The organism is Streptomyces sp. NPDC056361 (genome assembly GCF_042262805.1).
Lineage (GTDB): Bacteria > Actinomycetota > Actinomycetes > Streptomycetales > Streptomycetaceae > Streptomyces.
Map to the genome: position 1 here is coordinate 1 of NZ_JBHJQI010000021.1, position 83380 is coordinate 83380.

The 83380-nt window shown below is 72.0% G+C and carries 68 protein-coding genes and 1 pseudogene; 46 read left to right on the forward strand and 23 right to left on the reverse strand.

Annotated features, from left to right (window positions below; genetic code table 11):
* Nucleotides 1–137 precede the first annotated feature (137 nt).
* The 3 genes from ACFCY7_RS09425 (at nucleotide 138) to ACFCY7_RS09435 (ending at nucleotide 2962) form a co-directional block, all read left to right on the forward strand.
* A complete protein-coding gene (locus tag ACFCY7_RS09425) occupies nucleotides 138–815 on the forward strand; it encodes a trimeric intracellular cation channel family protein (protein WP_376482856.1) in 678 nt (225 codons plus the stop codon).
* Nucleotides 816–838: 23 nt separating this feature from the next.
* Nucleotides 839–1702, forward strand: a complete 864-nt coding sequence (locus tag ACFCY7_RS09430; protein ID WP_376482858.1) for a thioesterase family protein — start codon at nucleotides 839–841, stop codon at nucleotides 1700–1702.
* A 96-nt stretch (nucleotides 1703–1798) separates the two neighbouring features.
* Nucleotides 1799–2962: a cysteine desulfurase family protein gene (locus ACFCY7_RS09435; protein ID WP_376482861.1), complete on the forward strand. Its 1164-nt coding sequence runs from the start codon at nucleotides 1799–1801 to the stop codon at nucleotides 2960–2962.
* A 108-nt stretch (nucleotides 2963–3070) separates the two neighbouring features.
* Here ACFCY7_RS09435 and ACFCY7_RS09440 read toward each other — a convergent pair whose 3' ends face one another.
* On the reverse strand, nucleotides 3071–3739 hold the full coding sequence (locus ACFCY7_RS09440) for an N-acetylmuramoyl-L-alanine amidase (RefSeq protein ID WP_376482863.1): 669 nt from the start codon (nucleotides 3737–3739) through the stop codon (nucleotides 3071–3073).
* Nucleotides 3740–3800: 61 nt separating this feature from the next.
* Between ACFCY7_RS09440 and mnmA the strand changes: the two genes are divergently transcribed.
* Nucleotides 3801–4940: a tRNA 2-thiouridine(34) synthase MnmA gene (gene mnmA / locus ACFCY7_RS09445; RefSeq protein ID WP_376482865.1), complete on the forward strand. Its 1140-nt coding sequence runs from the start codon at nucleotides 3801–3803 to the stop codon at nucleotides 4938–4940.
* Between the two features lie 15 nt (nucleotides 4941–4955).
* Here mnmA and ACFCY7_RS09450 read toward each other — a convergent pair whose 3' ends face one another.
* Complete coding sequence (locus ACFCY7_RS09450) at nucleotides 4956–5765, reverse strand: alpha/beta fold hydrolase (protein ID WP_376482958.1); 810 nt, start codon at nucleotides 5763–5765, stop codon at nucleotides 4956–4958.
* A gap of 98 nt (nucleotides 5766–5863) precedes the next feature.
* Between ACFCY7_RS09450 and ACFCY7_RS09455 the strand changes: the two genes are divergently transcribed.
* From ACFCY7_RS09455 to gatB, 9 genes are all read left to right on the forward strand, one after another.
* Nucleotides 5864–6403: a TIGR00730 family Rossman fold protein gene (locus tag ACFCY7_RS09455; RefSeq protein WP_376482867.1), complete on the forward strand. Its 540-nt coding sequence runs from the start codon at nucleotides 5864–5866 to the stop codon at nucleotides 6401–6403.
* A gap of 7 nt (nucleotides 6404–6410) precedes the next feature.
* The gene (locus tag ACFCY7_RS09460) at nucleotides 6411–7109 is read left to right on the forward strand and encodes an SDR family oxidoreductase (RefSeq protein WP_376482868.1); all 699 of its coding nucleotides are present in this window, start codon (nucleotides 6411–6413) and stop codon (nucleotides 7107–7109) included.
* 50 nt (nucleotides 7110–7159) lie between these two features.
* On the forward strand, nucleotides 7160–8158 hold the full coding sequence (locus ACFCY7_RS09465) for a methionine synthase (RefSeq protein ID WP_376482960.1): 999 nt from the start codon (nucleotides 7160–7162) through the stop codon (nucleotides 8156–8158).
* Between the two features lie 32 nt (nucleotides 8159–8190).
* Nucleotides 8191–10371: an NAD-dependent DNA ligase LigA gene (gene ligA / locus ACFCY7_RS09470; RefSeq protein WP_376482870.1), complete on the forward strand. Its 2181-nt coding sequence runs from the start codon at nucleotides 8191–8193 to the stop codon at nucleotides 10369–10371.
* Between the two features lie 253 nt (nucleotides 10372–10624).
* Nucleotides 10625–12739, forward strand: coding sequence for a putative bifunctional diguanylate cyclase/phosphodiesterase (locus tag ACFCY7_RS09475; RefSeq protein ID WP_376482871.1), 2115 nt, complete (start codon nucleotides 10625–10627; stop codon nucleotides 12737–12739).
* Nucleotides 12740–12833: 94 nt separating this feature from the next.
* Nucleotides 12834–13130, forward strand: coding sequence for an Asp-tRNA(Asn)/Glu-tRNA(Gln) amidotransferase subunit GatC (gene gatC / locus ACFCY7_RS09480; protein ID WP_015036350.1), 297 nt, complete (start codon nucleotides 12834–12836; stop codon nucleotides 13128–13130).
* A gap of 6 nt (nucleotides 13131–13136) precedes the next feature.
* On the forward strand, nucleotides 13137–14636 hold the full coding sequence (gatA, locus tag ACFCY7_RS09485; protein WP_376482872.1) for an Asp-tRNA(Asn)/Glu-tRNA(Gln) amidotransferase subunit GatA: 1500 nt from the start codon (nucleotides 13137–13139) through the stop codon (nucleotides 14634–14636).
* Nucleotides 14633–14878: a hypothetical protein gene (locus ACFCY7_RS09490; protein WP_362565718.1), complete on the forward strand. Its 246-nt coding sequence runs from the start codon at nucleotides 14633–14635 to the stop codon at nucleotides 14876–14878. Before gatA ends, ACFCY7_RS09490 begins: the two co-directional genes overlap by 4 nt.
* 29 nt (nucleotides 14879–14907) lie before the next feature.
* Nucleotides 14908–16419, forward strand: a complete 1512-nt coding sequence (gene gatB / locus ACFCY7_RS09495; RefSeq protein WP_376482873.1) for an Asp-tRNA(Asn)/Glu-tRNA(Gln) amidotransferase subunit GatB — start codon at nucleotides 14908–14910, stop codon at nucleotides 16417–16419.
* A 126-nt stretch (nucleotides 16420–16545) separates the two neighbouring features.
* Here gatB and ACFCY7_RS09500 read toward each other — a convergent pair whose 3' ends face one another.
* Nucleotides 16546–16875 carry a hypothetical protein gene (locus ACFCY7_RS09500; RefSeq protein WP_376482875.1) on the reverse strand — a complete coding sequence of 110 codons (330 nt, stop codon included), beginning with the start codon at nucleotides 16873–16875 and terminating at the stop codon, nucleotides 16546–16548.
* 281 nt (nucleotides 16876–17156) lie between these two features.
* Here ACFCY7_RS09500 and ACFCY7_RS09505 point away from each other — a divergent pair, with 281 nt between their 5' ends.
* The 6 genes from ACFCY7_RS09505 to ACFCY7_RS09530 all read left to right on the forward strand — a co-directional run bounded on the left by ACFCY7_RS09505 (nucleotide 17157) and on the right by ACFCY7_RS09530 (nucleotide 26327).
* Nucleotides 17157–19247, forward strand: coding sequence for a phosphocholine-specific phospholipase C (locus tag ACFCY7_RS09505; protein ID WP_376482877.1), 2091 nt, complete (start codon nucleotides 17157–17159; stop codon nucleotides 19245–19247).
* A gap of 181 nt (nucleotides 19248–19428) precedes the next feature.
* A complete protein-coding gene (locus ACFCY7_RS09510) occupies nucleotides 19429–21669 on the forward strand; it encodes an MMPL family transporter (protein ID WP_376482880.1) in 2241 nt (746 codons plus the stop codon).
* Nucleotides 21647–22213 (forward strand): GNAT family N-acetyltransferase, encoded by a 567-nt coding sequence (locus ACFCY7_RS09515; RefSeq protein WP_376482881.1) that lies wholly within the window; start codon nucleotides 21647–21649, stop codon nucleotides 22211–22213. The genes ACFCY7_RS09510 and ACFCY7_RS09515 overlap by 23 nt, the downstream gene beginning before the upstream one ends.
* 35 nt (nucleotides 22214–22248) lie before the next feature.
* Nucleotides 22249–22869 carry a hypothetical protein gene (locus ACFCY7_RS09520; protein ID WP_376482883.1) on the forward strand — a complete coding sequence of 207 codons (621 nt, stop codon included), beginning with the start codon at nucleotides 22249–22251 and terminating at the stop codon, nucleotides 22867–22869.
* Between the two features lie 205 nt (nucleotides 22870–23074).
* A complete protein-coding gene (locus ACFCY7_RS09525) occupies nucleotides 23075–23263 on the forward strand; it encodes a hypothetical protein (protein ID WP_376482885.1) in 189 nt (62 codons plus the stop codon).
* A 7-nt stretch (nucleotides 23264–23270) separates the two neighbouring features.
* Nucleotides 23271–26327 (forward strand): AAA family ATPase, encoded by a 3057-nt coding sequence (locus tag ACFCY7_RS09530; RefSeq protein WP_376482887.1) that lies wholly within the window; start codon nucleotides 23271–23273, stop codon nucleotides 26325–26327.
* On the opposite strand, the gene ACFCY7_RS09535 is transcribed toward ACFCY7_RS09530, so the two are convergent.
* From ACFCY7_RS09535 to ACFCY7_RS09545, 3 genes are all read right to left on the reverse strand, one after another.
* Nucleotides 26211–26516, reverse strand: coding sequence for a DUF6191 domain-containing protein (locus tag ACFCY7_RS09535; RefSeq protein WP_376482889.1), 306 nt, complete (start codon nucleotides 26514–26516; stop codon nucleotides 26211–26213). The genes ACFCY7_RS09530 and ACFCY7_RS09535 overlap by 117 nt on opposite strands.
* A gap of 7 nt (nucleotides 26517–26523) precedes the next feature.
* The gene (locus ACFCY7_RS09540; protein WP_376482891.1) at nucleotides 26524–27666 is read right to left on the reverse strand and encodes a PQQ-dependent sugar dehydrogenase; all 1143 of its coding nucleotides are present in this window, start codon (nucleotides 27664–27666) and stop codon (nucleotides 26524–26526) included.
* A 97-nt stretch (nucleotides 27667–27763) separates the two neighbouring features.
* A complete protein-coding gene (locus ACFCY7_RS09545; protein ID WP_376482892.1) occupies nucleotides 27764–28774 on the reverse strand; it encodes an aldo/keto reductase in 1011 nt (336 codons plus the stop codon).
* A 75-nt stretch (nucleotides 28775–28849) separates the two neighbouring features.
* Between ACFCY7_RS09545 and ACFCY7_RS09550 the strand changes: the two genes are divergently transcribed.
* The 7 genes from ACFCY7_RS09550 to ACFCY7_RS09580 all read left to right on the forward strand — a co-directional run bounded on the left by ACFCY7_RS09550 (nucleotide 28850) and on the right by ACFCY7_RS09580 (nucleotide 39579).
* On the forward strand, nucleotides 28850–29815 hold the full coding sequence (locus ACFCY7_RS09550; RefSeq protein ID WP_376482894.1) for a 2-hydroxyacid dehydrogenase: 966 nt from the start codon (nucleotides 28850–28852) through the stop codon (nucleotides 29813–29815).
* Between the two features lie 675 nt (nucleotides 29816–30490).
* Nucleotides 30491–33331, forward strand: coding sequence for a putative bifunctional diguanylate cyclase/phosphodiesterase (locus ACFCY7_RS09555; protein WP_376482896.1), 2841 nt, complete (start codon nucleotides 30491–30493; stop codon nucleotides 33329–33331).
* Nucleotides 33332–33560: 229 nt separating this feature from the next.
* A complete protein-coding gene (locus ACFCY7_RS09560) occupies nucleotides 33561–35411 on the forward strand; it encodes an acetolactate synthase large subunit (RefSeq protein WP_376482898.1) in 1851 nt (616 codons plus the stop codon).
* 31 nt (nucleotides 35412–35442) lie between these two features.
* Nucleotides 35443–35970, forward strand: coding sequence for an acetolactate synthase small subunit (ilvN, locus tag ACFCY7_RS09565; RefSeq protein ID WP_030216183.1), 528 nt, complete (start codon nucleotides 35443–35445; stop codon nucleotides 35968–35970).
* Nucleotides 35971–36089: 119 nt separating this feature from the next.
* Complete coding sequence (gene ilvC, locus ACFCY7_RS09570; protein WP_017236010.1) at nucleotides 36090–37091, forward strand: ketol-acid reductoisomerase; 1002 nt, start codon at nucleotides 36090–36092, stop codon at nucleotides 37089–37091.
* A 236-nt stretch (nucleotides 37092–37327) separates the two neighbouring features.
* Nucleotides 37328–38917 carry a phosphoglycerate dehydrogenase gene (gene serA / locus ACFCY7_RS09575; RefSeq protein ID WP_376482901.1) on the forward strand — a complete coding sequence of 530 codons (1590 nt, stop codon included), beginning with the start codon at nucleotides 37328–37330 and terminating at the stop codon, nucleotides 38915–38917.
* An 80-nt stretch (nucleotides 38918–38997) separates the two neighbouring features.
* Nucleotides 38998–39579, forward strand: coding sequence for a TetR/AcrR family transcriptional regulator (locus tag ACFCY7_RS09580; RefSeq protein WP_376482903.1), 582 nt, complete (start codon nucleotides 38998–39000; stop codon nucleotides 39577–39579).
* On the opposite strand, the gene ACFCY7_RS09585 is transcribed toward ACFCY7_RS09580, so the two are convergent.
* Together ACFCY7_RS09585 and ACFCY7_RS09590 are read right to left on the reverse strand one after the other, a co-directional pair.
* Nucleotides 39551–40543, reverse strand: coding sequence for an NAD(P)-dependent alcohol dehydrogenase (locus tag ACFCY7_RS09585; protein ID WP_376482904.1), 993 nt, complete (start codon nucleotides 40541–40543; stop codon nucleotides 39551–39553). The two genes, ACFCY7_RS09580 and ACFCY7_RS09585, sit on opposite strands and share 29 nt — an antisense overlap.
* 120 nt (nucleotides 40544–40663) lie before the next feature.
* The gene (locus ACFCY7_RS09590; protein ID WP_376482906.1) at nucleotides 40664–41776 is read right to left on the reverse strand and encodes a PucR family transcriptional regulator; all 1113 of its coding nucleotides are present in this window, start codon (nucleotides 41774–41776) and stop codon (nucleotides 40664–40666) included.
* Between the two features lie 182 nt (nucleotides 41777–41958).
* On the opposite strand from ACFCY7_RS09590, the gene ACFCY7_RS09595 reads away from it, so the two are divergent.
* On the forward strand, nucleotides 41959–42885 hold the full coding sequence (locus ACFCY7_RS09595; protein ID WP_376482908.1) for a proline dehydrogenase family protein: 927 nt from the start codon (nucleotides 41959–41961) through the stop codon (nucleotides 42883–42885).
* 30 nt (nucleotides 42886–42915) lie between these two features.
* Nucleotides 42916–44547 (forward strand): L-glutamate gamma-semialdehyde dehydrogenase, encoded by a 1632-nt coding sequence (pruA, locus tag ACFCY7_RS09600; RefSeq protein WP_376482910.1) that lies wholly within the window; start codon nucleotides 42916–42918, stop codon nucleotides 44545–44547.
* 74 nt (nucleotides 44548–44621) lie between these two features.
* Here the strand turns inward: pruA and ACFCY7_RS09605 are convergent, their stop codons facing one another.
* A complete protein-coding gene (locus tag ACFCY7_RS09605) occupies nucleotides 44622–45605 on the reverse strand; it encodes a zinc-binding alcohol dehydrogenase family protein (RefSeq protein WP_376482912.1) in 984 nt (327 codons plus the stop codon).
* Nucleotides 45606–45738: 133 nt separating this feature from the next.
* Between ACFCY7_RS09605 and ACFCY7_RS09610 the strand changes: the two genes are divergently transcribed.
* Entirely contained in the window at nucleotides 45739–46194 is a 456-nt protein-coding gene (locus ACFCY7_RS09610) for a MarR family winged helix-turn-helix transcriptional regulator (RefSeq protein WP_376482914.1), read from the forward strand.
* Nucleotides 46195–46234: 40 nt separating this feature from the next.
* On the opposite strand, the gene ACFCY7_RS09615 is transcribed toward ACFCY7_RS09610, so the two are convergent.
* The 3 genes from ACFCY7_RS09615 to ACFCY7_RS09625 form a co-directional block, all read right to left on the reverse strand.
* Nucleotides 46235–47122 (reverse strand): alpha/beta fold hydrolase, encoded by an 888-nt coding sequence (locus tag ACFCY7_RS09615; protein WP_376482915.1) that lies wholly within the window; start codon nucleotides 47120–47122, stop codon nucleotides 46235–46237.
* Nucleotides 47123–47223: 101 nt separating this feature from the next.
* Nucleotides 47224–47943, reverse strand: a complete 720-nt coding sequence (locus ACFCY7_RS09620; protein ID WP_376482917.1) for a hypothetical protein — start codon at nucleotides 47941–47943, stop codon at nucleotides 47224–47226.
* Nucleotides 47940–48281 (reverse strand): PadR family transcriptional regulator, encoded by a 342-nt coding sequence (locus tag ACFCY7_RS09625; RefSeq protein ID WP_376482919.1) that lies wholly within the window; start codon nucleotides 48279–48281, stop codon nucleotides 47940–47942. The genes ACFCY7_RS09620 and ACFCY7_RS09625 overlap by 4 nt, the downstream gene beginning before the upstream one ends.
* A 79-nt stretch (nucleotides 48282–48360) precedes the next feature.
* Here ACFCY7_RS09625 and ACFCY7_RS09630 point away from each other — a divergent pair.
* The 4 genes and pseudogenes from ACFCY7_RS09630 to ACFCY7_RS09645 all read left to right on the forward strand — a co-directional run.
* Nucleotides 48361–48632, forward strand: a pseudogene (locus tag ACFCY7_RS09630) (LysR family transcriptional regulator); the annotation flags it as partial.
* Between the two features lie 198 nt (nucleotides 48633–48830).
* On the forward strand, nucleotides 48831–48962 hold the full coding sequence (locus ACFCY7_RS09635) for a hypothetical protein (RefSeq protein WP_376482920.1): 132 nt from the start codon (nucleotides 48831–48833) through the stop codon (nucleotides 48960–48962).
* 90 nt (nucleotides 48963–49052) lie between these two features.
* The gene (locus ACFCY7_RS09640) at nucleotides 49053–50093 is read left to right on the forward strand and encodes a 3-isopropylmalate dehydrogenase (protein ID WP_376482922.1); all 1041 of its coding nucleotides are present in this window, start codon (nucleotides 49053–49055) and stop codon (nucleotides 50091–50093) included.
* A gap of 256 nt (nucleotides 50094–50349) precedes the next feature.
* Entirely contained in the window at nucleotides 50350–51438 is a 1089-nt protein-coding gene (locus ACFCY7_RS09645) for a branched-chain amino acid aminotransferase (protein WP_376482924.1), read from the forward strand.
* A gap of 3 nt (nucleotides 51439–51441) precedes the next feature.
* On the opposite strand, the gene ACFCY7_RS09650 is transcribed toward ACFCY7_RS09645, so the two are convergent.
* The gene (locus ACFCY7_RS09650; RefSeq protein WP_376482926.1) at nucleotides 51442–52863 is read right to left on the reverse strand and encodes a cytosine permease; all 1422 of its coding nucleotides are present in this window, start codon (nucleotides 52861–52863) and stop codon (nucleotides 51442–51444) included.
* Nucleotides 52864–53090: 227 nt separating this feature from the next.
* Here ACFCY7_RS09650 and ACFCY7_RS09655 point away from each other — a divergent pair, with 227 nt between their 5' ends.
* The 5 genes from ACFCY7_RS09655 to ACFCY7_RS09675 all read left to right on the forward strand — a co-directional run bounded on the left by ACFCY7_RS09655 (nucleotide 53091) and on the right by ACFCY7_RS09675 (nucleotide 59472).
* The gene (locus ACFCY7_RS09655) at nucleotides 53091–54107 is read left to right on the forward strand and encodes an agmatine/peptidylarginine deiminase (RefSeq protein WP_376482928.1); all 1017 of its coding nucleotides are present in this window, start codon (nucleotides 53091–53093) and stop codon (nucleotides 54105–54107) included.
* Nucleotides 54108–54224: 117 nt separating this feature from the next.
* Complete coding sequence (locus tag ACFCY7_RS09660) at nucleotides 54225–54764, forward strand: TetR/AcrR family transcriptional regulator (RefSeq protein ID WP_376482962.1); 540 nt, start codon at nucleotides 54225–54227, stop codon at nucleotides 54762–54764.
* Nucleotides 54765–54845: 81 nt separating this feature from the next.
* The gene (locus ACFCY7_RS09665; RefSeq protein ID WP_376482930.1) at nucleotides 54846–56174 is read left to right on the forward strand and encodes an MFS transporter; all 1329 of its coding nucleotides are present in this window, start codon (nucleotides 54846–54848) and stop codon (nucleotides 56172–56174) included.
* Nucleotides 56175–56456: 282 nt separating this feature from the next.
* A complete protein-coding gene (gene cimA / locus ACFCY7_RS09670; RefSeq protein WP_376482932.1) occupies nucleotides 56457–58073 on the forward strand; it encodes a citramalate synthase in 1617 nt (538 codons plus the stop codon).
* 43 nt (nucleotides 58074–58116) lie between these two features.
* A complete protein-coding gene (locus tag ACFCY7_RS09675; RefSeq protein WP_376482934.1) occupies nucleotides 58117–59472 on the forward strand; it encodes a hypothetical protein in 1356 nt (451 codons plus the stop codon).
* 27 nt (nucleotides 59473–59499) lie between these two features.
* On the opposite strand, the gene dnaN is transcribed toward ACFCY7_RS09675, so the two are convergent.
* Nucleotides 59500–60603 (reverse strand): DNA polymerase III subunit beta, encoded by a 1104-nt coding sequence (gene dnaN, locus ACFCY7_RS09680; protein ID WP_376482936.1) that lies wholly within the window; start codon nucleotides 60601–60603, stop codon nucleotides 59500–59502.
* Between the two features lie 160 nt (nucleotides 60604–60763).
* On the opposite strand from dnaN, the gene ACFCY7_RS09685 reads away from it, so the two are divergent.
* The gene (locus tag ACFCY7_RS09685) at nucleotides 60764–61915 is read left to right on the forward strand and encodes a serine hydrolase domain-containing protein (RefSeq protein ID WP_376482938.1); all 1152 of its coding nucleotides are present in this window, start codon (nucleotides 60764–60766) and stop codon (nucleotides 61913–61915) included.
* Between the two features lie 117 nt (nucleotides 61916–62032).
* Here ACFCY7_RS09685 and ACFCY7_RS09690 read toward each other — a convergent pair whose 3' ends face one another.
* A complete protein-coding gene (locus tag ACFCY7_RS09690; protein ID WP_376482939.1) occupies nucleotides 62033–62644 on the reverse strand; it encodes a YceI family protein in 612 nt (203 codons plus the stop codon).
* 224 nt (nucleotides 62645–62868) lie between these two features.
* Between ACFCY7_RS09690 and ACFCY7_RS09695 the strand changes: the two genes are divergently transcribed.
* The 4 genes from ACFCY7_RS09695 (at nucleotide 62869) to ACFCY7_RS09710 (ending at nucleotide 69392) form a co-directional block, all read left to right on the forward strand.
* On the forward strand, nucleotides 62869–63378 hold the full coding sequence (locus ACFCY7_RS09695; RefSeq protein WP_376482941.1) for a hypothetical protein: 510 nt from the start codon (nucleotides 62869–62871) through the stop codon (nucleotides 63376–63378).
* A gap of 127 nt (nucleotides 63379–63505) precedes the next feature.
* Nucleotides 63506–67363: an endo-alpha-N-acetylgalactosaminidase family protein gene (locus ACFCY7_RS09700; RefSeq protein ID WP_376482942.1), complete on the forward strand. Its 3858-nt coding sequence runs from the start codon at nucleotides 63506–63508 to the stop codon at nucleotides 67361–67363.
* Nucleotides 67364–67599: 236 nt separating this feature from the next.
* Nucleotides 67600–69183, forward strand: a complete 1584-nt coding sequence (locus ACFCY7_RS09705; protein WP_367823041.1) for an acyl-CoA carboxylase subunit beta — start codon at nucleotides 67600–67602, stop codon at nucleotides 69181–69183.
* 14 nt (nucleotides 69184–69197) lie between these two features.
* Nucleotides 69198–69392 (forward strand): acyl-CoA carboxylase subunit epsilon, encoded by a 195-nt coding sequence (locus ACFCY7_RS09710; RefSeq protein ID WP_376482944.1) that lies wholly within the window; start codon nucleotides 69198–69200, stop codon nucleotides 69390–69392.
* A 136-nt stretch (nucleotides 69393–69528) separates the two neighbouring features.
* Here ACFCY7_RS09710 and ACFCY7_RS09715 read toward each other — a convergent pair whose 3' ends face one another.
* From ACFCY7_RS09715 to ACFCY7_RS09750, 8 genes are all read right to left on the reverse strand, one after another.
* A complete protein-coding gene (locus ACFCY7_RS09715; RefSeq protein WP_376482946.1) occupies nucleotides 69529–70110 on the reverse strand; it encodes an ATP/GTP-binding protein in 582 nt (193 codons plus the stop codon).
* Nucleotides 70091–70624, reverse strand: a complete 534-nt coding sequence (locus ACFCY7_RS09720) for a DUF742 domain-containing protein (RefSeq protein WP_376482947.1) — start codon at nucleotides 70622–70624, stop codon at nucleotides 70091–70093. The genes ACFCY7_RS09715 and ACFCY7_RS09720 overlap by 20 nt, the downstream gene beginning before the upstream one ends.
* A gap of 92 nt (nucleotides 70625–70716) precedes the next feature.
* Nucleotides 70717–71130: a roadblock/LC7 domain-containing protein gene (locus ACFCY7_RS09725; RefSeq protein WP_317877038.1), complete on the reverse strand. Its 414-nt coding sequence runs from the start codon at nucleotides 71128–71130 to the stop codon at nucleotides 70717–70719.
* A gap of 7 nt (nucleotides 71131–71137) precedes the next feature.
* On the reverse strand, nucleotides 71138–74398 hold the full coding sequence (locus tag ACFCY7_RS09730; protein ID WP_376482949.1) for a nitrate- and nitrite sensing domain-containing protein: 3261 nt from the start codon (nucleotides 74396–74398) through the stop codon (nucleotides 71138–71140).
* A 349-nt stretch (nucleotides 74399–74747) separates the two neighbouring features.
* A complete protein-coding gene (locus ACFCY7_RS09735; RefSeq protein WP_017235981.1) occupies nucleotides 74748–75329 on the reverse strand; it encodes an ATP/GTP-binding protein in 582 nt (193 codons plus the stop codon).
* A complete protein-coding gene (locus tag ACFCY7_RS09740; RefSeq protein ID WP_017235980.1) occupies nucleotides 75310–75714 on the reverse strand; it encodes a DUF742 domain-containing protein in 405 nt (134 codons plus the stop codon). The genes ACFCY7_RS09735 and ACFCY7_RS09740 overlap by 20 nt, the downstream gene beginning before the upstream one ends.
* A 158-nt stretch (nucleotides 75715–75872) precedes the next feature.
* The gene (locus ACFCY7_RS09745; protein WP_030496942.1) at nucleotides 75873–76286 is read right to left on the reverse strand and encodes a roadblock/LC7 domain-containing protein; all 414 of its coding nucleotides are present in this window, start codon (nucleotides 76284–76286) and stop codon (nucleotides 75873–75875) included.
* A 9-nt stretch (nucleotides 76287–76295) separates the two neighbouring features.
* Nucleotides 76296–80186 (reverse strand): nitrate- and nitrite sensing domain-containing protein, encoded by a 3891-nt coding sequence (locus ACFCY7_RS09750; RefSeq protein WP_376482952.1) that lies wholly within the window; start codon nucleotides 80184–80186, stop codon nucleotides 76296–76298.
* Nucleotides 80187–80754: 568 nt separating this feature from the next.
* Between ACFCY7_RS09750 and ACFCY7_RS09755 the strand changes: the two genes are divergently transcribed.
* From ACFCY7_RS09755 to gltX, 3 genes are all read left to right on the forward strand, one after another.
* Nucleotides 80755–80958: a hypothetical protein gene (locus ACFCY7_RS09755; RefSeq protein WP_376482953.1), complete on the forward strand. Its 204-nt coding sequence runs from the start codon at nucleotides 80755–80757 to the stop codon at nucleotides 80956–80958.
* Nucleotides 80959–81077: 119 nt separating this feature from the next.
* Nucleotides 81078–81863: a fumarylacetoacetate hydrolase family protein gene (locus ACFCY7_RS09760; RefSeq protein WP_376482955.1), complete on the forward strand. Its 786-nt coding sequence runs from the start codon at nucleotides 81078–81080 to the stop codon at nucleotides 81861–81863.
* Nucleotides 81856–83331: a glutamate--tRNA ligase gene (gene gltX / locus ACFCY7_RS09765; protein WP_376482957.1), complete on the forward strand. Its 1476-nt coding sequence runs from the start codon at nucleotides 81856–81858 to the stop codon at nucleotides 83329–83331. The genes ACFCY7_RS09760 and gltX overlap by 8 nt, the downstream gene beginning before the upstream one ends.
* Nucleotides 83332–83380 lie beyond the last annotated feature (49 nt).

An 83380-nucleotide genomic window follows, 5' to 3' on the forward strand; every position in this document is an offset into this window, starting at 1 on the left:
GCCCCACGGCGCCGGGGGCCTCTGCCGTGCCCGCGACCCTCCGCCGGTGACGGACGGGGACGGGCGGGGACGGGCGGAGGCGCCCCCGTGGTGGGGTGGGCGCGTGGGGCCAGGGGGACAACCGGGACAATGAGCGCGTGCTTCACGACCTGTTCAGCCCGGATGTCCAGCACACCCTGGACCTCATCGGCATCTTCGTCTTCGCCATCTCCGGCGCCCTCCTCGCCGTCCGCAAGAACTTCGACGTCTTCGGCATCGCCGTCCTCGCCGAGGTCACCGCGCTCGGCGGTGGCCTGTTCCGTGACCTGATCATCGGCGCGGTGCCGCCCGCCGCGTTCGCGGACCTCGGGTACTTCCTGATGCCGCTGGTCGCGGCGGTCCTGGTCTTCTTCCTGCACCCGGAGGTCGAGCGGACGCAGACGGCGGTGAACGTCTTCGATGCGGCGGGCCTGGGGCTGTTCTGCGTGACGGGGACGACGAAGGCGTACGACTACGGGCTCGGGCTGACGTCCTCCGCCGTGCTGGGTCTGGCCACGGCCGTCGGCGGCGGTGTGCTGCGCGACGTGCTGGCCAACGAGGTGCCGTCGCTGCTCCGCTGGGACCGGGACCTGTACGCCGTCCCGGCGATCGTGGGGGCGACGATGGTGGTGCTGTGCATCCGCTTCGACATGCTGAACGCCTTCACCAGCGGTACCGCCGTCCTCACGGCCTTCGTGCTCCGCCTGCTGGCGATGCGCTACCACTGGCGGGCGCCGCGCGCCTGGAACCGCCGGTCTTCCGCGCGCGAGGAGCCGGAAAAAGCTACCGCTCAGTAATTACCTGCGGTACCGTCGAAACCATGAGCACGAGCACCGAGACGAACCACCGGGCGAGCAGCGTCGCCACCAGCGAGTTCGACCGCGACACCGCCGTCACCCTCCGGGAGCCCGGCGTCTACGACGCGGACCTCTCCGCCGGCTGGACGATCATCCAGGCCGTCAACGGCGGCTACCTCCTCGCCCTGCTCGGCCGTGCCCTCGGCGACCACCTCCCGCACCCCGACCCGTTCACGATCTCGGCGCACTACCTCACGCCGTCCGTGCCCGGCCCCGCGGTGATCCGCACGGAGACGGTCCGCACCGGCCGGTCGCTCTCCACCGGACAGGCGTCCCTCTTCCAGTACGCCGAGGACGGCACCGAGGTCGAGCGGATCCGCGTCCTCGCCTCGTACGGCGACCTCGACGCCCTCGCGGACGACGTCCGCACCACCGCGACGCCCCCGGCGATGGCCGCGATCGAGAACTGCTTCAGCGCCGCCGACAACCCGGCCCCGCGGATCCCCGGCTCGTCCGCCATCGCCGACCGCCTCGACCTCCGCCTCGACCCGGCCTGCGTCGGCTGGGCGGTCGGCGCCCCGTCCGGCAAGGGCGAGATGCGGGCGTGGTTCGGCCTCGCCGACGGCCGCGAGCCCGACGCGCTGTCCCTGCTCCTCACCGTCGACGCCCTGCCGCCGACCTCCTTCGAGCTGGGCCTCAAGGGCTGGACCCCGACCGTCGAGCTCACCACCCACGTCCGCTGCCGCCCGGCCCCCGGCCCGCTGCGGGTCTCCATCACCACCCGCAACCTCGCCGGCGGCTTCCTCGAAGAGGACGCCGAGGTCTGGGACAGCGCCGACCGGCTCGTCGCCCAGTCCCGCCAGCTGGCCCGCGCCCCGCGCGGCTGAACCCGGCAGGCGGCGGACTCCGGGCGCCCGTACGGCCGTGCCGTACCGGGCGCCCCGTACAGCCGCGCCGTGGTGGGCTCGTAGAATCGACCCACCATGGCTTACCTCGACCACGCCGCGACCACGCCCATGCTGCCCGAGGCGATCGAGGCGATGACCGCCCAGCTCGCCGTCACGGGCAACGCCTCCTCCCTGCACGCCCCCGGCCGACGGGCCAGGCGGACCGTCGAGGAGGGGCGCGAGATGCTCGCCGCCGCGCTCGGTGCGCGGCCGAGCGAGGTGGTGTTCACCTCCGGTGGCACGGAGGCCGACAACCTCGCCGTGAAGGGCCTGTACTGGGCCCGCCGGGACGCCGACCCCCGCCGCACCCGCGTGCTCGCCAGCCCGGTGGAGCACCACGCCGTGCTCGACGCCGTCGACTGGCTCGCCGCGCACGAGGGCGCCGACGTGGAGTACCTGCCGGTGGACCGGCACGGCCGGGTGCGTCCCGAGGCGCTCCGCGAAGCCATCGCCCGCGATCCGGGGTCCGTCGCCCTGGCCACCGTCATGTGGGCCAACAACGAGATCGGCACTGTCATGCCGGTCCGCGAACTCGCCGACGCGGCCGCCGAGTTCGGCGTGCCGCTGCATGCCGACGCCGTCCAGGCCGTCGGTCAGGTGCCGGTCGACTTCGCCGCCTCCGGCCTCGCCGCGATGACCGTCTCGGGCCACAAGATCGGCGGCCCCTACGGGATCGGCGCGCTGCTCCTGGGCCGCGAGCACACCCCCGTACCCGTGCTGCACGGCGGCGGCCAGGAGCGGCACGTCCGCTCGGGCACCCTCGACGTGCCCGCCGTCGCCGCGTTCGCCGTGGCGGCCCGGCTCGCGACCGAGCGGCGCGAGGAGTTCGCCCGGGAAGTCGGTGCCCTGCGGGACGCACTCGTCGCCGCCGTCCACGCGGCCGTCCCCGACGCGATCCTCGGCGGCGACCCCGTCGAGCGGCTCCCCGCCAACGCCCACTTCACCTTCCCGGGCTGCGAGGGCGACTCCCTGCTCCTGCTGCTCGACGCGGCCGGCATCGCCTGCTCCACCGGCTCCGCCTGCACCGCCGGCATCGCCCAGCCCAGCCACGTCCTCCTCGCCACCGGCACCGACCCGGACCTCGCCCGCGGCACCCTGCGCTTCTCCCTCGGCCACACCTCCACCAAGGAGGACGTGGCCGCGGTCGCCGAGGCCATCGGCCCGGCCGTGGACCGCGCCCGGACCGCCGGCCTCAGCTGACCGCCACCGCCGTCGTCGCCGTGGCCGTCGGCCCGAACCGGGGTCCGCACCAGGTCCCCGTACCCGGGTCTCCGCCGCCGGCCGTCCCCGGCGGCCCGGCGGACGGTCTCACGCGGTCTTCTTCGACGCCTCGCGCACGAGCTTCAGATAGCGGTTCCAGTCCCAGTGCGGCCCCGGGTCGGTGTGGTCGCTGCCCTCGACCTCCACGTGCCCGATGATGTGCTCCCGGTCGACGGGTATCCCGTAGCGGGCGCATATGTCGGCCGTGAGCCGCGCCGACCCCGCGTACATCGCCGCGGTGAAGTCCCGCGGCCGGTCGACGAAGCCCTCGTGCTCGATGCCGATGCTGCGCTCGTTCATGTCGCGGTTGCCGGCGTGGAAGGCGACGTCGAGCTCCCGGATCATCTGCGCCACGTGACCGTCCTTGCGGACCACGTAGTGGGCGGCGGCCCCGTGCCCCGGGTTCTTGAAGACCTTCAGGGCGGTCGCGTAGCTGCCCTGGACGACGTGGATCACGACCCGGTCGATCCGGTAGTCGTCCGGCCGGTCGGCCCGGCGCCAGTTCGCCCGCGCCGCCGCCGTCCACTCGGCGCCCTTGTGGTCGAGCTCACCGTCGACCCGCTTCTTCTCCGTGCCCGGCAGCCGCCACCAGAGCCGCCCGAGCTCGTCCTTGGCCAGCGCGCCCGCGCCGAGCACCGCCGCCCCGCCGCCGAGCAGCACCGCGCGCCGCCCCACCCGCCTGCCGGACGCGTCCGACCCCTTGCCCTTGCTCCCCATGCCACCGAGAACGCTTACTCCCGCGCTCCCGGTTCCCGGCGCCCCGTACCCTGGTAGGGCTATGACTCAGACTCCGCCCCCGCGCCCCCGCACCCGCCCCCTCCGGGTACTTGCCGCCATGTCCGGCGGAGTGGACTCCGCCGTCGCCGCCGCCCGTGCCGCCGAGGCGGGCCACGACGTCACCGGCGTGCACCTCGCCCTCTCCGCGAACCCGCAGTCCTTCCGCACCGGAGCCCGCGGCTGCTGCACGATCGAGGACTCGCGCGACGCGCGCCGGGCGGCCGACGTCATCGGCATCCCGTTCTACGTGTGGGACCTGGCCGAACGCTTCCGCGAGGACGTCGTCGACGACTTCGTGGCGGAGTACGAGGCCGGCCGCACGCCCAACCCGTGCCTGCGCTGCAACGAGAAGATCAAGTTCGCGGCGCTGCTCGACAAGGCGCTCGCGCTCGGCTTCGACGCGGTCTGCACCGGCCACTACGCCACCGTCGTCCTGAACGAGGACGGCACCCGCGAGCTGCACCGGGCCTCCGACATGGCCAAGGACCAGTCGTACGTGCTCGGCGTGCTGGACGAGAAGCAGCTGGCGCACGCGATGTTCCCGCTGGGCGACACGCTCACCACCAAGGACGAGATCCGGGCGGAGGCCGAGCGGCGCGGGCTCGCCGTCGCGAAGAAGCCCGACAGCCACGACATCTGCTTCATCGCCGACGGCGACACGCAGGGCTTCCTCGCCTCCCGCCTCGGCAAGGCGGAGGGCGACATCGTCGACGAGGCCGGCAACCGGATCGGCAGCCACGAGGGCGCGTACGGCTTCACCATCGGCCAGCGCAAGGGCCTGCGGATCGGCCACCCGGCCGCGGACGGCAAGCCCCGCTACGTCCTCGACATCTCGCCCGTGAACAACACCGTCACGGTCGGCCCGGCCGAGGCCCTCGACGTCACCGCGCTCACCGCGATCAAGCCCCGCTGGTGCGGCACGGCCCCGGACGGCCCCGGCCGCTACACCGCCCAGCTCCGCGCCCACGGCGGCGAGACGCCGGTCGACGCGGTGATGGCGGACGGCGAGCTGAAGGTCGCCTTCGACGAGCCCGTCCGCGGCATCGCCCCCGGCCAGGCCATCGTCCTCTACGACGGCACCCGCGTGGTCGGCTCCGCCACCATCGCCACGACGGTGCGCCGCACCCCGGCCCCCGCGTAGCCCCGCCGGGGCGGTCTACACCGCCCCGGCGGTCTCCCGGTCCTCGGTGAGGAACTCCTCGACGACCGGGGCCAGGACGTGCGGGGCGACCTCGTGGGTCTGGCCCGTCAGGGTGCGGTGCCGGGCCCGGGGGAGGGCCGCCGCCAGGTCGCGCGCCGCCTGCCGGGTCCCCACCGGGCCGGCGCCGCCGTCGACCACGAGCACGCGCGCGCGGACCCGGGCCAGCAGCCGCTCCGGCACCCGACCGTCGCCGACGACGGCGACGTCGTACGCGAGCGTGCGGGCCGATTCCGCGACGCCGGGCCGCAGCTCCGTCACCCCGGCACGCAGCCCCGGGGACCCCGCCGAGTCCGCCAGGAACAGGTCGAGCGCCGCCGCCCGCCGCCCCCGGTCGAGCAGGGCGGCCACCCGCCGCCACCGCTCCCGCTCCTCCGCCGCGTACGGCGGCTCGTACAGGGACACCGGCCCCGTCGGCACCCCGGCGGCCACCGCGGCGAGCGCCAGCGCGCCCCCCGTGCCCGTTCCGTGCAGGGCGGCCCCCGCCCCCGCCTCCCCGACGACCGCCGCCAGGTCCTCGATCTCCCGCTCCACCGCGTACGGCCCGGTGTCCCCGCTCGCGCCGCGGCCCCTCCGGTCGTACGCCACGACCGAGAAGCTCCGGGCCAGGAGCCCGCCGAGGACCCGCTCGCCCGCGGCCGTGCCCAGCGCCCCGCTCACCAGGACGAGCGGCGGCCCGTCGCCGTACCGCTCGTAGGCGATCGGCGTCCCGTCCCGTGACGTGACCCGTCCTCGGATCCTGCTCGGCGTGGTGCTCACCTCGTCCATGGCAGGGCAGACCGAGGACGTCACCGGAACTCATCGCCGCCCGGCGGTATTTGTCGAAGGAAATCCGAAGGCGCTGGTCAGGGCCTACGGTGGAGCGCATGAACATCTGCGTCTTCCTCTCCGCCGCCGACCTCGACGAGCGCTACACGGCCCCCGCCCGCGACTTCGCCCGCCTCCTCGGCAAGGCCGGCCACACCCTCGTCTGGGGCGGCTCCGACACCGGCCTGATGAAGGTCGTCGCGGACGGCGTCCAGGAGGGCGGCGGCCGACTCGTCGGCGTCTCCGTCGACTTCCTCGCCCACAAGGCCCGCCCGGACGCGGACGAGATGGTCGTCACCGAGGACCTGGCCGCCCGCAAGGCCCTGCTCCTCGCCAAGTCCGACGCCGTCGTCGTCATGGTCGGCGGCACCGGCACGCTCGACGAGGCCACCGAGATCCTGGAGCTGAAGAAGCACGGCAAGCACTCCAAGCCCGTCGTCCTCCTCAACACCGCCGGCTTCTACGACGGCCTGAAGACCCAGTTCCACCGCATGGAAGCCGAGGGCTTCCTCCCGCTCCCCCTCACCGATCTCGTCTTCTTCGCGGACGACGGCCCGACCGCCCTCGCCCACCTGGAGGAGAACATCGCCTCCCGCTGATGCGAGCATGGTGACCATGGCTACTCATGTGATCACCGGAGCCGGTTCCGGCATCGGCGCGGCCGTCGCGCGCCGCCTGCACGCGCGCGGGGACGAGCTCGTGCTGCACGCGCGCGACGCGGGGCGGGCGAAGGAGCTCGCCGCGCAGTTCCCCGGCGCGCGGACGCTGGTCGGGGACCTCGCCGACCCGGACCGGCTGTCCTGGGCGTTCTCGCACCAGACCATGCCCGAACGGGTGGACAGCCTGCTGCACATCGCCGGTGTCGTCGACCTCGGGCCGATCGGCGACCTCACCCCGAAGACCTGGCACCACCAGCTCAACGTCAACCTCGTCGCCCCGGCCGAGCTGACCCGGCACCTCCTGCCCCAGCTGCGGGTCTCCCAGGGCCACGTGGTCTTCGTGAACTCCGGCGCCGGCCTCACCGCGCACGGCGAGTGGGGCGCGTACGCGGCCTCCAAGCACGGCCTCAAGGCCCTCGCGGACGCCCTGCGCCACGAGGAGCACGCCAACGGCGTGCGGGTCACCTCCGTCTACCCGGGCCGCACCGCGAGCCCCATGCAGGCCAAGGTGCACCAGCAGGAGGGCAAGGAGTACGACCCGTCGAAGTGGATCGACCCCGAGTCCGTCGCGACGGCGATCCTCACCGCCATCGACCTGCCGCGCGACGCCGAGATCAACGACCTCACCGTCCGCCCGGGACGGTAGACATGGGCGAGACGACAGGCCGCGAGACATCGGGCGGCGACACGAAGGACATGAGCGACACCAAGCCCTGGGGTCCGGCCACCGGCGTCGGCTCCCTGCCCGGCGGCGACGCCCGCGAGGCCGCCAAGGCCGCCACCGGCTCGTTCGAGGACTTCCCCTTCCTCCCCGAGCTGCCCGCCCGCGGCCCGGGCGCCGACATGATCGGCCGGACCATCGGGATGCTCGTCGACCTCTACGCGCACGTGGAGCCCAGCGGCTGGCGCGTCAGCGACCGGCCCGGCCGCGACACCAAGCGCGCCCGCTCCTGGCTCGGCGAGGACCTGGACGCCCTGGAGGAGTTCACCCAGGGGTACGAGGGCCCGCTCAAGGTCCAGGCCGTGGGCCCGTGGACGCTCGCCGCCGCCCTCGAACTGCGCGGCGGGGAGGCGGCCCTCGGCGACGCGGGCGCCTGCCGCGACCTCGTCGGCTCCCTCGCCGAGGGACTCCACGGCCACCTGGCGGAGCTGCGCAAGCGCGTCCCGGGGGCCAGGCCCGTCCTCCAGCTCGACGAGCCCTCGCTCACCGCCGTGCTGCGCGGCCACGTCCGCACGGCCAGCGGCTACCGCACCTACCGGGCCGTCGACCGCCAGGTCGTGGAGAGCGCCCTGCGGGACGTGATCGCCGTCCACGACGGGCCGGTCGTCGTCCACTCCTGCGCGCCCGACGTCCCCTTCGCCCTGCTGCGGCGGTCCGGCGTCGCCGGCGTCTCGTTCGACTTCGGGCTGCTCACCGAACGTGACGAGGAGCCGATCGGCGAGGCCGTCGAGGCCGGGACGAAGCTCTTCGCCGGTGTGGTGCCGTCCACTGACGGCCCGTTGTCAGACCCGGGCGGTAGCGTCATGGGGGTCAGGACGCTGTGGCGCAGGCTGGGGCTGAATCCGGGGACTCTCGCCGAGTCCGTGGTCGTCACCCCCACGTGCGGGCTCGCGGGCGCTTCGCCCGCCTACGCCCGTGCGGCGCTCGCCCACTGCGCCCGGGCGGCGAAGTCGCTCGCGGACAACCCAGAGTGACCGGGTTTCGAGGTACGGGAGGACGGACGAAGGTGGCAGTCGAACAGGGGGCCCTGCCCGCCGAGGCACGGGAGAAGCACGCCGACCTCGCCGAACAGGTCGAGGAGCACCGCTTCCGGTACTACGTGAAGGACCAGCCGGTCATCAGCGACGGCGAGTTCGACAAGCTCCTGCGCGCGCTCGAAGCGCTGGAGGAGGAGTACCCGGAACTGCGGACTCCGGACTCGCCGACCCAGAAGGTCGCGGGGCAGTACGAGACCGAGTTCACCTCCGTCGAGCACCGGGAGCGCATGCTCTCCCTGGACAACGCCTTCGACGACGAGGAGTTGGCCACCTGGGCCGAGCGGGTCTCCCGGGACGTCGGCACCCCCGACTTCCACTACCTGTGCGAGCTCAAGGTCGACGGCCTCGCGGTCAACCTCACGTACGAGCACGGGCGGCTGACCCGCGCCGCCACCCGCGGCGACGGCCGCACCGGCGAGGACATCACGCCCAACGTGCGGACGATCACCGACATCCCGGACCGGCTGCGCGGCGACCGCGTCCCGGACCTCGTGGAGATCCGCGGCGAGGTCTACTTCCCGATGGAGGGCTTCGAGGCGCTCAACGCCCGTCTGGTGGAGGCCGGCGACAAGCCCTTCGCCAACCCGCGCAACGCGGCGGCCGGCTCCCTCCGCCAGAAGGACCCGAAGGTCACCGCCTCCCGCCCGCTCCACATGGTCGTCCACGGCATCGGCGCCCGCGAGGGCTTCGACATCTCCCGGCTCTCGGAGACGTACGAGCTGCTGCACGAGTGGGGGCTGCCCACCGCCCGGCACAACCGGGTGGTCGACTCGCTCGACGGGGTGCGCGAGTTCATCGCGTACTTCGGGGAGAACCGTCACTCCGTGGAGCACGAGATCGACGGGGTGGTCGTCAAGCTCGACGAGATCCCGCTCCAGGGCCGGCTCGGCTCCACGGCCCGCGCCCCGCGCTGGGCCATCGCGTGGAAGTACGCGCCGGAGGAGGTCAACACCAGGCTGGTCGACATCAAGGTCGGCGTCGGCCGGACCGGGCGCGTCACGCCGTACGCGCAGGTGGAGCCGGTGACCGTGGCCGGTTCCGAGGTCGAGTTCGCCACCCTCCACAACCAGGAGGTGGTGAAGGCCAAGGGCGTGCTGATCGGCGACACCGTCGTGCTGCGCAAGGCCGGCGACGTCATTCCGGAGATCCTCGGCCCGGTCGCCGACCTGCGTGACGGCACCGAGCGGGAGTTCGTGATGCCGGCCGAGTGCCCGGAGTGCGGGACGCCGCTGAAGCCGATGAAGGAGGGCGACATCGACCTCCGCTGCCCGAACGCCCGGACCTGCCCGGCCCAGCTGCGCGAGCGCCTCTTCTTCCTGGCCGGACGGCAGTGCCTGGACATCGAGAACTTCGGTGCGGTGGCCGCGGCGGCGCTCACCCGGCCGCTGGAGCCGGCCGAGCCGCCGCTGGTGGACGAGGGCGACCTCTTCGACCTGACCATCGAGCAGCTGCTGCCGATCAAGGCGTACGTCCTCGACCCGGACAGCGGGCTGCCCAAGCGGGACCCGAAGACCGGCGAGGAGAAGATCGTCACGGTCTTCGCCAACCAGAAGGGCGAGCCGAAGAAGAACGCCCTGGCGATGCTGGAGAACATCGCGGCGGCGAGGACCCGGCCGCTCGCCCGGTTCATCAACGGGCTCTCCATCCGGCACGTCGGCCCGGTCGCGGCCGAGGCGCTGGCCCGCGAGTTCCGCTCCCTGGAGCGGATCGAGCAGGCGAGCGAGGAGGAGCTGGCGGCCGTGGACGGCGTCGGCGGGATCATCGCGACCGCGGTGAAGCAGTGGTTCGCCGAGGAGTGGCACCGCGAGATCGTGCGCAAGTGGCGGGCCGCGGGGGTCAGCCTGGAGGACGAGGGCGCCGGGGAGGACGAGGGGCCGCGTCCGCTGGAAGGCCTCACGGTCGTGGTGACCGGCACCCTGGAGCGGTTCACCAGGGATGGCGCAAAAGAGTCGCTCCAGGGCCTCGGAGCGAAGGTGACCGGTTCCGTTTCGAAGAAGACCGACTTCGTGGTGGTCGGTGAAAACCCTGGTTCGAAGTACGACAAGGCGATGCAGCTGAAGGTTCCGGTTCTGGACGAGGAAGGCTTCTCCGTCCTGCTCGAACAAGGGCCCGAGGCAGCCCGGGAGGCCGCGGTCCCGGTCACCGAGTAGCCGCCCGCCGGCCCGCGGAAGGTCACCCGTTCGGCGCATACCAGATCGTTACGGGTGGCCGGGTCGCATTCGGGCAAGAGAAGGAGAGCGCTGCCCGTCGGAGCCCTCGGCGGCCTAGGGTGGTGACCGTGCGTCTCGTCCCGCACGGCCGCCGGGGGCTCCGCCCCGCCGCGCGCCGGCCGGACGACGGACGGCCGCGTCACCGCGGCCCCGCGCACACCCGACGGCACCGCCGCCTGTGAGAGGGACGGGAATGGAACCGACCGAGAGCGCCGCCCCGGTCCCACGGCCACAAGGCCGTGCGGTCACTTCGGGCTTCACCTCCCGGCTGCCCGCAGCCGTGGTGGTCATCGCCGTCGCCGTGCTCGTCGTCGGGCTCCAGCAAGCCCTGAGCACCGGTCACGGACTCTTCCCCGGCGGGGTCCCCGGCTGGTCCCTCGCCCTCCTCGCCGGCCTCATCGTCGGCCACCTGGTCGCCCTCGGCCGCGACCGCTGGTGGGGCGGCACCGGCTCCGGCGCCGCCCTCACCCTCGCCGTCCTGCTCCTGTACGGCTGGGTCCCCGCCGGCCTCGTCTCGCTGACCGTCGTCGCCCTCGTCGGCGCCGCCCGCCGGCACCGCTGGCGCCAGGGCGTGCTGCACGGCGCCGCCGATGTCCTCGGCGTGGCCGCCGCCGCCCTCGTGCTCGGCCTCTTCGGAGACGTACCGACCGTCGAAGCGCCCTGGCAGCCCCTCGACTGGACCATCGGAGACCTCCCGGAAGTCGTCCTCGCCGCAGGCGCCTACCTCGTGGTGACCCGGCTCCTCCTGTGGTACACCCTCGCGCCCCAGGGCCGGGGCCTGCCCACCGTCGCCCGCAGCGCCCTCCTCCGGCAGGGCCTCGTCGCCGTCGCCCTGCTCGGCATCGCCCCGCTCATCTGCGTCGTCGCCGCCACCCGGCCGGTCCTCCTGCCGCTCTTCGCCGTCCCCCTCATCGCCCTCGACTCCACCCTGTGGATCGCCCGCGCCCGCGCCGAGGAACAGCTCCGCGACCCGCTCACCGGGCTCCCCAACCGCCAGTGGCTCCTGGAGCGGGCCTGGACCGCCCTGGAGGAGGCCGAGGGCGAAGGGGCCCGCGCCGCCCTCGTCCTGATCGACCTCGACCGCTTCCGCTCGGTCAACGACACCCTCGGACACCTCGCGGGCGACCGGCTGCTCCTCCAGATCGCCGAACGGCTCCGCCTCGCCCTGCCCCGCGGCGCCGAGGCCGCCCGGCTCGGCGGCGACGAGTTCGCCGTCCTGCTGCCCACAGCCGACTCCACCACCAGCGCCCAGCGGGTCGCCCGCCACCTCGTCGCCGAACTCTCCTCCCCGCTCGACCTCGACGGACTCACCCTCGTCCTGGAGGCCAGCGCCGGCGTCGCCGTCTTCCCCGACCACGCCCTCGACGCCGAAGGCCTGCTGCGCCGCGCCGACGTCGCCATGTACCAGGCCAAGCGCGACCGCACCGGCGTCGAGGTCTACGAGTCCAAGCGCGACTCCAACACCCCCGACCGGCTCGGCCTCCTCGGCGACCTCCGCCGCGCCCTCGACGCCGGCGAGGTCGAACTCCACTACCAGCCCAAGGTCCGCTTCGACGGCCAGGTCGCCGGCCTGGAGGCCCTCGTCCGCTGGGTCCACCCCGAGCGCGGCAAGGTCCCGCCGGACGAGTTCATCGCCATCGCCGAGTCCTCCGGCCTGATGCCGCACCTCACCGAGTACGTCCTGGAGACCGCGCTCGCCCAGGTCGCCCGCTGGCGCGCCCAGGGCCTCAACGTCCCGGTCGCCGTCAACGTCTCGCCGCGCGACGTCCACACCCCCGGCTTCGCCGGCGCCGTCGCCGCCCGACTCGCCCGCCACGGCGTCCCGGCCGGCGCCCTCCAGCTGGAGATAACGGAGCACGTCCTCCTGGAGGACCCCCAGCGGGCCGCCGACACGCTCAACGGCCTCACCGGCCACGGCGTCAAGATGTCCCTCGACGACTTCGGCACCGGCTACTCCTCCCTCGTCCACCTCCGCCGGCTGCCCGTCAGCGAACTGAAGATCGACCGCTCCTTCGTCGCCCGGCTCGCCGTCGACACCGAGGACGCCGAGATCGTCCGCTGCACCGTCGACCTCGCCCACTCCCTCGGCCTCCTCGTCGTCGCCGAGGGCGTCGAGGACGACGAGACCTGGGAACGCCTCCGCGACCTCGGCTGCGACGCCGTCCAGGGCTGGCTCGTCGCCGCCGCCATGCCGCCCGTGGAAGCCACCGCCTGGCTCCTCGCCCGCGGCGAACACGGCTGGCGCCGCCCCGCCGACCTCGCCGCCCAGGTCGACTTGGACCACCCTTCGGGCCAGGTCGTGCAGTGACGGACCCCGTCCGGGGGCAAACCGTTTCACGGGCAGCGGTGCCAGCCCCATAGGATTGGGCCAACACCATCAAGCTCACCCCGTGAGGATCCGCATGCCTGGCATCACGCGCGAGGAGGTCGCCCACCTCGCACGGCTGGCGCGTCTGGAGCTGAAGGGCGAAGAACTCGATCACTTCGCCGGCCAGCTCGACGACATCATCGGCGCGGTCGCCCGCGTCTCCGAGGTCGCCGACCAAGACGTACCGCCGACCTCCCACCCGCTGCCGCTGACCAATGTCATGCGCGCGGACGAGGTCCGTCCGTCGCTCACCCCCGAGCAGGCGCTCTCCGGCGCCCCGGCCCAGGAGCAGCAGCGTTTCAAGGTGCCGCAGATCCTGGGGGAGGACTAACACGTCATGACGGACAACAACATCATCAAGCTCACGGCCGCCGAGATCGCCGGGAAGATCGCCGCCGGCGAGCTGACCGCGGTCGAGGTCACCGAGGCCCACCTCGCCCGCATCGAGGCCGTCGACGAGAAGGTCCACGCCTTCCTGTACGTCGACCGCGAGGGCGCCCTCGCGCAGGCGCGCGCCGTCGACGAGAAGCGCGCCCGGGGCGAGAAGCTCGGCCCGCTGGCCGGCGTGCCGCTCGCGCTCAAGGACATCTTCACCACGCTCGGCATGCCGACGACCGTGGGTTCGAAGATCCTCGAGGGCTGGATCCCGCCGTACGACGCGACCCTGGTCAAGAACCTGAAGGCCGCCGACGTCGTCATCCTGGGCAAGACCAACATGGACGAGTTCGCGATGGGCTCCTCCACGGAGAACAGCGCGTACGGTCCGACCGGCAACCCCTGGGACCTGACCCGGATCCCCGGCGGCTCCGGCGGCGGCTCCTCGGCCGCCCTCGCCGCGTACGAGGCCCCGCTCGCCATCGGCACGGACACCGGCGGTTCGATCCGCCAGCCCGCCGCCGTCACCGGCACCGTCGGCGTCAAGCCGACCTACGGCGCGGTCTCCCGCTTCGGCATGGTGGCCTTCTCGTCCTCCCTCGACCAGGGCGGCCCCTGCGCCCGTACGGTCCTGGACGCGGCCCTCCTGCACGAGGCCATCGCCGGGCACGACCCGCTCGACTCGACCTCCATCGACGCCGAGGTCCCGCAGGTCGTCGAGGCCGCGCGCAACGGCTCGGTCGCCGGCATGCGCGTCGGCGTCGTCAAGCAGTTCCGCGGCGAGGGCTACCAGGCCGGTGTCGTGCAGCGCTTCGACGAGTCCGTCGAGCTGCTCAAGGAGCTGGGCGCCGAGATCGTCGAGCTGGACTGCCCGACGTTCGACCTCGCCCTTTCGGCGTACTACCTGATCGCGCCGTCCGAGTGCTCCTCGAACCTGGCCCGCTTCGACGCCATGCGCTACGGCCTGCGGGTCGGCGACGACGGCACGCGGTCCGCCGAGGACGTCACCGCCCTCACCCGTGAGGCCGGTTTCGGCGACGAGGTCAAGCGCCGCATCATCCTGGGCACGTACGCGCTGAGCTCCGGCTACTACGACGCGTACTACGGCTCGGCCCAGAAGGTCCGCACCCTCATCACCCGCGAGTTCGAGAAGGCCTTCGAGGAGGTGGACGTGATCGTCTCCCCGACGACCCCCACCACCGCCTTCCCGATCGGCGAGCGTGCCGACGACCCGATGGCGATGTACCTCGCGGACCTGTGCACGATCCCGACCAACCTGGCCGGCAACGCCGCCATGTCGCTGCCCTGCGGCCTGGCGCCCGAGGACGGTCTGCCGGTCGGCCTGCAGATCATCGCTCCCGCCATGAAGGACGACCGTCTGTACAAGGTCGGCGCCGCCGTCGAGGCCGCCTTCGTGGAAAAGTGGGGGCACCCGCTGCTCGAGGAGGCTCCGTCGCTGTGAGTACCAGTGCACTGCAGAAGGCCAAGGGCTTCAAGAAGTCCAAGACCGGCACGTACCTGTCCATCGGCACCACCGCGTTCGGCCTCCTTGGCGTGGTCAAGCGGGGCCGTGCGGCCCGCAGTGAGCACGACACGCTCAAGCTGATCGACGCCGTCGTGTCCGCCGCCGCCATCGCCACCGGCGTCGCTCTCCTCGTGCGCGAGCTCAAGCGCATCGGTGACGACGACGTCCTGTTCGGCTGAGACCGAAGGCATCAGAGGGAATTCTCACCGTGACTGTCACTGAACTGCTGTCGTACGACGCGGCCCTCGCGGCGTTCGACCCCGTCATGGGCCTGGAGGTCCATGTCGAGCTCGGCACCAAGACCAAGATGTTCTGCGGCTGCTCGACCGAGCTGGGCGCGGAGCCGAACTCGCAGACGTGCCCGACCTGCCTCGGCCTGCCCGGCTCGCTGCCGGTGGTCAACGCGATCGGCGTCGAGTCCGCGATCAAGATCGGCCTCGCGCTGAACTGCGAGATCGCCGAGTGGTGCCGCTTCGCCCGGAAGAACTACTTCTATCCGGACATGCCGAAGAACTTCCAGACCTCCCAGTACGACGAGCCGATCGCCTTCAACGGCTACCTGGACGTCCAGCTGGAGGACGGCGAGATCTTCCGCGTGGAGATCGAGCGCGCCCACATGGAGGAGGACACCGGCAAGTCCACCCACATCGGTGGCGCGACCGGCCGCATCCACGGCGCCTCGCACTCGCTGCTCGACTACAACCGGGCCGGCATCCCGCTCATCGAGATCGTCACCAAGCCGATCGAGGGCGCGGGCGAGCGGGCCCCCGAGGTCGCCAAGGCGTACGTCGCCGAGCTGCGCGAGCTGATCCGTGCCCTGGGCGTCTCCGAGGCGCGCATGGACAAGGGCCAGATGCGCTGCGACGTGAACCTGTCGCTGCGTCCGAACGGCACCAAGACGTTCGGCACCCGCTCGGAGACGAAGAACGTCAACTCGCTCCGTTCGGTGGAGCGTGCGGCGCGCTTCGAGATCCAGCGCCACGCGGCCGTGCTGACCTCCGGTGGCACGATCGTGCAGGAGACCCGTCACTTCCACGAGGACGACGGCTCCACGACCTCCGGCCGCATCAAGGACAACGCCGAGGACTACCGGTACTTCCCGGAGCCCGACCTCGTCCCCGTGGCCCCGGCCCGCGAGTGGGTCGAGGAGCTCCGCAAGGGGCTGCCCGAGCTGCCGCGCGTGCGCCGCAACCGGCTCCGCGAGGAGTGGGGCGTGTCCGAGCTGGAGATGCAGTCCATCCTCAACGCGGGGGCGGTCGACCCGATCGTCGCCACGATCGAGGCGGGCGCGGACGCGGCCTCGGCCCGCAAGTGGTGGATGGGCGAGCTCGCCCGCAACGCCAACGAGCAGGGCGTGTCCCTCGAGGAGCTGGCGATCACGCCGGCGGACGTGGCCCGGGTCTCGGCCCTGGTCGCCTCGGGTGACCTCAACGACAAGCTGGCCCGTCAGGTCATCGAGGGCGTTCTCGCCGGCGAGGGCACTCCGGACGCGGTCGTCGAGAAGCGCGGTCTGAAGGTCGTCTCCGACGACGGCGCGCTCGGCACGGCCGTCGACGAGGCCATCGCGGGCAACGCGGCCATCGCCGACAAGATCCGCGGCGGCAAGGTCGCCGCGGTCGGCGCCCTGGTCGGCGCGGTCATGAAGGCGACCCGTGGCCAGGCGGACGCCGCGAAGGTCAAGGACCTGATCCTGGAGAAGCTGGGCGTCACCGAGGGCTGATCCCCTCCCGGGGACCTCGTACGAGGGCGGTACGGCTGTCGCGAGACGGCGGTACCGCCCTCTGTCGTCGCCCGGGAGGCCGGGTGATTACTCGGGAGGCCGGGCGAGCACCTCGCTCGCCCGGCGCTAGGCGAGCACCTCGTAGGTCAGCGTGTAGTCCGCGTCGTCCTCGGTGAACTTGTACTCCAGTTCTCCTTGACCCACATGGGACCGGCCCGCGTAAAAGCGGCCGAGGAGGTCGTCGTCGTCCGGGGAATCGTCGTCGAAGAGTTCGACTCGGGCGCGTGTGCCGAAGTCGATCAGCGGGACGGCGGACAGGTCGGCCGTGTCCCCGTTGTTCAGGCCCGGCGATTCCGCACCCCAGACCTGAACCCCGTTGACCAGCAGGCGCTGTTCGTCCTCGCCGTGGTCGTCCTCTGTCGTCGTGCAGTGGAGAGAAATCAGTCGAAGCCTCATTACCACCCCCAACTATGCGTCGAGCAGCCTGATTCGAGGGTAGGGGGGAATTCTCCTTTCGGGCAATGGAGCGCGGGCCGCGCAATACGGGCGCATTTTCCGGGAATTGATGCGCCCCCGCATTCCCGAATGGGAGGAAGGTAAACCGGATTGTCGGTGTGTGGCCGTTCATCGCCATTTCTCCGCGGGGTCTTCTCGCCGTCACCGCGTCTCACTACCGTCCCCGGCGTACCACCCAATGGCTCGAAGGCGAACCGTTGGCCGTCGACTGGAGGTCGGTCTTGTCATCCGAGATGTCCCGCAGAAGGCTGCTCGCGCTGGGCGGAGGCGCCGTCGGCGCGGCCGCGGCAGGGTCGCTGCTGCCGCCGTCGCTGCAGGCGGCGATGGCCGCGGAGCCCCCGGCCGGGGGGATGGCGGCGGTGCGGCACGTGGTGATCCTGATGCAGGAGAACCGTTCCTTCGACCACTACTTCGGCACCCTCCGCGGCGTCCGCGGATTCGGCGACCGCAACGCCGTCGAGCTGCCCTCCGGCCGACCGGTGTTCGAGCAGCCGGCCGCGCTCGGCCGGACCGTGCTGCCCTTCCCGATCCGCGCCGCCGCCGAGGCGCAGCGCAAGGACCTCCAGTACATCGGCGACCTCGACCACTCCTGGGGCGGCGGCGCCAAGGCCTGGCGCGGCGGCTGGATGGACGGCTGGGTGTCGGCCAAGACCGCGGCGACCATGGCGTACTACGACCGGCAGGACATCCCCCTGCACTACGAGCTCGCCGACACCTTCACCGTCTGCGACGCCTACCACTCGTCGATCCACACCTCGACGAGCCCCAACCGCAACCACCTGTGGTCCGGCTGGACCGGCTTCGAGGCCGACGGCAGCCGGGCCGTCACCAACGCCGCCTACGCCGAGGGCACCCACCCCGGCTACGGCTGGTCCACCTACGCCGAGCGGCTCGAAGCGGCCGGGCGGAGCTGGAAGACGTACACCGAGTGGGAGAACTTCACCGACAACAACATCGAGTTCTTCACCACCTTCAAGGACATCGCCCGCAAGGCACTCGCCGGGACCGGCGGGCACACCTTCATGGAGTCCTTCTACGCCGCCGTCCGCGACACCGACGACGCCGCCGAGCGGACCAGGCTCCTCGGCCTCCTGGAGGAGGGCGTCGCCGGCCTGACCGCGGCCGAGCGCTCCCTCTTCGAGCGCGGGCTGCGCCGCGTCGAGTCCGGCACCCTCGCCGACGCCTTCCGCGCCGACGTCGCCGCCGGCACGCTCCCCGAGGTCTCCTACCTCGTCCCCTCCGCGATCGACTCCGAGCATCCCGGCTCCTCCTCGCCGGTCGCCTCCGCCACCCTCGTCTACAAGGTGCTCGACGCCCTCGGCGCGCACCCGGACGTGTGGCGCCACACCGTCGTCCTGATCAACTACGACGAGAACGACGGCTTCTTCGACCACGTGCCGCCGCCGGTGCCGCCCGCCGAGGACACGGACGAGCGCTGGAAGGGGCAGCCCACCGGACTCGGCATCCGGGTCCCGCTGCTCGTCGTCTCGCCCTGGTCGGTCGGCGGCTACGTCTGCTCCGAGACCTTCGACCACACCTCCGTGATCCGCTTCCTGGAGCGGCTCACCGGCGTCCGGGAGCCCAACATCACCCCCTGGCGCCGGGCCGTCACCGGCGACCTCACCTCCGCCTTCGACTTCAAGCGGGGCCGCCGGCAGCCGCCCGTCGACCGGCCGGGGCCGATCCCGCCGTTCTCCGGCCGCTGGCGGCCGCAGCCCCCGGCCGTGCAGCGGATGCCGCTCCAGGAGCCCGGCGTCCGCCCGGCCCGCCCCCTGCCGTACCAGCCGGACGCCTCCGCCACGACCGGTGCCGGTTCCGTGACCGTCACGCTCGGCAACACGGGCAAGGCGAGCGCGCACTTCGCCCTCTATCCGTACGCGGGCGAGTTCGCCGTCCCGCAGCACCGGGACGTCAGGGGGACGGGGGAGTGGACCGTCCCCGTCCCCGGGGAGCGCTACCGCTTCACGATCACCGGCCCCAACGGCTTCCGCCGTGAGTTCGAGGGCCCCGCGACGGGCGGCGCCGAGGTGGCCTCGCGCATCGACCACCACGACCGCGACCTGCACGTCACCGTGCGCAACACGGGCACCGAGCGGCTGACCTTCACGATCAGGCCGCTGGGATACGTCGACGAGGACGACCTCGTCGACTGGACCCGGACCGTCACGGTGAAGCCGGGGAGGACCCGTACCGTCGTCCACTCGGCCGCCGACGCGCACGGCTGGTACGACGTCGAGGTGACCGCGCCGGCCGGCTTCCGCCGCCGACTGATGGGGCACATCGAGAACGGTCGCCCGAGCGTCTCCGGGTGAGGCCCGCGGCGGGTGCGGGGGGCCCGGGACCCCGGTCCCTTATCCCCCGCACACGCCTGTGAGCATCGACACGAAAGGGACAAACGATCACGTTTGGCTGTAAGAGTGGGCGCACGTAGGTCATGCGTTCTTCTCGGGCTGTTCCCGTGCAAGATCCACGAACCACCAGGGAGCACGTCCTTTGGCAGCCATCGCTCGATGGTGCATCCGGCACCGTCTCGTCGTCGTCCTCCTGTGGCTCCTCGCGCTCGGCGGGGTCGGCACGGGGGCGGTCATCGCCGGCAGCGCGTACTCCAACGACTACGAGGTCCCCGGCACCGAGTCCGGCCGCGCCACCACCCTCCTCGACCAGGGCTTCCACGGCCTCGGCGGCGACAGCGACACCATCGTCTGGCACACCGACCGCGGCAGCGTCCGCGCCGACGCCGTCGAGCAGCGGATGACCGCGATGCTCGACAAGGCCGCCGCGCTGCCCGGCATCGCCGCCGTCACCTCCCCGTACGGGGCCGCGACGGGCCAGATCAGCGAGGACGGGCGCACCGCCTACGCCACCGTCACCTTCGACGAGCAGGCCGACGACATCCCCGAGGCCCAGGCCCGCGCCCTCGTCGACACCGCGAAGGCCGCCGCGGACGACGGGCTCCAGGTCGAGCTCGGCGGCAGCGCCGTCGCCCTCACCGAGGCGCCCGGCGGACACATCGCCGAGGTCGTCGGCGTCGCCGTCGCGGCCGTCGTCCTCTTCCTCGCCTTCGGCTCCCTCGCCGCCTCCGCGCTCCCCATCGCGACCGCGCTCGTCAGCGTCGGCATCGCGTACTCCGGGATCGTGCTCCTCGGCCATCTGATGACCGTCGCCGACTTCGCCCCCATGCTCGGCATGCTGGTCGGCCTCGGCGTCGGCATCGACTACGCGCTCTTCATCGTGACCCGGCACCGCAAGGGCCTCAAACGCGGGCGCTCGGTCGCCGACGCGGCCGAGACCGCCGTCGCCACCACCGGCCGCGCCGTCGTCTTCGCCGGGGCCACCGTCTGCATCGCGCTGCTCGGCATGCTGATCCTGCGGCTCGGCTTCCTCAACGGCGTCGCCATCGCCGCCTCCCTCACCGTCGTCCTCACGGTCGCCGCCTCCGTCACCCTGCTGCCCGCGCTGCTCTCGTTCATCGGCCCGCGGGCGCTGTCCCGGCGCGAACGGCGGACGCTCGCCGAGCACGGGCCGGCGCCCGAGCTCCCCACCGGCTTCGCGGCCCGCTGGTCCGCCTTCGTCGAGCGCCACCCCAAGCTCCTGGGGGCCGTGGCCGTCGTCGTCATGGGCGTCCTGGCGCTGCCGACCCTCTCGCTCCACCTGGGCACCTCCGACCAGGGCAACAACCCGGCCACCGCGACCACGCGCCAGGCGTACGACCTGCTCGCCGAGGGCTTCGGGCCGGGCGTCAACGGGCCCCTCACCCTCGTCGCGGGGATCGACGGCGCCGACGACCGGGTCGCCCTCGACGCGCTCCCGGCCGCGCTCTCCGCCACCCGCGGGGTCGCCTCCGTCTCCCCGGTCACCTACAACGGCGCCGGCGACACGGCCGTGCTCACCGTCGTCCCCGACTCCTCGCCGCAGTCCAAGGCCACGAGCGAGCTCGTCGACCGGCTCCGCCAGGACGTCCTCCCGGAGGCCGAGGCCGGCACCTCCCTCCAGGTGCACGTCGGCGGCGTCACCGCCTCGTACGACGACTTCGCCGAGATCATCGTCGGCAAGCTCCCGCTCTTCGTCGGCGTGGTCATCGCCCTGGGCTGCCTGCTGCTCCTGCTCGCCTTCCGCTCGATCGGCATTCCGCTCAAGGCCGCCGCCATGAACGTCGCCGCCGTCGCGGCCGCCTTCGGCATCGTCGTGGCGATCTTCCAGTGGGGCTGGGGGAGCGAGCTCCTCGGCCTCGGCAGCGCCGGACCCATCGAGCCCTTCCTTCCCGTGATCATGGTCTCGGTGCTCTTCGGCCTCTCCATGGACTACCAGGTCTTCCTGGTCAGCCGGATGTACGAGGAGTGGCTGGAGACCGGGGACAACCGGCGGGCGGTCCGGGTCGGACTCGCCGAGACCAGCCGGGTGATCAACTCCGCCGCCGTCATCATGATCTCGGTCTTCCTCGCCTTCGTGCTCTCCGGCGACCGGGTCATCGCGATGTTCGGCATCGCGCTCGCGGCGGCCGTCGCCCTCGACGCCTTCGTCCTGCGCACGCTCCTCGTCCCCGCGCTCATGCACCTGCTCGGCGGGGCGAACTGGTGGCTGCCGAAGAGCCTCGACCGCGTCCTGCCCCGGATCAGCATCGAGCCGCCCGAGTGCCGGGTGGCCGCCGACGCCCGTGCGAAGATCCCGGGACAGCGCGTGACGGCTTCGGCCGCGGAGGAGAGGAACGACGATGTTCGCGATATCGCTGGGTGACGACGGCGCCGAGCTGCGGCCGCTCGAGCCCTGGCAGGCGGAGGAGCTCCTGGCTCACATGGACCGGGGCCGGGAGTTCATCGGGCGGCACATCGCCCTCCCCGACTTCGTCGCGGACCTCGACTCCGCCCGCGCCTACCTCACCTCGTACGCCGAGAAGGCCGCGAAGGACACCGGACGCCTCTACGGCATCTGGTCCGGCGGCACCCTCGTCGGCGGCGTCCTCTTCCGGATCTTCGACGCCGACAACGGGACCGCCGAGGCGGGCTGCTGGCTGGAGCCTTCCGCCGCCGGGAAGGGCCTGATCACCCGGGCCTGCAAGGTCATCATCGACTGGGCGATCGAGGAGCGCGGCATCCACCGCGTCGAATGGCTCGCCTCCTCGGAGAACGGGCCGAGCATCGCCGTCGCCCGTCGCCTCGGCATGACCAGGGACGGCGTGCTGCGGGAGAACTACCTCTACCGCGGCACCCGCTCCGACACGGAGGTCTGGGCCGTCCTCGCCCCCGAATGGCGCGCGGCGAAGGCGGCGGCCGCTTCTTAAGGCCGCTCTCATGTGGGCCCCCTAGCGTGCGCCGCATGGACATCAAGACGACCGAGAAGACCGCAGAGAAGACGTCGCCGGCGGAGGCCGAGGAGGCCACCGCCGAAACCCCCGGGGCCGGAGCCGAAGCCGTGGAAACCCCCGCGGCCGACGCCGCCGAGGACGCGCGCGACGCTTCGGACGGCGACCGGAAGACCGCCCCGAGCGGTGACGCGGACGAGGACGGGTTCGACGACGAGCTCGACGACGAGGCCGCCGGGGCGGAACCGGCCGCCGAGGCCGACGGGACCGGCGCCGGCGCCGCCGCGGTCGTCTCCGCCGCCCTCGGCGCCGTCGCCCTCACCGGTACCTGGACCGGCAAGGTCGTCTCCGAGCGCGAGACGCTCATCGGACAGATCACCACCTCCCAGAGCGGCTCGCCGGCCCAGCAGATCTCCGAGATCTACGGCGACGCCTGGCACAGCACCGCACTGGTGAACGGCGTCTTCGCCCTGCTCGCCCTGATCGTCGCCCTCGTCGTGCTCACCCTTCCCCGGCGCACCGGCTGGGTCCGCGCCGTCGCCGTCGCCGGCGCCGTCCTGGGCGGCCTGGGGCTCCTCCTGTCGATCGGCACCTACTTCGACCTGTTCCTGACCCTGCCGACCGCGGGCTCCTGAGGCTGGTCGAGGTGGGGTTCTGAGGCGGTCGGGGTGGGGTTCTGAGGGGGGTCCTGGTTCCGCCTAAGGACCCCCTGGGCCCCGCCTAAGGACCCCCGTACGCCGAACATGCGGCACTCGCCCGATGTGGCCGCACCCCCTGGGAAACGAAAGTAGAGGCATCGCAAGGAGCGATACCGAAACAGAGAAGACCAGGGAGCACCCCATGTTCGAGTACGAACTCCAGCGCATGAACCACGCCGAGCTCATCCGCCAGGCCGCCGCCGAGCGCCTGTCGCACGAGGCCGCCGGCGCCACCCGGGGCCTGCGCCTCTTCGGCCGCCGGCACGGCAACCACGGCACGGAGGGGCAGGTGGACGGCGGCGAACGCGGCCGCTTCGTCCGGGCCGCGTGACCCCCGTATGAGCGACAACACGGATGGTTGTGCGATGCTCGGCGCCGTGGAGACCAGGTCAGTCAGCCCCGTCTTCGTCGGCCGGGCCGGCGAACTCACCGCCCTCACCGAGGCGCTCTCCCGCGCGACCGCGGGAGAGCCGCAGGCCCTGCTCATCGGCGGCGAGGCGGGCGTCGGAAAGACCCGGCTCATCGAGGAGTTCCTCGACACGGCCTCCGACCGGGGCGCCGTCGTCGCCGTCGGCGGCTGCGTCGAACTCGGCGCCGACGGACTGCCCTTCGCGCCCTTCGCCACCGCCCTGCGCTCGCTCCGCCGCAAGCTTCCCGACGAACTGGACGCCGCCGCCGACGGCCACCAGGGCGAACTCGCCCGCCTGCTGCCCGAACTGGGCGACCCCGGCAGCCACGAGCCCTCCGACGAGGACTCCACCGCCCGCCTCTTCGAACTCACCGTACGGCTCCTGGAACGGCTCGCCGCCGACCGTACGATCGTGCTCGTCCTGGAAGACCTGCACTGGGCCGACACCTCCACCCGGCACCTGTTCACGTACCTCCTGCGCACCCTCCGCCGCGGCCGGATCGTGGTCGTCGCCAGCTACCGCGCCGACGACATCCACCGCCGCCACCCGCTGCGCCCCCTCCTCGCCGAACTCGACCGGCTCCGCACCATCCGCCGCATCGAACTCGCCCGCTTCACCCGCACCGAGGTGCACCGCCAGCTCACCGGCATCCTCGCCGCCGAACCCGACCCCGGCCTCGTCGAAGAGGTCTTCGAACGCTCCGACGGCAACGCCTTCTTCGTCGAGGAGCTCGTCGTCTCCCACGAGAACGGCTGCGCCGTCGGCCAGCTCAGCGACTCCCTGCGCGACCTCCTGCTGGTCCGGGTCGAGACGCTCCCCGAAGACGCCCAGCGGGTCGCCAGGATCGTCGCCGAAGGCGGCTCCACCGTCGAGTACGGCCTGCTCGCCGCCGTCGCCCGGCTCACCGAGGACGAACTCATCGAGGCGCTGCGGGCCTGCGTCGGCGCCAACATCCTGCTCGCCGTCCCCGACGGCGACGGCTACCGCTTCCGCCACTCCCTGGTCCGCGAGGCCGTCAGCGACGACCTGCTCCCCGGCGAACGCTCCCGCATCAACCGGCACTACGCCGAGGTCCTGGAAGCCGGCCCCGGGCTCGTCCGCCCCCACGAGCGCACCACCCGGCTCGCCACGTACTGGTACCACGCGCACGTCCCGGAGAAGGCACTCCCCGCCGTCCTCCGGGCCTCCGTCGAGACCCGCAAGCGCCACGCCTACGCCGAGCAGCTCAGCCTCCTCGAACGGGCCATGGAACTCTGGGACAAGGTCCCCGCCGACACGCGCGACTCGCTGCGCCCCATCGACTACGCCGACGCCTACCCCGCCTGCGGCTGCGACCCCGAGACCACCTCGCTGCGCTACCTCGACCTGCTCGCCGAGGCCGCCGTCGCCGCCCGGCTCAGCGGAGAGCGGGAGCGGGCCGCGAAGATCTGCCGGACGGCGCTCCGGATCCTCGACGGCGACGAGAACGACCCGCTGCGCGCCGCCTGGTTCTGGACGGAGATGGCCCGGCTCCAGTCCAACCTCGGCCGGGGCGACGGCTGGCCGGAGATCGCCCGCGCCCAGGAACTCGTCAAGGGCCTGCCGCCGTCCGCCGTCCACGCCACCGTCCTGGTCGGCGCGGCCGGCTGGGGCATGCTCCGCAACCCCGGCCCCGACGCCCTCGCCGCCGCCGAACGCGCCGTCGAGTACGCGCGTTTCGTCAAGGCCGAGGCGATCGAGCTGAACGCCCGGATCACCCTCGGCACCATCATGGTGTCGGCCGGCGACACCGAGGGCGGACTCGCCGCGATGGGCGAGGCGCTCGAACGGACCATCGCCCTCGGCCAGTTCCACGAGGCCGCCCGCGCCCATGTGAACCTCTCCTCCTCCATGGAGTCCCTCGGCCGCTCCCGCGAGGCCGTGGAGACGGCCACCACCGGCATCGAACTGGCCCGCTCCCGCGGCCTCGTCGACAGCGCGGGCTGGATCCGCGCCAACCTCGCCGAATCGCTCCTCTCGCTCGGCGAGTGGGACCGCAGCAAGGAGGAGGCCGGGGTACTGCTCCGCTCCGCGGCCGGCAGCACCAAGCCGGGCGGCACGGCCCTGCTCCAGCTCGCCCACCTCGCCACCTTCCGCGGCGAGCCGGCCAGGGCCGCCGAGTACCTCGCCGAGGCACGCACGCGCTACGGCGCCCGCGACCCCATCCCGCAGTACACCCTGCCCATGGCGCAGGCCGAGATCGCCGCAGCCGCCGCGGAGGGGCGCCTCGCGGACGTACGGGACCAACTCGCTGCCACCGCCGCGACCGGGTTCCCGCCCGGCACCCACCGCTACGGCTGGCCGCTCCTCCTCACCGCCGTCACCGCCGAGGCGGACAGCCGCGGACTGCCCGCCGCCGACGAGGGCCGCGCCGATGCCCTGGCCCTCGTCCGCCGCTGCGTCCGCGCCCTCGCCACCCCCGCACCGATCTGGCAGGCCTACTCCCTGCAGGTGTCCGAGGAGCTCGCCCGCGCCGAGAACCGCGAGACCGCCGCCCGCTGGGCCGAGGTCGTCGCCGCCTACGAGCCGCTCGAACGCCCGCACGAGCTGGCCCGCGCCCGCCACCGCCTCGCCGACGCCCTGCTCGTCGAGGGCGGCCACCGCGAGGAGGCCGCGGCCCTGCTCCGCGAGGCCCACGCCACCGCCGTCCGCCTCGGCGCCCGCCCGCTCCGCGAGGACACGGAACTCCTCGCCGCCCGCGCCCGCCTCTCCCTCACCCCCGAGAAGCCGGCCCCGGCCCCGGCGGAGCCCGGCGACGACAGCTTCGGCCTGACGCCCCGGGAGCAGGACGTCCTGCGGCTGGTCGCGGCCGGCCGCACCAACCGCCAGATAGCCGAGGAGCTGTTCATCTCACCGAAGACGGCCAGCGTCCACGTCTCCAACATCCTCGCCAAGCTCGGCGTCGCCGGCCGCGGCGAGGCCGCCGCCCTCGCCCACCGCCTCCACCTCCTCGACGCGCCCCTCTGACCCCGGGCGGGGAGCCGGAACCGCGCCGGGGACCCGTATCGTCACGCGGCCCGAGGTCAGGTCTATCGGGCCGCGCGCCGGGTCGGCGTCCCCCGGGTCCTCCCGGGTCAGGGCCTCCCTGCGGCGCTCCTCCTCGATGTGCCTGCGCGCGGGCGCGAAGAACTCGTCCAGTCCACCGAACACGGTCACCGCCTCCTCACCTCACCTCCAGCCGGAGGATCCTGTCGTCCCCGGGCTCGGGCGTGCCCCGGGTGTCGGTCTCGCTCGTCACCAGCCAGAGCCGGTCGCCGCCCGCCGCCACCACGGTGCGCAGACGCCCGTACTCACCCGACAGGAACGCCTCCGGGTCCCCCGAACGTTCCGCTCCGGAGAGCGGCACGCGCCACAGTCGCTCGCCCCTGAGCGCGGCCATCCAGATCGCGCCCCGCGCGTACGCGATCCCGCTGGGGGAGGCCTCCGAGGTCGGCCACTGCGCCACCGGGTCCACGAACCCCGCCCGCCCGGCCCGCCCCTCGGCCTCCGGCCAGCCGTAGTTCCGCCCGGGCTCGATCAGGTTCAGCTCGTCCCAGGTGTTCTGCCCGAACTCGGCCGCCCAGAGCCGTCCCTCCGCGTCCCAGGCGATCCCCTGCACATTGCGGTGGCCGTACGAGTAGACCACCGACCCGGGGAAGGGATTGCCCGGCGCCGGTCTGCCCTCCGGGGTCATGCGCAGGATCTTCCCGCCCAGCGAGGAGCGGTCCTGGGCGAGCCCCGTCCGGCCCGTCTCGCCCGTCCCCGCGTACAGCATGCCGTCCGGTCCGAACGCGATCCGCCCGCCGTTGTGCACGAACCCCTTAGGGATGCCGGTCAGCACCGGCTGCGGCGCCCCGAGCCCGTCGCCGGCCCCGCCGCCGTACCGCATGCGCACGATGCGGTTGTCCGAGGCGGCCGTCAGGTACGCGTACACCCAGCCGTCCCGGACCGCGAGGCCGAGGAGCCCGCCCTCCCCGCCCGGCACGACCCCCGGCACCTCGCCGAGCACGGTCTTCGCGCCGGTCCGCCCGTCCACCCGGGTGATCGTCCGCTCGTCCCGCGAGGACACCAGCAGGTCCCCGCCCGGCAGCTCGGCGAGCCCCCAGGGCGACTTGAGCCCGTCGGTGAGGGTGCCCGCCACCGACACCCGCCCGCCGGCGGGCGCGGCCCCCGACCCCGAGGGCGAGACGGGCGGGGAGGCCGGTGCCGAGGCGGACGTCGGCGGAGCCGCACCGGGCCGCTCCTCCGTACCTCCCGAGGAGCAGCCGGCCACGAGGACCAGCACGGCGGCGCCCCACAGGGCCTTCACAACAGCAGGACGGCTCATGGTCCGGTCCCCTTCGACGAGTCGAGCGGCATCCCTTCACTCTTGATACACCGCTCGACCCGATCGGGTTCCCGGTCCCCGCCGCGCACCGCCCGGTTCAGTCCCAGGAGCCCCGCGGGGCCGGAAGCGCGGCGATCTCCGCCAGGTCCTCCGCCGTCAGCCGCAGCCCGGCCGCCCGCGCGTTCTCCACCACCCACCGCTCCCGCTTCGCCCCCGGCACCGGCACGACGTGCGCGCCGCGGCCGAGCACCCACGCCAGCGCCACCTGCGCCGGGGTGACGTCCGCCCCGTGCCGCGCGGCCACCCGCCGCAGCCCCGCCACCAGCGGCTGGTTCGCGGCCATCATCTCCGCCGTGAAGCGGGGGTGCCGGGCGCGCGGATCGTCCGGCTCGAAGCCGCCGCCGGGGGTGAGGGTCCCGGTCAGGAACCCGTTCCCCAGGGGCATCGCCGCCAGGAAGCCGACACCCCGCGCATCGCACCACGGCAGCAGGCGCGCCAGCGCCTCCGGCGACCACACCGACAGCTCGGCCTCCACCGCCGCCACCGGGAAGACCTGCTGGATCCGCTCCAGTTGGCGGATCGTTCCCTCGAACCGGTCGCGGACCGCGCGGCCCGCGCCGCGGCGGGCCGACCGGGCGTCGACCGCGCACAGCCCGAGCGCCCGCACCTTGCCCGCCGACACCAGCTCGGCCATGGCGCCCCAGGTCTCCTCGACCGGCACCTCGGGGTCGGCGCGGTGCAGCTGGTAGAGGTCGATCACATCGGTCTGGAGCCGCCGCAGCGAGGCGTCGCAGGCCCGACGCACGTACCCCGGCCTGCCGTTGGCGACGACGTGCCCGTCGCCGACGAGCAGTCCGCACTTCGTCGAGACGAAGGCCTCCGCCCGCCGCTCCTTCAACACCCGCCCCAACATGAGCTCGTTGGTGAACGGTCCGTACATGTCGGCGGTGTCGAGCAGGGTCACCCCGGAGTCAAGTGCCGCGTGCACGGCCCGTGATGAGAGGTCCCCCCGCTGCTGCGAACGGCTGTAGGCCCAGCTCATCGGCATGCACCCCAGGCCGATCGCACCCACGTCGAGCGCCGTCGCCCCGATAGTCCTGCGCTCCACCTGCCGGTACCCCTCCCTGTGCCGTCCCCCAAAGTAACCAATGGCGCGCGGGATTCTTCGCATAGCCTCCCGGTCATGAGATTCGAAGACACGGCCGCCGACGTGTGGCTTCCGGTTCCGGCGGAAGAGATCGAGGGACTCCCCGCTCCCGGCGCGGCGGGCCTGAACTACCGCTTCTGGGACGGCGGGCTCGAGTTCCCCGCCGATCCGGCGCGCTGCGCCTTCTACGTGGTGCCGTACATGAAGGGGCAGGAGATCGCGGTCCGGCCGCTGGCCGCGATGACCTCGCTCCGGGCCGTGCAGACCCTGTCCGCGGGCATCGACCACGTCACGCCCGGCATCGGCCTGCTGCCGCCGGGCGTCGCCCTGTGCAACGCGAAGGGCGTCCACGAGGCCAGCACGGCCGAGCTCACGCTCGCGCTGATCCTGGCCTCGCTGCGCGGCATCCCCGGGTTCGTGCGCGGCCAGGACGCCGAGGAGTGGCGGGCGGGCTTCTACCCCGCCCTCGCCGACAAGTCCGTCCTGATCGTGGGGTACGGGTCGATCGGCGCCGCCATCGAGGACCGGCTCGCACCCTTCGAGTGCGCGCGGGTGGCGCGCGTCGCACGCTCCGCGCGCACCACGGAGCGTGGCCCGGTCCAGGCGCTCACCGAGCTCCCCGCGCTCCTTCCGGAGGCGGACGTGGTCGTCCTCTCCACGCCCCTCACCCCCGCCACCAGGCACCTCGCCGACGCCGGCTTCCTGGCGCGCATGAAGGACGGCGCGCTCCTGGTGAACGTCGCCCGCGGACCGGTCGTCGACACGGCGGCGCTGCTCAAGGAGGTCGAGAGCGGCAGGATCACGGCGGCACTGGATGTCACCGACCCGGAACCGCTGCCGGCCGGGCACCCGTTGTGGCACGCTCCCGGTGTCCTGATCAGCCCCCACGTGGGAGGTTCGACCTCGGCCTTCATGCCGCGCGCGAAGCGGCTGATCGCCGGACAGCTGCGGCGCTTCGCGGCCGGTGAGGAGCTGGTCAACGTCCTGCTCACCACCGGCTGAGCGGTGGCGTCCCGCCCCGGCCCCCAGGGGGCCGGACGGGTGAAGCGCGCCCCCGACACGCGCCGCGCGCAAGCCTCCTGATCGTCACTGAGAGTACTGCGACCCTGTCCCTGAGTGACGGTCCTGGTGTATCGTCCCGATGCGGGGGACTGCGTCGATTACGGGCTGACGCTGGGGAGCGAAGTGACGGGTCATCAGATTCCGAGGGGGGCAGCGGGTGAAGCACGGCCGAAAGACCGACGATCCGACGCGGCGACGCCGCCGTCGGCAAGCCTTCCACGCCTCGCCGCCGGCCTCGCACGATCGGTACCGGACCAGGCCGCGCAACACCGCGAGCCCCGCACCGCCGGACCGTCCGACATCGGACCGCGCGCGTCCGGCACCGGACCACGCGCGCCCGAAACCGGAGCGCACGGGTCCGACAGGAGAACGCACGGGGCCGACTCCGGGACACGCGCGTCCGGCACCGGATCGCACGGATCCGACACCGCGCCGCACGCGTCCGGCGCCGGACCGGGCGCGGGAGCCGGGCGGAGTGGCGGTGAGAGTCATGCCGCCGCGCTCCCGGACGCGGGCCCCGGCGACTGCCACGGGCACGCGCCCGGGGGTTCCGGCGAGCCGTCCGCGCGCCCGCACGAACCGGTCGGGTGCGGTGGCGCGGCGCCGGAGGGCCCGGTGAGCGCGCCCGGGGCGGTCATCACGCGCCGCCCCGTCGGCGGCGGTGGCGGCGGCCCCGGGCATCCGGACCCCGGGCGGCCCGGCGTCGGCGCGATCCTCGCCCAGATCGCCCTGGGGCTGATCTGCGCGGGCTACACGACCGGAGCCTCGCTCGGCTGGGGCTCCCCGCGGCTCGCGCTCTTCATGGGCGACTTCGGGCTCAGCGCCGCCGCGCTCACCGCGGCGGTCTCCTGCTTCCTCTACGGCCGCGTCCACCGCGGCAGCGCCCGCCCCGCCTGGCTGCTCTTCGCCTTCTCCTCGTTCATGGCCGCCTCGGGCAACGCGGTCTGGGGCTGGTACGAGGTGGTGCTCCGCGCAGAGGTGCCGGACTCCTCCGTCGCCGACCTCTTCTTCCTGCTCTTCGCACCGCCCGCCATCGTCGGCCTCCTCGTCCTCGCCAAGAAGCCCGTCACCCGGGCCGGCTGGGTCTGCCTGGGGCTCGACGCCTGGCTCATCGGGGGCTCGCTGCTCACGCTGTCCTGGAGCCTGGCCCTCGCCCGTACGGCCCACTTCGAGGGCGAGTCCGTCGCCCAGGCCGCGCTGTCGCTCGCGTACCCGCTGCTCGACATCGTGCTCGTCAGCATGGTCCTGGTCCTGCACTTCCGGCGCTCGCAGGCGAACCGGTCGGCGACCAACACCGCCATCGCCGCGCTCGCCCTGACCGTGCTGTGCGACGCCCTGTTCACCTCGCCGCTGCTCCGCGAGAACTACGCCTCGGGCCAGCTGCTCGACGCCGGCTGGTTCGCCGGCTCCCTGCTCCTCGCCTACGCGCCCTGGGGGGTGCGCCGGCCGCCGGACACCGCGGTCGCCGCCCGCGGTCCGCTGCTCCACAGCCGCCCGGTCGCCGGGTCGCTCGCCGCCCTCACCCCGTACCTCGCCGCCGCGGTCTGCACCCTCGGCATCCTGTACAACGTCGTCGAGGGGCGCAGGGTCGACCGGGTCGTCGTCCTCACCGGCTGCACGGTGGTGCTCGCCCTCGTCGTGCGGCAGGGCATCATGCTCCTCGACAACATCGCCCTCACCCACGAACTGGCCCAGAAGGAGAACCACTTCAGGTCACTCGTGCAGGGGTCGAGCGACGTCATCATGATCGCCGCGCCGACCGGGGTGCTGCGCTACGTGAGCCCGGCCGCGACCGGGGTCTACGGGCGCGAGGCCGAGGAGCTGATCGGCTCCGAGCTGGCCTCCCTCATCCACCCCGAGGACCTCGGCGCCGTCGTCCACGAGGTCCGGCGCTTCCTCGCCGTCTCGCCCGCCGAGGAGCCCACCACCCGGATCGAGTGCCGCTTCCGCTCCGGCCGCGGCGACTGGCTCAACGTGGAGTCGACGGTCAACCGGCACCAGGGCGGCCTGATCTTCAACAGCCGGGACGTGACCGAACGCGTACGCCTCCAGGCCCAGTTGCAGCACAACGCCGAGCACGACCCGCTCACCGACCTGCCCAACCGGGCCCTGTTCACCCGGCGCGTCCGGCAGGCGCTCAGCGGCCGCCGCTCCTCGGACCCCGGCACCGCCGTGCTCTTCATCGACCTCGACGGCTTCAAGGCGGTGAACGACCGGCTCGGCCACCAGGCCGGCGACGACCTCCTCGTCCAGGCCGCCCGTCGCCTCCACGACTCCGTACGGGCCGGGGACACCGCCGCCCGGCTCGGCGGCGACGAGTTCGCCGCCCTCATCCTCGGCGACGGCGGACGCGAGCAGGCGGCCCGCGAGAACCAGGTCCAGGAGATCGCCGACCGCCTGCGGCTCACGCTCTCCCAGCCGTACCGCGTCGACGGCGGCAACGAGGTGCGGGTCGCCGCCTCCATCGGCGTCGCCTTCGCCGAGCCCGGCATCGAGGCCGGCAACCTGCTGCGCAACGCCGACCTCGCCATGTACCGGGCCAAGGCCGCCGGCAAGGACCGCGTCGAGCTCTACAAGCCGCAGATGCAGGCCGAGGTGGTGCGCCGCACGGAGCTGGCCGCCCGGCTGCGCACCGCACTCGACGACGGCGAGTTCGCCCTGCTCCACCAGCCGGTCGTCGACCTCTCCACCGGCCGGATCACCGCCGTGAGCGCCCAGGCGCGCTGGCGGTCCACCCAGGGCATCCTCTTCACCCCCGCGGAGTACCTCCGGGTCACGGACGACGGCGAGCGCACCGCCGAGCTCGGCCGCTGGCTCCTCGAAGAGGCCGTGGAGCAGGCCGCCGAGCGGGCGGGAATAGGCCACCGCACCCCGGTCGCCATCCGCCTGTCCGCCCGCCGCCTCCTGGACCGCTCGCTGCCGACGGGCTCGATCGAGTCCCTGCTCACCCGGCACGGGCTGCCGTCCGGCTCGCTGGTCATCGAACTGGCCGACAGCGACGCCAGGACCTCGCTCGACGAACTCGAACAGCGGCTCGTCACCCTGCGCCGCCTCGGGGTGCGGATCGCGCTCGACGGATTCGGCAGCGGACATATGGCGATCAACGCCCTGCGGAGGCTTCCGGTCGACATACTGAAGCTGGACCGGGGCCTCGTCGAGGGTGTGGTCGAGTCGGCCCGGCTCCGCAAGATCACGCGTGGTGTGCTGCGGATCGCCGGCGAGCTCGGCATGCAGACCGTCGCCGACGGGGTCGACGTGCCGGAGCAGGTCATCGCCCTGCGGGCGATGGGGTGCGGTCATGCCCAGGGCATGGCCTTCTCGGGCCCGCTCGACGAGTACCGGCTGCGCAGGGCGCTGGTCCGGGACGAGTACCCGCTGCCCGGCGGGGTGCCCGTTCCGGCCGGAAGCCGTCGCCCGATCCGCTCAAATACTGAGACGCCCGTCCCACCCACTTGACAGTGGTGAGGGCCGAGAGGGAGGGTCAGTGCCATGCGCACCCGAATTCTCGTACTTGGAAAGCGCGTCGGCTGAAGCAGGGCCATCGACAGGCCCGGCTTAGAACGCACCCGACGCGCTCCCCTCGCTTGCCTCACGGCACGAGGGGTTTTTTGTTGCATCGACCCATTCCTAAGTCGTTGCAAACCCCCGCAAAACACCTCGCAAAAACCCTCTGCTTCGAGAAGAGATGCTGATGACCGACCAGGCCACCGGGCACCATCCGCAGCCGCGGCCGCGTGGCGGCGCGCAGTCCGCCACCGCCGTCGAGCACGTCACGGGTGCGCAGTCCCTCATCCGTTCTCTCGAGGAAGTGGGCGCCGACACCGTCTTCGGCATCCCGGGCGGCGCGATCCTCCCGGCCTACGACCCGATGATGGACTCGCAGCGAGTGCGCCACATCCTGGTCCGGCACGAGCAGGGCGCGGGCCACGCGGCCACCGGCTACGCCCAGGCGACCGGCAAGGTCGGCGTCTGCATGGCGACCTCGGGTCCCGGCGCGACGAACCTGGTCACCCCGATCGCCGACGCGCACATGGACTCGGTCCCGCTCGTCGCGATCACCGGCCAGGTCGCCTCGAAGGCGATCGGCACGGACGCCTTCCAGGAGGCGGACATCTGCGGCATCACGATGCCGATCACCAAGCACAACTTCCTGGTCACCAAGGCCGAGGACATCCCGCGGACGATCGCCGAGGCCTTCCACATCGCCGCCACCGGCCGCCCGGGCCCGGTCCTGGTCGACATCGCCAAGGACGCGCTCCAGGCGAAGACCACCTTCAGCTGGCCGCCGCAGACCGACCTGCCCGGCTACCGCCCGGTGACCAAGCCGCACGCCAAGCAGATCCGCGAGGCCGCCAAGCTGATCTCCGCCGCCAAGCGGCCCGTCCTGTACGTCGGCGGCGGCGTCATCAAGGCCGGCGCCACCGCCGAGCTGAAGATCCTCGCCGAGCTCACCGGCGCCCCGGTCACCACCACCCTGATGGCCCTCGGCGCCTTCCCCGACAGCCACCCGCTGCACGTGGGCATGCCGGGCATGCACGGTGCGGTCACCGCCGTCACCGCGCTGCAGAAGGCCGACCTGATCGTCGCCCTCGGCGCCCGCTTCGACGACCGCGTCACCGGCAAGCTCGACAGCTTCGCCCCGTACGCCAAGATCGTCCACGCGGACATCGACCCGGCCGAGATCGGCAAGAACCGCGCCGCCGACGTCCCGATCGTCGGTGACGCCCGCGAGGTCATCGCCGACCTGGTCCAGGCCGTCCAGGCCGAGCACAGCGAGGGCAACAAGGGCGACTACACCGCCTGGTGGAGCGACCTGAGCCGCTGGCGCGAGACCTACCCGCTCGGCTACGACCTGCCGGAGGACGGCAGCCTCTCGCCGCAGCAGGTCATCCAGCGCATCGGCCAGCTCGCCCCCGAGGGCACGATCTTCGCCGCGGGCGTCGGCCAGCACCAGATGTGGGCCGCCCACTTCATCGACTACGAGAAGCCGGCCACCTGGCTGAACTCCGGCGGCGCCGGGACGATGGGGTACGCGGTCCCCGCCGCGATGGGCGCCAAGGCCGGCATGCCGGACCGCACGGTCTGGGCCGTCGACGGCGACGGCTGCTTCCAGATGACCAATCAGGAGCTCACCACCTGCGCCCTGAACAACATCCCGATCAAGGTCGCCATCATCAACAACGGCGCCCTCGGGATGGTCCGCCAGTGGCAGACCCTGTTCTACAACCAGCGCTACTCCAACACGGTCCTGCACTCCGGCCCGGACGACGTCCAGGCGAACAAGGGCACCCGCGTCCCCGACTTCGTCAAGCTCTCCGAGGCCATGGGCTGTGTCGCCCTGCGCTGCGAGGACCCGGCCGACCTGGACAAGGTCATCGCCGAGGCCAATGCCATCAACGACCGCCCGGTCGTGATCGACTTCATCGTCCACGAGGACGCCCAGGTCTGGCCGATGGTCGCCGCCGGCACCTCGAACGACGAGGTCATGGCCGCGCGGGGCGTCCGCCCCGACTTCGGCGACGGCGAAGACGACTGAGCGAGCAGAGCGAAAAGGAAGAGACCCAGACATGTCCACCAAGCACACGCTCTCCGTTCTCGTCGAGAACACGCCCGGCATCCTCGCCCGGATCGCCGCGCTGTTCTCCCGCCGCGGCTTCAACATCGACTCCCTCGCCGTCGGCATCACCGAGCACCCCGACATCTCCCGCATCACCATCGTGGTCAATGTCGAGGACCTGCCCCTGGAGCAGGTGACCAAGCAGCTCAACAAGCTGGTCAACGTCCTGAAGATCGTCGAACTCGAGCCCAGCGCTGCGATCCAGCGCGAGCTCGTCCTGGTGAAGGTCCGCGCCGACAACGAGACCCGCTCCCAGATCGTCGAGATCGTGCAGCTGTTCCGCGCCAAGACCGTGGACGTCTCGCCCGAGGCGGTCACCATCGAGGCCACCGGTTCGAGTGACAAGCTCGACGCCATGCTCAAGATGCTGGAGCAGTTCGGCGTCAAGGAGCTCGTGCAGTCGGGCACGATCGCCATAGGGCGTGGTTCCCGGTCCATCACGGACCGGTCCCTGCGGGCCCTCGACCGCAGCGCCTGAGAGTCATCGGAGGCCGACCGCCGGTCCACTCGGCGGTCCGACTGACGAGACCCGAAAACCTTCCTCCCGCTCCCCGCCGTACGGTGGGACGCAACACCAGCACCTCAAGGAGATTCCCAGTGGCCGAGCTGTTCTACGACGCCGACGCAGACCTGTCCATCATCCAGGGCCGCAAGGTCGCGGTGATCGGCTACGGCAGCCAGGGGCACGCCCACGCGCTGTCGCTCCGTGACTCCGGTGTCGACGTCCGCGTCGGTCTCCAGGAGGGTTCGAAGTCCAAGGCCAAGGCCGAGGAGCAGGGCCTGCGCGTCGTGTCCGTCGCCGAGGCCGCGGCCGAGGCCGACCTCATCATGATCCTGACCCCGGACCCGATCCAGGCCAAGGTCTACGAGGAGTCCATCAAGGACAACCTGAAGGCGGGCGACGCGCTCTTCTTCGGTCACGGCCTCAACGTCCGCTACGGCTTCATCGAGGTCCCCGAGGGCGTCGACGTCGCCCTGGTCGCCCCGAAGGGCCCGGGTCACCTGGTCCGCCGCCAGTACGAGGAGGGCCGCGGCGTTCCGTGCATCGCCGCCGTCGAGCAGGACGCGACCGGCAACGCCTTCGCGCTGGCGCTCTCGTACGCCAAGGGCATCGGCGGCACCCGCGCGGGCGTCATCAAGACGACCTTCAAGGAGGAGACCGAGACCGACCTGTTCGGTGAGCAGGCCGTCCTCTGCGGTGGCACCGCGGCTCTGGTCAAGGCGGGCTTCGAGACCCTGACCGAGGCCGGCTACCAGCCGGAGATCGCCTACTTCGAGTGCCTCCACGAGCTGAAGCTCATCGTCGACCTCATGTACGAGGGCGGCCTGGAGAAGATGCGCTGGTCGGTCTCCGAGACCGCCGAGTGGGGCGACTACGTCACCGGCCCGCGGATCATCACCGACGCCACCAAGGCCGAGATGAAGAAGGTCCTCGCGGAGATCCAGGACGGCACCTTCGCCAAGGAGTGGATGGCCGAGTACCACGGCGGTCTGAAGAAGTACAACGAGTACAAGACCCAGGACGAGAACCACCTCCTGGAGACCACCGGCAAGGAGCTGCGGAAGCTCATGAGCTGGGTGAACGACGAGGAGGCGTAAGCCTTCGGGGAGGGGCCGGACACTGTGTCCGGCCCCTCCCCACATCGTTGGACACCCCGTCCAACCACGGACGGGTGATCCTTCCAACGAGGCGCATGAAGTGCGCCGGCACAGCACTACACTGCTCAACAACATACGCGTCAGGCCCACAGCGTCGTGCGCTTTCACGCGGCAAGCCCCCTCCACCGCCTGCGGCCGTCGGGACGGCCGTCCGCACTGGACCTGTGAGGACTCACGTGAGCTCGAAACCTGTCGTACTCATCGCTGAAGAGCTGTCGCCCGCCACCGTCGACGCGCTGGGCCCGGACTTCGAGATCCGGCACTGCAACGGCGCCGACCGCGCCGAGCTGATCCCCGCCATCGCCGATGTGGACGCGATCCTGGTCCGCTCCGCGACCAAGGTCGACGCGGAGGCCCTCGCCGCCGCGAACAAGCTCCGGGTCGTCGCCCGTGCCGGTGTCGGTCTGGACAACGTCGACGTCTCCGCCGCCACCAAGGCCGGCGTCATGGTCGTCAACGCCCCGACCTCGAACATCGTCACCGCCGCCGAGCTCGCGTGCGGTCTGCTGGTCGCCACCGCGCGCAACATCCCGCAGGCCAACACCGCGCTGAAGAACGGCGAGTGGAAGCGCAACAAGTACACGGGCGTCGAGCTGAGCGAGAAGACCCTCGGCGTCGTCGGCCTCGGCCGCATCGGCGTCCTGGTCGCCCAGCGCATGTCCGCCTTCGGCATGAAGATCGTCGCGTACGACCCTTACGTGCAGCCCGCCCGCGCCGCCCAGATGGGGGTGAAGCTGCTGGCCCTGGACGAGCTCCTGGAGGTCGCGGACTTCATCACCGTCCACCTGCCGAAGACCCCGGAGACCATCGGTCTCATCGGCGACGAGGCGCTGCACAAGGTCAAGCCCTCCGTCCGGATCGTCAACGCCGCGCGCGGCGGGATCGTGGACGAGGCGGCGCTCTACACCGCCCTCAAGGAGGGCCGGGTCGCCGGCGCGGGCCTCGACGTGTACGCGAAGGAGCCCTGCACGGACTCCCCGCTGTTCGAGCTCGACCAGGTCGTCTGCACCCCGCACCTCGGCGCCTCCACGGACGAGGCCCAGGAGAAGGCCGGCATCGCGGTCGCCCGTTCGGTGCGCCTGGCGCTCGCCGGCGAGCTGGTCCCGGACGCGGTCAACGTCCAGGGCGGCGTCATCGCCGAGGACGTGAAGCCGGGTCTGCCGCTCGCCGAGAAGCTCGGTCGGATCTTCACCGCCCTGGCGGGCGAGGTCGCGGCCCGTCTCGACGTCGAGGTGTACGGCGAGATCACCCAGCACGACGTGAAGGTGCTCGAACTCTCCGCGCTCAAGGGCGTGTTCGAGGACGTGGTCGACGAGACCGTGTCCTACGTCAACGCCCCGCTGTTCGCGCAGGAGCGCGGTGTCGAGGTGCGCCTGACGACGAGCTCCGAGTCGCCCGACCACCGCAACGTGGTCACCGTCCGCGGCACGCTGTCGAGCGGCGAGGAGGTGTCGGTCTCCGGCACGCTGGCCGGCCCCAAGCACCTCCAGAAGATCGTCGCGGTCGGCGACTACGACGTGGACCTGGCGCTCGCCGACCACATGGTCGTGCTGCGCTACGAGGACCGCCCGGGCGTCGTCGGCACGGTCGGCCGGATCCTCGGCGAGGCCGGTCTGAACATCGCGGGCATGCAGGTCTCCCGCGCGGAGGAGGGCGGCGAGGCGCTCGTCGTGCTCACCGTGGACGACACGCTGCCGGCGGCGGTGCTCGCGGAGATCGCCCAGGAGATCGGCGCCGCCTCGGCCCGCTCGGTCAACCTGATCTGACGCGGCCCGTACGCGGACTCGTACCCGGTCGATAGACGCTCGTCTTACACGATTGTCTATCGGCCGGGTACAGTGCTGTCATGGGACACAAGGAAGACCTGCTCGAAGGTGCCAAGCGCTGCCTCCTGGAGAAGGGGTACGGACGCACCACGGCGCGCGACATCGTCGCCGCGTCCGGCACCAACCTGGCCTCCATCGGCTACCACTACGGCTCCAAGGACGCCCTGCTCCAGCAGGCCTTCCTCGCCCTCACCGAGGAGTGGGGAGAGCAGGTCGGCCCCGCCGGCTCCGGCGAGCAGAAGCGGGAGCTGCCGGCCGACCCGTACCGCCGCTTCCACGCCGTCTGGGAGCAGGTCATCGGCGCGGCCGAGGCGAGCAGGCCGGTCTGGAAGCTCCAGACCGAGATCGTCACCCGGCTCGACGACGACGAGAAGCTCCGCGACGCCATCAAGGAGCCGCAGCGCGAGGGCCGACTCGGGATGGCCGAGGGCTTCCTGGGCATCGACCCCGAGGCCGACCCCGAGAAGGCCCGGGTCGCGGGACTGCTCTGTCAGGCACTCGCCACCGGCGTCATGATCCAGTGGATGGTCGACCCGGAGACGGCGCCGACCGCGGACGACCTCACCGCGGGCCTCAAGGTCCTGATGGGGGAGGACAGCTGAGGACGACCTTCGCGCGGGCGTGCTCCTCCTCGACGTACCGCAGGGCGCGCGCCGCCTGGTCCAGCGGATAGGTCCGCTCGACCACCGGGGCGATGCCGCCGCTCTCGGCGAGTTCCCGCAGCGCCGCCAGGTTCTCCCGGCGCGGCTCCGCCGTGAGGACGCGGAGCCGGCGGCCGGAGAACAAGGAGAGCAACTGGCCCTTGAGGATCAGCCCCATCGGCCCGAAAACGCTGCCCCCCTCGAAGACCCCGCCGCCGGACAGGACGAGCACGCCCGCGGGGGAGAGGACCCGCCGGAGCTCGGACAGCGACCGGTTGCCCACCAGGTCGAACACCAGGTCGTAGCGGTCCCGGCCGGTGGTGAAGTCCTCGCGGGTGTAGTCGACGACGCGGTCCGCGCCGAGTCCGAGGACCAGCGCCGCGTTCCGGGTGCTGCACACCCCCGTCACCTCGGCGCCGAAGGCCTTCGCGAGCTGGACGGCGAAGGTCCCGACGCCTCCCGAAGCCCCGTTGACCAGCACCTTCGCGCCCGGTCGCACCTTCCCCAGATCCCGCAGCCCCATCAGGGCGGTGTTGCCCGCCAGCGGTATCGCCGCCGCCTGCTCGAAGGTCAGGCCGGCCGGCTTGCGCTCCGTCACCTCCTCGGAGGCGCACACGTATTCGGCGAACGTCCCGGGGGTCTCCCCGAAGACCTCGTCCCCGGGGCGCAGGCCGGTCACCCCGGCGCCCACGGCCTCGACGCGGCCCGCGAAGTCCCTGCCCCGGATCCGCTCCTTCGGTCTTCGCAGGCCGAGGGCGAGCCGGGCCACATAGGGGTCGCCCCGCATCAGGTGCCAGTCCGCCGCGTTCACGGCGGCGGCGTGGACGCGGACGAGCACCTCCCGCTCGCCCGGCACCGGCCGCTCGACCTCGGTGAACTCCAGTACGTCCGCCGATCCGTACCGGTCCTGCACCCATGCCTTCATGACGCCCCTCGCCCGTTCGCCGTCCGACACTCACGCCACTCACGACGGTAGGGCCTCCGGCGGCGCCGGGACATCGGGGACGACCCGGACGCGGCCCTGAGGCGCCGTCAACCCGGAGGCTTACAGCCGGGCCGACTTCAGCGACATGTGGAGCAGGAGGCGGTCCTCGCCGTCGTCGAGGTCCAGGCCGGTGAGCTGTTCGACGCGGGACAGCCGGTAGTAGAGGGTCTGGCGGTGGATGCCGAGGGCGGCCGCCGTGCGGCCCGCCTGGCCGGCGTTGTCGAGGAAGACCTCGGCGGTGCGGGCCAGTTCGGTGTGGGCGGGGGCGAGGAGCGGGGCGACGGCGGGGTCGATCTCGGGGTGGTAGAGCGCCGCGAGCAGGCGGTACGGGCCGATCCCGGCCCACTCGGCGACCGGTCCGAGCGTCGGCTGCGCCGTGGCGGCCCGGGCCGCCGGGTTGGCTTCGCGCCAGGCCGCCGGGAGGTCGGTGAGGCCCCGGCGGGGGGTCGCGATGCCGGCCGGCGCGGCGCCGCGCAGCCGGTCGGCGGCCGTGTGGGCGGGGGAGAGGTCCTCGGCCGTGCGCAGCCGTACGAGGACGGCGAGGGACTCGCCCTCGGGCAGGGTGGCGACCGCCGCCGCGCCGGGGACCGAGCGGATCGAGGGGGCCTCGCCGTGCCAGGGGGTCACGCAGACGACGGTGTGCAGGCCGTCCGCGCTGGGGCCGAGGGCCGCCCGGAGGGCCGCGACGGCCATGTCGCTCTGCCAGCCGCGCCCGGCGGTCAGGACCGCGACGAACTCGCGGGAGAGGTCGGCGCCCGCACGCTCCTCGTCGGCGAGGAGGTCGCCGATGCGGGCGGCGACGTCCATCGCGGCGGTCAGCCGCTCGGGCGGGGGGCCGGGCTCCGCGTCGAGCAGCCACACGTATCCGAGGACCACGCCCCGATGGCGTACGGGAAGGCAGATCCGGTCCCGGAACACCCCCGCGTCCGGGGCGGCCGGGATGCGGACCGGGCCGGTGGCCCGGGTGATGCCGAAGCCCTCGAACCAGGCACGGACCGCCGGCGTGGACTTCCGGGTCAGGATCGACCGCGTCCGGACGGGGTCCATCGCCGCGTCGTCGTCGCTGTCGTGCGCCCCGAAGGCGATCAGTCCGAAGTCGCGGTTCTCCAGCGTGGCGGGGGCGCCGAGCAGCGCGGAGATCTCGTCGACCAGTTCTTGGTAATCGCCCTTCACAGCGCCATTCTCGCACCCCTTCAGACATGTGTATGAGATGCCGCGCACGGATGCGTGACAGCTGTCGATGGCAGAGGATCGGAGCGATCCATAGGTTTCACGGTGGTTCTCCGTGCTGTTCCCGTTTCGTTCCCTTGCTCCGGGTATGGCCCCGTTCTACTCATGCCTTCTGGAGGTGCCCCGTGCTGGGTCCCGTGATCCTCGCCGCGTCGCGCAGCGACAAGATGCGCCGTCTCGTGTCGGCCGCCCCCGGGACCAAGCAGGTCGTCGCCCGCTTCATCGCCGGTGAGACGGTCGACGACGTCGTCCCGATCGTCTCCGAGCTGAGCGCCCGCGGCCTGGAGGTCACCCTCGACGTCGTCGGTGAGGACATCACCACCGTCGAGCAGTCGTACGCCGCCCGCGACGCCTACCTGGAGCTGATCGGCCGCCTCAAGGAGCTGGGCCTCGGCTCCCACGCCGAGATGTCCGTCAAGCTGTCGATGTTCGGCCAGTCGCTCGAGAACGGCCACGAGCTGGCCCTCGCGAACGTCCGCCCGGTCGTCGAGGCCGCCGCCGAGATCGGCACCACGGTCACCCTGGACGCCGAGGACCACACCACCCTCGACTCGATGTTCGCCATCCACGACGAGCTGCGGAAGTCCTTCCCGCAGACCGGCTGCGTCATCCAGGCGTACCTCTTCCGCACCGAGGACGACGCCCGCCGCCTCGCCGCGAACGGCTCCCGCGTCCGGATCGTGAAGGGCGCCTACAAGGAGCCCGCCTCCGTCGCCATCCAGGACAAGCCCGAGATCGACAAGGCGTACGTCCGGATCATGAAGATCCTGATGGACGGCGAGGGCTACCCGATGATCGGCTCGCACGACCCGCGCCTGATCTCCATCGGCCAGGAGCTGGCCCGCCGCGCCGGGCGCAAGCTGGACGAGTACGAGTTCCAGATGCTGTACGGCATCCGCAGCGAGGAGCAGAACCGCCTCGCCGCCGAGGGCCACCGCATGCGTGTCTACACCGCGTACGGCACCGACTGGTACGGATACTTCATGCGCCGCCTGGCGGAGAAGCCGGCCAACCTCCTCTTCTTCGTCCGCTCCATCCTCACCAAGGGCTGAGCCCACCTCTCACAAGGAGTTACGCGACTCATGGACGCTGTCACCCAGGTCCCCGCTCCGGTCAACGAGCCGGTGCACAGCTACGCCCCCGGTTCCCCGGAGCGCGCCCGCCTCGAGGTCAAGCTCAAGGAGCTGGCCGAGAACCCGCGCGAGCTGCCGATGACCATCGGCGGCGTGAAGCGCCTCGGCGGCGGCGAGGAGTTCAAGGTCGTCCAGCCGCACAACCACAAGGCCGTCATCGGCACCTTCCGCGGCGCCACCACGCAGGACGCCCAGGACGCCGTCGACGCGGCCCTGGCCGCCGCCCCGGCGTGGCGCGCGATGGCCTTCGACGACCGTGCCGCGATCATCCTGCGCGCCGCCGAGCTGCTGGCCGGCCCGTGGCGCGAGACGCTGGCCGCGTCCACCATGCTCGGCCAGTCGAAGACCGCCCAGCAGGCCGAGATCGACACCCCGTGCGAGCTCGTCGACTTCTGGCGCTTCAACGTGGCGTACGCCCGCCAGATCCTGGCCGAGCAGCCGCCGGCGAACTCCCCGGGCGTGTGGAACCGTCTGGACCACCGCCCGCTGGAGGGCTTCGTCTACGCGATCACGCCGTTCAACTTCACGGCCATCGCGGGCAACCTGCCCACCGCCCCCGCCCTCATGGGCAACGTGGTGGTCTGGAAGCCGTCCCCGACGCAGACGCACTCCGCGGTGCTCCTCATGGAGCTCCTGGAGGAGGCCGGCCTGCCGAAGGGCGTCATCAACCTGGTGACCGGCGACGGCATCGCCGTCTCCGAGGTGGCGCTGAACCACCCCGACCTGGCCGGCATCCACTTCACCGGCTCGACCAAGACCTTCCAGCACCTGTGGAAGACGGTCGGCACCAACATCGAGAAGTACCGCTCGTACCCGCGGATCGTCGGCGAGACCGGCGGCAAGGACTTCGTCGTCGCCCACCCGAGCGCCGACCGCGCCATCCTGAAGACCGCGCTGACCCGCGGCTCCTTCGAGTTCCAGGGCCAGAAGTGCTCCGCGTCCTCCCGCGCGTACATCCCGGCGTCCATCTGGAACGACGGCTTCAAGGAGGAGTTCGCGGCCGAGGTCGACGGCATCACCATGGGTGACGTCACCGACCTGTCGAACTTCATCGGCGCCGTCATCGACGAGCGTTCGTTCGCCAAGAACAAGGCCGCGATCGACCGCGCCGCGGCCGACCCGACCTGCACGATCGTCGCCGGCGGCACCTACGACGACTCGGTGGGCTACTTCGTCCGCCCGACCGTCATCGCCTGCACCGACCCGGAGAACGAGGTCTTCAAGGCCGAGTACTTCGGCCCGATCCTCGCGATCCACGTCTACGAGGACGACGCGTACGACGAGATGCTGACCCAGATGGAGTCGGTCTCGGACTACGCCCTCACCGGCTCGGTCATCTCCGGCGACCGCGCCGCCGCCGCGTACACGATGGAGAAGCTCCGCTTCGCCGCGGGCAACTTCTACATCAACGACAAGTCGACCGGCGCCGTCGTCGGCCAGCAGCCCTTCGGCGGCGGCCGTGCCTCGGGTACGAACGACAAGGCCGGCGCCCCGCAGAACCTGATGCGCTGGACGCTGACCCGCGCCATCAAGGAGACGCTGGTCCCGCCGACCGAGTACGGCTACCCGCACATGGGCTGACGCCCACCCGCCGCGTGAGCGGCCCCTGATCACCGCCCCCCTCCTCTACCCCCAATTGAGGACGGGGGCGGTTCTCATGCGCCGGCGGCGCCGGACGGGGTGTCGAACCTCCCGGCGACGCGGAGCAGGCTCTTGCCACGCGTGGCGCCCTCCCGCAGCCGCCGCACCGCGAGGCCGAGCTCGGACGGGTCGTACTCGGCGGTGACGTCCACGGAGACGAGCCCCTCGACCAGCAGGCCGAGCGCCCGGCGGGCGGAGTCGGCGAGGCGTTCGGGGTGCGTCCGGCTCAGTAGGGCGCTGTTGTAGGTCATCAGCGACCGGCCGTCCCCGAGCAGCGCGTCGGTGTCGGCGAGGACGGGCGCGTGGCCGCCGAGTGCGCCGTACGCGACGAGGCGGCCGTGCGGTGCGAGCGCGCTCAGTCCGGCCTGCCGGGTCGGACCGCCGACCGGGTCGAGGACGACGTCGAACCGTTCGTCGCCGAGCCCGGCCGGGAGGTCCTCGCGCAGCAGGACCTCGTCGAAGCCGGACCGTGCCGCGTAGGCGGCCCGGTCGGCGCTCCCGGCCACGCCGACGATCCTTCCGGCGCCGGCCAGCCGGGCGAACTGCGCGGCCTGGCCGCCGACGGCTCCGGCCGCGCCGTGGATCAGGACCCGCTCGCCCGCGCGCACGCGGGCGACGGTGTGGACGAGGTCGTAGGCGGTCGGCGTGGACCAGCCGAACGCCGCCGCCGTCCGCAGCGGCAGCTCGCCGACGGCGAGCGCGAGGACGGCGGGTACGACGACCACCTCGGCGTGGGCGCCGCCCGCGGCGAGCGCGGTGACGGCCTCGCCGACGCGGTTCGCGTCGACGCCCGGGCCGACCGCGACGATGTGCCCGGACGCCTCGAAGCCGGGGACGAAGGGGCGCGGCACCGGGAAGAGGCCGTCCTTGACCATCGTGTCGCCCCACTGGACGCCGGCGTAGGCGACGCGGAGCGCGACCTCGCCGGGTCCCGGCACGGGGGTGTCGAGCTCGGTGATCCGGTAGTGGTCGTCGCCGTCGAGAACGATCGCCCTCATGGAAGCAGCCTCCTGTGCTGACTCAGTATCCTGTGACTTGCCGTCAGTGGGAACGGTAGGTGTGACAGGTACCTGAGTCAACACAGGATTCTGTGAACGCGGGTGCCGGGCGCGGAAGCAAGGGAGTGAGCGCATGGCGGACATGCCCGTCGAGGAGTACCTCTGCAGCCGGATCAGACGTGCGGAGCAGGCGCTGATGGCGCACCACGAGGCCGTGCTGCGCGGCCACGGGCTGACCATGACGCAGTACACCGTGCTGCTCACCCTCTCGCGGGAGGGCGGGATGTCCGCAGCCCAGGCGGCGCGCGCCTGCGGGGTGACCCAGCAGAGCATGGCCAGCGTCGTCGCCACCATGGAGGGCAAGGGGCTCGTCCGCCGCGACCCGTCGCCCGTGCACGCCAAGGTGCAGATCGTGACGCCGACCGACGAGGGGCTGGCCGTGCTGGGCCGCGCGTACGAGGAGGTGATCGTCCTGGAGCGGGCGCTCACGGACGCGTTCGCCCCCGAAGAGCACGCCGCCCTGTGCGAGCTCCTCGACCGCACGACGGCGGTCCTCGTCGACCAGACGCCGCCGGCCCGGACCCGCTGACGGGGTCCGGGCCGGAAGACAGGGCGAAGGCGGGCGGTTCTCATTCCCCCTTCGCGACCCGGCGGGCCAGGAAGTCGGCGATCAGGTCCGCGACGGCCGGCGCGTGGGTCTCCAGGGCGAAGTGGCCGGTGGGGAGCAGGTGGACCTCGGCGTCGGGGAGGTCGCGGCGGAAGGCCTCGGCGCCCGCGGGGACGAAGACCTGGTCGCCCTCGCCCCAGACGGCGAGGAGCGGCACGCCGCTGGTGCGGAAGTACTCCTGGAAGGCCGGGTAGAGGGCGAAGTTGGCGCCGTAGTCCGCGATGAGGCCGAGCTGGATGTCGTCCTGGCCCTCGCGGGCCATCAGCGCGGCGTCGTGGTGCCAGGCGTCCGGGCTCAGCCGGTCCCGGTAGCCCTCCGGGACGCCGGTCTCGTACTGCCACTTGATGCCGTCGAGGGAGCGGATCGCGCGGACCGGCTCCTCGGTCTCGGGGGTGCGGTTCTCGATCAGGGCGAGGACCGGCGCCCATGCCTCGGCGCCGAGGCCCTCCTCGTAGGCGTTGCCGTTCTGGCTGACGATCGCGGTGACGCGCTCCGGGTGGGCGAGGGCGAGGCGCAGGCCGATCGGCGCGCCGTAGTCCTGGATGTAGAGGGCGTACCTGTCCAGGCCGATGGTCTCGGTGAACTCGGCGGTCAGCGAGGCGAGTCCGTCGAAGGTGTAGTCGAACTCGGCGGCGGAGGGGGCGGCGCTGCGGCCGAACCCCAGGTGGTCGGGGGCGATCAGCCGGTACCTGTCCGCGAGCAGCGGGATCAGGTCCCGGAACATGTGCGAGCTGGTCGGGAAGCCGTGCAGCAGCAGGAGTACGGGGGCGTCGACCGGGCCCGCCTCGCGGTAGGCGATCTCGTGGCCCCGGACGGTGGCGGTGCGGTGGTGGGTCGGCAGCACGGACATCGTTCTAACCCCTTAAGCGCGAGTCGCTGGTTATGGGTCGACTCAACCAGGCCGCGCCTAACCTGTCAATGCGATTTAAAGGGTTAGAACGATATCGAGGGTCACTTCTCGGGGGCGGCCCCCACGCGGCCGCGGTCCGTTTCCAGCTTTGCGGTGAGGGCGGCCGTGACCGCGCTGCCGAGGGCGATGAAGAGCACCGCGTAGCCGGGCAGGCCGAGGGCGAAGTAGGCGAGGGAGACCAGGACGAACCAGGCGCCGAGGAGGGCCTTGCCGCGGCGGCTGAGGAACAGCCATTTGCCGGGGGTGGCGGGGACGGAGGGGCGCGCCCCGGCGGGGCCGTCGGTGGCGGCCTTGGGGCGCTTGAAGTAGCCGTACACCAGCCACTCGCCGCACAGCTCCCAGCCCTCGGGCTCCAGCTCGCCGAGGATCCGGGTGCGGCGTCCGCCCTTGATCACCTCGCGGCGGTACTCCCAGGCGAGTGCGATGCCGGGGGCGCGGCGGCAGACGAACCGGCCGAGCGCGTCGAGGGACTCGACCTCCCAGCCCTGGTCGCCGTGGACGGCGAGCATCCGGCGGTCGTTGAAGAGGTCGGCGGTCCAGGTCCAGTGCTCCGCCGAGTCGTCCGGTTCCCCGGGGGCCGGGGCGAGGCCGCCGAGCCCCTCGGCGAACCGGGCGGCGGGGCCGAACTCGTCCTCCGGTGCGGTGCCCGTCTCCGCGAGGTGCCCGCGCAGCTCGTCGGTCGTCCGCGCGATCTGCTCCTCGGGCACGCCCGTGCGGCGCAGCGCCTCGGCCAGTTCGGCGAAGTAGGCGTCGGTGGTCATGGTGCGGTTCCCCCTGCGTGCAGTTGCGTCCGTACGGCCCGGTGGAACTCCGTCCAGGCCGCGCCCTCGTCCGCGAGCCGGATGCGGCCCGGGTCGGTGAGCCGGTAGTAGCGGCGTCCGGGTCCGCGCTCGGCGGCGCGGAACTCGGCCTCGACCAGGCCGGCCTGCTCCAGGCGGTTCAGTACGGGATAGAGCGTCCCGCCCTTGATCTCGCCGAGGCCCGCCTCGGCGAGCGCCTTGGCGATCTCGTACCCGTAGCTCTCTCCGTCGGTCAGGCAGGAGAGGACGAGGAGGTCGAGGACTCCCTTGAGCCAGCTGGATCTGCGGTCTGCGGCCATGGGCACATCACAGCACTACCTAGGTAGGAATGCAACCTAGGTAGGGATGTGGGGACCAGGCGGTGGCGGTGGCTGCCGGCTGCCGGCGGCGACGGTGGAGGCGAAGGACGACGGAGCGGTGCTCTCGATGGTGAGCAGTGGTTTCGGGATGGCCGTGATGCCGGAACTGTCCCTGATCGGAGCGCCGCCCTCGGTGGAGATCACCGATCCCGGTACGGAGCGCCCGACCCGCTCGGTCGGCTATGTCACCACCCCTGAGCTGGCGCGATCCCTCGCCGTGCGGGCCCTGATCCACGAACCGAGGGACCGGACGGCCTGATCGCCGTCTCAGATAGTAGGAAGTCCGAGTAATTGTGGAGACAGATGAGGAGGCCTGCCCTAGCTTTGTAGAAGCCGAACGTCTCGCTACATCAGCGAATGGCGGCCGAGAGCGCGACGCCCCTGTGCAGGCAACCCCTGCGGCGGCGCTCCCCGCCCCTTCCGGCACCTTCGATCACCACTGATCTCCGCACGCCCGGATCACCACTGATCTCAAGGAGTCGATCCCTCATGGCCGTTCAGACCGCCCGCCGCGTCCGCCACTCCGCCAACCGTCCCAGCGACGAGGCCCGCCAGAATGCCGCGGCAGCCCTCCAGCGCGCCCTCGACCGCCGTGACAACGGCGGCTCCACCGGCCACTGACACGTTCCGACGCGCCCGCGTCCGTTCGTCCGTTCGTCCACATGGCGGACGGAACGTGTCAGACGATGGGACGACGAGTAGGGTGCCGACATGTCTCACAGCATCAATCTCGCAGTCATCCCCGGCGACGGCATCGGCCAGGAGGTCGTGGCCCAGGGCCTCAAGATCCTCTCGGCCGTCCTTCCCCAGGACGTGAAGCTGGAGACGGAGGAGTACGACTTCGGCGCCAAGCGCTACCACGCCACCGGTGAGACCCTCACCGACGCCGACCTCGACTCCCTCAAGAAGCACGACGCCATCCTGCTCGGCGCCATCGGCGACCCGTCGGTGCCGTCCGGCGTCCTGGAGCGCGGCTTCCTCCTGAAGCTCCGCTTCGCCTTCGACCACCACGTGAACCTGCGTCCGTCGAAGCTGCTCCCCGGCGTGGCCACCCCGCTCGCCGGCCAGCCCGCGATCGACTTCGTCGTGGTCCGCGAGGGCACCGAGGGTCCGTACACGGGCAACGGCGGCACCATCCGCAAGGGCACCCCGCACGAGGTCGCCACCGAGGTCTCCGTCAACACCGCGTTCGGTGTCGAGCGCGTGGTCCGGGACGCCTTCGCCCGCGCCCAGGCCCGCCCGCGCAAGAAGCTGACGCTGGTCCACAAGAACAACGTGCTGACCTTCGCCGGCCACCTCTGGACGGACATCTTCACCAAGGTGGCCGCGGAGTTCCCCGAGGTGACCACCGACTACCTGCACGTCGACGCGGCGACGATCTTCCTCGTCACCGACCCGGCCCGCTTCGACGTGATCGTCACCGACAACCTCTTCGGCGACATCATCACCGACCTCGCCGCGGCCGTCTCCGGCGGCATCGGCGTCGCCGCCTCGGGCAACATCAACCCGAGCGGTGAGTTCCCGTCCATGTTCGAGCCGGTCCACGGCTCCGCGCCGGACATCGCGGGCCAGGGCAAGGCCGACCCCACGGCCACCGTCCTCTCCGTCGCCCTCCTGCTCCGCCACCTCGGCTTCGAGGCAGAGGCCGCCCGGGTCGAGGAGGCCGTCGCGGCCGACCTCACCGAGCGCGGCGACGCCGTCCGCACGACGGACGAGATCGGCGACGCGCTCGCCGCGCGAGTAGCGAGCTGACCCGCGCCGACTGACTTTCCACAGCAGCCGCCGGGTCGCCTCAGCGCCCGGCGGCTGTACCTGTGCGGCCGCAGGGTGCCACCATCGAACCCTGGACCGTGTTCACCCGTTTCGTGCACCGGCCCCCACGAGCGATAATCGAACGTGGGGCCGCGGCATGCGGGCATGCTCGGACGTCCGTCTACTCGGGGACGTCAGCCGCAGACTGAGGTGTGAGCGCGGTCCGACCCACACAACCGGTGAAGGACACGCACTCATGACGACGCCCACCATCGAGCTCAAGCCCTCCTCCAGCCCGCTGTCCGACGCGGAGCGCGAGGCGATCCTGGCCAACCCGGGATTCGGCCGCCACTTCACCGACCACATGGTCACCATCCGCTGGACCGAGGGCCGCGGCTGGCACGACGGTCAGCTCGTGCCGTACGGCCCGCTTCACCTGGACCCGGCCACCAACGTCCTGCACTACGCGCAGGAGATCTTCGAGGGCCTGAAGGCCTACCGCCGCCCCGACGGATCCGTCGCCAGCTTCCGCCCCGACGCCAACGCGCGCCGCTTCCAGGCGTCCGCCCGCCGCCTGGCCATGCCGGAGCTGCCCGTCGAGACCTTCGTCGAGGCCTGCGACCTGCTCGTCAAGCAGGACAAGGCGTGGGTTCCGGAGCACGGCGGCGAGGCCTCGCTGTACCTGCGTCCGTTCATGATCGCGACCGAGGTCGGCCTGGGCGTCCGCCCGGCGAACGAGTACCTCTTCGTCGTGATCGCCTCCCCGGCCGGCCCGTACTTCCCCGGTGGCGTCAAGCCCGTCTCCATCTGGCTCTCCGAGAACCGCGTCCGGGCCGTCCCCGGCGGCGTCGGCGACGCCAAGACCGGCGGCAACTACGCGGCCTCCCTGCTCGCGCAGGCCGAGGCGGCCACGAAGGGCTGCGACCAGGTCGCGTACCTCGACGCCGTGGAGCACAAGTGGGTCGAGGAGCTCGGCGGCATGAACCTGTACTTCGTGTACGGGAACAAGCTGGTCACGCCCACCCTCACCGGCTCGCTGCTCGCCGGCATCACCCGTGACTCGCTGCTGAAGCTGGCCGCGGACCTCGGCCTGGAGCCGGAGGAGGGTCGCGTCTCCATCGACCAGTGGCAGGCCGACAGCGCGAACGGCACCCTGACCGAGGTCTTCGCGTGCGGCACCGCCGCCGTGATCACCCCGGTCGGCACGGTCAAGTCCGAGCGGGGCGAGTGGCAGCAGTCGGGCGGCGAGCCCGGCGAGGTCACGATGAAGCTGCGCGAGGCGCTGCTCGCCATCCAGACCGGCAAGGCCGAGGACGTCCACGGCTGGATGCACCAGCTGGGCTAGTCGCTACTCGGTGGCAGCCAGGGCTTCCGGGACCGTCGAGGTCCCGGGAGCCCTGTTCGGCGTCAGCACGGCGTACAGCGCGCCGCCGACGACGCCCGAGAGCACGAAGCTGCAGTCGATCCCGCCCGTCAGGGCGAGCAGCGGTCCCTCGTAGAGGGGCGTCGACACCCCGGCGAGGCCGACGGCCGCGCCGATCGCCCAGGAGACGGTGGCGCGCGGGTGCCAGCCCGCCGAGAACCAGTAGATCCCGCCGCGCGAGCGGTTGTTGAAGACCTGGAGCGCCTCCGGGTCGTACGTCCCGCCGCACCGGGCGTGCCCGATCAGGGTGATCACCGCCCACGGGGTGCCGATCGCGGTGAGGAGCAGGACGAAGGAGGTCATCGCGGTCTGCGCGTCCGAGGCGAAGTGGCCGAGGAAGACGAAGGCCGTCGCGACCGCGGCGACCACGAGCGTGGCGTGCGCGCGGGTGGCCCTCGGCAGGATCGCGTCCAGGTCGAGCCCCATCGAGTACAGCATCAGGCCGGCGTTGCCGACGGAGCCGGCCGTGGCCGCGATCAGCAGCGGTACGAGGTACCAGGCGGGCGAGGCGGCGACGAGCGGGCCCGCGTAGTCGAGCCCGCCGCGGGACGCGAGCGCGGTGAACGTGCCGAAGAGCTGGGGCACGAGCAGGCCGACGAGCAGGCCGAGACAGGTGGCCCGCCAGACCTTCGCCGGGCTGTGCCGCTCGGGGGAGACGTACCGGGTGTAGTCGCCGAGCAGCGTGATGAAGGCGACCGGTCCGCTGAGGCCCGCCGCGACGGCGGAGAGCAGCCAGGTCGGCCAGAACGAGCCGAGCAGGTACGGGGTGTCCGCCACCGCCGACGTCGTGAAGTCCCCGGCGTAGGCGGCGATTCCGACGGCGAGCAGCACCGTCATGCCCACCGCGAGCGCCTTGCTGAGCTTGAGCAGCAGCCGGTAGCCGTACACCGCGCCGACCGCCGTGCAGGCGGCGAGCAGTGCGTAGACGGCGGCGTGCGCCGCCCCGCCGGTCGGCAGGCCGGTCAGCCGGGCGAGGGTCCCGACCATCACGTCGCCGCCGATCCACAGCGTCAGGGCGGTGTAGCCGAGCGAGAGCAGCAGCCCGACGACGGAGCCGACGAGCCGGCCGCGGACGCCGAAGAAGGCGCCGGACGAGGTGGAGAGGTTGGTCGCGGTACGGAGGGACACGAGCGCGAGCGGGGCGGTGACGGCGACGCCGACGACGGTGCCGGTGACGACGGAGGTCACCGAGGCCCAGAAGCCGAGGCCGAAGGAGACCGGCAGCCAGCCGAAGACGATCACTCCCAGGCAGAGGTTGGATCCGAGCAGGATCGAGACGAGGTCGCGGGGGCCGCTGGTGCGTTCGGCCTCGGGGATGGTGTCGACTCCGCGCTGTTCTATCGGCATGAGGACTCCCTGCGGGGGACGGGCGGGGCTGTTTTAGAGTGCCGCTCAATGTGACCCGAACCTGACGGTCGCGTCAATCCTTGGAGGTGAGCGTCTTAGCGTTTAGAGTGTCACTCAAACAGGAGGTGGAGGATGTGCGACTGACCCCCGTGGAACCGGCCGCTGCTCTTCGGCGCCGCCGAGCCGGCTACCGCCTCTGCTTCCCCTGACCCTCCTTAGGACACCTCATGACCTTCCGCATGCCCGCCGAGTGGATGCCGCACGAGCGCACCTGGATGGCCTGGCCCAGCACCAACCCCACCTTCACCAACGCGGAGGAGCTCGCCGAGGCGCGCGCCGCCTGGGCGTCGGTGGCGCGGGCCGTCCGCGCCTTCGAGCCGGTCACGATGGTCGTCGCCCCCGGCGACGCCGAGTCGGCCGCCGCGCTCCTCGGCCCCGAGGTCGACCTCGTCGAGCGCGAGCTGGACGACGCCTGGATGCGCGACATCGGCCCCACCTTCGTCACCGACGGCGCCGAACTCGCCGCCGTGGACTGGGTGTTCAACGGCTGGGGCGCCCAGGACTGGGCCCGCTGGGAGCACGACTCCAAGATCGCCCGCCATGTCGCGGACGCGGCGGGAGTCCGCGTACTGCCGTCGCCGCTGGTGAACGAGGGCGGCGCGATCCACGTCGACGGCGAGGGCACCGTCCTCCTCACCGACACCGTCCAGCTCGGCTCCGGCCGCAACCCCGAGTGGACCCGCGAGCAGGTCGAGGCCGAGATCCACGCCAAGCTCGGCACGACGAAGGCGATCTGGCTCCCGCACGGCCTCGCCGGCGACTACGGCCTCTACGGCACCCAGGGCCACGTCGACATCGTCGCCGCCTTCGCCCGCCCCGGCACCGTCCTGGTCCACAGCCAGCAGGACCCGAACCACCCCGACCACGAGCGCTCCCGGCTGTACGTGGACCTCCTGCGCGGTCGGACCGACGCGCAGGGCCGCCCCCTGGAGGTCATCGAGGTCCCCGCCCCGACCGTCCTCAAGGACGAGGAGGGCGACTGGGTCGACTACTCGTACATCAACCACTACCTGTGCAATGGCGGCGTCGTCCTCTGCGCCTTCGACGACCCCCACGACGAGGTCGCCGCGGAGATCTTCCGCCGCCTCTTCCCCGAGCGCACGGTGACCCTCGTGGACGCCCGGACGATCTTCGCCGGCGGCGGCGGCATCCACTGCATCACCCAGCAGCAGCCGAAGGTCTGACCGGGACGGGCCATGAGGTAGAACGTACGAGTGAGTCAGAGCAGCAGCCCGCCCCCACCCCACCCGCGCCGGCGCAACCAGGCCGCCCCGCCCCGTGAGGACGTGCTCGCGGCGGCGATGGACACGATCGCCGAGCGGGGACTCGACGGGCTCACCATGGCCGGGCTCGGCCGGCAGGTGGGGATGAGCAGCGGGCACCTGCTCTACTACTTCCGCACCAAGGACGAACTGCTGCTGCAGACCCTGGAGTGGAGCGAGGGTCGGCTCGGCGCCGAACGGAGCGCGCTGCTGTCCCGGCCCGGGACCGCGCGCGAGCGGCTCGACGGGTACGTGGACGTCTACGTGCCCCGCGGGCCGCGCGATCCGCACTGGACGCTGTGGCTGGAGGTCTGGAACCGGTCGCAGAACGCCGACGACGACGCCCGCGCCCGGCAGGCCGCCATCGAGGGGGCCTGGCACCGGGACCTGGTCGCGATCCTGGCCGAGGGGGTGTCGCGGGGGGAGTTCCGGCCCGTCGACCCGGACCGGTTCGCCACCCGGACGAGGGCACTGCTCGACGGCTTCAGCGTGCACGTCGCCGTGGGCATCCCGGGCACGGGGCGGGAGCAAGTCCTGTCTCACGTAGGGGAGTTCATCGCCGAAACCCTGCTTCCGTGATCTTTAGGCACACAAGTACTCCCGATCGTTGCGTGATGCACCCTTGTTGAGGACCGGCCGTCTCCGGCACGGTTCCGGTCCATGGGACGAGAGCACGGGAAGAAGATCTGGGTCGGCTCGGCCGGCAACATGGTCGAGTGGTTCGACTGGTTCGTGTACGCGAGCTTCGCGACCTACTTCGCGGGGGCCTTCTTCCCCGAAGGCGACGACACCGCCAAACTCATGAACACCGCCGGCATCTTCGCCGTCGGCTTCTTCATGCGCCCGGTCGGCGGCTGGCTGCTCGGCCGGGTCGGCGACCGGAAGGGCCGCAAGGCGGCACTGACCCTCACCGTCACCCTGATGTCCGCCTCCGCGCTCCTCATCGCCGTCGCGCCGACCTACTCCGCGGCCGGCTACGGCGGCGCCGCCGTCCTCCTGGTGGCCCGCCTCCTCCAGGGCCTCTCCGTCGGCGGCGAGTACGCCGCCAGCGCCACCTACCTCACCGAGGCCTCCGCGCCGGGCCGCCGCGGCTTCGCCTCCAGCTTCCAGTACGTGTCGATGACCGCGGGCCAGGTCCTCGGCCTCGGCCTGCTCCTCGTCCTCCAGCACACGATGTCCGCCGAGGCCCTGCACGCCTGGGGCTGGCGCGTCCCGTTCGTCATCGGCGCCCTCGGCGCGGCCGTCGTCTTCTACCTGCGCCGCACCATGCTGGAGACCGAGGTGTACGAGGAGACCGCCGGCGACGGGGTCGCGCGCGGCGACCAGGGCACCCTCAAGGCCCTCTGGGCGCACCGGCGGGAGGCCTTCCTCGTCGTCGCGCTCACCATGGGCGGGACCGTGGCGTACTACACGTACACCACCTACCTCACCAAGTACCTCTCGAACTCCGCCGGACTGCCGAAGCAGACGGCGACCCTGGTCTCCTTCTGCGCCCTGATCGCCTTCGCCTGCCTCCAGCCCCTGGCCGGCGCGCTCTCCGACCGGATCGGCCGCCGCCCGCTGCTCATCACCTTCGCCGTCGGCTCCACCGTCCTCACCGTGCCGATCCTGGCGATGCTGAAGCACGCGGGCTCCTTCTGGCCGGCCCTCGGCCTGTCCCTGCTCGCCCTCCTCGTCGTCACCGGCTACACCTCCATCAACGCGTGCGTGAAGGCCGAGCTGTTCCCCACCGGCATCCGCGCCCTCGGCGTCGCCCTGCCGTACGCGATCGCCAACGCCCTCTTCGGCGGCACCGCCGAATACGTGGCCCTGTGGTTCAAGGACGCCGGCATCGAGTCCGGCTTCTCCTGGTACGTGGCCGGCTGCGCCGCCGTCTCCCTGGTCGTCTACCTCGCGATGCGCGAGACCCGGGACATCGACCTGGCCCGGGTCGGGGCGGGCGACCCCGACGTCCCCGGGCAGCGGCGCGGGGGCCTGCCCGTATCGTGAGACCCCCGTCCCGCTGAACCGCCGGCTGTGTCAGACTTCCGGCGTGCTTGCTACCACGATGATTATCGGCAGCAGCGCGCCGGTCCGCAGTGGCCACTGAATCGCGGTACGACCCCCGCGGCAGTGGACACCGTGCCCCAGACCCGCGCGCAGACCTCTCGCACCCGCGAGGGGTTTTTTCGTTTTCCGGCCCCACCCACGCCGGAAACGGACGACGCGTGAGAATGGGGGCAAGTGGATCCAGACCTTCCGGAGCCACATCCGACAGGAGCCATCACAGTCATGACCACGGAGAACGCCGAGAGCGCGCCCCTCGACGACAGCTTCCATGTCTTCGACACGACGCTGCGCGACGGGGCGCAGCGTGAAGGCATCAACCTCACCGTCGCGGACAAGCTGACCATCGCACGGCACCTCGACGACTTCGGCGTGGGCTTCATCGAGGGCGGCTGGCCCGGCGCCAACCCGCGCGACACGGAGTTCTTCGCCCGCGCCCAGCAGGAGATCGCGTTCAAGAACGCGCAGCTCGTCGCCTTCGGCGCCACCCGCAGGGCCGGCGGCAACGCCTCCGAGGACCCGCAGGTCAAGGCGCTGCTCGACTCCGGCGCTCCGGTCGTCACCCTGGTCGCCAAGTCCCACGACCGGCACGTCGAGCTGGCCCTGCGCACCACCCTCGACGAGAACCTGGAGATGGTCCGCGACACCGTCGCCTTCCTGACCTCCCGGGGCCGCCGCGTCTTCGTCGACTGCGAGCACTTCTTCGACGGCTACAAGGCCAACCCCGACTACGCCAAGGCCGTCGTCCGCGCCGCGCACGAGGCCGGCGCCGACGTCGTCATCCTCTGCGACACCAACGGCGGCATGCTCCCCGCCCAGATCCAGGCCGTCGTCGCCACCGTCATCGCCGACACCGGCGCCCGCCTCGGCATCCACGCCCAGGACGACACCGGCTGCGCCGTCGCCAACACCCTCGCCGCCGTCGACGCGGGCGCCACGCACGTCCAGTGCACCGCCAACGGCTACGGCGAGCGGGTCGGCAACGCCAACCTCTTCCCCGTGGTCGCGGCCCTGGAACTCAAGTACGGCAAGAAGGTCCTCCCCGACGGCGCGCTCGCCGAGATGACCCGCATCTCGCACGCCATCGCCGAGGTCGTCAACCTCACCCCCTCCACCCACCAGCCGTACGTCGGCGTCTCCGCCTTCGCCCACAAGGCCGGACTCCACGCCTCGGCGATCAAGGTCGACCCCGACCTCTACCAGCACATCGACCCCGAGCGGGTCGGCAACACCATGCGGATGCTGGTCTCCGACATGGCAGGCCGCGCCTCCATCGAGCTCAAGGGCAAGGAGCTCGGCGTCGACCTGGGCGGCGACCGCGAGCTCGTCGGCCGCGTCGTCGAGCGGGTCAAGGAGCGCGAGCTCCGGGGCTACACGTACGAGGCCGCCGACGCCTCCTTCGAGCTGCTCCTCCGCGAGGAGGCCGAGGGCCGGGCCCGCCGCTACTTCCGCACGGAGTCCTGGCGCGCGATCGTCGAGGACCGCCCCGACGGCATCCACGCCAACGAGGCCACGGTGAAGCTGTGGGCCAAGGGCGAGCGGATCGTCGCCACCGCCGAGGGCAACGGCCCCGTCAACGCCCTCGACCGGGCGATGCGGGTGGCGCTGGAGCGCATGTACCCGCCGCTGGCCAAGTTCGAACTGGTCGACTACAAGGTCCGCATCCTGGAGGGCCGCCACGGCACCGAGTCCACGACCCGGGTCCTGGTCACCACCAGTGACGGCAACGCCGAGTGGTCCACCGTCGGCGTCGGCGAGAACGTGATCGCCGCCTCCTGGCAGGCCCTGGAGGACGCCTTCACGTACGGACTCCTCCGGGCCGGGATCGACCCGGCCGAATAGTCCATACATGTTCGGTTCGCCCCTGTTCGAGTAGTTTCGAACTATGAGGACCAGGGCGATTTCCACCGGGTCGGCCCTCGCGGGGCTGGCGATGCTCCTGCTGCTGGTCCTGGCACCCTTTGCGGGGGCCAGGGCCACGGGCGTCCCCGACGTGGCCGCAGCCCTGAAGCAGGGCCCGGTCTACGTCGACCCGGGCGCCGCCGGCCAGCTCTCGGCGGCCGACGCGAAGGCCCTCGCGCAGAAGATCGAGGACGCGGACAAACCGCTCTTCGTGGCCGTGCTGCCCGCGAACGCGCAATTCCCGCCGGAGAACCTCTTCCAGAACCTGCGGACCCAGACCGGCATCACGGGCCTGTACGCGATCCGGCTCGGCGACGGCTTCGACGCCCGCGCCGACCGCGCGGTGATGTCCCGGGACGCCGTGGACAACCTCGTCACCTCCGTACGGCAGCCGGGCGCCGACGCGGCCACCGAGCTGAACAACTTCGTCGACCAGGCCCTGCCCTCCATGCGCGGCTCCGCCCCCGCCTCCTGGAGCTCCGCCGGCGCGGACTCCGGCGTCCCGGTCGCCGGGCTCGTCACCCTCGGCGCGGTCGTCGTGGCCGGCGGCGCGGGCGCGTACGCCGTCGTCCGCCGCAACCGGCTCCGCAAGGAGGCCGAGGAGCGGGCGGCCCTCGACCGGCTCCGGGTCGTCGTCGACGAGGACATCACCGCCTTCGGCGAGGAACTGGAACGCCTCGACTTCCACCCCGCCGAACCGGGCGCCGACGACGCCATGCGCGGCGACTACGAACGCGCCCTCGACTCGTACGACTCGGCCAAGTCCCTCATGGCCTCCGCCGGGCGCCCCCACGACGTCCGGGGCGTCACCCGGGCCCTGGAGGACGGCCGCTACTCCCTCGCCCTCCTCGCCGCCCGCCGCGAGAGCCGGCCCCTGCCCGAGCGCCGTCCGCCGTGCTTCTTCGACCCGCGCCACGGCCCCGCCGTCGACGACCGCGCCTGGACCCCGTCCGGCGGCGCTCCCCGCCAGGTCCCCGTCTGCGCCGCCGACGCCGCCCGCCTCGACGACGGCCTCGACCCCCAGGCCCGTACGGTCGACACCGACGCGGGCCGCCGCCCCTACTGGGAGGCCGGCCCCGCCTACGGCCCCTGGGCGGGCGGCTACTTCGGCGGCGGCATGCTCCCCGGCCTCCTCGTCGGCACCATGCTCGGCTCCGCGCTCGCCACCCCGGCCTACGCGTCCGAGTACGGCGGCGGCGAGTTCCAGGGCGGCGACTTCTCCGGCGCCGACTTCGGCTCCGGAGACTTCGGTTCGAGCGACTTCGGCGGCGGTGGCTTCGGTGGTGGCGGCGACTTCGGCGGGGGCGGCGGCTTCGACGGCGGGGGCGGCGGGTTCTAGACGACAGGGCTCAGGGCTGCCGGGGACTCACACCAGCGGCTTCACCGACATCAGGAGGTGCCGGTGGGTCGGTTCGGGGCCGTCGGTGAGCAGGGCGCGCTGGCCGGGGCCGAGCAGGTGGAAGTGGAGGGCGGGGGCGTCCAGCGAGGTCAGCGCGTCCAGGAGGTAGCCGGGGTTGAAGGCGACCGTGAGCGACTCCGAGCCGGTGAGGGTGGCGGGGAGGAGCTGGGAGGCGACGTCGTCCCCGTAACCCGCCTGGAGGTGGAGGCCGGTGGGGGAGAAGGCCAACTGCACCGGGCTGTCGCCCTCGGCGACGACCGCGACCCGCTTGACGGCCTCGGTGAGCGGGGCCCGCTCGGTGATCGCGAGGGCGTGCTCGCCGAGGGTGAAGAGCTTGTCGTGGCGGGGGAGCCGGCCGTCGAGCAGCCGGGTGGTGGTGCGGGTTCCGGCGTTCTCGAAGCCGAGGGAGCCGGAGTCGAGGGCGAGGCGGGCCGGGCCCGTGCCGGCGAGGGAGCGGGCGATCTCGGTGAGGCGGCGGGCGGGGACGACCACGTCGGCGCCCTCCGCGGGTGCGCCCTCCAGCGGCTCCCACGCCAAGGTGCGGACGGCGTAGCGGTAGCGGTCGGTGGCGGCCAGGGTCATGGTCGTCCCGTCCAGGGCGAGCCGTATGCCGGTGAGGACCGGGAGGGAGTCGTCCCGGCCCGCGGCGACGGCGACCTGGGCGACGGCCGAGGCGAAGGCGTCGCCGTCGACCAGGCCGCGCACCTCGGGCAGCGAGGGCGCGGCGGGGTAGTCGTCGACCGGCAGCAGGGAGAGGCCGAAGCGGGCGTCCCCGGAGGTCACCGACAGACGGGCGTTCTCGACGGTGAGCCCGGCCTGTCCGCGGGGGAGCACCCGGCAGATGTCGACCAGCCGTCGCCCGAGGACCAGGGCACGGCCCTCGACGAGCGTGTCGGCCTCGACCTCGACGCGCGCCGAGGCCTCGTGGTCGAGTCCCGAGACCCACAGCCGGCCGTCCGCCGCCTCCAGGAGCAGTCCGCCGAGCACGGGCATCGGGGAACGGGTCGGCAGGACGCGCGCGGCCCAGGCCACGGCATCGGTCAACACGCCGCTGTCGATACGGATTTCCATGCCGCCGACGCTAGACGCCACCACTGACAACGCCGTTGACCGGCGCTTTCGCCGCACCGGTGCCGGGCCCCGGGGCGAACTCGGCCGCGCGGGAAGGTAATCGCGCCTTCGATCGTTCTATTGTTCGACCGCGATGGCGATACGCAGGGGGAGCAGAGTCATGACCGACGTCCACGGCACGGTGGAGCCCGGATTCGAGTCCGTACGGGAGGTCTTCGCGGCGATCGCCGCCGACGAGGCGCGGGACGGCGGCGCACAGCTCGCCGTGCACCACCACGGCCGGCTCGTCGTCGACCTCTGGGGTGGCGACGGCGTCGACGGGGACTCGCTGCTCGCGCTCTACTCCTCCTCCAAGGGGGCCATGGCCCTGGTCGCCGCACTCCTCGTCCAGGACGGCGTCCTCGACCTGGACCGCACGGTCGCCTCCTGGTGGCCCGAGTTCGCCGCCGAGGGCAAGGGCGGGCTCACCCTCCGGCAGCTGCTCGCCCACCGCTCGGGCGTGATCGGCGTGGACGGCGGCTTCTCGCTGGAGGAGCTCGCCGACGACCGCCGGATCGCCGAGCGCCTCGCGGCGCAGCGCCCCTTCTGGGAGCCGGACACCGGCCACGGCTACCACGCCCTGGTCATCGGCGCCCTCGTCGACGAGGTGATCCTGCGGGCCACCGGCCGGACGACCCGGGAGCTCTACGAGGAGCGGGTCCGCGCCCCGTACGGGCTGGACTACTACCTGGGCCTCCCCGAGGAGCTCGAACCCCGCTTCCGCGCCACCCTCCCGCTGCTGCCCACGCCCGACGAGCGGGCGTTCCTGGCGGCGAACCCGATCGCCCCCGACAGCCTCATGGGCATCGCCTTCAACCTCCACGCCGACCCGCCGCTCGACAACGCGGAGTACGGCAACGACCCCGGCGTCCGGGCGAAGGCGCCGCTCTCCGGCGGCGGCGTCGGCACCGCGCGCGGCCTCTCCCGGATGTACGCGACCATCGCCGGCGCGCTCGACGGCCGACCGCCGCTCCTCGCCCCCGACACCCTCGCCGAGTTCGCCCGGATCCATTCCCGGGGCACCGACCTGGTGACCGGCGAGGACAACGCCTTCGGCCTCGGATTCGTCCCACTGGCCACCCGCTACCCCTCGCTCACCCCCGCCGCCGTCGGCCACAGCGGCGCCCCCGGTTCGCAGGCCTTCGCCGACCCGGCGACCGGCCTCGCCTACAGCTACGCCCGCCGCCGCTTCGGCTTCATGGCGGGCCCGGGCGCGGCGGAGAACGACCGTCTGGTCCCGGCGGTCGTCGAGGCGGCCGCGAAGTCCGCCTGACGGGCCGGGGCCGGGGCCGCGGCCCCGGGAACGCCGAGCGCCCGCCTTCCGCTGCTGCGGAGGGCGGGCGCGCTCGTGTGTCCGGAGGCCCGGACGGGGCCGGAGGGGAGTCCGGGGTCAGGCGGCGTTCTTGATCGCGGAGATGTCGAAGTTCAGCTTGACCTTGTCGCTGACCATCACGCCACCGGTCTCCAGGGCCGCGTTCCAGGTGAGGCCCCACTCGGAGCGCAGGATCTCGGCGGAGCCCTCGAAGCCGACGCGCTCGTTGCCGTAGACGTCCTTGGCGGTGCCGTTGAACTCCAGGTCGATGGAGAGCGGCTTGGTGACGTCCTTGATGGTGAGGTCGCCGGTGACCCGGTACTTGTCGCCGCCCAGCTGCGCGGCCTCGGTGGAGCGGAAGGTCATGAGCGGGAACTGCTCGGCGTCGAAGAAGTCGCCGCTGCGCAGGTGGCCGTCACGGTCACCGATGCCGGTGTCGATCGAGGCGATCTTGACGTCGATGGAGGCGGTGGAGGCGCCCGGGTTCGCACCGTCGAGCTTCAGCGCGCCCTCGTGCTCCGCGAAGGTGCCGCGGACGTTGGTGACCATCGCGTGGCGGACGGTGAAGCCGATGCTGCTGTGCGCCGGGTCGATGCTGTACTCGCCGGTCAGGGCGGCGAGGGCGGGGTCGACCGGGAGGGTGGCGACGGCGGTGGCGGACTCGTTGCTCTTGCGGTTGAAGAGGCCCATGACATGCTCCTTGTCGGTGTTTGTTGAAGCTTCAACGAGAACGACTGTAGACCTATTCCGTTCAACTTTCAACATCTACGGAGAACGTTCACCCGAAAGGCCCCACGCCGTCGCCGACGCCCTCTGGCGGACGCGCGTAGAACTACGGCACCATCTCCCTGCGCGACGAGCACCACCTGCACAGCCGTCCCCACCCGACACGGTCACCAGCAGGAGGAACCCCCGTGAAGCTCCGCTCCGTCCTCACCGCACTCGCCCTCGTCCTGGGCGCCCTCTTCGCACCGGGATTCGGCGCCCTCTCCGGCGCCACCGACGCCCATGCCGTCACCAAGATCAGCCACGCCACCGCGACCTCGATGTTCAGCTCCTCCGGCATCACCTGGTCGTCGTCCGGCGGCTGCTCGAACCGCAACAACTCCACCTGCACGTCCTTCGAGCAGCTCAACCTCGCCACCGCCCAGGGCGCCCAGACCCTCAAGAGCGCCAGCGGCTGCGCCCTCAACATCACCGGCGGCACCGAGACCGGGCACGCGAGCGGCACGTACTCGCACTGGAACGGCTACAAGCTCGACTTCGCCAAGTACGCCTGCATCGGCAACTACATCAAGAACACCTTCACCTACATCGGGCTGCGCGGCGACGGAGCCCCGCAGTGGAAGTCCGGCGCCGGCAACGTCTACGCCGACGAGGGCAACCACTGGGACGTGACCTTCTACAACTGCGGCGGCTGCTGACCCCGGAAGCCCCAAGAAGCCCCCTTCGGCGGTCACTTGGACTAACCGAAGGGGGTTCTTGGACTGGAGGGGCCCGTACGGCGCGATCTCGTTGACGGTGCCGCCGGGGCGCGGCTGACTGTTCCGCATGTCCCTCCCCCTCTCCTCCAGACTCCGCGCGGCCTGCGCGCTCGCGGCGGCGTCGGCGACCGTGCTCGCCCTGACCGGGCCGGCCCTCGCCGACGCCGGCACGGTCGCCACCGCCCCGGCGGCGACCACCGCCGCGTCCGCCGTCATCGGTTCCGCCGAGCTCTCCGTCGCCGTCGCCGAGGACTTCCCCCGCGTCCTCTCGTACACCGACCGCGCCACGGGCGCCCGCCTCCTCGGCAGTACGGCCCCGGTCACCCAGGTGGTCCTCAACGGCACCGGCCACACCGTCCGGGTCGAGGGCGCACCCGTCCTGACCCCCGCGTCCGCCGCGTACACGCTGTCCTTCCCCGACCTGCCCGGCGTCGAGATCGACGCGGTCCTGGGCGTGGAGGGCCGGACCACCACGTTCCGGGTGACCGCGGTCCGCGACACCGAGGCCTTCCGGGTCGGCACCCTCGACATACCCGGCCACGACCTCGTCTCCGTCGGCTCCTCGGACGGCGGCGCCACCGCCTTCACCCGGCTCGACCCCGACTCCACCCGGACCGCCGACGTCTTCGCCCAGGTCACCGACACCACCGCCGCCGAGGCGAACCCCGTCGGCGCGAGCTACGCGATCGTCAACACCGGACGGCTGGCCGCCGCCGTCGAATCCAACTCCAGCTACGACAAGCCCTCCGGCGCCTCCGCCCGCGACGGCGCCCGCTTCTGGCACCAGGCCCGCAAGAACGGCACGGAGACCCGCGTCGGCGTCTGGTCCGGCCAGTGGACCTACCGGGGCGCCGGCGCCCCGCAGCCCGAGAGCGGCGACGGCCTGCCCTGGGCCAAGGTCGTCGTCACCCCCGACGCCAACGCCGACGGCACCACCGACTGGCAGGACGGCGCGGTCGCCTTCCGGACCATCGGGATCAAGGCCCCCGGCAGCGACGCGACCCCGGAGCGGGTCGTCGCCCACATCCCGTTCAACTTCGCCTCTCAGGCCACCCACCCCTTCCTGCGCACCCTCGACGACGTCAAGCGGATCTCGCTCTCCACCGACGGACTCGGCCAGTTCGCGCTGCTCAAGGGCTACGGCTCCGAGGGCCACGACTCCGCCCACCCCGACTACGGCGGCAACTACAACAAGCGGGCCGGCGGCCTCGGCGACCTCAACACCCTGCTCCGCGAGGGCAGGAAGTGGGGCGCCGGCTTCGGCGTCCACGTCAACGCCACCGAGTCGTACCCCGAGGCGAAGAACTTCAGCGAGACCCTCGTCGACAAGACCAAGCCCGGCTGGAACTGGCTCAACCAGAGCTACTACGTCGACCAGCGCCGGGACGTGAACAGCGGCGACCTCGCCCGCCGCTTCCAGCAGCTCCGCGACGAGACCGACCCCAACCTGTCGATGCTCTACATCGACGTCTACTACACCCACGGCTGGATCGCCGACAAGACGATGCAGGCCGTCCGGGCCCAGGGCTGGAACGTCGCCACCGAGTGGTCCGAGAAGTTCGAACGGGCCTCCCTCTGGTCCCACTGGGCCAACGACCTCGACTACGGCGGCGCCACCAACAAGGGCCTCAACTCGCGGATCGTCCGCTTCATCCGCAACGGAGAGAAGGACGTCTGGAACGACCACCCGGTCCTCGGCCAGACCGCCCTCGTGGACTTCGAGGGCTGGACCGGCGAGACCGACTGGAACGCCTTCTCCGCCAACATCTGGCAGCGCAACCTCCCCGCCAAGTACCTCCAGCGGCAGCGGATCACCCGCTGGGACGGCGACGACATCACCTTCACCGGCGGCGTCCGCGGCACCGTCGAGAACGGCCGCCGCACCTTCTACGAGAACGGCCGCAAGGTCCTCGACGGCGACAGCTACCTGCTCCCCTGGGACGGCGGCACGAAGCTCTACCACTACGCGAAGGCCGGCGGCACGACCAGCTGGGCCGTCCCCGCGGGGGTCCGCTCGTACACCGTCTACAAGCTCACCGACAACGGCCGCGTGCGGACCGCCACCGTGCGGCCCGTGAACGGGCGCGTCACCCTCGACGCCGTCGCCGGACAGCCCTACGTCCTCTACCCGGCCGCCGCCCCCGCGCAGACCGCCCCGCGCTGGGGCCAGGGGACCCCGGTGAAGGACCCCGGCTTCAACGACGCGCGGCTCGCAGGCTGGAGCAAGGCCGGCACCGTCACCCGCGACACCGACGCCCAGGGCCGCAACAGCGCGAAGCTCGCCGGCACCGCCACCGCCTCCGTCCGCCAGCGGATCACCGGCCTCGTCCCCGGCCGGCGCTACACCGCCTCCGCCCTCATCGAGGTCGAGCCCGGCGCCACCCGGCCCACCACCCTGTCCATCGGCGGGAAGGCCGTCACGGTCGAACGGTCCTCCCTGGAGGACCGGGTCGCCGCCTCCGACTGGAACGGCACCCGCCTCCAGCGCGCCAAGGTCACCTTCACCGCACCGGCCGACGGCTCCACCCCGCTCCTGATCCAGGCCGCGGGCGGCAGCGCGGCGACGGTCCGGATCGACGACGTGCGGATCGTGGCCAACGACCCCGCCACCCGGGCCGGGACCGCGGTCCACGAGGACTTCGAGGCCGTCGACCAGGGCTGGGGCCCCTTCCTCAAGGGCGACGCCGGCGGCACGACCGACCCGCGCACCCACATAGCCCAGCTCCACGCCCCCTACACCCAGGCCGGCTGGAACGGGAAACTCGTCGACGACGTCCTCGGCGGCGCCGAGTCCCTCAAGTCGCACGACGAGAACAGCGGCCTGGTCTACCGCACCGCTCCCTGGACCGTCCCGATGAAGGACGGCCACCGCTACCGCGTGGAGTACGACTACCAGTCGAGCCACGCGGGCGCGTACGAGTGGATCACCGGCTACGACCGCACGAACGGCACCGGGACGGCCGTCGAGACCCGCCGCACGCCGATCGGGCAGCAGCGGACCACCGGGCACTTCGCCGAGACCGTCACGGCCGGCTGCGGCGACACCTGGACCGGGCTCCGCAAGCGGGCCGACGCCCCCGACGGCGCCGACTTCGTCCTCGACGCCTTCACCGTCACCGACCTCGGCCCGGCCGCCGAGCGCGCCGCCTGCGGCACGCTCGCCATCGCCGCGCCCGAGACCCTGGAGCCCGGCCGCCCCCACGAGGTCACGGCCACCTTCGGCAACGACGAGGCCGCCGACGCCACCGGCGCCCTCGCCGAACTCACCCTCCCCGCCGGCTGGACCGCCGAGCCGGCCGCGCCGGTCGCCCTCGGCACCGTCGCGCCCGGCGCGAAGGCCACCGCCACCTGGCGGGTGACACCGCCCGTGGACGCCGCCTACCGGCCGTACGAGCTCGGTGCCGCGCTCACGTACGCCGTCGGCGGAGGCACCCGGCAGCTGACCCGCACCGCCACCGTCCGCACCCTGCCCCCGCCGCCCACCGCCGACAGCTGGGCGAGCGACCTGGAGTGGACCTCGGCCGCCAACGGCTGGGGACCCGTCGAGCGCGACCTCTCCAACGGCGAGACCGGCACCGGCGACGGCTCCCCGCTGCGCATCGGGGGAGTGGCGTACGCCAAGGGCCTGGGCAGCCACGCCCCCGCCCGGGTCCGCTACTACCTGGGCGGCCGGTGCACCTCGCTCACCGCCGAGGTCGGCGTCGACGACGTCCAGACGAGTCGCGGCAGCGTCAGGTTCACCGTTCTCGCCGACGGCACCGAGAAGGCGAAGTCCCCGGTTTTGAAGGCCACCGACAACGCCTGGCCGCTCACCGCGGACCTCACCGGCGCCTCGTACGTCGACCTCGTGGTCGACGACGGCGGCGACGGCAACGGCAACGATCACGCCGACTGGGGGAACGCGCGCTTCCACTGCGCGGACTGAGCCACCCCGGCGCCCGGAAGGCGTTAAGGTCAGGCGGTCGCTCTCCCGGTCACCCGGGGAGTGATCGCCTTTCCGTCTTTCCCGTCTATGTGGGACCCCTACAAACACAGGGGGTACCTGGCTGTCGACTCGGCCGGGGCAGGTGATGGTTCTGTCCAGCCCCACCAGGATTCGACACGCGAGACTGTACGGAGTCGACGGCGGAGTTTTCTTGGATGACTTCGTAGGGTCGGTACATGACCGTTGTGGACCAGATCCCGAGCGAGCCCGCTGACGCCCGTGGCCGAGTGGCCGAGCTGCACGTCCTGCGAGAGCAGGCGCTCCGCGGCCCGAGTGACCGCGCCACCGAGGCCCAGCACGCCAAGGGCAAGCTGACGGCGCGTGAGCGCATCGAGCTGCTGCTCGACCCTGGTTCCTTCAGCGAGGTCGAACAGCTGCGCCGGCACCGCGCCTCCGGCTTCGGCCTGGAGACGAAGAAGCCGTACACCGACGGTGTCATCACCGGCTGGGGCACGGTCGAGGGCCGCACGGTCTTCGTCTACGCCCACGACTTCCGCATCTTCGGCGGCGCGCTGGGCGAGGCCCACGCGACCAAGATCCACAAGATCATGGACATGGCCATCGCGGCCGGTGCCCCGCTGGTCTCCCTGAACGACGGAGCCGGCGCCCGTATCCAGGAGGGCGTCTCCGCCCTCGCCGGCTACGGCGGCATCTTCCAGCGCAACACCCGCGCCAGCGGCGTCATCCCGCAGATCTCCGTGATGCTCGGCCCCTGCGCGGGCGGCGCGGCCTACTCGCCGGCCCTCACGGACTTCGTCTTCATGGTCCGCGAGACCTCGCAGATGTTCATCACCGGCCCGGACGTCGTCAAGGCGGTCACCGGCGAGGAGATCACCCAGAACGGCCTCGGCGGCGCCGACGTCCACGCCGGCACCAGCGGCGTCGCGCACTTCGCGTACGACGACGAGGAGACCTGCATCGCCGAGGTCCGGTACCTCCTGTCGATGCTTCCGCAGAACAACCGCGAGAACCCGCCGACCGTCGCCTCCGAGGACCCGGCGGACCGCCGCTCCGACGTCCTGCTCGACCTGGTCCCGGCCGACGGCAACCGCCCGTACGACATGCACAAGGTCATCGAGGAGCTCGTCGACGACGGCGACTACCTGGAGATCCACGAGCGCTGGGCCCGCAACATCATCTGCGCCCTGGCCCGGCTCGACGGCCAGGTCGTCGGCATCGTCGCCAACCAGCCCCAGTCGCTGGCCGGCGTCCTCGACATCGAGGCCTCCGAGAAGGCCGCCCGCTTCGTTCAGATGTGCGACGCGTTCAACATCCCGATCATCACCCTTCTGGACGTACCCGGCTTCCTGCCCGGCGTCGACCAGGAGCATGGTGGGATCATCCGCCACGGCGCGAAGCTGCTGTACGCGTACTGCAACGCGACCGTGCCCCGGATCAGCCTGATCCTGCGCAAGGCCTACGGCGGCGCCTACATCGTCATGGACTCCCAGTCCATCGGCGCCGACCTGACGTACGCCTGGCCCACCAACGAAATCGCGGTCATGGGCGCCGAGGGCGCCGCCAACGTGATCTTCCGCAAGCAGATCGCCGAAGCCGAGGACCCCGAGGCCATGCGCGCCCGCATGGTCAAGGAGTACAAGGCCGAGCTGATGCACCCGTACTACGCGGCCGAGCGCGGACTCGTCGACGACGTCATCGACCCCGCCGACACCCGCCAGGTGCTCATCCGGTCCCTCGCGATGCTCCGCACCAAGCACGCCGACCTGCCGTCCCGCAAGCACGGCAACCCGCCTCAGTAAGAGGAGTCATCCACGTGACAACGCCTGCCAACCTCCTCCGCGTCGAAAAGGGCCACGCCGACCCCGAGGAGCTCGCCGCCATAACGGCCGTGCTGCTCGCCCGCGCGGCCTCCCAGCCCACCGAGGACGCCCACCACGGTCGTACGCAGGCCGGCTGGCGCCGCCTGGAGCGCGAGCACGGCTTCCGCGCCCCGCACAGCTGGCGCTGAGACCCAGCGGCACGGAAGGGCCCCGCACCGACACCGGTGCGGGGCCCTTCCGCGTCCCCTGCCGCCCGACACCCGCGACGGAAGAGGCCCCGCACCGTGTCGGTGCGGGGCCTCTCGCCGTACGTCCGTCCGGGACTTACCGCAGGCGCGCCATGAGGGCGTGCTCCACCAGGGTGATGAGCGCGCTCTTGGCGTCCGCGCGGTGGCGGGCGTCGGTGGTGATGATGGGGGTGTCGGGGCCGATCTGGAGGGCCTCGCGGACCTCCTCCGGCTGGTACGGCTGGGCGCCGTCGAAGCCGTTGAGGGCGATGACGAACGGCAGGCCGCTGTTCTCGAAGTAGTCGACCGCGGGGAAGCAGTCGGCGAGGCGGCGGGTGTCGACGAGGACGACTGCGCCGATGGCGCCGCGGACCAGGTCGTCCCACATGAACCAGAAGCGGTCCTGGCCCGGCGTACCGAAGAGGTACAGGATCAGGTCCTGGTCCAGGGTGATGCGGCCGAAGTCCATGGCGACGGTGGTGGTGGTCTTGCCGCCGGTGTGGGTGAGGTCGTCGATGCCCGCGGACGCGGACGTCATGACGGCTTCGGTACGCAGCGGGTTGATCTCCGAGACGGCGCCGACGAACGTGGTCTTGCCCACGCCGAAGCCGCCCGCCACCACGATCTTCGCGCTGGTGGTTGAACGGGCCGCGCCGCCGCTAGAGCTTGCGAAGTCCACTGAGCACCCTTTCGAGCAGTGTCACGTCTGGCTGACCGCCGGCGGACTCGTCGCCGCCCGGCTGGTGGATGGCGACGAGTCCGGCCTCGGCCAGGTCGGCGACGAGGATTCGGGCGACGCCGAGAGGAATGGAGAGAAGAGCCGAGATCTCCGCGACCGACTTGATCTCGAAGCACAGCCGGCAGATCCGCTGGTGCTCGGGCAACTGCCCCTGCAGCCGGGCCGGATCGGCCGTCGTACTGACCAGTGCCTCGATGGCGAGCTGGTAGCGCGGCCGGGTCCGGCCGCCGGTCATCGCGTAGGGGCGCACGAGCGGGTTGTGCCCGCTCGAACCGCCCGAGGCGCTCGGGGAGCCCGCCGGGGCGGACTGGGGGTGCGGCTGCCGGTAGGACTGCGACGCGCCCTGTCTGCTCGGGGCGGAGGGAAAGTTGAACCGGTTCTGCGCAGCGTCGCCCAGTGGCGCCTGGTGCGCGTCATATCCGTTGTAGGGGCTCGCGCCCGGTGGTGTTCCCACGTCTCCTCCTCCGACTGCCTCGCGGTCCATGTCCCTTGGAGCCGCGCCACCGCACACTACGGTGCGGTGGCGCGAAACGCACTGTCTGTTTGTTAGTTGAGAAGACTTCCCTGAAGCTCCGCCCGGAGGTCGGGAGTCAGTACGGTGCCCGCGCGGTCCACGAGCAGCGCCATCTCATAGCCCACGAGGCCGATGTCGGCCTCCGGGTGCGCGAGCGCGGCCAGCGAGGAGCCGTCCGAGATCGACATCAGGAAGAGGAAGCCGCGCTCCATCTCCACCACGGTCTGGTTGACCGCACCGCCCTCGAAGATCCGGGACGCGCCCGCGGTCAGCGAGGTCAGTCCGGAGGCGACGGCCGCCAGCTGGTCGGCGCGGTCGCGGGGGAATCCCTCGGACATCGCCAGCAGGAGTCCGTCGGCGGAGACCACCACGGTGTGGGACACCCCGGGGGTGTTGTCCACGAAGTTGGTGATCAACCAGTTCAGATTCTGCGCCGCCTGGCTCATGCTCACACTAACGCTCCTGGTTGTAGGTACTGCCCGGGCCGAGGCCCGATCCGTTCGTGTCCGTTCCCGCGCTGCGTCCCTGCTGGACGCCGCGGCGCAGGTTGCTCAACCTGCCCCGTACGTCCTCGGGTGCGCGGGAGACCTGGGGGCCGCCCTGCGGCGTCTGCTCCGCCGTGCCCTCGACCAGGTTGGCCTTCGGGACCCGGCGGGGAAGACCGGACGAGGTGACCCCGCCCGCCTTCGGGTCCTTGAGCTTCCCGGCCCGCTGCCAGCGCTCGTCGTTCGTCGAGCGCCAGTCGTCGGAATCGTCGGCTTCGGTCTGCTGCTGTTCCGGCTGCGCGGGCTTCGGCTGCTGCGGCGCCTGACGCGGCGCCTGCTGGGTCGGCGGGGCGACGCTGCCGCGGCGCGGCAGACCGGCGTCCGTCATCGCGTGGCCGGCGTCCGGGACGGGGCTGGGAGCCGGACCCGGACGGTCGAAGCCTACGCGGTCGGGGGCCTGTTCGGGAGCGTTCGGAGAAGATTCCGATTCCGCTCCGTACTCCTGGCCGTAGCCGCTCTGGTAAGCGTTCTGTTCCGGCCATTCTGCCTGGTGAGACTGGGGTTCGAACGTGTTGCCGTACTGCTGGTGTTCGGTTCCCGGGGTCTCGTACGAAGCTTCCGCATAGCCCTGCTGCGGGTACGCCTCGTAACCCTGCTGGGGGTAGGCGTAACCGTCCTGCTGCGGGTAGCCGGCCGCGTACTCCTGGCCGTACTCCTGCGCCTGCTGCGGCTGGCCGTACTCCTGCGCCGGGTACTGCTCCGCGGGGTACTCCTGCGCCTGCTGCTGCGCGTACTCCTGGCCGTACTCCTGCGCCTGCTGCGGCTGCCCGTACTCGTCGGCCTGCTCCGCCTCGTCGCGGAACAGCGGCCGGTCGTCGGGCTGGGCCTGGGCGCCCAGGGCGGCACGACGGCCCTCGCGGTTCAGCGAGCGGTTGACCGGGTCGAGCTGGAGCTCCTCCTCGGCCGGCTGCTCGTAGCGCGAGTCGTCGAAGCCGAGCTCGGCCGCGGTCAGCATCGGCTGCTGCTGCGGAGCGGCCTCGAAGGCGCTCTGCTGCTGCTGCGGAATGATCTGCGAGACGGTGAAGTCGTCCTGGAGCGGCTGCTCGCCGCCACCACCGTGGGTGATCGCGTCCGGCAGCATGACCAGCGAGGTCGTCCCGGCCTGCTCGCCCGAGGGGCGCAGCTGGACCCGGATGCCGTGCCGGTCGGCGAGCCGGCCGACCACGAAGAGGCCCATGCGCTGGGAGACGGCCGCGTCCACGGTCGGCGGGTTGGCCAGCTTGTGGTTGATGTCCGCGAAGTCCTCGGCCGTGAGGCCGATGCCCTTGTCGTGGATCTCGACCATCACGCGGCCGTCGGGGAGACGGGTCGCGGTGACGCGGACCTTGGTCTGCGGGGAGGAGAACGTGGTGGCGTTCTCCAGGAGCTCGGCGAGCAGGTGCACGAGGTCGGTCACGGCCTGGCCGTGGATCTCGGCCTCCGGGACACCGGCCAGCTCGATGCGCTCGTACTGCTCCACCTCGGAGGAGGCGGCGCGCATGACGTCGACCAGCGGGACCGGCTGGTCCCAGCGGCGGCCCGGCTCCTCGCCGGCGAGGACGAGGAGGTTCTCGCCGTTGCGGCGCATACGGGTCGCCAGGTGGTCCAGCTTGAAGAGGTTCTCCAGCTGGTCCGGGTCGGCCTCGTTGTTCTCCAGGTCGGTGATGAGGGTCAGCTGGCCCTCGATCAGCGACTGGTTGCGGCGCGAGAGGTTGGTGAAGATCGCGTTGACGTTGCCCCGGAGCATGGCCTGCTCGGCGGCGAGCCGGACGGCCTCGCGGTGGACCTGGTCGAAGGCGCGGGCGACCTCGCCGATCTCGTCCTGCGAGTCGATCGGGATGGGCTGCACCCGGGTGTCGACCCGGCCGGGCTCGGTACGGGACAGCTGGTCGACCAGCATCGGCAGGCGCTGCTCGGCGATGCCGAAGGCGGCGGTCCGCAGCTCGCGCATCGAGCGGCTCATCTGGCGGGCCATCATGCCGGCCAGGATGAAGGCGGCGAGCAGGGCGACGACGACGATGCCGCCGTTGACCCAGGCGTCCGTCTTGGACTCGTCGGAGATCTTCGCGGCCTCGGCCACGGCCTTGTCGACGAGGGCCTTCTCGACCTCGGTGTAGCCGTCGAACTTGGCGGTGGCGACGGCCATCCAGGTCTCGGCCGTGATGCCCTTGGACTTCAGGGCCGCCAGACCCTCGGGGCCCTTGGCGCTGCCGATGGCGGACGCCACGCCGGAGTAGACGGAGCCGTCCTTGCCCTTGGGCAGTTCGACGCCGGCGGCCTGCATCTGCTTGGCGCCGTCGGCGGCCTTGCCGGCCATGACCTTCTTCAGCAGCTCGACGTCCTCGGGCGCACCGCCGGAGCTGAACTCGCCGAGGGCGATCTGCTCCAGGTAGTTGTACGAGTTGAACGCCACGGACTGCTGGGCGAAGACGGCCTCCTGGCGGCTGGGCCGGACCAGGAGCTGGGTGCCGATGGAGCGCTGGAGCGACTCGGCGCCCTTGGCCAGCTGGATCGCGTAGACGCTGCGGCCGTAGCTGGTGACGTTGCCGGTGCCGAGGCCGAGCTCGTTGGAGAACTCGGTGAGGTAGTGCTGGACGCCGGTGTAGCCGAGCTGGGTGTTCACCGGGTCGAGGGCCCGCGTGTACGCGGCCTTGCGGAGCGCGTCGAGCTTGGGCTCCTCGTCCTTGAACAGGCGCAGGCGGCGCTCGAGCCCCTGGCCCGAGGGCAGGTTCTTGGCGGCCTCGTCGAACTTGGCGCGGGCGGCGTCGGTGGCGGCGTACGCCTGCGTCACCTCGTCGCTCTTGCGGTCCTCGGCGCTCTTCGCGGCGAGGAGGGGCGCGGCGGTCAGGTCCCGCTCGTTGAGCAGGGCGGTGCTGTACTCCGAGGCGGCGCGCACGATGAGCGCCGTCTTCTCGGCGTCCTGCGCCTCCTGCCAGGTGTCGATCGAGCCCTTCACCTGGAAGCCGCCCATGACCAGGCCGACCAGCACGGGTATGAGGAGGATCGCGTTCAGCCTGGTCGGCACCCGCCAGTTGCGGGGCGAGAGCTTGCTGGAGCTGCCCTTGGCGGCGACCGCGGCCGGCGGCGGCGTCACGGGCACGTCCGCGGGCGACATCGCCGCGCGCGACGGCGGGGTGAAGTTGCCCCGCGCCGCCTCCTGCTCCGCGGAGCTTTCCTTGCTGCGCCTCACTCGACCAACAACCTCTCGGCGTCGGCACCTACGTTGTGCCGGTGTTTCGTTCAGGGCCGTACTACTCGGGAGTTCATGAATTGCAGCACGTGAAGGGGGTCCGTTCCAAACAGTGGGACAGAGCTTCTTCTCACGGTTCGGAGTGCGCGTAAAACGGGCATAAAGAGCGAGCCCCGCCAAAAGGCGGGGCTCAGGTGAGCGCAGTGACACCGATCGGATGCGTCGGGTGTCCGGGGCGCCCCAATTCTCTGTCGAAATGTTATGAACGCGAGGGCGGTCGTGTCGAAGGACACAGATCGCCCCGGCAGGGGCATATGACAGCCGCCCCGGCCGGTTCCGCTCCGCCGTCCTACTTGAGCCGCGCCATGAGGGCGTGCTCCACGAGCGTGATGAGCGCGCTCTTGGCGTCCGCGCGGTGGCGGGCGTCGGTGGTGATGATGGGGGTGTCGGGGCCGATCTGGAGGGCCTCGCGGACCTCCTCCGGCTGGTACGGCTGGGCGCCGTCGAAGCCGTTGAGGGCGATGACGAACGGCAGGCCGCTGTTCTCGAAGTAGTCGACCGCGGGGAAGCAGTCGGCGAGGCGGCGGGTGTCGACGAGGACGACTGCGCCGATGGCGCCGCGGACCAGGTCGTCCCACATGAACCAGAAGCGGTCCTGGCCCGGCGTACCGAAGAGGTACAGGATCAGGTCCTGGTCCAGAGTGATGCGGCCGAAGTCCATCGCGACCGTGGTGGTCGTCTTCCCGCCGGTGTGCGTGAGGTCGTCGATGCCCGCGGACGCGGACGTCATGACGGCTTCGGTACGCAGCGGGTTGATCTCCGAGACGGCGCCGACGAACGTGGTCTTGCCCACGCCGAAGCCACCCGCCACCACGATCTTCGCGCTGGTGGTCGACCGGGCCGCACCGCCGCTAGAGCTTGCGAAGTCCACTGAGCACCCTTTCGAGCAGAGTCACGTCCGGCGTGCCGCCGGTCTCTCCGTTGCCCGGCTGGTGGATGGCCACCATGCCGGCCTCCGCCAGGTCGGCGACGAGGATCCTGGCGACGCCGAGCGGCATCGACAGGAGGGCCGAGACCTCGGCGACCGACTTGACCTCGCGGCACAGGTGGCAGATCCGCTGGTGCTCGGGCAGCAGCGTGGCGAGGTGTGCCGGGTCGGCCGTGGTGCTGACCAGCGCCTCGATGGCGAGCTGGTAGCGCGGCCGGGTCCGGCCGCCGGTCATCGCGTAAGGACGCACCAGCGGCTGGTCGCCCTCATGTCCGTACTCGTCGACTGAGGCGCCGTACGGATCGTGAGAGGCGGGGGGCGGGGTCATGAATCCTCCGGGCGTGACAGCAAACTCTCTGCCGTCTGATGGGGCCGGTGGGGGGCCGGGTGGGGCGGCCGGACGGTGAACGGTGACGGGGCGGTACGGAGGGGCGTACCGCCCTGTCTGTCAGTCGTAGTGAATGGCTGTCCGGTGTAGGGAACCGGCTAGTGCAGCAGGCTGCCCTGGAGCTCCGCGCGGAGGTCCGGGGTGAGGACGCTGCCGGCCCGGTCGACCAGCAGCGCCATCTCGTAGCCCACGAGGCCGATGTCGCACTCGGGGTGGGCGAGCACGGCAAGCGAGGAACCGTCGGAGACCGACATGAGGAAGAGGAAGCCGCGCTCCATCTCCACCACCGTCTGCGCGACGGGACCGCCCTCGAAGATCCGGGACGCACCCGCGGTCAGCGAGGTCAGTCCGGATGCGACCGCCGCCAGCTGGTCGGCGCGGTCGCGGGGGAATCCTTCGGACATGGCCAGCAGGAGTCCGTCGGCGGAGACCACCACCGTGTGCGACACCCCAGGGGTGTTGTCCACGAAGTTGGTGATCAACCAGTTCAGATTCTGCGCCGCCTGGCTCATCGCGTTCAACTAACGCTCCTGCTGATGGTTCGGACCGAGGTGGAAGCTACCCGTGGTCGAGTTGTTCGCCTGTCGGCCCTGCTGGATGCCGCGGCGCAGATTGGTCAGCCGGCCGCGGACGTCGTCGGGTGCACGCGAGACCTGGGGGCCGGCCGTGTGGGCCTGCTCCTGTGCGGTCCCGGGTACGAGGTTGGCCTTCGGCACGCGCCGGGGAAGACCGGAGGTGGTGACGCCGCCGGCCGCGGGCTTGCGCACCCGCTCGGCCTGGCGCACCAGCTCGTCGTTGGGCGAGGTCCGCCAGGCGGCCCCGCCGTTCTGCCGGCCGCCGTCGGCGGGCGCCGGGGCGGACGGCTGGGCGACGACCGGGGTCTGCGTCGTCTGCGCCACGTCCGCCGGCGCCTGCTGCTGGGCCTGCTGCTGGGCCGCCTGCTCCTGGTGGAACCAGTTGGTCTCCAGCGTGTCGTACAGCGGGGTACGACCGTCACCCGTACCGGCCGGCGGCAGCGCCTCCGGACGGCGCGGCTGCTGGAGCGCCGGCTGCTGCGGCTGCTGCTGACCGGGCTCGGCCACCGGGCGCGGGGCGCCGAAGTCGCCGCCGTTCCGCTGCCGCGGAGCCGGGGCCTGCGGAGCCTGCTGCTGGGCCTGCGGCACGTAGGGCTGCCGGCCGAACTGCTGCTGCTGGCCGCCCTGGTACGCCTGCGGGGCCTGCTGCTGCGGGGCCTGCGGGGGGCGACCCTGCAGCGGGGCCTGCTGGGGCGCGCCGAAGTCGGGGCGCGGGAACTGGCCGGTGGAGCCGGGACCCTGCGGCGCGTCGTAGTCCGGGCGCGGGAACTGGCCCGTCGAGCCGGGACCCTGCGGGGCACCGAAGTCGGGGCGCGGGAACTGCGCCGTCGACGCCGGGTCCTGGACACCGCCCTGGTACGCCTGCGGGACCTGCGGCTGCTGAGCCTGCGGGGCCTGCTGGGGCGCGCCGAAGTCGGGGCGCGGGAACTGGCCGGTGGAGCCGGGACCCTGCGGGGCCGCCGGAGCACCGAACAGGCCGGCCGACTCCGGGTCCTCGTGGCCGCGCGGGGCGTCCAGCGGGGACATCTCCTGCTGCGGGCGCCGGACCGGCTGCTGCTGCGGGTCGTTGCCCCAGCTCGCGGCCTGCGGGCGCTGCGGCTGGGGGTTGCCCCCCGGGAGCTCGGCGCGCGGGAAGTCGTAACCGCCGGGCTGGTTGCCCTGCGGGGCGTGCTGCGGCGCACCGGGTCCGGCCTGCGGGCCGGTCTGGCCGCCGCCCTGGTTGCCCTGGCCCTGGCTGCCCCACACGTCCGTACGGGACGGGATGGCGCTGGCCGCACCGCCGATGAGACCGCCGCCGCCGGGACCCGGGCGCAGCGCGTCCGGGTTCTGCGGGGCCTGCGGCAGCTGACCGGTCTGGTCGAGCTGCGCGTTCTGCGGCTGCGGGGTGCGCGGCTGCGGGGCCTGCGGGGCACCGTCGCGGGCGGGCAGCGCGGCCCGGGGACCGCTCGTGCCGACCTGGCCGCGCGCGGCACCGGCGCCGATCCGGCCGGCCGCCGACTGCGGCGCGCCACCCGGACCGCCGGGACGTCCGCCGCCGGGGCCACCGGCCGCGCCGGGGCCGCCGGGGAGCCGGCCGCCGGGGGCGGAGGCACCCTGCGGCATCGCGCCCTGGCCGCCGGCGCCCGGCTTGGGCATCGGCTTCTTGCCGCCCTGGGCGACGTCGACGGGGAGCATGACGAGCGCGGTGGTGCCGCCCGAGTCGGAGGGGCGCAGCTGGATGCGGATGCCGTGTCGCAGGGACAGGCGGCCGACCACGAAGAGACCCATGCGGCGGGAGACCGAGACGTCCACGGTGGGCGGCGACGCGAGCCGCTCGTTGATCGCGGCGAGGTCCTCGGGGGAGAGGCCGATGCCGGTGTCGTGGATCTCGACCAGCACGCGGCCGTCGGGCAGGGCGTGACCGGTGACCCGGACCTTCGTCTGCGGGGAGGAGAACGAGGTGGCGTTCTCCAGCAGCTCGGCGAGGAGGTGCACGAGGTCGTTGACGACCCGGCCGGCGACCTCGGTCGCCGGGACCGCGGCCAGTTCGATGCGCTCGTACTGCTCCACCTCGGAGGCGGCGGCACGGAGCACGTCGACCAGCGGGACCGGGCGGGTCCAGCGGCGGCCCGGCTCCTCGCCGGCGAGGACGAGGAGGTTCTCGCCGTTCCGGCGCATACGGGTCGCGAGGTGGTCGAGCTTGAAGAGCGAGGAGAGCTGGTCCGGGTCGGCCTCGCGCGACTCCAGTTCGGAGATGAGCGACAGCTGACGCTGGATGAGGCCCTGGGAACGGCGCGAGAGGTTGGTGAACATCGCGTTGACGTTGCCCCGGAGGAGGGCCTGCTCGGCGGCGAGGCGGACGGCCTCGCGGTGCACGTCGTCGAAGGCCGCGGCCACCTGGCCGATCTCGTCCCGGGAGTGCACACCGACGGACTCGACGGAGGTGTCGACGTCCTGCGGGTCGGACTCGGAGAGCTGCTTGACGAGCTCGGGCAGGCGGTCCTGGGCGACCTTGGTCGCGGTGTCCTGGAGGCGCCGCAGCGACCGGATCATGGACCGGGCCACGACGAAGGCGCCGATGAGCGAGACGCCGAGGACGAGGAGGATCAGCGCACCGTTGATGATGGCCTCGCGCTGCGACTCCTGCCGCAGTTCACGGGCCATCGTCTCCATGTCGCCGAGGAGGCCGTCCTCGATGACGTTCATGGAGTTGATCTTGATGCCGTACTCGTCGGTGAAGTTGAGGTGGCCTCGCCGGGTGCCGCCGGGCATGGCGTCGTCCGCGTTCAGGACGCGCTCGGCGTACTTGTCGGCGGCGACGATCGACGGGTTGGCGCCGGTGAGGGACGCGGTCTTCTCGGCGGCGTCGCCACCGGTCGACTCGTAGATGGCCTGGAACGACTTGAACTCGACGCCCTCGGAGTTGAGCGCGGCGTCGGCGTACAGGCGGTCACCCTGCTGGATGCGGCCCGGGGTCTTGTCGTTCGGGGGCAGCGCGGCGGCGATGATCGCCTGCTGGATGGAGGCGTACTCCTTGGCGGACGAGAACGCGGCGAGCGCGCGGGTCCGCTTGATCATCTCCGGGTTGCTGGTCGCCTGCGCCATGTCCTGGGACAGGCTGAGCAGCGAGCGGATGAGACGGCTGTACGCCTCGACCGTCACCGAGTGGGCGACGCCCTTCTCGTAGGCGTTGCCGCGGATCGTGTTGAGCTGGATGACCTGCGAGGCGATCTGGCTGACGTTCTGGCGGATGCTCCGCAGCGCCTCGTCGCCCTCGGTGGTCGGGATGTCCTCGGTGGCGTCGAGGAAGGCCTTGTACTCGCGGTCCGTCTTCCGGCGCGGGTTGGCGACCTGGTAGTCGCTGACCGGGCGGCCGTTGGCCAGCGGACCCGCGGACAGGTCGCGCTCGGACTGCAGCGCCTGCGCGAGGTCGGTCGCCTCACGGGTCAGCTTGGTGAGCAGCTGCATGTGGTCGAGCTGCTCCATGTCCTGGAGCGACTCGTTGATGCGGATGCCGCCCAGGGTGGTCGCCGCCACCACGGGGAGGGTGAGGAGGGCGACGAGGCGCGTGGAGATGCGCCAGTTGCGCAGGGCTATTCGCGGGCCGACCTCGTTCTCGGCGCGGGGCTTGACGGGCGCGGCCGACGGCTCGGCCGCAGCGGCCTTGCCGTTCTTGCCGTTCGCACGCCTGCCGGCGTCACCGGCGTCGCCGGACGGTCCCTGTCCCTGGTTCGGGGCGTGCGGGGCCGAGGGACCGCGGTCGGTCCCGGCGCGCGGTTCCTGCTCCGCCTGAGCTTCCGCTCGGCTCTGGCGGGCCTGGGGAGACCCCGAGCCATCCCTCTTGAAACGTCCCTGCACTAGCGTCGCAACCTTTTGACCAGGCGTCCTTCCGGATGAACGGAGCGGACGGTGTCGGCGTCAGTCGAGGTACGTGAGTACCCCAGGTGGTCATCGGTGACCGGCGCAGTTCCCCCTTCCCCGCCACTCGGCCGGCGCTGCGTCGCGCCTCCTGCGCGCCGGCTTGTTAACCCGCGGCGGTGCGTGGAATTCCAGCACAGTGCCGGACCTCCAACAAGGGCCGCGTGTCGCACTGTGAGGGGAATGACAACCTGTGCACGTTGTGTCACCCCATGTAGAAGATGATCACGGAGGTTTCGGACTTTTCCCCTCCAATGAACCGGCATCCCCGTGTGTCCCAGTCGGCATGATCAGGAGCGGAATACAGCATTCAGTGGCGGAATGTCCCTTTCCGTAGCGACCGGCGACCATCCGTAATGCCCGGAATGTGTCGTGCGTGGTGAGCAAACTCACACGCGAATCGATGTCTCAGCCATGCATTCGAAGGGAATCGCATGTTTAGCCTGACGCTTTACACCCCTTCGCGCCCGCACGGGCGCCCGTCCCGGAACAAGGGCAGATCACCGCGATGAACACGACGACGCTCCGCACCACGGCCAACCCCCGCCGCTCCACCCTCGCCCACCTCGCGGACGCCGCACAGCTCGGCCGGGGCGCCCAGCCGGAGTACGCGGTCGAGCTGCCCGGCAACACGGCCAACCCCCGCCGCACGGTCCTCATGCAGGCCCCGGCCCCGTACGAGCCCCAGCCGTACGCTGCCGCCTCCCGCTGACCCGGACGGGCGTCGCCCACTCCGTTCACCCCGGCGATATCGCCGGTCGGCCGCCCCCTCGCCGCGTTAGCCTGGAGCGTCAGACTCCAGCCAGTAGCAAGTGAGGGGCGACAGCACTCGTGCGCATCGCCAGATTCTCCATCGACGGCAATGTGGCCTTCGGCGCCGTCGAGGGCGAGGGAACCGTCGAGTCCGGCGGCCTCGTCCTCGACATCATCAAGGGCATCCCGTACACCGACTTCGAGCTCAGCGGCACCAAGGTCCCGCTGAGCAAGGTGCGGCTCCTGCCGCCCGTGCTCCCCAACAAAGTCGTGGCCATCGCCCGCAACTACGCCGAGCACGCGTCCGAACTCGGCAACGAGGTCCCGGAGGTCCCCGTCGCCTTCTTCAAGCCCACCACCTCGGTGATCGGCTCCGGCGACGCCATCGAGTACCCCTCCTTCTCCAACCAGCTGCACCACGAGGCCGAACTGGCCGTGGTCATCGGCCGCATGTGCCGCGAGGTGCCCCGCGAGCGCGTGAAGGACGTCGTCTTCGGCTACACCTGCGCCAACGACGTCACCGCCCGCGACGCCCAGCAGCGCGAGAAGCAGTGGGCCCGCGCCAAGGGCTTCGACACCTCCTGCCCCCTGGGCCCCTGGGTGGAGACCGACCTCGACCCGAGCGACCTGGCCATCCAGGCCACGGTCAACGGCGAACAGCGCCAGCTGGGTCGGACGAGCGACATGATCCGCTCCATCGAGGACCTGGTCGTCCACATCACCGAGGCCATGACGCTGCTCCCCGGCGACGTCATCCTCACCGGCACCCCCGCCGGGGTCGGCCCCCTCAACGTCGGCGACGAGGTCGCCGTCACCATCGAAGGCATCGGCACTCTCACCAATAAGGTGATCAAGCGTGGCTAACGCGAACATCCGCGTCCGTTTCTGTCCCTCGCCGACCGGCAACCCCCACGTGGGCCTGGTCCGCACCGCCCTCTTCAACTGGGCCTTCGCCCGGCACAACGAGGGCACCATGGTCTTCCGCATCGAGGACACCGACGCTGCCCGCGACTCGGAGGAGTCGTACAACCAGCTCCTCGACTCGCTGAAGTGGCTCGGCCTCGACTGGGACGAGGGCCCGGAGGTCGGCGGCCCGCACGCGCCGTACCGCCAGTCGCAGCGGATGGACATCTACAAGGACGTCGCCGACAAGCTGCTCGCCGGCGGCTACGCGTACCCCTGCTACTGCACCACCGAGGAGCTCGACGAGCGCCGCGAGGCCGCCCGCGCCGCCGGCCGCCCCTCCGGCTACGACGGCCACTGCCGTGACCTCACCGCCGAGCAGAAGGCCGCGTACGAGTCCGAGGGCCGCGCGTCGATCGTCCGCTTCCGGATGCCCGACGAGCCGATCACCTTCACCGACCTGGTCCGCGGCGAGCTCACCTTCACCCCGGAGAACGTGCCGGACTACGGCATCCTCCGCGCGAACGGCGCCCCGCTCTACACCCTGGTCAACCCGGTCGACGACGCCCTGATGGAGATCACCCACGTCCTGCGCGGCGAGGACCTGCTCTCCTCCACCCCGCGCCAGGTCGCGCTCTACAAGGCGCTGATCGAGCTGGGCATCGCCAAGGAGATCCCCTCCTTCGGCCACCTGCCGTACGTCATGGGCGAGGGCAACAAGAAGCTCTCCAAGCGCGACCCGCAGGCCTCCCTCAACCTCTACCGGGAGCGCGGCTTCCTCCCCGAGGGCCTGCTGAACTACCTGTCGCTCCTCGGCTGGTCGTTCTCGGCCGACCAGGACCTCTTCACCATCCCCGAGATGGTGGCGAAGTTCGACATCGCCGACGTCAACGCCAACCCGGCGCGCTTCGACCTCAAGAAGGCCGAGTCGATCAACGCCGACCACATCCGGATGCTCGACGTGAAGGCGTTCACCGACGCCTGCGAGCCCTGGCTCAACGCCCCGCACGCCAACTGGGCGCCCGAGGACTTCGACCGCGCCGCCTGGGAGGCCATCGCGCCGCACGCCCAGACCCGCATGACGGTCCTCTCGGAGATCACGGCCAACGTCGACTTCCTCTTCCTCCCGGAGCCGGTCTTCGACCAGCCCTCGTGGGACAAGGCGATGAAGGGCGAGCCCGCCGCGCTGCTCACCACGGCCCGCGAGAAGCTCGTGGACGCCGACTGGAGCGACCCCGAGTCGCTCAAGAATGCGGTGCTGGCCGCCGGCGAGGCCCACGGCCTCAAGCTCGGCAAGGCTCAGGCCCCGGTCCGCGTCGCCGTCACCGGCCGCACGGTCGGCCTTCCCCTCTTCGAGTCCCTGGAGATCCTGGGCAAGGAGAAGACCCTGACCCGTATCGACGCGGCCCTGGCGAAGCTCGCCGGCTGAGCCCCGTCCTCCGTCCCGTGGGGGCGGCGACCGGTACCCCCGGTCGCCG

Coding starts and splice junctions, on each gene's coding strand:
- ACFCY7_RS09430 (WP_376482858.1), top strand. CDS start 839: ATGAGCACGAGCACCGAGACGAACCACCGGGCGAGCAGCGTCGCCACC.
- ACFCY7_RS09435 (WP_376482861.1), top strand. CDS start 1,799: ATGGCTTACCTCGACCACGCCGCGACCACGCCCATGCTGCCCGAGGCG.
- ACFCY7_RS09440 (WP_376482863.1), bottom strand. CDS start 3,739: ATGGGGAGCAAGGGCAAGGGGTCGGACGCGTCCGGCAGGCGGGTGGGG.
- mnmA (WP_376482865.1), top strand. CDS start 3,801: ATGACTCAGACTCCGCCCCCGCGCCCCCGCACCCGCCCCCTCCGGGTA.
- ACFCY7_RS09450 (WP_376482958.1), bottom strand. CDS start 5,765: ATGGACGAGGTGAGCACCACGCCGAGCAGGATCCGAGGACGGGTCACG.
- ACFCY7_RS09455 (WP_376482867.1), top strand. CDS start 5,864: ATGAACATCTGCGTCTTCCTCTCCGCCGCCGACCTCGACGAGCGCTAC.
- ACFCY7_RS09460 (WP_376482868.1), top strand. CDS start 6,411: ATGGTGACCATGGCTACTCATGTGATCACCGGAGCCGGTTCCGGCATC.
- ACFCY7_RS09465 (WP_376482960.1), top strand. CDS start 7,160: ATGAGCGACACCAAGCCCTGGGGTCCGGCCACCGGCGTCGGCTCCCTG.
- ACFCY7_RS09475 (WP_376482871.1), top strand. CDS start 10,625: ATGGAACCGACCGAGAGCGCCGCCCCGGTCCCACGGCCACAAGGCCGT.
- gatC (WP_015036350.1), top strand. CDS start 12,834: ATGCCTGGCATCACGCGCGAGGAGGTCGCCCACCTCGCACGGCTGGCG.
- gatA (WP_376482872.1), top strand. CDS start 13,137: ATGACGGACAACAACATCATCAAGCTCACGGCCGCCGAGATCGCCGGG.
- ACFCY7_RS09500 (WP_376482875.1), bottom strand. CDS start 16,875: ATGAGGCTTCGACTGATTTCTCTCCACTGCACGACGACAGAGGACGAC.
- ACFCY7_RS09515 (WP_376482881.1), top strand. CDS start 21,647: ATGTTCGCGATATCGCTGGGTGACGACGGCGCCGAGCTGCGGCCGCTC.
- ACFCY7_RS09520 (WP_376482883.1), top strand. CDS start 22,249: ATGGACATCAAGACGACCGAGAAGACCGCAGAGAAGACGTCGCCGGCG.
- ACFCY7_RS09525 (WP_376482885.1), top strand. CDS start 23,075: ATGTTCGAGTACGAACTCCAGCGCATGAACCACGCCGAGCTCATCCGC.
- ACFCY7_RS09530 (WP_376482887.1), top strand. CDS start 23,271: ATGAGCGACAACACGGATGGTTGTGCGATGCTCGGCGCCGTGGAGACC.
- ACFCY7_RS09540 (WP_376482891.1), bottom strand. CDS start 27,666: ATGAGCCGTCCTGCTGTTGTGAAGGCCCTGTGGGGCGCCGCCGTGCTG.
- ACFCY7_RS09550 (WP_376482894.1), top strand. CDS start 28,850: ATGAGATTCGAAGACACGGCCGCCGACGTGTGGCTTCCGGTTCCGGCG.
- ACFCY7_RS09560 (WP_376482898.1), top strand. CDS start 33,561: ATGCTGATGACCGACCAGGCCACCGGGCACCATCCGCAGCCGCGGCCG.
- ilvN (WP_030216183.1), top strand. CDS start 35,443: ATGTCCACCAAGCACACGCTCTCCGTTCTCGTCGAGAACACGCCCGGC.
- ACFCY7_RS09580 (WP_376482903.1), top strand. CDS start 38,998: ATGGGACACAAGGAAGACCTGCTCGAAGGTGCCAAGCGCTGCCTCCTG.
- ACFCY7_RS09585 (WP_376482904.1), bottom strand. CDS start 40,543: ATGAAGGCATGGGTGCAGGACCGGTACGGATCGGCGGACGTACTGGAG.
- pruA (WP_376482910.1), top strand. CDS start 42,916: ATGGACGCTGTCACCCAGGTCCCCGCTCCGGTCAACGAGCCGGTGCAC.
- ACFCY7_RS09605 (WP_376482912.1), bottom strand. CDS start 45,605: ATGAGGGCGATCGTTCTCGACGGCGACGACCACTACCGGATCACCGAG.
- ACFCY7_RS09610 (WP_376482914.1), top strand. CDS start 45,739: ATGGCGGACATGCCCGTCGAGGAGTACCTCTGCAGCCGGATCAGACGT.
- ACFCY7_RS09615 (WP_376482915.1), bottom strand. CDS start 47,122: ATGTCCGTGCTGCCGACCCACCACCGCACCGCCACCGTCCGGGGCCAC.
- ACFCY7_RS09620 (WP_376482917.1), bottom strand. CDS start 47,943: ATGACCACCGACGCCTACTTCGCCGAACTGGCCGAGGCGCTGCGCCGC.
- ACFCY7_RS09625 (WP_376482919.1), bottom strand. CDS start 48,281: ATGGCCGCAGACCGCAGATCCAGCTGGCTCAAGGGAGTCCTCGACCTC.
- ACFCY7_RS09635 (WP_376482920.1), top strand. CDS start 48,831: ATGGCCGTTCAGACCGCCCGCCGCGTCCGCCACTCCGCCAACCGTCCC.
- ACFCY7_RS09640 (WP_376482922.1), top strand. CDS start 49,053: ATGTCTCACAGCATCAATCTCGCAGTCATCCCCGGCGACGGCATCGGC.
- ACFCY7_RS09645 (WP_376482924.1), top strand. CDS start 50,350: ATGACGACGCCCACCATCGAGCTCAAGCCCTCCTCCAGCCCGCTGTCC.
- ACFCY7_RS09650 (WP_376482926.1), bottom strand. CDS start 52,863: ATGCCGATAGAACAGCGCGGAGTCGACACCATCCCCGAGGCCGAACGC.
- ACFCY7_RS09655 (WP_376482928.1), top strand. CDS start 53,091: ATGACCTTCCGCATGCCCGCCGAGTGGATGCCGCACGAGCGCACCTGG.
- ACFCY7_RS09660 (WP_376482962.1), top strand. CDS start 54,225: ATGGACACGATCGCCGAGCGGGGACTCGACGGGCTCACCATGGCCGGG.
- ACFCY7_RS09665 (WP_376482930.1), top strand. CDS start 54,846: ATGGGACGAGAGCACGGGAAGAAGATCTGGGTCGGCTCGGCCGGCAAC.
- cimA (WP_376482932.1), top strand. CDS start 56,457: ATGACCACGGAGAACGCCGAGAGCGCGCCCCTCGACGACAGCTTCCAT.
- ACFCY7_RS09675 (WP_376482934.1), top strand. CDS start 58,117: ATGAGGACCAGGGCGATTTCCACCGGGTCGGCCCTCGCGGGGCTGGCG.
- dnaN (WP_376482936.1), bottom strand. CDS start 60,603: ATGGAAATCCGTATCGACAGCGGCGTGTTGACCGATGCCGTGGCCTGG.
- ACFCY7_RS09685 (WP_376482938.1), top strand. CDS start 60,764: ATGACCGACGTCCACGGCACGGTGGAGCCCGGATTCGAGTCCGTACGG.
- ACFCY7_RS09690 (WP_376482939.1), bottom strand. CDS start 62,644: ATGGGCCTCTTCAACCGCAAGAGCAACGAGTCCGCCACCGCCGTCGCC.
- ACFCY7_RS09700 (WP_376482942.1), top strand. CDS start 63,506: ATGTCCCTCCCCCTCTCCTCCAGACTCCGCGCGGCCTGCGCGCTCGCG.
- ACFCY7_RS09705 (WP_367823041.1), top strand. CDS start 67,600: ATGACCGTTGTGGACCAGATCCCGAGCGAGCCCGCTGACGCCCGTGGC.
- ACFCY7_RS09725 (WP_317877038.1), bottom strand. CDS start 71,130: ATGAGCCAGGCGGCGCAGAATCTGAACTGGTTGATCACCAACTTCGTG.
- ACFCY7_RS09740 (WP_017235980.1), bottom strand. CDS start 75,714: ATGACCCCGCCCCCCGCCTCTCACGATCCGTACGGCGCCTCAGTCGAC.
- ACFCY7_RS09745 (WP_030496942.1), bottom strand. CDS start 76,286: ATGAGCCAGGCGGCGCAGAATCTGAACTGGTTGATCACCAACTTCGTG.
- ACFCY7_RS09755 (WP_376482953.1), top strand. CDS start 80,755: ATGAACACGACGACGCTCCGCACCACGGCCAACCCCCGCCGCTCCACC.